The 114,681-nt window shown below is 56.6% G+C and carries 112 protein-coding genes and 12 pseudogenes (2 of these 124 cut by a window edge); 73 read left to right on the top strand and 51 right to left on the bottom strand.

Translation table 11 applies throughout. The features are described from left to right. The 3 genes and pseudogenes from VI340_RS19110 to VI340_RS19100 all read left to right on the top strand — a co-directional run. A protein-coding gene (locus VI340_RS19110; protein ID WP_336358969.1) for a dockerin type I domain-containing protein crosses the window boundary here: on the top strand, positions 1 to 597 show its final stretch. Its footprint begins 4,476 nt before the window's first position; the window shows 597 of its 5,073 coding nt (coding positions 4,477-5,073); its start codon lies off the left edge, out of view; it ends in the stop codon at positions 595 to 597. Between the two features lie 14 nt (positions 598 to 611). Next, positions 612 to 1,355 (top strand): hypothetical protein, encoded by a 744-nt coding sequence (locus VI340_RS19105; RefSeq protein WP_228841637.1) that lies wholly within the window; start codon positions 612 to 614, stop codon positions 1,353 to 1,355. A 59-nt stretch (positions 1,356 to 1,414) separates the two neighbouring features. After that, positions 1,415 to 2,077, top strand: a pseudogene (locus VI340_RS19100) (tyrosine-type recombinase/integrase); the annotation flags it as partial. Positions 2,078 to 2,291: 214 nt separating this feature from the next. Here the strand turns inward: VI340_RS19100 and VI340_RS19095 are convergent. Further along, a complete protein-coding gene (locus VI340_RS19095; RefSeq protein WP_336358968.1) occupies positions 2,292 to 3,053 on the bottom strand; it encodes a hypothetical protein in 762 nt (253 codons plus the stop codon). 1,392 nt (positions 3,054 to 4,445) lie between these two features. Between VI340_RS19095 and VI340_RS19085 the strand changes: the two genes are divergently transcribed. Further along, entirely contained in the window at positions 4,446 to 4,883 is a 438-nt protein-coding gene (locus tag VI340_RS19085; protein WP_008313763.1) for an NUDIX hydrolase, read from the top strand. A 56-nt stretch (positions 4,884 to 4,939) separates the two neighbouring features. On the opposite strand, the pseudogene VI340_RS19925 reads toward VI340_RS19085, so the two are convergent. Together VI340_RS19925 and VI340_RS19080 are read right to left on the bottom strand one after the other, a co-directional pair. Continuing rightward, positions 4,940 to 5,089: pseudogene (locus VI340_RS19925) on the bottom strand (ISH3 family transposase); the annotation flags it as partial. A gap of 296 nt (positions 5,090 to 5,385) precedes the next feature. Beyond that, positions 5,386 to 6,209: pseudogene (locus VI340_RS19080) on the bottom strand (IS5 family transposase). Between the two features lie 140 nt (positions 6,210 to 6,349). On the opposite strand from VI340_RS19080, the gene VI340_RS19075 reads away from it, so the two are divergent. Both VI340_RS19075 and VI340_RS19070 read left to right on the top strand, forming a co-directional pair. Continuing rightward, positions 6,350 to 7,573, top strand: a complete 1,224-nt coding sequence (locus VI340_RS19075; protein WP_336358967.1) for an IS701 family transposase — start codon at positions 6,350 to 6,352, stop codon at positions 7,571 to 7,573. Positions 7,574 to 7,619: 46 nt separating this feature from the next. Next, complete coding sequence (locus tag VI340_RS19070; protein ID WP_152418497.1) at positions 7,620 to 8,309, top strand: hypothetical protein; 690 nt, start codon at positions 7,620 to 7,622, stop codon at positions 8,307 to 8,309. A gap of 232 nt (positions 8,310 to 8,541) precedes the next feature. Here the strand turns inward: VI340_RS19070 and VI340_RS19065 are convergent. After that, positions 8,542 to 8,691: pseudogene (locus tag VI340_RS19065) on the bottom strand (ISH3 family transposase); the annotation flags it as partial. Positions 8,692 to 9,019: 328 nt separating this feature from the next. On the opposite strand from VI340_RS19065, the gene VI340_RS19060 reads away from it, so the two are divergent. The 19 genes and pseudogenes from VI340_RS19060 (at position 9,020) to VI340_RS18970 (ending at position 25,580) form a co-directional block, all read left to right on the top strand. Further along, complete coding sequence (locus VI340_RS19060) at positions 9,020 to 10,093, top strand: hypothetical protein (protein ID WP_008313520.1); 1,074 nt, start codon at positions 9,020 to 9,022, stop codon at positions 10,091 to 10,093. Between the two features lie 124 nt (positions 10,094 to 10,217). Beyond that, the gene (locus tag VI340_RS19055; RefSeq protein ID WP_008313521.1) at positions 10,218 to 10,547 is read left to right on the top strand and encodes a hypothetical protein; all 330 of its coding nucleotides are present in this window, start codon (positions 10,218 to 10,220) and stop codon (positions 10,545 to 10,547) included. A gap of 276 nt (positions 10,548 to 10,823) precedes the next feature. After that, a pseudogene (locus VI340_RS19050) lies at positions 10,824 to 10,975 on the top strand (IS5/IS1182 family transposase); the annotation flags it as partial. Between the two features lie 116 nt (positions 10,976 to 11,091). Beyond that, positions 11,092 to 12,216 carry a hypothetical protein gene (locus VI340_RS19045; protein ID WP_336358966.1) on the top strand — a complete coding sequence of 375 codons (1,125 nt, stop codon included), beginning with the start codon at positions 11,092 to 11,094 and terminating at the stop codon, positions 12,214 to 12,216. Beyond that, complete coding sequence (locus tag VI340_RS19040; RefSeq protein WP_336358965.1) at positions 12,213 to 12,866, top strand: hypothetical protein; 654 nt, start codon at positions 12,213 to 12,215, stop codon at positions 12,864 to 12,866. Before VI340_RS19045 ends, VI340_RS19040 begins: the two co-directional genes overlap by 4 nt. A 31-nt stretch (positions 12,867 to 12,897) precedes the next feature. Continuing rightward, positions 12,898 to 13,260 (top strand): hypothetical protein, encoded by a 363-nt coding sequence (locus tag VI340_RS19035; RefSeq protein WP_336358964.1) that lies wholly within the window; start codon positions 12,898 to 12,900, stop codon positions 13,258 to 13,260. Positions 13,261 to 13,263: 3 nt separating this feature from the next. Next, positions 13,264 to 13,947 carry a hypothetical protein gene (locus VI340_RS19030; protein WP_336358963.1) on the top strand — a complete coding sequence of 228 codons (684 nt, stop codon included), beginning with the start codon at positions 13,264 to 13,266 and terminating at the stop codon, positions 13,945 to 13,947. Between the two features lie 146 nt (positions 13,948 to 14,093). Then, on the top strand, positions 14,094 to 15,491 hold the full coding sequence (locus VI340_RS19025) for a hypothetical protein (RefSeq protein WP_336358962.1): 1,398 nt from the start codon (positions 14,094 to 14,096) through the stop codon (positions 15,489 to 15,491). 18 nt (positions 15,492 to 15,509) lie between these two features. Continuing rightward, entirely contained in the window at positions 15,510 to 16,583 is a 1,074-nt protein-coding gene (locus VI340_RS19020) for a HEAT repeat domain-containing protein (RefSeq protein ID WP_336358961.1), read from the top strand. Between the two features lie 131 nt (positions 16,584 to 16,714). Next, the gene (locus VI340_RS19015; protein ID WP_336358960.1) at positions 16,715 to 17,578 is read left to right on the top strand and encodes a colicin D domain-containing protein; all 864 of its coding nucleotides are present in this window, start codon (positions 16,715 to 16,717) and stop codon (positions 17,576 to 17,578) included. Between the two features lie 2 nt (positions 17,579 to 17,580). After that, positions 17,581 to 17,892 carry a colicin immunity domain-containing protein gene (locus tag VI340_RS19010; protein WP_161618943.1) on the top strand — a complete coding sequence of 104 codons (312 nt, stop codon included), beginning with the start codon at positions 17,581 to 17,583 and terminating at the stop codon, positions 17,890 to 17,892. Between the two features lie 96 nt (positions 17,893 to 17,988). After that, entirely contained in the window at positions 17,989 to 18,252 is a 264-nt protein-coding gene (locus VI340_RS19005) for a hypothetical protein (protein ID WP_014030796.1), read from the top strand. Positions 18,253 to 18,526: 274 nt separating this feature from the next. Next, positions 18,527 to 19,621, top strand: a complete 1,095-nt coding sequence (locus VI340_RS19000; protein ID WP_336358959.1) for a hypothetical protein — start codon at positions 18,527 to 18,529, stop codon at positions 19,619 to 19,621. Between the two features lie 9 nt (positions 19,622 to 19,630). Continuing rightward, a complete protein-coding gene (locus tag VI340_RS18995) occupies positions 19,631 to 20,251 on the top strand; it encodes a DUF3396 domain-containing protein (RefSeq protein ID WP_151104226.1) in 621 nt (206 codons plus the stop codon). A gap of 603 nt (positions 20,252 to 20,854) precedes the next feature. Then, complete coding sequence (locus tag VI340_RS18990; RefSeq protein ID WP_336358958.1) at positions 20,855 to 21,499, top strand: hypothetical protein; 645 nt, start codon at positions 20,855 to 20,857, stop codon at positions 21,497 to 21,499. A gap of 516 nt (positions 21,500 to 22,015) precedes the next feature. Next, on the top strand, positions 22,016 to 22,702 hold the full coding sequence (locus VI340_RS18985) for a hypothetical protein (protein WP_336358957.1): 687 nt from the start codon (positions 22,016 to 22,018) through the stop codon (positions 22,700 to 22,702). After that, entirely contained in the window at positions 22,699 to 23,178 is a 480-nt protein-coding gene (locus tag VI340_RS18980; protein ID WP_151104224.1) for a hypothetical protein, read from the top strand. The genes VI340_RS18985 and VI340_RS18980 overlap by 4 nt, the downstream gene beginning before the upstream one ends. 355 nt (positions 23,179 to 23,533) lie before the next feature. Further along, a complete protein-coding gene (locus VI340_RS18975; RefSeq protein ID WP_336358956.1) occupies positions 23,534 to 24,400 on the top strand; it encodes a hypothetical protein in 867 nt (288 codons plus the stop codon). Between the two features lie 7 nt (positions 24,401 to 24,407). Next, positions 24,408 to 25,580, top strand: coding sequence for a hypothetical protein (locus VI340_RS18970; RefSeq protein WP_197427633.1), 1,173 nt, complete (start codon positions 24,408 to 24,410; stop codon positions 25,578 to 25,580). A gap of 878 nt (positions 25,581 to 26,458) precedes the next feature. Here the strand turns inward: VI340_RS18970 and VI340_RS18965 are convergent. The 6 genes from VI340_RS18965 to VI340_RS19920 form a co-directional block, all read right to left on the bottom strand. After that, positions 26,459 to 26,611, bottom strand: a complete 153-nt coding sequence (locus VI340_RS18965; RefSeq protein ID WP_004516568.1) for a DUF7837 family putative zinc-binding protein — start codon at positions 26,609 to 26,611, stop codon at positions 26,459 to 26,461. Between the two features lie 174 nt (positions 26,612 to 26,785). Beyond that, positions 26,786 to 27,049 (bottom strand): DUF7389 domain-containing protein, encoded by a 264-nt coding sequence (locus VI340_RS18960; RefSeq protein ID WP_191449810.1) that lies wholly within the window; start codon positions 27,047 to 27,049, stop codon positions 26,786 to 26,788. A 63-nt stretch (positions 27,050 to 27,112) separates the two neighbouring features. Next, entirely contained in the window at positions 27,113 to 27,937 is an 825-nt protein-coding gene (locus VI340_RS18955; RefSeq protein ID WP_336358955.1) for an N-6 DNA methylase, read from the bottom strand. Between the two features lie 115 nt (positions 27,938 to 28,052). Then, entirely contained in the window at positions 28,053 to 28,337 is a 285-nt protein-coding gene (locus tag VI340_RS18950) for a type II toxin-antitoxin system RelE family toxin (protein WP_050007922.1), read from the bottom strand. Next, positions 28,330 to 28,611: a ribbon-helix-helix domain-containing protein gene (locus VI340_RS18945; protein ID WP_050007921.1), complete on the bottom strand. Its 282-nt coding sequence runs from the start codon at positions 28,609 to 28,611 to the stop codon at positions 28,330 to 28,332. The genes VI340_RS18950 and VI340_RS18945 overlap by 8 nt, the downstream gene beginning before the upstream one ends. Before the next feature lie 131 nt (positions 28,612 to 28,742). Then, a complete protein-coding gene (locus tag VI340_RS19920; protein ID WP_442905130.1) occupies positions 28,743 to 29,183 on the bottom strand; it encodes a hypothetical protein in 441 nt (146 codons plus the stop codon). Positions 29,184 to 29,289: 106 nt separating this feature from the next. On the opposite strand from VI340_RS19920, the gene VI340_RS18935 reads away from it, so the two are divergent. Next, positions 29,290 to 29,610, top strand: a complete 321-nt coding sequence (locus VI340_RS18935) for a hypothetical protein (RefSeq protein ID WP_336358953.1) — start codon at positions 29,290 to 29,292, stop codon at positions 29,608 to 29,610. A gap of 646 nt (positions 29,611 to 30,256) precedes the next feature. On the opposite strand, the gene VI340_RS18930 is transcribed toward VI340_RS18935, so the two are convergent. From VI340_RS18930 to VI340_RS18910, 5 genes and pseudogenes are all read right to left on the bottom strand, one after another. Next, positions 30,257 to 30,544 (bottom strand): type II toxin-antitoxin system RelE family toxin, encoded by a 288-nt coding sequence (locus VI340_RS18930; protein ID WP_004966184.1) that lies wholly within the window; start codon positions 30,542 to 30,544, stop codon positions 30,257 to 30,259. Then, complete coding sequence (locus VI340_RS18925; protein ID WP_336358952.1) at positions 30,534 to 30,830, bottom strand: ribbon-helix-helix domain-containing protein; 297 nt, start codon at positions 30,828 to 30,830, stop codon at positions 30,534 to 30,536. Before VI340_RS18925 ends, VI340_RS18930 begins: the two co-directional genes overlap by 11 nt. An 85-nt stretch (positions 30,831 to 30,915) precedes the next feature. Continuing rightward, complete coding sequence (locus VI340_RS18920; protein ID WP_336358951.1) at positions 30,916 to 31,149, bottom strand: hypothetical protein; 234 nt, start codon at positions 31,147 to 31,149, stop codon at positions 30,916 to 30,918. 228 nt (positions 31,150 to 31,377) lie between these two features. Beyond that, positions 31,378 to 32,275, bottom strand: a pseudogene (locus VI340_RS18915) (transcription initiation factor IIB). A 57-nt stretch (positions 32,276 to 32,332) separates the two neighbouring features. Further along, positions 32,333 to 33,019, bottom strand: coding sequence for a hypothetical protein (locus tag VI340_RS18910; RefSeq protein ID WP_336358950.1), 687 nt, complete (start codon positions 33,017 to 33,019; stop codon positions 32,333 to 32,335). 833 nt (positions 33,020 to 33,852) lie between these two features. On the opposite strand from VI340_RS18910, the gene VI340_RS18905 reads away from it, so the two are divergent. The 8 genes from VI340_RS18905 (at position 33,853) to VI340_RS18860 (ending at position 43,809) form a co-directional block, all read left to right on the top strand. After that, positions 33,853 to 35,049 (top strand): ABC transporter substrate-binding protein, encoded by a 1,197-nt coding sequence (locus VI340_RS18905; protein ID WP_049942851.1) that lies wholly within the window; start codon positions 33,853 to 33,855, stop codon positions 35,047 to 35,049. 238 nt (positions 35,050 to 35,287) lie between these two features. Beyond that, positions 35,288 to 36,814: an ABC transporter substrate-binding protein gene (locus VI340_RS18900; protein WP_336358949.1), complete on the top strand. Its 1,527-nt coding sequence runs from the start codon at positions 35,288 to 35,290 to the stop codon at positions 36,812 to 36,814. 165 nt (positions 36,815 to 36,979) lie between these two features. Beyond that, the gene (locus VI340_RS18895) at positions 36,980 to 38,512 is read left to right on the top strand and encodes an ABC transporter substrate-binding protein (RefSeq protein ID WP_049942850.1); all 1,533 of its coding nucleotides are present in this window, start codon (positions 36,980 to 36,982) and stop codon (positions 38,510 to 38,512) included. Next, positions 38,509 to 39,459: a nickel ABC transporter permease gene (gene nikB / locus VI340_RS18890; RefSeq protein WP_336330953.1), complete on the top strand. Its 951-nt coding sequence runs from the start codon at positions 38,509 to 38,511 to the stop codon at positions 39,457 to 39,459. Before VI340_RS18895 ends, nikB begins: the two co-directional genes overlap by 4 nt. Further along, on the top strand, positions 39,456 to 40,349 hold the full coding sequence (gene nikC / locus VI340_RS18885; protein ID WP_008308590.1) for a nickel transporter permease: 894 nt from the start codon (positions 39,456 to 39,458) through the stop codon (positions 40,347 to 40,349). The genes nikB and nikC overlap by 4 nt, the downstream gene beginning before the upstream one ends. Before the next feature lie 2 nt (positions 40,350 to 40,351). Then, entirely contained in the window at positions 40,352 to 41,443 is a 1,092-nt protein-coding gene (locus tag VI340_RS18880) for an ABC transporter ATP-binding protein (RefSeq protein ID WP_336330954.1), read from the top strand. Next, positions 41,430 to 42,488, top strand: a complete 1,059-nt coding sequence (locus tag VI340_RS19915; protein WP_442905039.1) for an oligopeptide/dipeptide ABC transporter ATP-binding protein — start codon at positions 41,430 to 41,432, stop codon at positions 42,486 to 42,488. The genes VI340_RS18880 and VI340_RS19915 overlap by 14 nt, the downstream gene beginning before the upstream one ends. Positions 42,489 to 42,789: 301 nt before the next feature. Then, positions 42,790 to 43,809 (top strand): hypothetical protein, encoded by a 1,020-nt coding sequence (locus VI340_RS18860; protein ID WP_336358948.1) that lies wholly within the window; start codon positions 42,790 to 42,792, stop codon positions 43,807 to 43,809. On the opposite strand, the gene VI340_RS18855 is transcribed toward VI340_RS18860, so the two are convergent. Next, positions 43,810 to 44,301, bottom strand: a complete 492-nt coding sequence (locus VI340_RS18855; protein ID WP_008308581.1) for a DUF3368 domain-containing protein — start codon at positions 44,299 to 44,301, stop codon at positions 43,810 to 43,812. It abuts the gene before it with no gap. Next, complete coding sequence (locus VI340_RS18850; RefSeq protein WP_336330957.1) at positions 44,291 to 44,536, bottom strand: UPF0175 family protein; 246 nt, start codon at positions 44,534 to 44,536, stop codon at positions 44,291 to 44,293. Before VI340_RS18850 ends, VI340_RS18855 begins: the two co-directional genes overlap by 11 nt. Before the next feature lie 202 nt (positions 44,537 to 44,738). Between VI340_RS18850 and VI340_RS18845 the strand changes: the two genes are divergently transcribed. Then, the gene (locus VI340_RS18845; RefSeq protein WP_336358947.1) at positions 44,739 to 44,984 is read left to right on the top strand and encodes a hypothetical protein; all 246 of its coding nucleotides are present in this window, start codon (positions 44,739 to 44,741) and stop codon (positions 44,982 to 44,984) included. Between the two features lie 136 nt (positions 44,985 to 45,120). Here VI340_RS18845 and VI340_RS18840 read toward each other — a convergent pair whose 3' ends face one another. The 5 genes from VI340_RS18840 to VI340_RS18820 all read right to left on the bottom strand — a co-directional run bounded on the left by VI340_RS18840 (position 45,121) and on the right by VI340_RS18820 (position 49,777). Then, positions 45,121 to 46,269 (bottom strand): Fic family protein, encoded by a 1,149-nt coding sequence (locus VI340_RS18840; protein WP_008308565.1) that lies wholly within the window; start codon positions 46,267 to 46,269, stop codon positions 45,121 to 45,123. A gap of 365 nt (positions 46,270 to 46,634) precedes the next feature. Then, positions 46,635 to 47,504 carry a hypothetical protein gene (locus VI340_RS18835; RefSeq protein WP_336358946.1) on the bottom strand — a complete coding sequence of 290 codons (870 nt, stop codon included), beginning with the start codon at positions 47,502 to 47,504 and terminating at the stop codon, positions 46,635 to 46,637. Positions 47,505 to 47,782: 278 nt separating this feature from the next. Then, positions 47,783 to 47,995, bottom strand: a complete 213-nt coding sequence (locus VI340_RS18830; RefSeq protein ID WP_336331052.1) for a hypothetical protein — start codon at positions 47,993 to 47,995, stop codon at positions 47,783 to 47,785. Further along, entirely contained in the window at positions 47,995 to 48,294 is a 300-nt protein-coding gene (locus VI340_RS18825; RefSeq protein WP_336331051.1) for a hypothetical protein, read from the bottom strand. Before VI340_RS18825 ends, VI340_RS18830 begins: the two co-directional genes overlap by 1 nt. A 1,168-nt stretch (positions 48,295 to 49,462) precedes the next feature. Further along, positions 49,463 to 49,777: a PadR family transcriptional regulator gene (locus tag VI340_RS18820; protein WP_336358945.1), complete on the bottom strand. Its 315-nt coding sequence runs from the start codon at positions 49,775 to 49,777 to the stop codon at positions 49,463 to 49,465. A 417-nt stretch (positions 49,778 to 50,194) separates the two neighbouring features. Between VI340_RS18820 and VI340_RS19910 the strand changes: the two genes are divergently transcribed. From VI340_RS19910 to VI340_RS18805, 4 genes are all read left to right on the top strand, one after another. Next, positions 50,195 to 50,440 (top strand): MarR family transcriptional regulator, encoded by a 246-nt coding sequence (locus VI340_RS19910; protein WP_442905046.1) that lies wholly within the window; start codon positions 50,195 to 50,197, stop codon positions 50,438 to 50,440. Between the two features lie 368 nt (positions 50,441 to 50,808). Further along, positions 50,809 to 51,147, top strand: coding sequence for a hypothetical protein (locus VI340_RS18815; protein ID WP_336358944.1), 339 nt, complete (start codon positions 50,809 to 50,811; stop codon positions 51,145 to 51,147). 100 nt (positions 51,148 to 51,247) lie between these two features. Further along, on the top strand, positions 51,248 to 51,721 hold the full coding sequence (locus VI340_RS18810) for a hypothetical protein (protein ID WP_336331048.1): 474 nt from the start codon (positions 51,248 to 51,250) through the stop codon (positions 51,719 to 51,721). A 136-nt stretch (positions 51,722 to 51,857) separates the two neighbouring features. Continuing rightward, complete coding sequence (locus VI340_RS18805; RefSeq protein WP_336358943.1) at positions 51,858 to 52,244, top strand: radical SAM domain-containing protein; 387 nt, start codon at positions 51,858 to 51,860, stop codon at positions 52,242 to 52,244. 246 nt (positions 52,245 to 52,490) lie between these two features. Here VI340_RS18805 and VI340_RS18800 read toward each other — a convergent pair whose 3' ends face one another. After that, positions 52,491 to 54,521 carry a hypothetical protein gene (locus tag VI340_RS18800; RefSeq protein ID WP_336358942.1) on the bottom strand — a complete coding sequence of 677 codons (2,031 nt, stop codon included), beginning with the start codon at positions 54,519 to 54,521 and terminating at the stop codon, positions 52,491 to 52,493. A gap of 390 nt (positions 54,522 to 54,911) precedes the next feature. On the opposite strand from VI340_RS18800, the gene VI340_RS18795 reads away from it, so the two are divergent. Further along, a complete protein-coding gene (locus VI340_RS18795; protein WP_336358941.1) occupies positions 54,912 to 55,208 on the top strand; it encodes a hypothetical protein in 297 nt (98 codons plus the stop codon). Between the two features lie 364 nt (positions 55,209 to 55,572). Beyond that, positions 55,573 to 55,701 (top strand): hypothetical protein, encoded by a 129-nt coding sequence (locus VI340_RS18790; RefSeq protein ID WP_336331062.1) that lies wholly within the window; start codon positions 55,573 to 55,575, stop codon positions 55,699 to 55,701. A 329-nt stretch (positions 55,702 to 56,030) separates the two neighbouring features. On the opposite strand, the gene VI340_RS18785 is transcribed toward VI340_RS18790, so the two are convergent. Beyond that, a complete protein-coding gene (locus VI340_RS18785) occupies positions 56,031 to 56,771 on the bottom strand; it encodes a hypothetical protein (protein ID WP_336358940.1) in 741 nt (246 codons plus the stop codon). Between the two features lie 111 nt (positions 56,772 to 56,882). Between VI340_RS18785 and VI340_RS18780 the strand changes: the two genes are divergently transcribed. Further along, the gene (locus VI340_RS18780; RefSeq protein WP_336358939.1) at positions 56,883 to 57,815 is read left to right on the top strand and encodes a CNNM domain-containing protein; all 933 of its coding nucleotides are present in this window, start codon (positions 56,883 to 56,885) and stop codon (positions 57,813 to 57,815) included. Positions 57,816 to 57,983: 168 nt separating this feature from the next. Here the strand turns inward: VI340_RS18780 and VI340_RS18775 are convergent, their stop codons facing one another. Continuing rightward, complete coding sequence (locus VI340_RS18775; RefSeq protein ID WP_008308544.1) at positions 57,984 to 58,274, bottom strand: F420-dependent oxidoreductase; 291 nt, start codon at positions 58,272 to 58,274, stop codon at positions 57,984 to 57,986. A 140-nt stretch (positions 58,275 to 58,414) separates the two neighbouring features. Here VI340_RS18775 and VI340_RS18770 point away from each other — a divergent pair, with 140 nt between their 5' ends. Beyond that, positions 58,415 to 58,702, top strand: a complete 288-nt coding sequence (locus VI340_RS18770; RefSeq protein WP_008308543.1) for an amphi-Trp domain-containing protein — start codon at positions 58,415 to 58,417, stop codon at positions 58,700 to 58,702. 115 nt (positions 58,703 to 58,817) lie between these two features. Here the strand turns inward: VI340_RS18770 and VI340_RS18765 are convergent, their stop codons facing one another. From VI340_RS18765 to VI340_RS18745, 5 genes are all read right to left on the bottom strand, one after another. After that, a complete protein-coding gene (locus VI340_RS18765; protein ID WP_008308542.1) occupies positions 58,818 to 59,711 on the bottom strand; it encodes a hypothetical protein in 894 nt (297 codons plus the stop codon). After that, positions 59,708 to 60,160, bottom strand: coding sequence for an ArsR/SmtB family transcription factor (locus tag VI340_RS18760; RefSeq protein WP_008308541.1), 453 nt, complete (start codon positions 60,158 to 60,160; stop codon positions 59,708 to 59,710). Before VI340_RS18760 ends, VI340_RS18765 begins: the two co-directional genes overlap by 4 nt. Positions 60,161 to 60,248: 88 nt before the next feature. Then, positions 60,249 to 61,046, bottom strand: a complete 798-nt coding sequence (locus VI340_RS18755; RefSeq protein WP_336358938.1) for a DUF7847 domain-containing protein — start codon at positions 61,044 to 61,046, stop codon at positions 60,249 to 60,251. Between the two features lie 983 nt (positions 61,047 to 62,029). Continuing rightward, positions 62,030 to 62,560 (bottom strand): GNAT family N-acetyltransferase, encoded by a 531-nt coding sequence (locus VI340_RS18750; RefSeq protein WP_008308539.1) that lies wholly within the window; start codon positions 62,558 to 62,560, stop codon positions 62,030 to 62,032. 335 nt (positions 62,561 to 62,895) lie between these two features. Further along, on the bottom strand, positions 62,896 to 63,303 hold the full coding sequence (locus VI340_RS18745; protein WP_008308538.1) for a DUF7475 family protein: 408 nt from the start codon (positions 63,301 to 63,303) through the stop codon (positions 62,896 to 62,898). A gap of 371 nt (positions 63,304 to 63,674) precedes the next feature. Here VI340_RS18745 and VI340_RS18740 point away from each other — a divergent pair, with 371 nt between their 5' ends. After that, complete coding sequence (locus tag VI340_RS18740; RefSeq protein WP_008308537.1) at positions 63,675 to 64,172, top strand: hypothetical protein; 498 nt, start codon at positions 63,675 to 63,677, stop codon at positions 64,170 to 64,172. A gap of 46 nt (positions 64,173 to 64,218) precedes the next feature. Here VI340_RS18740 and VI340_RS18735 read toward each other — a convergent pair whose 3' ends face one another. Together VI340_RS18735 and VI340_RS18730 are read right to left on the bottom strand one after the other, a co-directional pair. Beyond that, positions 64,219 to 65,073 carry a hypothetical protein gene (locus VI340_RS18735; protein ID WP_152418435.1) on the bottom strand — a complete coding sequence of 285 codons (855 nt, stop codon included), beginning with the start codon at positions 65,071 to 65,073 and terminating at the stop codon, positions 64,219 to 64,221. Continuing rightward, positions 65,073 to 65,831, bottom strand: a complete 759-nt coding sequence (locus VI340_RS18730; protein WP_008308533.1) for a PQQ-binding-like beta-propeller repeat protein — start codon at positions 65,829 to 65,831, stop codon at positions 65,073 to 65,075. Before VI340_RS18730 ends, VI340_RS18735 begins: the two co-directional genes overlap by 1 nt. An 867-nt stretch (positions 65,832 to 66,698) precedes the next feature. On the opposite strand from VI340_RS18730, the gene VI340_RS18725 reads away from it, so the two are divergent. Further along, complete coding sequence (locus VI340_RS18725; RefSeq protein ID WP_336330988.1) at positions 66,699 to 67,694, top strand: HNH endonuclease signature motif containing protein; 996 nt, start codon at positions 66,699 to 66,701, stop codon at positions 67,692 to 67,694. Positions 67,695 to 67,780: 86 nt separating this feature from the next. Here VI340_RS18725 and xseB read toward each other — a convergent pair whose 3' ends face one another. Next, a complete protein-coding gene (xseB, locus tag VI340_RS18720; protein ID WP_008308529.1) occupies positions 67,781 to 67,957 on the bottom strand; it encodes an exodeoxyribonuclease VII small subunit in 177 nt (58 codons plus the stop codon). Next, positions 67,954 to 69,165 (bottom strand): exodeoxyribonuclease VII large subunit, encoded by a 1,212-nt coding sequence (gene xseA, locus VI340_RS18715; protein ID WP_336358937.1) that lies wholly within the window; start codon positions 69,163 to 69,165, stop codon positions 67,954 to 67,956. The genes xseB and xseA overlap by 4 nt, the downstream gene beginning before the upstream one ends. 258 nt (positions 69,166 to 69,423) lie before the next feature. On the opposite strand from xseA, the gene VI340_RS18710 reads away from it, so the two are divergent. The 3 genes from VI340_RS18710 (at position 69,424) to VI340_RS18700 (ending at position 71,609) form a co-directional block, all read left to right on the top strand. Further along, positions 69,424 to 70,293, top strand: coding sequence for a ParA family protein (locus tag VI340_RS18710; RefSeq protein WP_008308526.1), 870 nt, complete (start codon positions 69,424 to 69,426; stop codon positions 70,291 to 70,293). Continuing rightward, on the top strand, positions 70,294 to 70,695 hold the full coding sequence (locus VI340_RS18705) for a hypothetical protein (protein ID WP_008308524.1): 402 nt from the start codon (positions 70,294 to 70,296) through the stop codon (positions 70,693 to 70,695). It begins immediately after the preceding gene. Between the two features lie 164 nt (positions 70,696 to 70,859). After that, positions 70,860 to 71,609: a GNAT family N-acetyltransferase gene (locus tag VI340_RS18700; RefSeq protein ID WP_008308517.1), complete on the top strand. Its 750-nt coding sequence runs from the start codon at positions 70,860 to 70,862 to the stop codon at positions 71,607 to 71,609. 322 nt (positions 71,610 to 71,931) lie between these two features. Here the strand turns inward: VI340_RS18700 and VI340_RS18695 are convergent, their stop codons facing one another. Next, positions 71,932 to 72,645 carry a helix-turn-helix domain-containing protein gene (locus VI340_RS18695; protein WP_008308515.1) on the bottom strand — a complete coding sequence of 238 codons (714 nt, stop codon included), beginning with the start codon at positions 72,643 to 72,645 and terminating at the stop codon, positions 71,932 to 71,934. 265 nt (positions 72,646 to 72,910) lie between these two features. Here VI340_RS18695 and VI340_RS18690 point away from each other — a divergent pair, with 265 nt between their 5' ends. Further along, the gene (locus VI340_RS18690) at positions 72,911 to 73,033 is read left to right on the top strand and encodes a hypothetical protein (protein ID WP_008308514.1); all 123 of its coding nucleotides are present in this window, start codon (positions 72,911 to 72,913) and stop codon (positions 73,031 to 73,033) included. Beyond that, positions 73,034 to 74,257 (top strand): RNA-guided endonuclease InsQ/TnpB family protein, encoded by a 1,224-nt coding sequence (locus tag VI340_RS18685; RefSeq protein WP_336358936.1) that lies wholly within the window; start codon positions 73,034 to 73,036, stop codon positions 74,255 to 74,257. Positions 74,258 to 74,274: 17 nt separating this feature from the next. Here VI340_RS18685 and VI340_RS18680 read toward each other — a convergent pair whose 3' ends face one another. Together VI340_RS18680 and VI340_RS18675 are read right to left on the bottom strand one after the other, a co-directional pair. Then, on the bottom strand, positions 74,275 to 74,901 hold the full coding sequence (locus VI340_RS18680) for a helix-turn-helix domain-containing protein (RefSeq protein WP_336358935.1): 627 nt from the start codon (positions 74,899 to 74,901) through the stop codon (positions 74,275 to 74,277). 1,572 nt (positions 74,902 to 76,473) lie between these two features. Beyond that, a complete protein-coding gene (locus tag VI340_RS18675) occupies positions 76,474 to 76,836 on the bottom strand; it encodes a DUF5789 family protein (RefSeq protein WP_008308500.1) in 363 nt (120 codons plus the stop codon). A gap of 280 nt (positions 76,837 to 77,116) precedes the next feature. Here VI340_RS18675 and VI340_RS18670 point away from each other — a divergent pair, with 280 nt between their 5' ends. The 4 genes from VI340_RS18670 (at position 77,117) to VI340_RS18655 (ending at position 80,158) form a co-directional block, all read left to right on the top strand. Next, the gene (locus tag VI340_RS18670; RefSeq protein WP_049942856.1) at positions 77,117 to 77,317 is read left to right on the top strand and encodes a hypothetical protein; all 201 of its coding nucleotides are present in this window, start codon (positions 77,117 to 77,119) and stop codon (positions 77,315 to 77,317) included. Between the two features lie 352 nt (positions 77,318 to 77,669). Beyond that, positions 77,670 to 77,978 carry a DUF7130 family rubredoxin-like protein gene (locus tag VI340_RS18665; RefSeq protein WP_008308495.1) on the top strand — a complete coding sequence of 103 codons (309 nt, stop codon included), beginning with the start codon at positions 77,670 to 77,672 and terminating at the stop codon, positions 77,976 to 77,978. 580 nt (positions 77,979 to 78,558) lie between these two features. Beyond that, complete coding sequence (locus VI340_RS18660; protein WP_336358934.1) at positions 78,559 to 79,461, top strand: diacylglycerol/lipid kinase family protein; 903 nt, start codon at positions 78,559 to 78,561, stop codon at positions 79,459 to 79,461. Between the two features lie 49 nt (positions 79,462 to 79,510). After that, complete coding sequence (locus VI340_RS18655; RefSeq protein ID WP_008308492.1) at positions 79,511 to 80,158, top strand: PHP-associated domain-containing protein; 648 nt, start codon at positions 79,511 to 79,513, stop codon at positions 80,156 to 80,158. Positions 80,159 to 80,179: 21 nt separating this feature from the next. Here the strand turns inward: VI340_RS18655 and VI340_RS18650 are convergent, their stop codons facing one another. Continuing rightward, a complete protein-coding gene (locus tag VI340_RS18650) occupies positions 80,180 to 81,055 on the bottom strand; it encodes a hypothetical protein (RefSeq protein WP_204366245.1) in 876 nt (291 codons plus the stop codon). A 495-nt stretch (positions 81,056 to 81,550) separates the two neighbouring features. Next, positions 81,551 to 81,769 (bottom strand): DUF1328 domain-containing protein, encoded by a 219-nt coding sequence (locus VI340_RS18645; protein ID WP_008308488.1) that lies wholly within the window; start codon positions 81,767 to 81,769, stop codon positions 81,551 to 81,553. A 145-nt stretch (positions 81,770 to 81,914) separates the two neighbouring features. Here VI340_RS18645 and VI340_RS18640 point away from each other — a divergent pair, with 145 nt between their 5' ends. Next, positions 81,915 to 82,763, top strand: coding sequence for an alpha/beta fold hydrolase (locus tag VI340_RS18640; RefSeq protein WP_008308487.1), 849 nt, complete (start codon positions 81,915 to 81,917; stop codon positions 82,761 to 82,763). A gap of 95 nt (positions 82,764 to 82,858) precedes the next feature. Here the strand turns inward: VI340_RS18640 and VI340_RS18635 are convergent, their stop codons facing one another. After that, entirely contained in the window at positions 82,859 to 83,419 is a 561-nt protein-coding gene (locus tag VI340_RS18635) for a metal-dependent hydrolase (RefSeq protein WP_336358975.1), read from the bottom strand. 235 nt (positions 83,420 to 83,654) lie between these two features. On the opposite strand from VI340_RS18635, the gene VI340_RS18630 reads away from it, so the two are divergent. The 4 genes from VI340_RS18630 to VI340_RS18615 all read left to right on the top strand — a co-directional run bounded on the left by VI340_RS18630 (position 83,655) and on the right by VI340_RS18615 (position 86,606). Further along, the gene (locus VI340_RS18630; RefSeq protein ID WP_336330981.1) at positions 83,655 to 84,725 is read left to right on the top strand and encodes a glutamate--cysteine ligase; all 1,071 of its coding nucleotides are present in this window, start codon (positions 83,655 to 83,657) and stop codon (positions 84,723 to 84,725) included. A gap of 323 nt (positions 84,726 to 85,048) precedes the next feature. Further along, a complete protein-coding gene (locus VI340_RS18625; RefSeq protein ID WP_049942846.1) occupies positions 85,049 to 85,228 on the top strand; it encodes a hypothetical protein in 180 nt (59 codons plus the stop codon). A gap of 204 nt (positions 85,229 to 85,432) precedes the next feature. After that, complete coding sequence (locus VI340_RS18620) at positions 85,433 to 85,618, top strand: DUF4177 domain-containing protein (RefSeq protein WP_008308481.1); 186 nt, start codon at positions 85,433 to 85,435, stop codon at positions 85,616 to 85,618. After that, positions 85,611 to 86,606: a hypothetical protein gene (locus tag VI340_RS18615; protein WP_336358933.1), complete on the top strand. Its 996-nt coding sequence runs from the start codon at positions 85,611 to 85,613 to the stop codon at positions 86,604 to 86,606. Before VI340_RS18620 ends, VI340_RS18615 begins: the two co-directional genes overlap by 8 nt. 933 nt (positions 86,607 to 87,539) lie before the next feature. On the opposite strand, the pseudogene VI340_RS18610 reads toward VI340_RS18615, so the two are convergent. Beyond that, a pseudogene (locus VI340_RS18610) lies at positions 87,540 to 87,644 on the bottom strand (N-6 DNA methylase); the annotation flags it as partial. 336 nt (positions 87,645 to 87,980) lie between these two features. On the opposite strand from VI340_RS18610, the pseudogene VI340_RS18605 reads away from it, so the two are divergent. From VI340_RS18605 to VI340_RS18545, 14 genes and pseudogenes are all read left to right on the top strand, one after another. Continuing rightward, positions 87,981 to 88,160 (top strand): annotated as a pseudogene (locus tag VI340_RS18605) (IS5/IS1182 family transposase); the annotation flags it as partial. 272 nt (positions 88,161 to 88,432) lie between these two features. Continuing rightward, the gene (locus VI340_RS18600) at positions 88,433 to 88,798 is read left to right on the top strand and encodes a VOC family protein (RefSeq protein WP_336330836.1); all 366 of its coding nucleotides are present in this window, start codon (positions 88,433 to 88,435) and stop codon (positions 88,796 to 88,798) included. 1 nt (position 88,799) lies between these two features. Continuing rightward, positions 88,800 to 89,069, top strand: a pseudogene (locus VI340_RS19905) (type IV toxin-antitoxin system AbiEi family antitoxin domain-containing protein); the annotation flags it as partial. Further along, positions 89,057 to 89,200 (top strand): annotated as a pseudogene (locus VI340_RS18595) (hypothetical protein); the annotation flags it as partial. The pseudogenes VI340_RS19905 and VI340_RS18595, both read left to right, overlap by 13 nt. 96 nt (positions 89,201 to 89,296) lie before the next feature. Beyond that, positions 89,297 to 89,494 carry a hypothetical protein gene (locus VI340_RS18590; RefSeq protein WP_225306803.1) on the top strand — a complete coding sequence of 66 codons (198 nt, stop codon included), beginning with the start codon at positions 89,297 to 89,299 and terminating at the stop codon, positions 89,492 to 89,494. Between the two features lie 673 nt (positions 89,495 to 90,167). Continuing rightward, a complete protein-coding gene (cutA, locus tag VI340_RS18585; RefSeq protein WP_336330837.1) occupies positions 90,168 to 90,476 on the top strand; it encodes a divalent-cation tolerance protein CutA in 309 nt (102 codons plus the stop codon). 48 nt (positions 90,477 to 90,524) lie between these two features. Further along, the gene (locus VI340_RS18580; RefSeq protein WP_008308232.1) at positions 90,525 to 93,113 is read left to right on the top strand and encodes a PD-(D/E)XK nuclease family protein; all 2,589 of its coding nucleotides are present in this window, start codon (positions 90,525 to 90,527) and stop codon (positions 93,111 to 93,113) included. Further along, complete coding sequence (locus tag VI340_RS18575) at positions 93,110 to 95,977, top strand: UvrD-helicase domain-containing protein (protein WP_336358932.1); 2,868 nt, start codon at positions 93,110 to 93,112, stop codon at positions 95,975 to 95,977. Before VI340_RS18580 ends, VI340_RS18575 begins: the two co-directional genes overlap by 4 nt. A gap of 22 nt (positions 95,978 to 95,999) precedes the next feature. Then, positions 96,000 to 96,419 (top strand): annotated as a pseudogene (locus tag VI340_RS18570) (MFS transporter); the annotation flags it as partial. A 127-nt stretch (positions 96,420 to 96,546) separates the two neighbouring features. Next, positions 96,547 to 96,657: pseudogene (locus VI340_RS18565) on the top strand (IS6 family transposase); the annotation flags it as partial. Between the two features lie 104 nt (positions 96,658 to 96,761). Then, positions 96,762 to 97,595, top strand: a complete 834-nt coding sequence (locus VI340_RS18560; RefSeq protein WP_008308236.1) for a phosphoenolpyruvate hydrolase family protein — start codon at positions 96,762 to 96,764, stop codon at positions 97,593 to 97,595. Between the two features lies 1 nt (position 97,596). Then, the gene (locus VI340_RS18555; protein ID WP_008308238.1) at positions 97,597 to 98,022 is read left to right on the top strand and encodes a cupin domain-containing protein; all 426 of its coding nucleotides are present in this window, start codon (positions 97,597 to 97,599) and stop codon (positions 98,020 to 98,022) included. A 2-nt stretch (positions 98,023 to 98,024) separates the two neighbouring features. Then, complete coding sequence (locus VI340_RS18550; RefSeq protein ID WP_008308240.1) at positions 98,025 to 99,251, top strand: Tm-1-like ATP-binding domain-containing protein; 1,227 nt, start codon at positions 98,025 to 98,027, stop codon at positions 99,249 to 99,251. A 201-nt stretch (positions 99,252 to 99,452) separates the two neighbouring features. After that, positions 99,453 to 99,707, top strand: a complete 255-nt coding sequence (locus tag VI340_RS18545) for a hypothetical protein (RefSeq protein WP_336358930.1) — start codon at positions 99,453 to 99,455, stop codon at positions 99,705 to 99,707. Positions 99,708 to 100,069: 362 nt separating this feature from the next. On the opposite strand, the gene VI340_RS18540 is transcribed toward VI340_RS18545, so the two are convergent. From VI340_RS18540 to VI340_RS18495, 10 genes are all read right to left on the bottom strand, one after another. Then, positions 100,070 to 104,251, bottom strand: a complete 4,182-nt coding sequence (locus VI340_RS18540; protein WP_336358929.1) for a hypothetical protein — start codon at positions 104,249 to 104,251, stop codon at positions 100,070 to 100,072. A 679-nt stretch (positions 104,252 to 104,930) separates the two neighbouring features. Further along, positions 104,931 to 105,983, bottom strand: coding sequence for a hypothetical protein (locus VI340_RS18535; protein WP_336358928.1), 1,053 nt, complete (start codon positions 105,981 to 105,983; stop codon positions 104,931 to 104,933). A 132-nt stretch (positions 105,984 to 106,115) separates the two neighbouring features. After that, on the bottom strand, positions 106,116 to 106,610 hold the full coding sequence (locus VI340_RS18530) for a DUF3592 domain-containing protein (protein WP_336330843.1): 495 nt from the start codon (positions 106,608 to 106,610) through the stop codon (positions 106,116 to 106,118). 363 nt (positions 106,611 to 106,973) lie between these two features. Next, positions 106,974 to 107,762, bottom strand: a complete 789-nt coding sequence (locus VI340_RS18525) for a histidinol-phosphatase HisJ family protein (protein WP_336358927.1) — start codon at positions 107,760 to 107,762, stop codon at positions 106,974 to 106,976. After that, on the bottom strand, positions 107,762 to 108,508 hold the full coding sequence (locus VI340_RS18520) for a 2-phosphosulfolactate phosphatase (protein WP_336330844.1): 747 nt from the start codon (positions 108,506 to 108,508) through the stop codon (positions 107,762 to 107,764). The genes VI340_RS18525 and VI340_RS18520 overlap by 1 nt, the downstream gene beginning before the upstream one ends. Positions 108,509 to 108,694: 186 nt before the next feature. Beyond that, positions 108,695 to 109,504 carry an energy-coupling factor transporter transmembrane component T family protein gene (locus VI340_RS18515; protein WP_008308251.1) on the bottom strand — a complete coding sequence of 270 codons (810 nt, stop codon included), beginning with the start codon at positions 109,502 to 109,504 and terminating at the stop codon, positions 108,695 to 108,697. After that, positions 109,504 to 111,249: an ABC transporter ATP-binding protein gene (locus tag VI340_RS18510; RefSeq protein WP_336358926.1), complete on the bottom strand. Its 1,746-nt coding sequence runs from the start codon at positions 111,247 to 111,249 to the stop codon at positions 109,504 to 109,506. The genes VI340_RS18515 and VI340_RS18510 overlap by 1 nt, the downstream gene beginning before the upstream one ends. A gap of 1 nt (position 111,250) precedes the next feature. After that, positions 111,251 to 112,105, bottom strand: a complete 855-nt coding sequence (locus tag VI340_RS18505; RefSeq protein ID WP_049942818.1) for a hypothetical protein — start codon at positions 112,103 to 112,105, stop codon at positions 111,251 to 111,253. A gap of 335 nt (positions 112,106 to 112,440) precedes the next feature. Continuing rightward, entirely contained in the window at positions 112,441 to 113,802 is a 1,362-nt protein-coding gene (locus VI340_RS18500; protein WP_049942819.1) for a bifunctional metallophosphatase/5'-nucleotidase, read from the bottom strand. Positions 113,803 to 114,051: 249 nt separating this feature from the next. After that, positions 114,052 to 114,681: the 3' portion of an acetamidase/formamidase family protein gene (locus VI340_RS18495; protein WP_008308257.1), read on the bottom strand. The gene runs 282 nt beyond the window's last position; only the last 630 of its 912 coding nucleotides appear in the window; its start codon lies off the right edge, out of view — the gene reads right to left on this strand; it ends in the stop codon at positions 114,052 to 114,054.

Genomic DNA, 114,681 nt, shown 5'->3' with positions numbered 1-114,681 from the left:
GACGGCGACGGGCTCCAACGGGTACTCGACTTGGATATCGACCGTGCTGACGAGTTCCGCACGGCTGCAGCTCGCAATCTCGAACGAGGCAATGCCGACACCGATGAGATCGAGAAATTCGCCACACATGCCGACAATCTGGAAGGTGTCGATGGTCTGAATAGCGGTCCCGTCGATGATTTCATCAATTCAAGAGACCCTGGAAACGTTGGTGGTGCACTTGATGAAGTGCGTCGGGCCGATGAAATCGGTGCAGAGAATATCGAGCGGATGAGTATTGAACTCCCCGATTCGAATGAGTATGACGGGGAACTGGATATCCAAGTCGAATCTGGCAAGATTGTCGAATCGAAAGGATCGTTCGGATATACGAAAGGCAAGATTGACCAACAATTCGACAGAAAGCTTAGAACTATGAAGGAACATGAGGATGTTGCTTTCGATGGCAACACACTGGAGATCCGGGCGAATCGCGTTGGGGATCAAAACTTGGTCAGTTCAAAGATTACGGAATGGGAGCAGAAGAGCAAATGGGGGTCTGCAGACATTACGATCAAAGTGGTCGATGAAGGCTCTGGATCAATTATCACGGATTAAATTGGAGGCTACTAATGGAAGATTACGATCTGATTGAACTTACCTATGTCCTCGATGAGGAACCGTCTAGTGATATCTTCGAGACGCTCATTAACGCGTTCCCGGAGTACGGTAGGCGAGATCGCGGACCTCGAGAATATGGGATACGTGCCAGTAAAATAGATGAATACACCAATGAAGTAGATATAGTCGGAGGGCGTGAAGAGATACTCCAAACAATATCTACGTATCCAGAGTGGTCAGTTGAGGTGCTGCTGAGCCACGATGATCTGACAATTGCACGGAGCAAGAGCGAATTGGGTCTACTGTCAGACTTATCAAAGCCCAATTTGCAATTTTCAACCTGGATTTACGCGATGAAAGATTCAGATGATCATGGCTCTCCTCCCGAAGTGAAGAAAATGCGGAAAGAGTTTGTCGAAGTACTTGCTCAAGCCGCAAACATTCTCGAACCAAAATGGGGCTTTGGCCGCCGCGGTGGCCTCGCTATCGGCGAAGATGAGACGGTCGAAGACCTTGCGACGAGGACCAAACCACCGCTGTACGAGTACAACGTCTTCCGTCCGGAAACGGTTGAGGCAATCGGTCGCGAGCAAGTCCTGTCGGCACCGGCCTACTACGTCGAAGAACTCGACTCAGGTGGCGTTTTCATGGCTGTCACGGAACCACCCAAGCAGTGCGGACACGAGGGCCAGCAGTGTGAGGAAGTCGCCGACCAGCTCGGTCTCTCGCTAGCGAAAACGGAACGCTATCACTGACCGCGATTTTAGATCTAAAGTCTACAATAATTCATCGCGACGGATCTCGCGTGCCCGCTCTCGAAGACGAGACTGAAACAGACCAGCAGTACTGGACGACACGCGACCGCGATGCTATCTACGCTACTGCGACCGCCCGCGTCGACAAGGCCGGCGAAAGTGATGACGTCGATCGCACGGCGGCCTACCGTGACCAGGCACTCGTCTTCCTGCTCGCCTACTCCGGTGCTCGCAGCGCGGAGCTCGTCGCTGTTTCTGATGATGAGGAACGCAACGGCCTCCGGTGGCGTCATGCCGATCTAGAGGCTGGCACAATGCAGGTGTTCGGAAAGAACCGCACCCGAGAATCTGCGCCGATCCTTGACGACGCGCTTCGCCCGCTCCGGCGCTGGAAGCAACTTCGAGAACCTGACGAGAATGAGGCCGTCTTCCCCAGACTCGACAACGCTGCGAAAGCGCTTGATCCCACGCCGTCGATCACCACGCAGTCGGCCCGGAACATCCTCGCAGACTTGTGCGAGTAGTCTGAGTACGACTTCGAGGAGCCACTGAAGCCACACGGTGCCCGCCGTGGCCTCGGGCGGGAGATCTATCGCGAGAATCCACAGCTGGCACAGGACGTGCTGCGTCACAAATCCATCGAGATAACCCACGAAGGCTACGCTCAGGAGGCTGCGAAACGTACTCGTGACGAAGCAAACGATATCATCTCCAGTGAGTAGACTAACCAACAAAACGGCAAAGAACCCCAAATGTTGGTTAGCTCAGTTAGGAGCCTCGTCAGCGGGATTCCCGTCGGCGATGAAATCTAGCCCCAATTCGCTATCCTTATCGACGCCCGCTGTCTAGCCCAATTCCGTAGGTTTAGCCCCTCTAATAAGAAACACCCACAGTTTCTATCAGCGTATGCTTGAAAATACCAAAGCCTTGGAGAAGTTACGAACTGCTATTGTTCGATTCTTTTGTGACGATTGATGCATTTTCTGGTTGCTTTTCTAGCGATTCTACTTCAGCAACTTGCTCCCAAACGACAGTCTTTGTCTTTGAGTTCAGACCGCTGTATTCGGTTGCAATTGTTGCGGTGACGGTATACTCAAGCCCCTGCTGAACTGACCAACCTGCCGTTTCCTCATCTTGAAAATCATAGGAGTTTGGAGCGTCTAACCCACTGGCAAGTACTGCCTGTGTCTCAACAAATTGCTTGCTTTCCCCTGGCTGGAGTACAACTGGCACCTCTGCGCCACTATTGAATGAGGGGGGCCTGTTCAGGAACTTCTTCTGGTTTTTTGGCAACCAGTGCATAGATATACTGGTGGTCTTATTCTCCACGGCAGGTGAATACCACTCTGCAGTGTACGTTTCGGATTCGTACCCAACCCAGTTGAGTTGATCTGGCGCAGTTCCAGTGTTTTCGACCGTCAATACCGGGCTGGCGATACCCACTTCGTTTTCAGGCGTGTAAGCGCCTGTCTCGGTTGCTGTTTTCCACTCAACGAGCTGGAGGTTCGGGGTAAAATCCTGCTCTATTTCGTTGGTGACGCTGTCATCATCAGAGTTGATCGCGGCGAATCGGTAGGTCCCCGGCTGGTAGTCAGTGAAATCGAGGGATACTTTCCCGGCTGACGGTCTCGAGCAGGAGTTGCTCGTGGTCGCGCTGCTGGCTGGAGCCTGCGTGCGAACGAGGTCGCCGCCCTCCACATCAACCAGATTGAGGGCACGACCGAGGACACGCCACGTGTCGAGTTCGATGAGCGCAAGAACGGCCGTGGTTGGTGAGTATCCTCTACGGAATCGACATCCTTGAGGAGCGTCTCGTCCAGATGAGGGGGCAGGACGAGTGGTCGGGGTATCTGTCCCGTCGACGCAGTCGAACAGCGAGCACATCTCCCGACAGACTATCTGGTGGCGGTTCTAGGAGGTCTCCGACGATGCGGATCTGCCGGAACGCATCGAGGGAGAGCGGCCGTCACCACAGCTGTGCCGACGGTTCTGGTACGACCGTTACTCCGAGACACTGGAGGTGGTGATCGCCGGCCTGGAGGACAAGCGGCCGAGCAGGGCAGCAGCGACCCGAGGTCGTGCTCCAGAACTACCTCTCCGAGGACCGCGCCCGGCAGTTGCGGCGTGAGTCGATATGGGAGGAGCTCGCCGACGCTTTCAGTTGGTTCGAGCATTAAGTTACCCATCGGTGGGATTAGACTTAACAACCAAAGAGTTGTTTATTCAACAAATACCTATTCGGTGGTTGCCGAACGCGATTCGGTAACTGTCGAACGCCGACTCTGAACTATGCTATATATCAACTCATGCTACCATTCGTCTTTAGCTAATACTCACAGTAATACTGTTAGACCGTGATTTTCGGTCGAATTTCGACCATACACCACACCAAAACGCCGAAAACTACCGATGTTATCATTGTTTATCGCAGGATTTCACAGGGAACAGCACCTCGACCGACGGAATTGATTCTGCTAATGCTCATAGTTATAATTTTACCTCCAAGAATTACTGCAGGTGTTAGCTAAAGACGAATGCTCATGCTACAAATGGGTGCATGGCAGTGTCAGATGACGGAGACGGATTGCCATCGGAAGTTGAAGAGAAAATCGAACCGGATTGAAGAACGATTTGACGACGAGACGTACCACCGCAGGTCGCTCGTCGAGTCAGTCACCCACTCGCTGTAACGACGCTATGGCGACACGCTGCGAGCGCGAATCTGGTTCGGTCAATTCCGCGAACGCGCTCAAAGCCGCCGTCAAAAACATCGAATCCACACTCAAGCGCTAACCTGCAAGATTTCGAAGTTCTAAACACGCCCAACTACACTGGTCAACGTACAGGTTCGACACCGAACGGTTCTGATTTACAGATACCTCAGTGAAACAGACCAAATACTAAACCACATTACCCTGTTCGATGTCAATCTCCCCCACTCTACCGAACACAATCCACACAATATCCGGGGACCATGTGAATTCGTTCAGGTTTTTAGAATCCACCCCACTCGTTATAAATTAATAAAATGTAAATAAGAGCTAACAAGAAACCATTTGGTTTATGTGATACTAATCTCAAAAATAAAATATGGATAAACCGGCTTATGTTATTAATACGGATGGTGTTGTCCATAAAGACGATCAGTATTTGCTGATTGAGCGTGGCAGTGATGAAGAACATGCGAGCGGAGAATTAGCATTTCCTGGTGGAACAGTCGAAGCGGAGCCATTCGAACAAGAAGTCCTTACAGACACAGTTCGTCGAGAAGTCCTCGAAGAAGTTGGAATAACAATAACCGATATCAATTTCATCCATAGTAATACATTCGAAATAAATGACGATACGCTCTGTCTTAACGTCGTGATGCTATGTAGCTATGCTGGAGGAAATGCGCACGTCAGAGACGAAGACGAAGTCGCCGCGGTACATTGGAAGACGTATGATGAAATTGTAGCGGATGACGATGTTCCACAGTTCACCCAACGGTTTGCGGACATCGCAGAAGAAGCCCGGACGCAAGATTGACCGCGAGGAAGCTACAGCCGAGAATAGAGTTCCTCAAGAATCCGTTCTCAGGTTTCGGGTGCGTCTTCGCTGTTCGCATAGAATGCCGAGACCGACGAAACCTCATAGATGTCTTCAGCATCGTATTGGGCGTTCTCACCGAGACGGAGTGCAGCTTCCTTGTTAAGCTGATTGATGAGGAAATTAAGAAACTGGTCTTCGTGTATGGAACCGTCTGATTGTTGGTTTTAGACACACCATCCGCAAGCAGACATCCTTCATACGATCTTACTAGTTAGTTGTGGCTCTCGCACTCAACTCAGATCTCAGCAAGTAGCTTTGTGAAGTACTGTACAGTCAATCATGGTCTCTTCACGATTGACGTCCTCGTCTACCTCGACGAGCCGCCGGCCTCGAGAGACCGCGAACGGCGACGCCGCAACTCGCCTGCAACCGTAGCCCTGTTAACCCAATGATTCGATTGAAACTGCCGTGGTGAATCGCCATACGGCGTTGGATTTCCCTAGCTCACAGCACGGTTGATGTTGTAGACGGCACACGTCAGGGTGATTTCACGAAGCACACGGTACCAGCTTCGCGCACGCACGGCGTCACCGAGCGTGCGCTTGATCACCGAGAAAACGGTCTCAGACAACGCTCTCTGGCCGTAGAGAGTCCCATCGATCACGCGCATAACGCGCGGATCGATGGGACGGAACTCCCGATACTTGATCAGCGGTCTTACGTCCTCTTCCCGGAGTTTATCACGTAACCGTTGCCAGTCGTAGCCTTTGTCTGCGGCGAAGCTGTGCAACTCGCCTGCGTTGCGACGGGCGAGTTGCCAGCCGATCTGCGTGTCGTGACGTTTCTCAGTTGTACAGTGAACATCGAGAATAGCTTGTGACTCAGAATCGACGAGTGCGGTGGTTTTGAGCGTTTGAACACGATAATTCGTCTGTCGTCAGTAGTGTTTGCTGGCGTTTTCGCGGTCGAAAAACGTCGCATCAATCGCTGCATGACCAGATAGCTCGTGGAGCTGCGCCGACAGGCGCAGCATCACTCGCCAGACCGCCGTCTTGATCCTGTTAAACACCTTCACTAGCGTCAAGTGATCAGGGGGATCGGCCTTCTGAAGGCCGATCTCCGCCAGTATTTGTGGCATCTCGCTCAGAAGAGCAAGCGCTTCGCGATAGACTTCTCTAAGTAAATCCGCAGACAATGCAGCGAAACGACGGCGTAGTCGGCGAATCCGCCGCCACCCTGTGGGGCGGCGGATTCGCCTCGACCACCAACAGCACTTTTAGCCAACGTCACTACCTTCCCAGTGTAGCGGGATATTTTAGACATGAAGCATCCGCCGTTCCCGCTTCAACTCTCTAGTTGTGACGGACCAAGTCGTTGCAGTCTTGCAATTCACCAGAGCTAGATAAACCTACTCAGCTTTGCACGTTGAAGTGGTAGCGTGACGTAGGCGTTGACAAAGAAGGATGATGCCGATCACGGACTTCCTTTCGTGTACGCGCGTGTTCGACGAGTTCGACTCGCTGTCACCGGCACAACGACGTCACGCGAAAACCTACGCCACAGGTCTTGTTGCGGCCAGCAACAAGACCGTGGCGGGCATCGCACGCGAAGTGCTTCCAGCCAGCGGTAAACGTGCTCTCAACAAGTTCCTCACCAAGTACGACTGGGACGAACAGCAGTTCAACCACGAACGTCTCGAAGAACTTCAGAAACACGGTGAAACGCGCTGGTCGAAGGATGGCTACATCATCCTTGACGACACGATCACCGAGAAAGCCGGGGACGAAGTCCCCGGCGTCGGTCGGTTCTACGATCACGCCGAAAATGACACTGTCTGGGGCCAAGACCTCATCTACGCCTTCTACGCTGACGACAAAACCGCCTACCCCCTCACCTTCCGCCTCTACGAAAAACAAGACGACGAAGACGACGACCACGATACGAAGTACGATCTCGCCCGAGAGATCGTCACGGAACTCGAAGAAGAGGTAGGTGTCCGCAGGCACACCTACCTCTTCGACTCGTGGTTCGCTCACGATTCTGGCCTTCCTGACCACATCGAATCCTACGGCAAGGACTGGATCGGCCCGCTCCGGAGCAATCGCAAGGTAACTTACACCGGTGAAGAGCTCCGCGTCGATGCGCTGGCAGAGCGCATCGACATGGTTGAGCGTGACATCGAGGACGACACCTATCATATCTGGACGAAGAAGCTTCCCGTCTCCCAACTGGGAGACGTGAAGCTGGTCATCGCCGAGAAGGAAACCGATGAAGACGAAGAGAATCCGGTCAAGTACCTCGCCACGAACAAAATCGACGCACCGACCGAGCACGTGATTCGCTCCTACGGGATGCGGTGGCGCATCGAGACATTCTTCGAGGACTCGAAGCAGGATCTCGGCCTGGGAGACTGCGAGATGCAGACAGACGAAGGTGCCAGTCGGCACTGGCACCTTCTCATGGCTGCCTACAGTCTCGTTCGTCTTGATCCTGACTCGAGCGCCTTGGGAACAGTTCGCTCGAAAGCGTCATCGCTTCGAGCGAACCTCGAACACTCCCTGAAAGAAGCCGTCTACAACCTCCTCTCGTGGGTTCGGGACAACGATGACCGAGGCGTTGATGACCTCATGGAAGAGATCGATCATCTCTTTGTTCACTCAACTGCTGAAGCTAACGTGCAAAGCTGAGTAAACCTATTTATTCAGATGACTAACGAGATCCTACCCACTACACATGACTGGTATTGATAAAAAAGAAGGCGATGGTGACAATACAAATACGGACTTGTCTTCAGCTTACGGAGAGTATCGCCGAGCAGCACGTCGAGCCCGAGAAGTAGATTACCTTGAAACAGCAGGCTCCTTTTATGTAGCAGCATCTCGGATTGGAATGGCAGAGTCGTTTCCGTTACCCGATGATAATCGTCCACCAGATGCGTCAACCGCAAATAAATTATTTTTTACACAGGCATTGAGAGAGTTCCTTCTTGGCAGTCTCTGTTTCCGGTTAGCTGACTGTGGCGACCGATGCCAACGTCACTGTGAACAAGGAGTTGCTATCATGACCGATGTCAGAGATACTCTTTTTCGCGATCCCGCTGAGATTGGATTGGGCCACGAGATTATTGGTGACTTCCAGCTCGTGGCTGGTTTTAATAACTATAATGAATCCTATTCCCTTGCCGCCGAACAATATGCGACCATCGACAACGATCTTGGATGGCAGATGGAGGACGGGTTCGATGACTTTTCTCTCATCGCCGTCGAACTGGCTGACTCCGCCGGATTAGGTCCCGAAAACGGTGACCGGGAACGTATCAGGCGGACATCTCTTGATGCACGAGCCAAATTCAAACAAGAGCAATTTCCCGAGGTGATTGAAGCAATAATTACCAAGGATAATTGGAAATCAGATACAATTTAGCGAAATCTGAATAGTGCTTTCGAAAAGACCCGACAAACGGTTCGGCCAAAGGGAGAGTCTCAGTACCTCACAAAGCATCGCCAGTTAACCTGATCTGAGTCACCTGTTCTGTCGAGATGAGTCGTCGATAGTGGTCGAGGGACGCTAATAGAAGGGGAGGGGCCGCTGTCGGCGGCGATCAGCCACCGACGCGGCAGCGTTGCCACTCACAAGACGGCGTCCCGCCTGGTGATTATCGGTGGAACCGGTCATCCGGTGGCCGGTTCGCGGGGACGGCCCGACGCACTGCGAGGGCCGTCCACGCTGCCCGACACAGCATATTGATGAACTCCTCGAACGACCAGGACCAGAGGCGACGCCCGCCACGGCGGGGCGTCGCCATTGGTGTTTGGTCACACTTCATCAAGTAGACTTCTCAACTAACGGGCTTTGTGAGGTACTGAACCTACAACTGCTAACCGAAGTTTTCATCCGTTTTAAATTTCTGTTAATTAAGCAGAGTTGCACGCGAGATTGATAAAATCGAAAACACTCGCTACTTAGGGAAGTCGGTCACCGCAGCCAGACAAGTGAAATATGCGAGCGAACTCCCGGCACGGGGTGTCGGGCGTGTGGCATCATTTGGCGTTGATCAAGCAAAGCGCCCGTTCGCGCGATACTCACTACGTAACTCACGGACGGTCGGAAAAGTAGTCCGGACACGTCGCTACGTGGCCGATAAGACACCTCAGAAGGTATACGATCTGAATACCAAACAACGGAAGCTCTCAGCCCGATACTTCCGAGATGCCGACCTTGGCGGTCGCTCCCCGTCGGAACTGGAGGCCGCCGGGAAGCTGATGGCCGAGAACAATCCCAAGCAGGTCTCACGGATGCTACGTCGGATGGACGATTCGGGGCAGCAGGCGTTCCTCGGCCCTGACATGGACCCGGCGGTGCGGCGGAATTTGTACGACGGGTGGAAGGCAGACCGCCTGGTGTCGGCGGAGGATGCGGCGGCGTCGGCGCGGAAATACAAAGACGTGGACGCGAATGGTCGGCGTGTTCTGGATGACGTACTTACTGACCCGGACGCGCGTAGTGCCTGGATCCGCACACTCGGTGACGACGCCGTCCAAGCTGACGATGCTGTCGCAAGTGCACGGAAGTACGGCGATCTGGACTCGACAAAGCGGTCGCAGTTCCGAGAGTTGCTGGCAGACGATGACTTGCGTGATTCGTGGGTCAGTGTCACAGCGGACCGCGAGATTACCACCGCCGATATCGAAATCACAATCGGTCGGGTCGAGACCAACAGTCAGCATTCAGTCTCCAACTTCAAGATTGGTCGGAACGCGAACCCGGAGGATGCCGCACATCCACCGCATGACCCTGATTCAATCGTCGTTGAGATGAAACTCGAAGAAGGCGATGAGTTCTGGCGCGTGTATGAACGTAAGTCACAGACTTCGAACCCTGACGAGAACCTTGCCGGTGGGTTTGTGGCGCGGAGATCTACGCTTCAGTCGGCAGAAACGCCAGAGCAGGTTCTCGATCGGTTAGCATTACTTCGGTCTGAATGGCAGGAGTACAATTACGTGGGAAAAGTAGAGCTAACCGACGAGTTTGTCGAAAACAATCAGATCCGGGTCCAAGTGAGCACAACCCGCCGCCAGGCGAGTGATGTCAGTGACGAAGTCCGGCCGGGCGGGGGTACTCAGTACCTCTTGCAAGACGATCTGCAGCCTACTGATCAAGGTGTGAATTGGGAACCAGTTGACGACCTTGGTGACTTCGTCGACTGAGAAGTCTGGTTGCCGTAGCAGACTCCTATGCGGACACTCCTTTTTATTGTATACCCATTTATAATTTAGAGGTTGCTAATCATCTGTAGCAAGAATTTTGTCCACAAGATCGTAACGAAACAATATGGCTCAATATGATGATGGTACTGTTGTTTTTGAAGGGAAGGAAATCGAGGTCGGGAGAGAGATCGTCGATGTTCTTGGGTACGGAGAAATAGTCGTCGTTCTACTGTATGTCTCACCAAATGAACAGCACCCAACGAACGTGCTTGCATTCGACAAGGACGGGAACAAGGTCTGGGAGATTGAATCACCTCCTGAGGAGCGGGAACAGCGATCTTACAAAAGTTTGAACGTCGTGGACGGAAACTTGCGAGTGACCAACTGGAACGGATACGGATACCGGGTCGATGTGGATACTGGGGAAGTTACCGAAACTGGCTATACACGATAATTCAGACGTGCGTGTTCACCCCCACAAAGAGCGGTTTCAGGTGTCTGAGACGGTTGAAATCAGGGGGAAAATGGTATTTATAAGTGAAGCTCTTCCGCGGTGATCTCAAGAATCGACAGACGGCGTTGGTATCACCGAGATTACACCGCTGAACCACCGAATCTGGCCGTGATCGAAATCCCGTGCTGTCTTGTGATTTGCTGAGGGTAAACACATACATTCAGACGGCTCGTATATGGCTCCCTCTTTTCGTTCGTCAAGCCATTGCCCTGAACCGAACAACCTCGGCGGGAAGGTGTAAGACCACTTATCAGACATCGTGAGTTCCGACCCATCGATCACGCTCACAACGCGCGGATCAATGGGCCTCGATACCCCAACGAGCGATGTGTGAAACCGTCTTTTCAACTATCAGGCGCACGCTCGGACACCTCAGAAGGTATACGATCTGAATACCAAGCAACGGAAGCTCTCAGCCCGATACTTCCGAGATGCCGACCTTGGCGGTCGCTCACCGTCGGAACTGGAGACCGCCGGGAAGCTGATGGCCGAGAACAATCCCAAGCAGGTCTCACGGATGCTGCGTCGGATGGACGACGGCCAACAGGCGGCGTTCTTGAGCGATGATATCGACGAAGCGGCGCGGGCGGACTTATATAAGGCTTGGAAAAACGGCGACAATGTACGTGCCAGCGATGTTGCAGAAGCTTCCAGCGCTGACCCGCAGACAGTGCGGCTCATCGCGGATGGTTCCGGAGACGTAGACGACGCATATGATCGGGCAGTCATTCGGGCAGCCAACAGCGATAGTATTGATTCCTACAAACAGCTCGACCGGGCTGTCCGGAAAGTCGACGACCTCGACGCTACCAGGCAGCGCCGGGCCAAGCAACTCATCGCTGAGACTGACGGTGCTGGTGTCAAGCTCGTTGACGAACTCGACGACAACACACTCAGAAGGACACTCCGTGACAGCGATGTTGAAATCGACGAGCTATCCCGCGCAACTCGGAAATACGGCGGGCTTGATGAAGACGACGCCCGGCAGTTCCGCCGCATCCTCGATGACGATGATCTTCGGAAATCCTGGGTCCGCGCTGCAGGCCACCCGGACATCTCCACGAGTGCGGTTAGAACAGCTCTCAAGCAGTCTGACTCTGTCAGCGATGACGTCTCGATCAGCGAATTCAAACCCGCTTCCGACATCGACGTGGATTCAGATCCATACTATTCGTCGTGGTACGACAACCCGCGCGACCCGTATGATGACGACACCATCGTCATCGACGGGAAAGCCGACGATTCACTCACAGTGTATCGGTTCTGGGATCCGGAAAGAAACAACCACGAGGCCGGACCCTGGGTGACCGACGCCGACGATATCGATCGGTTGCGCAGCGACGACAGTGTCGCGCCGGCGGACATTGTCGACCGATACGCGCTTCCCGGCGACGCCGACAAGGTTACCAGGCTTGATGTCGATGAAGGAACCAACGTACGTATCAGTGAAGCCGGTGAGAACTTCGGCAACGATGGTGGAGGGATTCAGTACGAGATCCGTGGAGACGATATGATGGACGAAAGTAGTGAACTCAAACTCGACGATCTCCCTGCCAACAAGGACGGACAGTGGGATACTGATGAGTTCTTGAGCGGTGAGACGCTATGAACCTCGATATTGAATGGGACCGTGTCTCGATCAATGGGAAAGAAATTCGCTTTCAATATCCCATCGATGATTCGATCGTGTCCGAAGAAGAGGTTATCCTACGCCTGGTCAATCAAAACAAGCCTCTAAAGGAGTACGATTTCAAAATCGACGACCCGGGACGAAACGTGGTCGCGCTGACTCCTACTGGTGAGCTCAAGTGGGTAATTGAACCGGTAGACGCCAGCGATGAAGACGGCTATCATGGCTACTTGTGGACTGTTCAGGATCGCTTTTTGACTGGACATACGAGCGGAAACATCGAGTTTGACCCCGGAACCGGGACGATCAGGGATCACTGGTCGCGAAATCACTTCCCTATCGGAGACGAAATTGTCGAACTCAGCGGTGAGGTCTCCCGGGTTGTTGAATTCGAAGATGCCATCTTTCTGCGGTGTAAACAGGCCACCCACGACCTCTATGCCTTCGAGACTGACGGAACCGAACGCTGGCGGTCGGACGCCGACGAACGCCGCGGGATCATCTTCGTCGAAGACGGCGAGCTGTATGAGCGAACAGCGGAGAACCGCACCACCGACCATCGCTATCGACTCGATCCCGTGACTGGTGAGCGCTTCGACCGGGAAGTCATCGACACTGGCTTGTGGTGACGGCACGCATCCCGTAAACAGCTATACTCCAATGCCAAATCCATACGCCGATGACTCAATCGTCATGGAGGGGACGACCAGCGACGCGACAGAGTACCTCCAGTTCCAGCCCAACAATCTACCTGGCGACTGCTGGCTCCACCGACGGGACCAGTTCGATTCGACAGTTTCGGAGCCAGATATCCGCGATGAGTATGCCTTGCCAACGGATAGCGCTATCACCGTTCGAGTCATTGAAGTCCCAGCTGATGTTGACATCCGGATCGGGACTCTCGGCCCAGTGAGCCAGCGGTCAGGAGGGGCCGATCTAGTCGAACTCCGCAATTATCAAACTGTCCCCGGGGAGTGGGAGCAAAATTCCACCTCTCTTGAAACGTTCCTCAGTTCGAGCTAACTAGTGACTGTGGAGTATCTATATATCGAATTCGTCTATCCCACAGGGCAAGCCCAAGTGATCTTGGACAAACTTCGGGAAGCGTTGAATGAATGGGACGCTATTGAGTTGGGACACCTAGTGATAAAACCTCAAAAATTCGGAGCGGTCGGGATTGAAAAGTACAATGATATACTAGAGCATTGGCCACTTGAAGAGAGTGAAATTGCTCACGAGACTACACGTAGAAGTGTCGACTTTGACGACTTTCCGACAATTCAATTCACCGTTAAGGATCTCCAATATCTGAAAGGCGGTGCCGATCACCCCCTGGACGTTGGGTCCGATGAACCGCTTCGGGAACTGCTCGATATTCTCAAGTTCTGTTACACGACCACCGAGGAACGCCCTATAGCCGTCTATAGCACTACTCCCGATACACCGCTCGACTTGCGGAAGCCACCTATTACGGCTGAATCAGTCGCCAATAGCCGGTTTACGTATCTTCCGTGGTTAACCATCCTTCCACCGGCGATGGTTGAGGAGTACGGTCGAGAAACTGTGTTATCGACTCCCGCCTGGCACGTTGATGAGTTAGACGACGGCTCGGTTCTACTGGTCTGCCACAACGACATCGTAGACTGGGACAAAGATTGTCGAACTGTTGCCCAACACATTGGGCTACCGTCGTACCGTGAACTCGGCTGAGTAGATCATCGAAGCTCAGACGGCTGGTCGACGCCGCCGACTCGGCGGTCCCCGACAGAGTGCCAAACGGCGTCAAGCCGACGGCACTACGGCGGGCTGGGAAAGTCGACGACTCGGTCCCCGACGCGGACGTGCCGACCGGGCGCATGAGCGCGAAGCTCAACGACATGCCCGGGCCGAAGCGCCAACGGACCACCGAGCAGTTCGACCAACTCGACAGCGATGGGAGCGATTACCTGGGCAACACCGACATCAACGACCCGACGCTGAAGGCCACCGACCTCTTCGAGAACACCGGGCCCAGTGGGCGTCGCGCGCTCAACGATCTGGCGGAAAGCGATCAGGACGCCGCCGACGCGCTCCTGCAGATGGACGACGCCGCTACCCAGCGGCGCTTTACTGAGGCCTACGAGAGCGATTCGGTTGATAGCGACGAACTGGCAACGGCGCTGAACAGGTACAACGGACGGGACAGTGACGGACGCGATACGGCTAACGATCTGATTGCCCAGACAGGCGACGACGGTTCAGAATTCTTGGCCCGAGCCGACAGTGACACTGTAGATGAAGTAATCGCCGATGGCGGAGTCGACGAGTATGACCGCTCGCTTGCTCGGCTTTACGGCGATGACAGTGTTGATTCGGCCCGACTTAGTCGAGTCGAAGATACCATTGATGATCTCGGCGGCCAGAAAAAGGAAATCGCGAAAGATCTGGTTGCGAAGACTGACGAGGCAGGTGTCAAATTCATCGATGAAACGGCTGATTCTGACCTTCGAGCCCTTTTCGGTCAGATAAATTCTGAGTCTGATCTGGGTAGTGGTGATGTCATACGTCTCGTCCGTTCCACTGACGGAGCAGCGGCAGAAATCCTTGACGAAGTCTCTCCTGGTCGGTATACTGACCTACTACGGCTCAGGGGAAGCAACCAGCGGTTAGCGAAAAATATACTCATCGATGGTGAGATAAATGGAAAATCGCGATTCGTCGATAGCTCCGTTGACGGTGACGAAGTTGTTCGGATCGCCAGAAACTTCGAGCGGGGGAGATACGAGGGTCCCGACGGTCAGACGCTCGATTTCGATGATGTCAGAGTCATCGGGGAGCAGCCGAACGGAAATGGGATGTTCGTACCAAAGCAAAGTGTTGATCATGCATTTGAACGACATGTACTTGCTGACGAAATATCCACAAAAGGACAGACGAGCCTGTTCCCGACAGGAACCGTTATCAGGGACTCCGGAGTGGACAGCCCAGCGGAACTTCCAAACTCGATGTCACTCTCCAACCGGGAGCTACGAAACGAAATCAAAGACCTAGCGTTCCGGACAATTCGGAACGAAAACCACAATGGCGGTGACGCAAGCTACGACGGTATCTCCAGAGACGGTATCGAGGAAGTTACGATAAACGTTGACGGGCCGAAAGTCGACAGTGTGTATCCGACTCGTGGCACCTCAGTGCGCCGATGGAACAACGAAGCCAGACGGTGGGAAAAGTGGGACGGTAGTAACTGGGTCGAGTGGAACAATTATTCACCGTAGCAGACGATAGTTTTGCCAATGAAAACTGTCCAGTTCGAATATCACGATACAGAATCTGATGCTCCACAAGCGAGCGTCCCAGATGTCGTCAAGTTCACGAACGACACAGGAAAAAAACCGGATAAACTCAGTCTAAAGTACGAGTCAGCGACGCCCGGAACATTCTACTGGAAGATGCTCGTCGCACTTTACGGGCTCGCAAGCAAGTCGCCGGTCCAAATCTATCGGCCCGACTGGTTCTATATCGAGTCCGATGGGAGTAAAGAACGATACGACCGATCACATTCATTGGTTGCAACTGCCGAGCAGGGCCGGCTCAAACTCGCAGTGGTGACATATATCGATGGGTGGGATGTCACGCCGGTCGACTGGCGTCCGGAAGCGTCAAGCGGCCTAATGACGGTAGATACTGAAGAGTTCGCACAGCAGCTTCTCAGTGGTGCCAGAGAGTATCGAAGACGCCACAGCGATCCAGATTCGGGGATAGACAGATTTGTATCGCTATTGATAGACGAGATTGAGGAGCGATGGCCACAAGGTGAGCGGGATAAATCGCTCACCCACTCCGCTGCGGATATACCGGGTTCTATGATTCATACCTATCTTTATGACTGTCTGTACCCGGACGATTCGTTTTCGTACTTATTGCAGTACAATGGAATAATTGAGGCGGAGATCCAGCGTCTCCAGAGCGATGCGGCTGATCCAGACGAAGTCGGAACGCGATACCAGACGCTCTTGTCGCATGAATCGAAACCGGTACAGCGGGCAACTGCACTCGCTCTTCGAAACAATCCTGACGAACGTGCAAACGAGTGGCTGCTATCGCGGCGGTGGACAGATATTCCTGCAGTGGTTGTTCCAAGTCTCGAAGCAGCCGCCGAGTTTCCAAATGATGGGGTACGAGACGCCCTGATAGAAACGATTAGCTTCTCGTCACATCCGGAGGTCCGCAAGACAGCGGTGGAACTGCTTCAACCATACTCGGACAATGAGGCGCTCAATGCTTTGGAAAAAACTGCCGAGACTGACGACGACGAAACGGTCCGGGAAAGCGCCCAGTCTGTATTAGACTCTATTGCACCGGACTGAGGGGGTCTCTCTCGCAGCGGGTAGCTAGCAGTTCGACCAACTCGACAGCGATGGCAAGGACTACCTCGGCGACACTGACATCGACGACCCGACGCTGAAGGCTACCGACCTCTTCGAGAACACCGGACCCAGTGGGCGTCGCGCTCAACGATCTGGCGGAAAGCGATCAGGACGCCGCCGACGCGCTCCTGCAGATGGACGACGCTGCGACCCAACGCCGGTTCGTTCGAGCCTACGAGAGCGGCGAGGTCGACAGCGATGAACTCACGACGGCGCTGCGACGGTACGACGAGTTGGACGCGAACGAAAAACGAACCGCCGATGCGATGGTGATGCGTGGCGGTGACGATGGCGTCTCACTCCTCGATGAGCAGGTCTGTAACAGTCCCTGTGATAGTTTCACTGAGGCCTGGCATGGACTCAAACAAACTGATTCAGTCAGTTCCAATGACGCCACCACCTTCCGAAACAATCTACTGGGAGGCGTCCAGCGAGGCGAAATAAGCGATGACCGGGCAGCCGACCTCCTCGGAGACACGAAACAGCTCGCCACCGACGAGGGTCGTGATGTCACTGATGTCATCAACAGAGACGATCGCTTCTCACGAGCGCTCATCAGACAATACGAGGAGTCAGATTCTGTCGGGACGGACACGTTGCGGAGGATGGATCAAGTCGGGGAGATAGACCTCCCAGACGGCCAAATTGAGCGCAAATACAAACATGCTGATGACTTCGGCGTGACCGGTAACAACAACCCAGAAAATCAGGAAGCGTTCAGAGAGGCAATCGCTGAGCATACGGTTAATCCAAATACGGAACGAATCGAAGGTCGATACACTCGATTAGAAGGCGACCAAAGCGTCACGCACCTCTACAATCCAAACACTGGAAATAATATCATCATTGACGACGGAGAGTTCCTCACTGGATTCAAATTGACTCAGGGACAAAGGACGAATATGCGAAACACGGGAGTCATTGGAGGGGGATGAGCATGAAAGCTGTTCAGAGAGCCAACAAGTATTTAGATCTTATACGCTCCTACACAGATGGAGAAATAGAAGCATCAGAATTCATGCATACGTATCTGACTGAGTTCAAGGAGGATTACCAAGATGTTGCTCCAGACGAGCCATACGAAGTACTCGAACAGTTATTCTTTGCATGTGATGTTTACTGCGATGACCCAGAGCTACGAGGGAAACATGATATTGGGGAGCGCCAATTTTTCAAAGAAGCAGCCTATGCCCGAAGGAGACTGGAGGAGATGCTGAACGAAATGGAAGAAAGTGGTTCCAACGAATAATTGGCGGAACGAATAACGACCAGTTCGATTGGTCAATGAAGAACTACTTCGACGGTAACGATACTCACATGAGGCCACCGACTGACAGAGATACATATGGACGAAACGAGCGATGACAACTCGATTACCCTCGAACTGACTCGGAACGAAGCGATGGTTATGCTGGAGTGGTTAGAGCGAATGGATAAGCCAGAAGATAGGGAGAATCTGGAACCGTTCGAAGCGGCTGTGTTGAGTGTGCGCGCTGATGTCGAGTGTATACTAGAAGCATCCCACCCCGATATATTTGCACCGGGTTATGAAGACAAACTCGAGAACGCGATTGACGACGTGCGGTACAATCGGTCCGGCGACGCGTGATCGACGAAGGACGGGTGGAGCAGCACTCGCCAATGTGCAGTCTTAATTCTGTCAAACCACTTGAGTAGCGTAGATCGTCGGAAAGTCTGTATTTCGTGTGCCCGCTGAAGGGGTGGCGATGGCGCCGTCGGTCCTGGACTCACTATCATAACCACGACCGGGGAGGCACGCGAGCGGGGTCACTGATCTCTTCGAGCACACCGGACCCAGTGGGCGTCGCGCGCTCAACGATCTGGCGGAAAGCGATCAGGACGCCGCCGACGCGCTCCTGCAGATGGACGACGCTGCGACCCAACGCCGGTTCGTTCGGGCTTACGATAGCGGCGAGGTCGACAGTGACGAACTCACGACGGCACTCACCCGCTACGACAGTTTAGATGCGGATGGAAAGGCGGAGTTCGACGACCTACTGGCGCGCAACGGCGACGACGCAGCCAAACTCGCGGCGCGGACGGACAGTGACACCTTCGACGACATCATGTCCCTCGGGTGTGGCCCCGGGCAAGCAAGTCTTGGTAGTGTCAGCTCCCTTACTGACGATGCCTACTATTCGGTGACGGCACCGTCCCGCACCTCGGCGGCACTCGCGAGTAGGAGTTGTCTCTCAGCTGACGCGAAGGATGATTTCCGGGCCGGACTCGCGAAAGCGAGTAACGATCACGACGTCGACGTTGAGGACGACTTCAGTGACGTCGTCGACGCGGTCGAAGCACTGGACGGTGACGGCCAACGGGCGGCGGTCGACATGGTCAACGACCTCGGCGCCGACGGCGTCAGAGTCACAAACGGTGCAACAGACCTCGGCAGTCGGAAACACAGTGTCCTCACCGACAGCGAGGTCGACGACCTCCTGACATCCTACGATAGTTACCGTAAGTCCGACATCGCCACGCGTGACGTCGCCGACGTACAGAAGGACATCGACCAGATTGCAGAGTCGGATGTAGAGGGACTGAAAAGCGCGATCAAATCAGGAACCGGCAGTGATACGAATACGAAAGGGCTGGATGGGGAAGTAGATGCTGCGACTAATTTGCTTGACGATGGTCGAAAGATCGACAAACTCGAAACAGATATTGACACATCAAAAGGCGAGACTGACATCGACGTTGATCTCAGTGACGGAACCGCGATAGAAGTCAAGAACAAAAACTACAACGAGGTTCCAGAATATGCCAGATCGAGTCGAGAGAGTGAATTGACCAAGAAAATGGAGAAGTTCGCCGAAGAACGGGACGAGCTCGTCATCGCCGCCAGAGGCGACCCTTCGAACGCTGATGTCCTCAAGAACGTCAAGAACAACATCGAAACTGCCTACCCTGATACGAACGTGCAGCTAAAACACATCGACAATGTAGACGAGGTTTGAGATCCACTCATGTCAGACGATCCTTTCAACGTATGCTATCTGGTAGACAGCCTCCCGTCAGGGTTCACCGATCAAGTCTGTGACCGTGCACCGGACCACGGCTTCAGTGTAGCGGAGGCAACTGCAGACCAAATCACGCTCGAATATGACGAAATTACCACCGTCACAATCCACCTCAACTGGGGTGAAACGTGGGCCTGGAACGATCCCAGAGTCATCGTTTCGTTCTGGACGATGCCACTCCAGACGAATGTGAACGTCAATCCCGACCAGCACAGACGGTCGAAGGTTCAGCAACGAGTCGACGCAATCGTCAGATTGCTACTTGACATCGTCAAACTGGCTGACCCAGCGTACGCCTGGTCGATGCTCGCCGTCGGCCCTGACCCTGACCGCGGACTCCGTCCGATGGAACGGCCGATCGTCGACGACATCTCGCGGATGTCGTGGCTGACTGTGTTCTCCGAAGAACTCGTCGAAGAGTTGGGCGGCCGCGATCACGTTCTGGAGACGCCGGCGTGGCGCGTCGAAACGCCAGAAAACGGCCATATAGTCGTTATCGCCACAGACAATCCGACGGATCCGGAGTTTGAGCCCGCATCCGCTTCCGAGGACCACCTCCTTGACTGAGTGGGCCCTGCAGACGAGTCTGGAGACATGGATGTACCATACTACATCGGGTTCGTGACCGACGAGACGCCCGATTCCGAGCACTCCACGAACAATGTCTCGAACAGGGTCTGACGACCACGCACGACGGTCAGACAGACTAGGTCGCGAGATACAAAGTTGGCACCGAGTCACGGACGAACGACACCACGGAGAACGTGTTGGAGACTCTCAACCAGGCGGAGAGCGGGCAGCGAGCCTTCTGGACCGAGGCCGGGATGATACTTCGCGTTGGATTCACCACCCCAAAGAACGAATCAAAGCCCAGTGAGGGCGTGCGAGTCTTAGTTTTCAGACGACCGAGATAGATGGGAATCTACACGAAGACACTGTGTATCGCGCCAGAATCGAGGAACTCGTGGATCTGACCGGCGCACTCGTTCCCCTTGTCAATCCAGAGTACGTCTGGAGTACTATAACCGACGGACACAGCGGCTACGAGGGCGTCGTGCCGGATGGTCGCCCGATTCCGGCCCATACCGAGGGACTCTCGTGGACAACAGTTGTCTCCGAGTCGGTCGCCGAACAGTTCGGCGGGCCCGACCGCGTGCGTCGGACGCCAGCATGGCGCGTCACACGACACCGGGCAAATCATGCTCGTGCTTCGAGATCATCCATACGATCTCACAGTGGAACCAACAGGATCGCCCGACGCGTATCTTCTCGACGCGAAAAAACCTCGAACAGGAAGCGGTTGACAACCTCGACTTCGCGAACCCGTTTGCGGCCCTTGACGTAGGCGAATACGGCGCCGACGTCTGTCTCCACCGCGACGACATTGCCTGCTCGTTCCCCAACGAGGACTTGCGCCTGATCCGCGTCAAGTTGACGAGGAACGCGACCTCCGGCGGATCAATACGTGGGCATTCGTCCGTAATGTCGTGGACGCCGATCCTGGGGACGACGCCGACCTGGTTGGGCGGATGCTCAGCGATATCCCGGCCGACGAGGGTCTCCGCACTCCTACACGCGGCGGTTCCGCCGGCGTTTATCCGCCTCGACAACCCTGACGACGAGAACCTCGTCACGAAGGTGATGAGCCTCGACCTGAACATCAGCAAGGTTGAGTTGCTGATCACGCTCGGCCGCGTTGCCCAGCACGACGACTTCACTCAGGAGAACCTCGATTCGATGGAGGGTGCGATGGACACCGCAGCGCAACTCGTTGCTGACGCCGCGACCCAGTACGTCCGCGAGAACTTCCTCTGAACGGGCAGATTTTCGTTTCCCTAATTTACGTCCGCATGACCGACCTAGCCTAATTTCTTTCCTTACACCGATGTCTCACCAACGCCAGCCTAAGCGGCCGGCGACCGCCCCACGACCTGACCGATAGCGGCCCCGATGCCGCTTGGTGTACTCCTCCAGATAGACGCCACCACCTAACGGCGCTTTACTGAGGCCTACGAGAGCGATTCGGTTGATAGCGACGAACTCACGACGGCACTCACCCGCTACGACAGTTTAGATGCGGATGGAAAGGCGGAGTTCGACGACCTACTGGCGCGCAACGGCGACGACGCGGCCGACTTCGCCGGGCGCACGGACTCGGATACGTTCGATGCTGTTGTCTCGCCGTGTGGGGCCAGAGGTGCGCCGTCGCTCGGTCGTGCGGGGTCGCTTCGCACTGACCGGTATCACTCGGTCGAAGCACCACCATCGACTCTTGCACAGAGTACCGGGGGTTGTCTCCCTGATGATGTCCAAGACGACTTCGAGGATGCGATGGCTGGCATCGACGGGGACGAACTGGACGATGTTGATGTCGATGTGGTCCGGGACTCGATTAGAGGGATCGACCGCAATGGGCAAGACGCAGCTACGGACCTGATCGATGACTCCGGTGCTGATGGTGTGGGACTTATCGATGAAACTGATGAGTCGACGCTAAGACCGATACTCGATAGTGATGGCGCTGGTGCGAGAGGTATGCGTCAGCGTGTTGCTGACAAGTACGGGGACGGATCTATCGACAGTAATGATGTAGAAAACTTCGGCGAACTCATTGAGGACAGTTCCGTTGAGGCGGAACCAGACACGCTGTTAGATGTCACTGAAAGCGGTGGTGATCTGAGTAGCGCCCGCCGGGCTGCCGAAGCTGATGGGGATGTTGCCGGCGTTGAAAGTGATACTATTTGGCTGGAAGAGGGTGATAGCGCAAGCGGCTTCGAGCACATCTTGGACCGTCACGCAAATTCAGATGAGTTCTATGACTTCTCTGGTGTAGACAACCCGGACGATGTCGAAGAAATCGTGATGAATACGATTAGAAAGGGAGATTCGCAGCGTATCCCCGACTCCGAGGGGGGCGGAGCTGCCTTTGAGTATACTCTCAGTAGTGGCGACGATGTCACCGTCGTTGTGGGAGACAACGGATATATTGTCACCGCCCGACCTGGAGAATATACATGAAAACATCGCTAAGTGGAGAGGTAGTTGCGGTCGATGTGGAGTCGGCCTACGGTGGATCAGTGTACGAGCGAACTGTGAGGATTGATACTGGTCAGACTGCCATCGACTGTTTCGAAGGGAAAGCCCACGTCACAGAGGAGGATTGTGGAAAAGTCATTGACGTAATGCTACTCGCGCAGCGGAGTACCGGTGCATTGGTCTCGGAAACGACTGAGAAGGGAATCTTCCAAGATAATGAAGCGGACGACGACCGGTCACAGTGGCACGGCACCCTGCGAGGTGAGGTAGTCTGTGCAGATAGCAACGAGCTTGATAGCAGGGCAGATGATTCTACGATCCTGCTGGATGTCGGAATCGGAACAATACTTGTTTCAGGGCAAGAAGAGCTCAAAGAGTCGGTAGTCGACGGGAATATCAATATCGGGTCGATAGTTCAGATCGAGAGCGGCCGAATCGATATTATTGGCCGAAACTGACCGTCGACAACAGACGAAAATATGATTCTGTCTTCTCAAGGATACCCGTCTGAAAAGATATTATTCTGAGTCCCGTCGGGCCGGGAAAACCGAGCGCGGACTCCCCGACACCAACGTCCGTCCGGCCGAGTTGCGGAGAAACTCGACGAGATGCCCGGTGCGCGCCGACAACGCGTCTCAAACCAGTTCGACGAACTCGATAGCTCGACCACGCACACCACTTCGAGGCCGTCGACGGGAATTATAATCCCGCCAGCGAAGCGACCGACCTCTTCGAGAACACCGGGCCCAGTGGGCGTCGCGCGCTCAACGATCTGGCGGAAAGCGATCAGGACGCCGCCGACGCACTCCTGAGATGGACGACGCCGCTACCCAGCGGCGCTTTACTGAGGCCTACGAGAGCGGCGAGGTCGACAGCGATGAACTCACGACGGCACTCACCCGCTACGACAGTTTAGATGCCGACGGGAAGCGATTCGCCGACGATGCCATCGAGCGGACCGGCACTGACGGGCCGGACCTGATGTCGACCGATGTCTGCAATAGCCCGTGCCACGGGACAATACGAGCGGTCTACGAGTACACTGACGAGGCTGATGGGCTGAGCGACTCCCAAGCGAAGGACGTCCTCCAATCCTACGATGCAGCCGACGAGGTGGACGTCGGTCCGGGGCGCCAAGGCCCTGGGGCCGCTCAGGAGCGAGTCGATTCACTCGCGAACGATAACGTGGAAGGGGTTCAGGACATGCTGGAGCACGCGCAAGGAAACACGAAGTCGTTCAAGGAGATTGCCGGTGAAACCGACATCGTGAAGAAAATCCGTGACGAAGACAATGGTATCGAAGCGAGTAAGCTCCACATGCAGAAGACGAGCCGCGGTGTCAGCGGCGGCCCCAACAGTAACACCGAAATTGACGTGAAGGTAGATGGTGAGCTGACAGTCAACGGAAGAAACCTGGAGTCGCCGGCTATCGAATCTAAACATCTCAGCGCCGCGGGGAAAAGTGACTGGCTTATCGAGAACAGAGAGGTTCCGAAACTGACAGACAAACTCAAAACACAGGTGGCAGATGACGAAGATACGCTCGTCGTCGTGACCACTGACGAGTATCGGGACCGACTTGATGACATGGGTCTGCTATCAGAGATACGGAACGATGTCCAGAGTCATAGCTCCAGTTCCGACGTGACCGTAGAGTTTACCACCTATAGTGAGCTTTAAAATTAACATGTCAGATGGAGTAGTGACCGTCGGGGTGTACGACCCCGACCCGACCACACAGTTCGTCGCCGAAACTCGCGCCGCGTTTGAACGGGCAGGGTTCGATGACGCAGAACTGAACGAGAAGCAGTCTGACGGACACGTGACGTTCAAGATGCCGTATGGCCACTGGAACATCCGTGTCCACGTGAATACGGACGGGGAGTACGGGATGGACGAACCGGCAGTCCATCTCGGTCTCGGTGAGATGATCTATCCGTACAGGTGGGACGATGCCGATACCTATCGGCAGGCTATGAGTGGGATATTCGAACTCGTCTGCCGACTTGCGACGGGACTCGATGCCGCGTACACACCGGTCTTCGATTCGGAGGGGCGTGCTATGGCTGTCATTCCTCGCGACCGTCCAATCGGTGAGGCTGTCGAGTCCCCGCCGATACTGGGCGTGTATTCGGACGATGTCCTGACCCAGTTCGGCGGTCTCGATGCACTGTACGACTCGCCGCCGTGGTACACGGCGGAACTCTCCAGTGGGAAGACTGTCGTCGTCGAATCCGAGGAACCCTGGGGTGGCTGGCAGCCACCGACGGACGCCGAGTTCATCAAGAGTGCAACGTTCAACGACAATGCGGACACGCCGGAGACAGAGCGGCGAGGGCTCTCTGACCCGTTCGCTTCGCTTGAGGTAGGTGCTACCGGCGCCGATGTGTGTGTTCACCGCGAGGACATTTCCCGGTCGTTCCCGAACGAAGATATCGAACTTGTCCGCGTTCGAATCGACGAGAACCGTGATCTTCGGCGGTTCGACTCGGACAGGTTTGTCCGAAATATCGTTGACGAGGATCCCGGTGACGATATGGCGTTCATCAAAGCGATGCTCGCGGATATTCCGGCCGACGCGACCGAGCGCGACCCGATGGTGAGTGCGCTGCTCGACGAACGGATTCCGCCGTCGTTCGTGCGACTCGATGACGCGGACGATGAAAACGTCGTCACGAGGGTCATGAATCTCGACACCACCGTGAGTAAGTTCGAACTCTTGCTTAGTCTCGGCCGCGTCGCCCAGCAGGACGATTTCACGGCCGAGGACCTCGACTCGATGGAAGGAGCGCTGGATACGCTGAACGAACTCGATGACACCGAGAATATCGACCAGTACATCGAAGCGAAGCTGCTGTAAGTAGTGACGAAGGCCGCGAGTGACAGTGTCCTTAGCGAGGGTTCGACGTAGTGTAATCCTGCAGACTTAGAATGCGATATGGACTCTCCAGCGATGATGCCTTTCCTGAGTCAGTGACAGCGCGGGGTTATCGCTTTGATACAAACACTCTGTGGCTGCTTTACCTATCCTCTTACAGCGGCAATGAGGGGGGCGACTGTAGACTATAGTAGCCATTGAAAATCAATGCACACCTGATCGCACGACGGCAGTGCGATCAGTGTGTAAACCGTTTCAATTGTTACTATAGAGGTAACTGTCTCACCGGAATTTACCTGAGTTCACGGCGAACGATATCATCGGCGGTGAGTAAGCTAATTGACTCGGACTATGAGGGTATAAATCAGTTCGAGAGGTGGTGTGTTTCATGACCTTTGCGAGAAGCTATCTGCTTAGTATGTCTGCGGATTGACCAGACTTATAGAGGAATATTGATATTGTACTGGTACTGTGAAACATCTCTATCGGCGTATAGATGCGCGGATACGGACTCTGTCGCGCGGAAGATACGCAGTTCTGACAGGTAGTCTAACCGGCATTGCTGTCCTTGTATTCACCCTGTTACTGGGTGATTGGGTCCCTTTTGAGGCGGTGTCGATGTCTGTCACAATAGCTGTGGTTTATTACATACTTGACCCAAATAACCAAGCCGAGTAAGGATCATTGAGCTGTTGGGAGAGCTTTCTCTTAGACGAACAGTAGGTACTTCCCCTGTACTGATCAAGTCGAAGACGCGAAAACCCGGTATGAGAGCGTTGTCTGAAACTCTCAATGCGGATGGCTAAAACACCGTACTGTCAGCCCGTACACTCAGTGGAATGCGCGGAGAGAATGTTGCGTTACTCCGGCGCAACGACATCTTCACACATTGGACACTCGGCCCAGATACCCTCCGTGCCATCGTCTTTCTCGTATTCAACCAGCAGCCACGGAGTTGTGATACGCTCGTCACAGTTTGGACAGCGACCGAGACTCTGCGTGTCATCAGGCATGGAAAGGGGATGGAAGGAGCGTGTGACAGTGTTCTGTCCACGCAAAAATTGCCTACCCTCGGATATAAGCGTTTAGCCACTGCCTCGCGCTAATTAACAGAACCGTGTGTTCCGCCCTCACGGTCACACCCACCCAACCGCTGGGCAGTATAATAGGGAGTCCTACTCGTCGTCTTACTCGCCTGCCGCGTCTTCTCTTGGCTGGATATCTCGAAGCCGACCACTGATCTCCTGGTCGTACTCTTCTAGGAGCTTGTAGAACTCCGCAATCGTCTCCGCAGCAGTCTCACCCTTCGATTTGATCGTCACTCTGTCTTGATCGCGAGTGTCAGTGCCTCGATCCAACCGTGCTTCCATACTGCACCCAAAGTCCGTTCGTTCGACCTTTTCAACTGAGTCTGGAGCCGTCTCTGGCTCTACATCTGGTTCACTTGACATGGGTCTTCTCGGGACGCTCTCACTGGACCGCCCCGCACCTGACTGGGGCACACAAAACAGCCGTCAATCGCTGCCCTCGAACGCACCCAGACTGGCCTGCTCACTCGGAACAGACATCCCGACGCGTGGTGTTCGCTCTTCCGCGCCCGTGTCTGTCCCCTGCGCTGGACTGGGCTGGTTGTCTCCTTCGACCGTGTTCTCGAAGGCATCGGTCACCCACTCGTGAAGCTCCTCGACCTCCTCGTCGTCGAGTTCGCGAACGCTCCCACCCAGCGAAGAGTACAAGGTCTGCCACGCTCGCTGGAACTCGACAGTCAGCGAGTCGCCCTGAATAACGTAGGCGTCCAGATTCAGGAAACAGCAGTTCAGCGCCGTCATTCGGGCACACAGTGGGGCCTTGTCTTGCCCGACAAACAGCGCGTCTGGCTGCTTTCGACCGGCGACCAATAGCGTCCGACCGCTCCCACAGGCCGGGTCAAGGACCGTCTGTCGGTCCTCGGTATCGCTCTCGTCTCCGACGCCGGCGATCTCGGCTATCGTCTCGCAAACAGAGTGGGGCGTGAAGTGCTGGCCGAACGCATCGCTGGACATCCCGTATTCCTCGTAGACAGCACCCAGAACGTCGGCGTCGGTAGCCGCCATCCGTTCTTGGAGCTGGCCGAACGCCTTGGCGAAGAGGTCGACCGAGCGCTGTCCGTCTGGATGGGCCATGTCACCGCGCTCGCGATAGTCGTCGACAATCTCCAGATATGGATCGTCTCGGTCCTGCAGTGCGAACAGCATGAGGTTGACCCAGTCTCGGAAGACCGTGTGCGCGCTGTGTCCCCGCTGGCGAATTTGCTCAAGCGTTGCAACAATCTCGTCGACGTCGATCTGTGGCGAAGCCATACTCTCTCAGCCACCAGAGAGTCACAAAATCTGGCCTGCTGGAGAGCGTCACCCTGAGAGTTCTACTTGCCAAGTGATCGGGTCAGGATAGGGACCGAGTGAATATAGAGCCTGTTCAGTCGTCGTCAGCCGTATATGCGCCACCACGGCGTTTGATCCGGGCGACAACAAGCAACTGTTCTTCTTGCCGAAACGTCACGGAGAGGCGGAACTGTCCGATTCGAATTTTCTTGTGTGGGCTGTTCTGAAGTGGTTCGCCGTACTCTGGCGGGTCGCGCCACGGCGAGGTGACGATCTCAGTGAGTTTATCGAGGATTCGGTCCTGTACCTCTGGTGAGAGCGAATTAAGATCATCCTGTGCCGTGGAAGAGAGTTCCCACGTCCACTCGTCATCACTCATCGCTTGTTCCGAACCTCTCACGCGCTTCTTCGGCGTCCATCGTTTTTCCTTCACGACTTTCTTCCTCAGCAGCGAGGAGTGCGATAAGTTCGTCGCGGTCGAACGTCGGGAACTCGACAGCATCTCGGAGTGTGTAACGAATAAACTCGCTCCGGCTGTTGAAACCGCGTCCTTGCCACGTCTTGTCGATTTCGTCGAGGAATGACTCTGTGGCTTTGAAATTCACTGTGACGATTTTATCCTCCTCGTCTCCTCCTGTGGTTGCTTCAGACATACGTCTGTAATACGTTGGTAGTACTATTAATGATTTTGCCGGGTTCATACTGAACACATCGATACGTCTACACGCATACTGAGCGGTCGTTTCAATTGCTTTCACGGATGAAGAGCCCGTATTCACAACAGCTACGACGAGTCGTACAGGTCTTCGACCGAGCGCCGGTAGTAGTTCTGGCTGGAGTCTGGAACTGGATCAGCTTCCTCCGGGTGCTTCGCGATGATGCTGGCGAACTGCTTGGGCGGCTTCCAACTGTCATCAATTTCGCGGGCCTCCAACTGTTTCATGACCGCATGCTCACCGTCAGCAGTGACGTACAGAACACGAATCCCCGGCTTCTCACTCAGTGGCCCTCTGAGTAGCTTTCCTGTTCGTGTATTCACCAGCCACTCAAGTAAGAGCCCAGCCCGGCACTGGATTGCGTACAGTTGCACCTCATCTTCCGCGGGAGATTCTGTGCGACCGTTGTCGGCCCACGATTGGGGCAGCGACCGATTGTCAGTTGCATCTTTCCATCGCCACTTCAACTTTTTCGGACCCGTATTCCCACGTTGGTATTTACTACTCATTGTTGGATTCTCTCAGCCACTAGAGAAACACAAAATCCGCTCTGTATCGCCTCTATAGCAACTTTTTTGCTGTTTGAGGGTATATGTGTTAGTACGCGGACTCATCATGAAAACAGCCGAGTCCCCCACTACGACTAGCGAGTGTTCGCCACCAAACCAGTGGATATCCCGCCAGCCCAGTGGCACGCGCGATCTCGACTTCCAGCGGATTCGTGACGACCGGTCAGCAACGTGGAACGCCGCTCTCGATGCCAGTGTCGACGTAACAAAGAGCGGCCGCCCGGACCTGTTTCTCGTCTCCGTCGACGGCGACTGTCCTGTGAACTGCTCGCTGGTCGAGCATCCCAACGGGATCCACGCCGGGTGGTGCAGTTGCGAAGTCTTCCAGGCGACGACCGTCTGCCCACATCTCTGTATTAGGAGATGAAGATAGGCATCTGATGTGTGGGAAATCAGGTGGTTCAGTCGTTTCAGTGGAATTGAGACTGAGGCAAAATTAGTGCATGATGAGTTATGCTTTAATACCTAGAGAAAATGACATGAACATGACCAACAGTTTCGATAAGCTAGGAGGCGAATATCTACGTATCAAGTTGGCGCTTGTGGTATGGGCGTTTGTTACGGTTGCCGCTACCCTCATATTGGACATGTTCATCAAGAGTATATTTGGTTTGGTTCTATCTCTGACAGTAGGAATTATATCTGCGTTCGTCACATACCGGGGTATTTAGACATTCTCGACTCCCGATATGACCTTCTTGAAGTCTCTAACTTTATTATCATCCATTTGTTCGGCCAAGTGTGGCGACCTTCCGAACTGCTGAGGTTCTTGTTTGGTTTTCATGAAACAGTTCGAATGCTTTGTACGGGCCGTGCTGTGTGAGCTATCACGACAGTCGATGGCCCACATGCCACTCAGGCCATTCACCGAGACTAACGGTCGTAACAGTGCGGTCATTCAGTACTCCGTGGAATCCCACGCATTGGGATCGCTATGTCCGACCACATCTCTGTGTTCTCCGCCAGCACGCTGCCCTCGGTGATCTCGACCTTCCAGAACGAACAAGCGACAGTCAGTCGTCGTCAGCCGTGTAAGCACCGCTCCGGTGTTCGATCCTGTGAATTTCAAGCACTGAGGCATCATGTGCAAGCACACATGCAAGACGGTACGTTCCAACTCGGAGTTTCCAGAACGGCCCGCCAGTCAGTGGTTCTAGGAAGTCCTTGGGCTCGCGCCATGTTGAGTCGACAACTTCGTCTAGTTTCGAAACGATTCGATCCTGAACGTGCGTATCGAGATCACCAAACTGCTCAGTCGCACGCTCAGTGAACTTCCACGTCCACTCAGCGTCACTCGTCATTACCGTCTTGATCCATCATTGCACGGACTTCCTCACGCGAAACCAGTTCAGCATTACCCGCCCGAAGATCGTGCTCGCTCGCGGCAATCTGTTTCCACCCACTCCGACTAAATGCGGGGTGCTTCACTGCATCCCGAGCGATATGGCGAAGGAACTCACTCCGCGAATTGAATCCCTCCTCCTGCCACGTTGCATCGATGTCTTCAAGAAACGATTTGCTCAATCGGAGGTTTATTTGTACCATCTCTGGACCGCCGTTTCCGGTATCGCTGTCTGCATCAGACATATACAAATGCTATACGCTCGTGTAGTATAATTCTTCACCTATTCTGAGACCTACGGCTGCTCTGTCGAGTAGTGGTATCGCCTCATCAGTCGTCGCCCATCGAGACACCGGCCAGCGGTCGAACGTCGACGCGCCCAGTCCGGTCGTGGTCAAGACACTGGCACAATCGTTCTCGAACCGTCGCCTGCGAACACGGCTCGACGCCAACCCCTAGCCGGGGGTCGTCTCGAATCTGGACGTACTCTGCGTCGACGTCCAGCGGCGTGTGCTCGACCCGGCACCATATTGTCGTCGCTCCGGCCCGGTCTAGATCAGTCACATACCGAGCAGCCACGGCTTCGTGGCGAAGTTCGACGAGGACTCGTTCGACAAACGATGCGACCTTCGTTGGCGACCGTAGCGCTGGTACCGACACAAAAACACTTGACGAGTCGTGCTGTGCTGCCGATTCGGGAGTATCAGTAACTGACATATGTCTCTCTCAGGACGTGCTTGCTGGCTCGCCCTGCACCCTCGCCGGGGTACGCAAAACAACGGTCGCGAGCGGTCACGCAACGATATACTCCTCGATCTCCTGGAACCACTGCCGGGCCGTCGTAATATGCACATCCAGCGGCTCGCAGATCGTCGCCTGCGTGAGCCGGATATCTGACTCTTTCCCGGCGAGGTACAGAGCGCCGGCTGCGACACCGTCTGGTCGCCCGTTAACCGCTGTTGACTCGGTCGCCTGCTCTGCGAGTTCGAGCGCCCGCTGGCGAATGTCCGGGGCAACGTCGAATGGAAGGTCCGAACAAATCCGCGCCACCCAGTCCACCGGGAGCGATACTGGGATCGGAAGGTCAAGTTCCACCAAGAACGTCCGGTAGCAGTTCCATATATGTGAGTCTGAACACCGTGCGACATCGGCTACCGTCTCCATCGTCACGAGGCCATTGCATCGGCAGGCAGCGTACACAGCGGCCGCTGCACCGCCCTCAATCGACCGTCCGATCAGGAGTCTTTTTCCTGTGCCTCCCGGAAGAGCGTGGCTGCCTGCTCTTTCACCGCGTTGCTCTCAGACAGCGCACTCGCAATGCGTCGGATTTCGCCAAGCCCGTGAGCGAGATTCCGGTCGCGCTTACTCGTGAACTTCGACCGGCCATGGAGCCGCCGCTGGCGAGCAAGCCGTCGACGCCGTCTCGGAGAGATGTCTGCACTCTCAACCGAGCCGATGTTCGTCGACAGGCCTTGGTCATGCCGAGTGGCAGTCCGGGGTGCGCCCGTCCGCTTCTGTTCCTCCTTGTCGTACGTCCGCCACGCTGGCCTGCGGTCGATCTGGTCTTGCTCGGTCACGAGGCCACAGTCCTCGCAGTTCGTTTCTCGCCCGCTGGTATCGAGCGTGCCGCCACATCGGGACAACCCGGCGTAGCTGCAGACAACGCTGTCTGGACAGTTTGTGAAGACATATTTCGAGACATCCTCTCACCTGACCGGAGGGGCAGAAAACACACTGCGGCCCCCGGTTAGGCGTCTGGCAGTTTTCCATCCGGGCGAGGGACTCGCTTGGCTTCAATCTCGATCTCGACCCGGCGACGGTGCTTGCATCGCTCGGCGATATCGGGACAGCTGCACGTCTCCTCAAGCACATCCACCTCGTACCGGCTATCCGACGCCGAATGAACCTCGTAGCGACCGGGCTTTGCGAGGAAGGAAACGTCGATATCTTCCTGCTTCGCTCGCTTCGTGCGTGGTTCGTCCTCGGAGGTGACGGCCAAGGGGTCCTCGTTGGGGTCTGTGACACCGCCGTCGTCGAACCGAACTTGCATGACTCCGCCGTCAGCGACTGCCTTGCGGGGTTCGCCGTCGACGTGCAACCCGAACTGGTCGTCCAGAGCGTCGTCGTCAACCCACTGCGGGATCGGTCTCTTGCCGGTCGCGAAGGCGACTCGTTTCTGGTGCTTGCACTCCTTGTCGGGGTTGTACTGCTTCCACTTGCACTCACAACTCCCTGTTCGAGTGTCGACAAGGTACTCTGAGCCAGACCCGGAGTTGACCAAGAAGAGGTCGGCAGCGTTTCGTGCCCGACCAATCGAGTCTAACACGGTCATGACTTCGGTCAGCGCCCGAACGGTCCGGTTGTTCGGGTCAGCCTCCTCCAGTTCGCTCTCATCGATGCTGCCGGCGTCGCTACGGGATTCTGTGGTAGCCATGAATGACAGGCGGCACGCCCTCTCTGGGACGCCCCTCACCCCGCTGGGGCGCAGAAAATTCGGGGACTAGAGTCTGTGCAAGCGTAATTCTCTTCTCGGACAGGAGTGGTCAGTACAGGGGAGACAGCGACCAGCTAGCTGTTTGCGAAATGCCAATATTCGCAGCGTCAAAAAACGCTATCAAATAGCCTGCCAATCAGGAAGACAACGACGAATGCACCGAACAAAATCACCACCGCTAGAAGGAAATCGGTGGGACTTCCCGACCCCTCAAGACCAATTTGTAAGGCGGGATACATCGTGTTCGGAAGGTTGGGTTAGAAGAGTAAATAGCCAGTGGGTGACGTGCTAAATTCGCAGGTCTACCTTGCAGCTGTTTCACTCGTCTCCACAGGTGAAGAAACTATATTCAGTGGCTGATATCATAGACCAAGACCCATTTTTTGGCCCCCAGTCGGGTGCGGGGCGGTCCAGTGAGAGCGTCCCGACAGTACCCATGGCACCGAAGACTACCAACGGCAAGCAGACCGGAGAACAGCACCCAGTATCCAGCGAAGCGCAGTTCCCAAACCTCACAGCCCACGCCGAGGGGACCGCAGATCGACTTCGGCGCGTGAATGAAACCGCGAAAGCCGATTCCCTCGAAACAATTGAGGTTAAGCCGATAAGTGGCGGCTGAAAACTTGAAAGCGTGATTATAAATGCCGTCGCCAAGGGAGCATTCACCATGATATTTAGATTCATTTATTACACATAATCAACTGGTTGGCTTGATTCCAGCGGGACTGTCCGCAAATCATAATATATAAGTAGTTTTTAGGCCAGCCTAAAGTATGCAGAATAAAGATATCTTGGACTGCTGTCAACGTCGGAGGGAAATTCTGAAAGCTGGCTGTAGTATCGTTGGCGGCGGGATAGTTGCCGGTTGTCTCGGTACCACCGACGACTCGTCGTCGGATGACACCACTCCTACGTCCCCATCTGGTGAAGAGTCAATGACAGAAGCTGACGATCCAACACCGTACGAAGTGACAGTCAAACCAGCCGGGACCCATACGTTTGACTCAGTGCCCGAAACCTATGCAAGTTTTCCCGGAGCTTGGATGGATATTGCGATGGCATTGGGTATCAAGCCATCTGCAATGATGTCTCTTGAGGAAGAGCAGCTGAAATACTACAAAGCACTTCCTGACGTTGCTGTCGATCTGGGTTCCGTAGAGACTCTTTTGGATTCCAATGATTCGGAATTCGACAAGGAAGTGTTCTACGAGGTTGATGCTGACGTACACCTGATGGACCCGCGGATTCTCAAGCGGTACTCGGGGTGGAACGATGACGATCTTGAAGAGATAGAGCACAATGTCGGTCCGATACTGGGATCGATGATCCGCTTCCCATACGAACGCCATCCGTACTACACACTGTACGAAGCTGTCGAGAAAGCAGCAAAAATCTTCCAGCGGCAAGAACGGTACGATGCATGGGTCGATCTCAAAGACGAGGTGTTTGCCGAGATACAGTCTCGTCTGCCTGATGACAAACCGACTGTCGGCGCATTTATCATCGATTTCGATATTGAAGGCAAAAGCCTGCGGGCGGCAGAGATCGATGCATTCCGAAACGACACCAGAACCTTTCGTAAACTGGGCGTCAACAGTGCGTTCAAAGGGGACACCTACGTCCGATACAAAGAGATCGGTTACGAGAAACTCCTCGATGTCGACCCGGAATACATTGCACTCATCGATAATCTGACGACGGAAAATAACGAGTCCTTCCAGCAAACCCTTCAGGCAGCCAAGAATCACGAAACGTTGAGTGAGTTGACTGCAGTCCAAAACGAGAACTTCGTTCGGTCGGCTGGGACGAATATGGGACCGATCATTGACCTATTTTCGGCGGAGGCAGTTGCGATGCAGTTGTACCCGGATGAGTTTGGCGAGTGGCCTGGGTCTGTCGGCGACGTTCCCACCGAGCACCAGTTATTCGACCGACAGCGGGTTGCTGATATCATCAATGGAAGAGTGTGAATCGGCGATCGGTTGTAGTTAGTTCCCCCAGAAACTGCAAAAGATCTCCTGAAGTTGCATACTATGGAGTATTTCGGGACAGGAGCGTTTCTTGTGAAACTTTGTTTTAGTTAACTAAACCATAATTGTTTTATTAGCGTCCCTACCGTATCTCACATGATGTCGAGATTTATACAATACCTTCCGGCAAGCAGCTCCGTGAGGTCATATTCTTCTGTCGGCAGTGAGGTGAGTGCTAATGCCTAAACACTGTTCGAGACGGGAACTGCTGGGCGGTGCTGTGGCTGGAGCTGCTGGCCTGATTGCAGGCTGTAGTTCCTCAAAGGCCGATTCTGAGGATTCATTTACTGTTGCGTTGGCGCGAGATCCAACACGGCAAAAGTGGGATGTCTACAACGGTATCACACCGTATTATACGCATGTGTTTGAACCGCTCGTTGACACCACAGCGGAGATGGAAACCGCGCCGCTGCTTGCCACAGAATGGGAGGCCGTCGACGAGACGACGTGGGAGTTTTCCTTACGCAATAATGTCACATTCCACAACGGAGACCCGCTGACAGCCGACGCGGTTGTCCGCTCCTTTGACCGTGTTTTTGAGCAGTGGTCGTGGGTCCCGGGCTGGATTGGTGTCACGTCTGACGGCGTCACGGCAGTAGATGACACCACTGTTCGGTTCGAGACAACGGACCCCTTCCCCGCGTTTCCTGGCACAATCTCACACCAGTATTTCGGCATTCAACACCCTGATGAAAACGAGACGCCGACTGGGACAGGCCCGTTTGAGGTCGATGAAGTCACGGCAGGACAGTCAATCACGCTTACGCCGTTTGCTGACTATCGAGACGGGACAGCTACTCCCACAGAACTCACTTTTGAGTGGATCAAGGATCCCAACACGCGCGTGCTGTCTCTTGAAAAAGGTTCAGTCGATATCGCACAACAAATCCCGAAAAGCCGGGCTACGGCGCTTGTCGAGGCTTCGGAGATGGGGATAAACACGTATCTCACACCTGAGGCTGGGCTCGTCGCAGTCAATCTGTATCGGTCGCCGACCGATGACGAGCAACTTCGAAAGGCACTCAACTGGGCTGTCGACCAGAGCCAGATCGTCGAGAATGTTCTCAACGATATTGGCAAGCCAGCACATGGACCGATTTCGTCTACTATTCCATGGTCAATTCACGATGAACTCCCGACCTACGGGCCAGACCTAGATCGGGCACGGGACCTCGTTGAGGCGTCCAGATACGACGGCGAAACGCTATCGGTTCTGATCAATAGCAAAAATGCCGACGATAGAACGATCGCACAGACGCTTTCCGGTTGGTTCAAAGAGATAGGCGTCACAAGCGAGATTCGACAGATCGATCCGGCATCGTTCAACGATAGGTTCACCGCGGGCGAAGCGAACCTGACGCTCGTCGGTTTCGGATCGAAGAGCGCTGCCTGTGACTATCTTATTCGGGCAATGTTCCACTCCGAAGGCAGTGACAATCGGAAACGCTACAAACAAGACGGCACCGGCATCTACAATCCTGGCCCAGAAGTCGACCGCCTCATCGAGCAGGGATACCGGGCAGAAAATCTGGAGGCAAAACGGGACTACTACGGTGAAGTCCAGCGGCGCGTGGTCGATACCGGAGCGGTCATCCCACTGTACTACAATGAGTCTGTCTTCGGCCGGCGGGCGGATGTCTCCGGTATCGACAGCCACCCGGTAGACAACATGATCGAATGGTCCGGACTCACGCGAGAACAATGAACAGGGATGGCGTGAGCGTAGGGTTCCTGCGTTCCCGGTCTGGTACTGGCTGGATTCGCCATCTGGGGCCGATATGCCAACCGCCACCAGCCAGTGATTCTGCGGTAATAGGCCAGATGGTATCGACGAGAAATCGAATGAGATGGATACAGTGTGTGATATCGTATGTATAAATTCACGCGACGACAGACATTGTTTGCAGCTGCAGCCGGTATTTCAGGCCTCAGTGGGTATTGGCTACAAAGCGGCGAAAGCGTAGACGATGACACGTTCAGGGTTGGCTCACCGTGGACGCCGGATGCGATAGATCCCGTGGCAAACGGCTGGCTCTGGCGACGCCTCAATGTGCTTGAGCCACTGCTTACCGTCGATTACGACGCGACTGTGTCACCGGGCTTGGCCACTGACTGGCACATGGTCAACGACAGGACGTGGGAGTTCACACTCCGTGAAGGAGTCACATTCCACGACGGGACTGAGGTGACCGCAGAAACTGTGCTCCCGTCGCTCACACGAGCATTCGAATCAAGTTCGATGGCTGCAGTCCCGGTCGAATCAGTCGAAGCCGCTGCTGACCGGACGATTATAATTCAAACTACAGTTCCGTTCTCACCACTGCCAGCACACTGTACCCGTGGGATTACCTGCCCTGTTTCACCGTCTGCAATCGCCAACGATGGGTCAATCACTGAGCCGATCGGTACTGGTCCGTTTCAATTCGAAAACTGGGAGCCAAGCTCGACAATCACAACGACCGCTACCCCGGACTACCACGGGTCGACCGCACACATCGAGACACTAATCTACGAAGGCATCACTGACGACCAGACTCGGCGGCTAAAGCTCGAAAACGGGGAACTGGATATGGCACGTATTCTTCCGAACAAGGCAGCGGATACACTTGCATCCAGTCCCGATCTCACTGCTCACACGTACAAGATTCCGCGAGCCCGATACCTTGTGTTCGACCTCGACTCTGCACCGTTTGCGGACAGAAAAGTCCGTCGCGCGGTAATGTATGCTATCGACCGGGACCACATCGTTGATTCGTTGCTGAATGGGCTGGGGTCGAAAGCGATCGGTCCGTTCCCAGCGGATGTAACGGAGTGGGCCGCAGAGCTCGAACCGTATGAATACTCGCCTGATAAGGCACGGAGGCTCCTCACTGAAGCGGGATGGGAACCGGATGGGGACACCCGTACCCGTGACGGTGACACACTCTCGGTGTCGATCTGGACGTACAATACCCGTCCACTGCTGCCCACGATTGCCGAAGTGATACAGACACAGCTTCAGGCGGTTGGCTTCGATGTCGATATTTCAGTCATGGAGTCCTCGACAATCAAAGAGCAAGCAACAAACGGGGAGTTCGATACCGTTCTGTGGTCGAGTTCAGTGTTATGGTATCCTGACCCGGACCGACTGTCTGACCTCGTTCATTCGGAGACGGCGACGATGTTCAGTGGCTACGAGAGCGAAGCGGTCGATCGGCACCTCGAAGCAGCTAGGCGGACAGCCGACCGTGACGAGCGGTTCGAGCGATACGCAGCGGTCCAGCGGCGTATGCAACGTGACCTCCCTCTCGGCTGGCTCACCTACTACGCAAACGTCATCGGGACTCGTGCCGACGTCGAGGGATACCAGCCCCATCCCATCGAATCCTGTTATCATCTGGAGGAGGTCACACAGCGGCGATGACTGGGGCGGGACTCTGCAAACGACTGCTGACGATGGCAATCGTTCTGCTGGGCGTGTCGCTGCTCACGTACGGGCTGGTCTTCGTCACACCGGGGGATCCGGCGCGAACGATTCTGACCCAACAGATGGGTGGACAGGCACCATCTCAGGATGCAGTCGATCAGTTTCGAGCTGAAAATGGGCTTGACGACCCATTCATAGTCCAGTATGCCCGCTGGATGGGGAACGCACTGCAAGGCGACCTCGGTCAATCGTACTACAGCGACCGGTCTGTCTCTGATATGATTGTCCAACGGTTGCCGAATACAATCGCACTCGCTGTTGCATCGATGCTCGTCGCGCTTGTAATAGCTCTCCCGGCCGGAATTGCCAGCGCGAGTAATCCGGGGAGCCGGATTGACTACGCCGCACAGATCGGCTCGCTAATTGGAGTCTCAATGCCGAACTTCTGGCTTGGGTATCTGCTTATTATCGTCTGTGCGCTCCGTCTCAACCTCCTTCCGGTGGCCGGCGCGGCTGGACCGAAATATCTGGTTCTCCCCTCACTGACGCTTGGCTCTGGAATGGCTGCGGTTATCGCGCGACTGGTTCGAACAGCGATGCTTGATGTTCTGGATGACGCGTACATCCAGGCCGCCAGATCGAAAGGGTTGCGCGAACGGATTCTCGTCTATAAACACGCGCTCCGGAACGCGCTTGTGCCCGTCGTGACGATTATAGGTTTGCAGTTGAGTTACGTCCTTAACGGCGCAGTTGTTATCGAAGTAGTGTTTCAACGGCCGGGCTTGGGGACGTTACTCGTTGATGCAATCTTTGCTCGTGACTACCCGGTCGTACAGGGCGTAACACTGCTAATCGGCGTCATCTTTGTCTTGGTGAACTTTGCAGTCGACCTGACGTATAGCCGACTTGACCCACGAATCGACCTCGGAGGTGAGCACACATGAGCGACCGAACAGCCGACAGAAGAAAGCAGCAGGAAGCCACCAAGCAACCGAGGGGAACTGACGGACTCGCAACGGACCGCCTCGGACAATTCGGAATCGGAGTTGTGCTCACGTTGCTCGTCCTTGCGGCACTTGGACCAGTTGTTTCGCCCTACGATCCAGTCGAACAGGACCTTTCGAACAGGCTTGAATCTCCGTCACTGTCTCATCCGTTCGGGACCGACCAGCTGGGTAGAGACGTACTGACAAGACTCCTTCATGGTGCGCGATTCTCGCTCGGTATCGCCGTCGCTGTAACCACTGTACGACTTATTATGGGGACGGCAGTCGGCCTCCTCGCCGGCTACGCCGGTGGCTGGATTGATGAGACGCTGATGCGACTTGTCGATACACTGCTTGCGTTCCCTGGAATCGTCCTCGCACTTGTCATCGCCGGGATTCTGGGGCCGAGTCTGGTGAACGTGATGCTTGCACTGTCGGTCGTTGGTTGGGCATCGTACGCACGGTTAGTTCGGAGTAACGTACTCTCGCTTCGAGAGCGTGAGTTTGTAAGCGCCGCACGATTGCTCGGCCGGTCACGAACGCACATCGCAACCCGCCACTTACTCCCGAACGTCGTTGCACCAGTTGTCGTTCTGGCAACGCTTGACATCGGCAGCGTCATTCTCGGCACAGCGGGACTTTCATTCCTTGGGCTGGGCGCACAGCCACCTACACCTGAATGGGGGACAATGCTTGCATCCGGACGCAGCTATCTCAGACAGGCGTGGTGGCTTGTCAACGCTCCGGGCCTTTGTATCATGCTCACCGTGCTCGGCTTCAATCTTCTCGGAGACAGCCTTCGAGATATGCTTTCACCTACGCAGACAGCCCAGATGGAGGAACTGTAGCAATGAGTGAACCACTGCTTCGCGTCGAGAACTTACAGACTCGTTTCGACACTGATCACGGGACTGTCGACGCGGTCAACGGGGTGTCGTTCACCGTCGACCGGGGCGAAATTGTCGGTATACTCGGTGAAAGTGGGAGCGGCAAGTCTGTTACTGCCAGATCAATTTGCCGACTTGAAGACCCGGGAAACATCGTTGGCGGATCCATTACCTTTGCTGAAAGAGAGCTAACAACTGCCACTGAAGCGACACTGCGTCGACTACGTGGAAATAAGCTCTCGATGGTCTTTCAGGACCCGACGGAAAGCTTGAACCCTGTGTTTTCGGTCGGCGAGCAGATCGCAGAATCGGTTCGGGTACACGAATCGAGCGAGACACAACGTCTGCTAGATTTCCTCGGTGTGTCACCGTTCCGTGACCGGTCAGCGTGGGAGAACGCACGGGAGCGCGCTATCGAGTTGCTGGACCAAGTAGGCATCCCGAACCCGGAAGCAAATGTATCGTCATTCCCACACGAATTTTCTGGTGGCCTCCGGCAACGAGCAGTCCTCGCCATTGCACTGGCCAGTGAACCCGCGTTGCTGGTTGCCGACGAGCCAACAACAGCACTTGACACAACCACACAGGCAGATATTCTCAGTCGATTGCGCTCGTTACGTGACGAGCAGAATATCGGCATACTGCTTATCTCCCATGATATCGGTGTGATTGCACAGACATGTGACCGTGTCGTGGTACTCTATGACGGACAGGTAATGGAGGCCGGTCCCGTCGAGCGAATACTGACCGCACCGGAACATCCGTACACGAGAGCACTCCTTTCGTGTTCGGTCCGAAACAGCGACGCTGACAAGCAAGTCCAGTCCGCCATGGCACGTCCACGAGACCCCAGCAGCAGCCACGAGGGCTGTCCGTTTGCCGACCGCTGCCAGTATGTGACCGAAACGTGTCGCTCTGGGCCGATTCCGACGACTGAGGCCGCGTCGGACCACCGACTCGCCTGCGTCGAAGCACCGTTCTCTGAAGCCAAGTTCGTGTCCGAACAGCAGGAGATTCCGGCAGCTAACGGAGGACAACAGAATGACACAGCGTAACCAAACTCCAGATGATGTGCAGTCTGGTACTCCTGTGGTCGAAGTACAAAACGTCTCGAAAGCGTTTTCATCGACACGATCCGTCCTCGGTCGGTTGCGTAGCAGCGACTCACCGGCGAAAGCGGTCTGTGATGTATCCTTAGCCGTCCAACGAGGCGAAACACTGGGACTTGTTGGTGAGAGTGGCTGCGGGAAATCAACACTCGCGAAACTCATCACCGGGCAGCTCACCCCGGACGATGGGCAAGTTCGTCTCGATGGAACGCGCGTCGGTGAGCTCTCAGAGCGTTCCACCGCGCAACGGCGGCGAGTCGGCGTCGTGTTTCAACACGCCCGGGGAAGCTTTGACCCCCGGTGGCCCATCGGTCGATCAATTGCTGAAGCCAGTAGCGACGCCACCTCGGCTTCCCTACATGACACCGGTCCAGACGAGGTCGCTGAGCTGTTGTGCAGTGTTGATCTCGCGCCAGCAATCGCTGACCGGTATCCCCGGGAACTCTCCGGCGGCGAAATACAGCGCGTCGCTCTCGCCCGAGCGATTGCACACGACCCCGATATAATCGTACTCGATGAGCCAGTCTCCGGACTCGACATGGCCACACAGGCGAGAGTTCTTTCACTTCTCGCAGACATACAACAGCAGTTCGGTGTCGGCTACGTGTTTATCTCCCATGACCTCAATGTCGTCAGGTTCCTCGCTGATAGGGTCGCGGTAATGTATGCTGGCGAACTCGTCGAAGTCGGGCAAGCAGGCGACCTGTTCCAGTCACCAACCCATCCCTATACTGAAGCGTTAATCCGTGCGATTCCGAGTGATGACCCACGAGATCCCCCGCCAGTGCCGCTTCACGGTGCTCCTCCTGACCCAGCAGATAGACCGGAAGGCTGCCCATTCCATCCACGTTGTCCGGCCGTGACACAATCCTGTCAGGAACACCATCCGTCACTCGAAGAGGTTCGGGAGACACACGTTCGGTGTCTTCATGCTCCGGAAGCGACAGGCGAAACAGACATAAATGAGTCCCATACTGAAAATGGACTCTGAGATGAGTCGATTCTGAGCCCATGAAAACCGATTATTCTACTCAAAGTCAACGTTTTTGTGGGTGCTTTCACCAGTCATCACTGACTTCACTCTCGTCACAGAAGATGTCCTCATCAAGATAATCAACGAGTAACCGGGCAGGTCATGCTCACAACCTCTTCCGTGTCGTCTGTATAAATATTGCCGCCGATCAGCGTGATGACGCCACGCAGTGGTGGACAACACGGACGGCGAGTAGCCAACTCGTCCTGTCTTGGTCTCTGTCGGTTTGTGCTTCCCTCGGGGCTGGAGTTTAAATACGATGACGAACGCAACCAAGCGTGTGACTGACCGGAATCCTGAGTACGATCCCGCTGATATCCGCGGCGCAGCGAGTTCCGATCCTGACACGAGAGGGAACGGACGGGAACAAGTCCTCGAATCCACCAAGTATCCCGACCGTACAGAGGATGATGCTCGCACCTGTCGGACCTGTGGCCAGGATATCCCACGGGATGAACGCCAGTGTCCGTTCTGCGCTCAAACCGGCGTCTCAGAGATACCTTCCGACAATCAAGGTAGTAGTCCACTTGGGGAGTGGACGTTCGGTCAGGTAGTACTTGCACTCGTCGAAGCGAACACTGACTTCCATGCACGAGCCCTCGGCGCTGCGGCCTTCTCCGTGTCTGATAGCATCGCGAGCGGTGAGGGTGTCTCTCATGGAACCGTGAAGTGTCGAGCAGCCTTCGGGACCGAGCCAGCCGCCACTCTCACGAAGGGCTGGCCCGACCTGCCGACCGAAACCACGATCGACGAGGAACCCGGACAGGCGCTTCTAGAGACGGCCGACGAACAGACCAACTGGGACGGGGATGGAGACGACGTCCAGCCACGGATCTATCTCGAGGACGGGTCGCCAGTCACCGACCGCTCTGAGTTCCAGCAGCTCACGGATGAGTTCCGACAGGACGACAGCACGTACTGGCTTGTTCCCGGCGTCGTGCAGCGCCATCAGGCAAGAGCCGAACCGGAGATAGTCGGAATTGGGTTCTACTGTCGCCAGTGTGGCGCCGTGACGGGACACGAATCTCACGGGCTCGATGGCTTCGAGTGTCACCCACATCTTGACCGCATGATCTGGACCTGCAGAGAGTGTGGGCAGCACCGACACGAACCTGAGCAGGAGGATGACACGGAGGATGTCACGGGCTATGAGCATCTTCCCGACGGCGTCTCACCGGAGGATATCCACGGCGACGAGCCAGACTTCCAGGAACAAGCGTTTCAGGACCAGATCAGTGCCTATCGCGAGCGGAATGGCTTCTTTCCGTGGGAGCGGTAACTATTCCGTTGCTTCAGAAAGGACTTTTGAGTAAAGCTCATCGGAGATCCAGAAGCCAGCGTCACGAAGGGCGTCAAGTTCGTATTTTAATTCAATGTCTCCAGCATTGGCTCCGCGGAGTAGTATCCCGATGACTCCCGTTACCGTCAGGTTGTGTCTCCGAGCGACCTGTCGACCGTCTTTTTCATCCAAAAGGATGAGGTCAGCATCGTGCTCGATGGCATGACAAATAGCAGCTGTTTCCCCGAGATCCAGTTCGTGGAAGATTTCAGTGAAGAGGTGCGACTGTTCGACCTCGGTGATCGTCAGGAACTCATCGTCACGCAACGAGCGAAGCGCGTCTACACCTGCCTCTCCATCAGTGAGTTCGTCCCAAACCTGACGTGGAATGGTGATGCTCGAAAACTGCGATTTGAGAAGGGTGAGTTGGTCGATAAGTGCAAGATTCAGCAGCGGTGACGTGTCCGAGACTACAAGCTCGCTATTCGGCATAGTCGAGGTCTTCGGCAAGTTCAGTGTCGGTGTAATGGCGTGGGATTTCGCGGTCTCCGAGTAACGCTTGGAACTCTCGGTGGGACAGTTCTGCCAATGCACGCGCTTTCCCGAACGAAAGGATATCACGTGCGTAAAGCGAGACAGCTAATTCTTGCTTCATTGCCTGCGGCCGCTCTCCCTCAGGAATTTGGAGCGCCTCATACACCTCTTCGTCAATTTCGATAGTAGCCATACTCGTCTGTTGGATAACCCGATTATTGAGTGTTTGGCTGCGCTATCCGAATGTGACGTCGTGTAGTCTCACCTGTGCGGTCGAAAACCTCTGTTTTGGTAGATTGGAGTGCAATTTGACTACGATACGATTCGTGTTCGACGTGCATGACCAACCGGTGAACAGCTGAGGTTTTGTGTCTCCCTTTGGGCCGGAAGAGATCATGAGTCCCACAGCACCTTCCTTCGAGGAGTATGACTTCGACCGCGGTGACCACGTCCGAGCCGACTGGACCGACGGAGACGGCCCACTGGATGCAGTCGTCGGAACCGTTACAGAGATTTCGTGTTCCGGCGGCAACGTGATCGTCGCTGTCGAGGCTGACGACGACCAGTACCCCGAGCACTCGATCTACGGCGGGACCCATGATTGCGCTCCCGAGTGGGTCGAACCGCTAGAGCAATCCTAGTCCGACAGCAAGGGAACTCGCCCGTATTTTGTGAGCCTCCGCCGGGTGAGAGGCGTTCCAGAGAGAGCGTCTTGACTACCAGCTATGTCGGAAAAGCACACAGTACAGACCAAGCTAGTTCGTTTTGGCCCCGCTCTCACTCTAGGGGCTGGTCGAGAATGTCAAAGATATCGACAGCCTTGAACTCCTGATACCGCTCTTTCCCCGTTGTTTCGGTCAGGACGTCCTGTGCTTCAAGTTCTTGAATTGCGTTCCGTGCTGTCTGTGCGGTCACATCCAGTAGCTCAGCGACGTCGTTCGTGGTCAGGTATGGCTGCTTGAACAGGCGCATCGCCAGCCGGTCGGCGGCTGTTTTCTCGTGTCCATAGGTTCGCTCGTACTCTCGACGGAGATTCCGAAGATTGTTCGTTCGTGTGACTGCCTCGGCAGCTTGTGAGCGAATCCCCTCGACGAAGAACTCTAGCCAAGGCTCCCAGGCACCCGTTTCGCTGACTGTTCGCATCCGGTCGGCATACTCGATTTTGTTGCGGTTGAAATACGCGCTTGGATACAGATACGGTTGTGTGAGGTAGCCGTTCTGAATCAGCTGTAACGTGATGAGGATACGTCCCAGGCGGCCGTTCCCATCCTCGAAGGGGTGAATGGTCTCGAACTGATAGTGGACGAGCCCAAGCTGGACAAGGTCGTGGTACTCGCTGGTCGTGTTGCAGTACTCGATTAGATTCGTCATCAGCTCCGGAATCCGGTCCGGTGCTGGCGGGACGAATGGTTCCTGGAACGACGAGGCTGCCGGGAGATTGATCGGCTTCGCACGGAACTCCCCAGGGTATTCACAGTGACCACGCACGTCCGCCATCAGCAACTCGTGCAGGTTCTGTAACAGTCCAAGTGTGATCTGGTCGCCCTCGGAAATCCGAGTCGCACCTTCAGTGATCGTCCGCTCGTAATTGAGTGCTTCTTGGACATCCTTCCGAGTGGTGCCGCTATCGGCGAGCTCCTGGGACCGGAATACGTCCTCAATATCGATATCTGCACCCTCAAGCACGACCGATTCGACGGCTTCGCGACGGACCATTGTCGTGTATAGCAACGGATTGGCTTCCGTCTCGTCGCCGATCCCTTCCAGCCGTCCGAGCTGATAGATGGCGTCCTGCAGCAACTGCTGGAAGTCGGCGTCGAATTCGAGGGCATGTGCCGGTGGCAGTGGATCTGGAAGATAGTATGGCCGGCGTCCGAAGGGAACATACTCGCCAGGCGCTTCATCGGGAAGACTGTTGCCCGCCATTTTGCTTGCGGTCATCGTATTCGGGCTAAGGCAAAAATATCTGTGGTATATTTTGGTTAGCACAGTGAGTATCCGATATCTCTATATATGCGGAAAACCGGACACCGTCGCTAACCCAAACCGGGGATGCAAGCTACAGGAAGGTCTTGTGACTGGACTTGGCGTCACACCTGTTGTGACCACTGGAATCGCTGTAGTCGCTCCGTTCGTGTTACGAGTACTCACTACACTCCTGACAACAGGGGGTCGCTCCCGGTTGCTGCAGCTAGCAAACAGCGGCGTCGACGGCGGCAGGGCACGTACCACCGCGTCCAGTAGCGTTGGTTCAGTGTCGGTTCGTGTCCTATCCGGTGTGTGTCACAGGGTCAGGGCGTGGACTCCACCACAACGGGTGTGACGCCACCTGTCGCGGCTTTGTGGTCGCTGTTCTCCAACAGATCGAGACCGACGTAGCGTTTTTCAAGCAGTCCCTCAGCGGTCTCGATATCCATCGCGAGGATCTCTGTCTGTGTCTGGTCCCGTCCGACCTGCCGAGTTTTCTCGACGATGTCGCCGCCGCCGATCTCGATGAGCTTCTCCCAGACGCGCTTGATCGTCTGGCGATGAGGTTCCTTCCCGAGTTCGGCGGTGAGGGCTGTTGCTATATCGTTTTTCGTCATGAAGACGCCGCTGCCGTCGGTTCGCTTCGTGGCAAATTCCGGCCAGCGCTTGGCGATGCTGATGGCGCGATAGGTGTTCTGGCGGTTCGAGCGCTCGACGAACATCGTCTTGACTTTCGACTGCCGGCAGTTCGCGAAGAAATCCAGCGGGGAGCTACTGGGTTCGATGCCCTCGGGCAGTTGTTCGGCGTCTTCCTGCTGGTCGGTGTCGGCTTCGAGTTGCTGGGCTTTGGCGATAGCACTCTTGGCGACGTCGCGGGTAGTCTCCTGCTTTGCTTCGAGGTCGTCGAGGCGCTGGTCATTCGTGGCGGCGTCACCGACTGCCGTGGTGGCAACCTCGTGGGTCCGTTCGAGGTTGGCCTCTAGTTCGGTGACGCGTTCGTGGAGGTCATCGATAGTCGCGACCAGCGTCTCAAGAACACTCGAAACGAGGGGTGACACGTCGCCGTCGAGGTCGTTGATGAGCGTCTGGAGTTCGTCGGTATCCGTCTCAGCCTGTTCGATGTCCATGTCGAGGTGGTCGGCGAGGGCTTGATCGGTGGCTGTGTCGTCGTTGAGGTTTGTTTGTCGTGGCATTGTGACCACAGGACCCGTGCTCGGAATCGAACCGAGCAGTGCTGACCACAGCACGGGCTCTCGGTGACGTAGCTGTCGCTCTCTAGACGCGGCGGTTGGCTCGTGGCAACCCCGCTCCGTCTAGTGGATTTGTGTCGTGGCACCGCGCCGGCGATTAGCAGTCTGTGTGTGCTGTCGTCGCCCGAACCGGCGTGGCACTGGGTTCACCGGTTGCGGGACTCCTCCACTGGTGGCAGGGGTACAGTCGTGGTCGACACTGGGGCGAGCGCTATGGTCGGTCACGTTTCGATCACTGCTCGGCGCTCAATGGCGACATCATGGGCGTGGTCCCCGTGACGGTACTGGTCGTAGTAGTTCTCGATAGTGGGGAACTCGGTCGTCCATTCGGTGTAGTGGGTGAGATCACCGACGTGGTAGCGGAGTCGCCACTGGGTTGTCTCTGATGACGCTGCCTCGGTCGCAGGTTCCGGTGATGGATCCGCGTGGGCCATCAGTCATCCCCTCCTGCGAATGGCCCAGGATGGCTGCTCCCGCGTTCAACCAGCGCACAATCTGTGAGGGAAACGGTGAATGACATGACCTTGCCAGTGTGACCGATTGCGTCGGCCAGCTGTCGGCGCGTGGTCGTGTCTGGTTCAGACGCCCGCAACCGACGGAGCGGTTCTGTCGTGAGGTCGGCAAGTAATGTTCCTGTGACGTGCTCGTCGTCGACAGCACGGACCAGCAACAGCGGGTTACTATTGGTGGTCGTAATGGCGACGATCTCGCCGACGGTCGGGTGGGTAGTCATCGGCCCACCTCCCTGTAGAGTGAGCAATTGATGGGGTGTTGATACCCACACAGAAACGCAGTACTAGATAAATGACGGCCAAAACGACTTTCATGGGAACTTACCAATGAATCGGATGAGTTCCCGAGGCCGGAGTGGCTGTCAGTGGGCCTAATCGAAGGTAGTAGCTGGTCCGGATCCGGAACTCGGTGTCGGGGACGATGATCTCGAATGGTGGCGGAAGCGCTAGCTTCAGTACGGCTGTCCCCCGGCTGGCCACCATTCTGTCGCCGGTACGCTTGCGGCTGTGTCGTACTCCATGAGTGGACAAACTGTGAGTCTGAGTCACAACTGTTTTTGATACCAAGTCCATACCGGTCGGTTGGGTACCGGTCTCTATTCCATCCCCCCATGGATCCACCCCGAATCATCGATTTGCCCGAGACCAGAACCCGTCGTCGTGGATGACGACTTCCGGTGGTGCGTTGCACACCACTTCCTACACCCCCCAGCAGCCCACCACTTTCATACAGCGACCCACTCTCCCGGTGAGTCGGCTGTCTACGTGGCAGTGAGACTGTTGGTTGCTGGCATCGGAGCCGACTGGTACGAGGATGATACCGGCGCTTGCTTGCGATTCGACGGAAACCGCAAGCGATTTTATTCCGAATCATGCTATCTTCCGTTGGGTTCTGGTCCCCGCTCAGCATCCCCATAGGACCCATCTGATTCATCGAGTAGACTGGGTCCAGAACCCGTCGCCGATTCAGGCGACGCTGAATGGACTGTGATACGCCATTTCCCCGTGGCTGTCCCCCATTCTTCACCTGAGATGACTGGTACCAGTGTGTAGTCTGGTTCCGATATGCGGAATTACGTCTCTGAGTACGGACTCCACCGGAGTCTGAGTGGGCAGCGAATCGGGCAGTTGGAGGCTTGATACTGCATGACAGGGGCAAATTAAAATTAATTGGGAGGAGTGCATAGCGTAGACACGGGTTCTGATCCCCGCTACAGGCTGGATCCCAGGATGGTTTCAGTTGGGCCATGCCGTGAGCAGGGTCCAGAACCCGCCCGTGCCTCTGACAGACGGGTGGCAAATTCTGTGCCCGTTGCCACCCCACACTCGCCTTCGAGTAGCTGTATAAAAGCCGCGTGATATCAGGGTCCCGGGAGTGTACAGGTACCGTCACTGTTGGGCACCTCTGGTCAGACGGAGCTGGTCACAGAGCCCTGCGAGCGTCTCGGCGTGGCGCTGAAGGAGCTGTCTCCCAGCGTCAGTCAACGTATACACGTTGGTGCGGGCGTCGAGTTCGTCGCGGTTGATGAGGTTCTGCTCAACAAGCCGGTTGAGATTCTGGTAGAGCCGGCTGTGGTTAATCGGCTCGGCGTAGCGCTCGTCGAGATAGGCCTTGAGTGCGAGGCCGTAGGGGTCGTCCTTGACGGCGGCGATTGCTTCCAGCAGATCGCGCTGGAAGCCCGTCAGGTCGTGGTAGGTCGTCATCGGTCGCCTCCGGTGGTATGCGTCTGGACGGGACTGGGACGTGACTTGGTAAGAGTCTGGAGCGCGCGTGACCGGAAGTGCATTTTCGCGGGTCGATTTTCGTCTCTGTCCCGCTGTGGCGTGTTTGTGGGCCGCTCAGGCGATGACCGGAAGATGACCGGAAGTGAGCGGACGTACCGCTGTCTGGTGGTTTCCGAATGAACGGAAGTGCTGGTCGGTGGCGAGCGATGCGACTCTTCGTGGGTGGGCCTGCCGGTGGTCATGGATTCAACGGGACGCCGCTAGTGTTGGTGGCGTCGCCTATCTCAGACTGTTATGCTGCCCGCACTTAATCTTTTCCGCACGACAACTAATTACCGTGCGTATATTAAAGGCAGACCGCTGATATTTTCTAAGTAGGCATCCATCCCAACTACAATGCCAGATCCGGGCCGTAAGCCGACAGTTTCCGATGTCGAAATACTCCGAGAGTTTGCCCTCTGCCCGGACCCGTTCATGCATGCGACTGAATTGACTGAGACCCTTGATTTATCTCGACAAGGCGTTCATAATCGGCTTGAGAAATTGCAGGAGAAAGGATATCTGGATAGTAAAATGACGGGCGGAACTCGAAATTGGTGGCTCACTGATGACGGGCGAAACTACCTTTCTGAGCAGTCTTGATCCTCTGGGAGCCACCAACCGACCATCGTTGAAGTCGGTTTCTTGCGGTTGATCCTATCTTCAGCCCACAGCTGATTGAGCCGCTTGTTAATTGCTGTCCGGCTGATTGGAAGGTGTTCGGAGAGTTCACCAGCAGTCACGAATGGCCCCTCTATTTTCTCAAACGTTTCCAGTAGTTCTTGATCAGTGACTCTCTGATTCCCGTGTGCCGTACTCATGCTACATTACTAAGTTAGTTTCCGCATGGAAATGATTTATGGTGGTGGCGTAACATAAGCTAAGTATAGGAACACACGCGCCACTGGTCGATTTTGTATGAAATCGCCCCGGTGTAGTAGCACCGAGGCGCGTGGTTCCCACAAGAACCAATGGCAACTACGCAATCCAATCCACAAGAACGTACCGGCCTCTCGTATGGGACGACTCTCATCGGGACAGATACCAACGGTCACGAACACCGCTTTGCCGGTGCAGTGACCGACCATCGCGTGTTCATCTGCAACGCTGATGAGGTCTTGGAGGTTCACGATCTCGCGGAGCTGGCTGACAAGGGCGTTCTCACGCTTGCGACTCACGACGATGGGCTGTATGGTGCGACGACGCCGTGGGCATGGGTCGCCGCGTGGGCGTCTGCGTGCTGTGGCTGGTCCGAGGTTCGGCTGGGTGAGTCGCTGGTCGACCAGGCTGTCCGGGTGATGGACGTATGAGCTGCACCGTGGAGGAACGGAAGCGTGTACCACATCGCCGGCGCTCGTGGGTGGGAAGTTCGCAAACAGGCTTTTGGCCGCTTGTTGACATGCCGAACACATGGAGTACAACGGAGCTATCGAAGGATATATCGAGACGATCGCGGATCCGCTCGACCGATTCGAACAATCGTCGACGACAGTGAATGACCAGCAGGTGACGGTGTTTCATGATCGCTCACTTGAGCTCTCTAAGTTCGGATTCGTCGACACCGTGTTCGTAGTCGGCACCGCGGAAACAGCCGCTGACGCAAAGTCGTTCAGTGAGGCCGCTTTCGAGTACGGTCTCTCAGTGAAATCGAAACTCCCGCGGGGGCTGGGCGGCAACCTTGTCGTCTACCCGGTCGTGGTAACCGAGAGCGATCTGGCTGAGTGGGTCGAGGGGTACGCCCCCAAACACTGGTCATCCTTTGAATTTCCTGTCGTCGTTGACCTTTCCGAAGGCACCGTTGCTTATAACGAGTCAACACCGTTGTGGGGTACAATCTATTACAACGGCTTCAGGGAGACGGCTGAGACGACGCTAAAGCCATAGCAACTTACACACCACCGTCACTTTCGAACGCCGCGCTCAGTTTCTGTCGCATGAACTCCCGCTTGAGTTCTCGTTTTCGCTCGTCGGTCGGGTAGTCTTCGAAGACCACTTCCACGAGCTACTCAGCTACTACAGAGTGCTCGGTGAAGTCGTTGTCTTCCACGAGCCAATCAATCCCCGCGCACAGAACTTCCAGCAGTGTCTCAACGTCGCCAAGCAAGTCGGCTACGACGATGTTGTCGAGGAACTCCAGCAGATGCAAGACAGCCACCAGTACTGGGTCGAGTATGCTCTCAATCAACTGAATACAGTCCAGCAAGTCGCAACACGCTTCGACGGGCTCGAAGTGCATTCCTGGCCAGACGATGAACTGGTCCGCTTGACGAGCGGGCAGCTGCGGTCAAAGCTCAAGGCAATGCAACAGGCCGTCTCACCGGAGTCGTTCTCTACACATGACACGGACGCCTCGCCTGAGCAGTCCGAGTTAGCCCGAGACAGCGAGTCCATAGAGCATCTCATCTAACGTGTCTATCAGGCACCGCGTCAGGGTTTGGCCGGGTTGACGTTACAGCCGACGCCCGCCCAGAACGAGCATCAACACGTCGTGGCGACAGCCTGAGCGAGACAGCGACACCTCTACTTTTTGCTGAATCGTGTGTGTTCTTCGCATGGGTCGCGGTGGTTTCGAGACTACTCCTGACAGTTTACGACCCCGCGCCGGGACCTAGTGAGGCAGACCCCACAATGGCGCGAGTAAGCTCAAGACTGGCTATGTACGCATCTCGCGTGTGACACGCTCAGAGAGCCAGTCAAGTACGGGATAGCCGTCGGTTGTAACCCATGGTCCGCCAAAATCAAATCCAGACATATTCTCTGTGGCGGCTTCTCCAGTCATCTCGTCTGCGGAAAGCCCGTTTGACGTGGGGCTGCCGGCCGACGATGACTGGCCAGCGGTGTCAGCGTTCCAGTAGACATCCTCAACCGGGCCATTCTCGTATTTTTGACCGACAGCGCCACCCACACGCTCTTCGCCGCTAACAGTCGCGGCACTAAACGAGGAAGCGACCCGACCGGGTGCATAGTTCGTTCCGACCAGTCCGCCGACTTCCGATTCGCCCCGGATGCTGCCGAAGACTGCTGAGTTTGTCAGGTTTCCAATACTGTTGCCGGCGAGACCGCCAACGTTGTATTCACCAACAACTGTGGCATTCACTTTGACGGCGGATATCTCGCCAACCCGGTAGTTGGCATTCGGCTCGGCAACGACGCCAGCGACACCGCCAACACGCCGCTCTCCGCGAACACTCCCTGTAACAGTGACCTGCGTGATCGTACCACTTGAGGTGCTGGCTACGCCCCCGACATTGTCCTGTCCACGGACGGAGACATTGCGGAGGTGGAGTCGCTTGATCGTTCCGCCGTTGAGTGTCTTGACGACCCCACCGGCGCTGCCCGACCGATGGACAGTAAGTCCACGAACTGTGTGGCCGTTTCCGTCGAGAGTTCCGGAGAAGCGTGGTGTCGGGTCGAACCCAGTCCGCCACGTTGCGTCAATATCCGAGACGAGTTCATAATTAGCATCAGAGTCGACGCCGATGCACTCAAGCTGGTGGAGTGTCTCGATCCGGTACGGATTGCTGGTGGATCCATCCCCGCCTGCGAACGAAACGGCAACGCATTGATCCAGCGCATTAGGGCCCGGCATGAGCCGAGTTGGTGGAGTGTACATTTTCTTCTCGATATACTCCCAGTCGTCGAAGCCAGCGTCGGAGGCGGCTTCTGAGGAGTAGCTATAGTGGTCCGAAGGAGCGTTGTAGTTCAGTACACTCGGGTATTCGCCGAACGGAACGTCGGTGCTGTCGATGCCATGGTACGTATCGGGATTCAGGCCTAACGAGTGCCCAAGTTCGTGTATGAACGTGGTCCCCATGCGTGTGTCGTCGACGGTCCCCGAAACGTGCATTATACCCACAGCGCCACCACCATCGACAGACCCTGAGAGTGAACTCCGGTCAACCAAAATCGCGTAATGGTATGCTTGCCCGTTGTGGTCAAAATACTTCTCTTCGTATTCGTCTGTCTGCATACCTCCAAGCGTACGAGTGTAGGGAACCTGCTCACTCCTAATGAGATGGAGGTCAATTCCCTTCGTTCCGTTCGGATTCGAGACCGGCGCGTTGGCGAACTTGGACTTGATTAGCGCTCGCTCCTCGTCAGGGAGCGAGTAGCTCTTCATGTAGTCAATCTCGACGTAAACATCCTTGTGCAGTGGATTCGCGTCTGGATAGACGTCGCTGTGGACCTCCCAGCCATCAAGGAGATTGTCACCATCGGTATCCCGAACGGTTGGGTTAGTACCGTGCTCGATCTCAGCACCATCAGCGAGTCCATCGTTGTCCGTATCGCGGTTCCGTGGGTCTGTGTCACGCTTCAGTTCGGCGGCATCAGCAAGCCCATCATTATCGGTATCAGCCGAGGTTGGGTCTGTTTTGAGTTCAGTCACCTCACGATGATCATTGAGACCGTCACCGTCTGTATCAGCCTGGTTTGGGTCCGTTCCGAGTTCGGCTTCACGCCGGTCATTCAGCCCATCATCATCGGAGTCTACCGATGTTGGTGTGACTGTAGATGTGGCAGCATTGATTTCGGTATCGGGTGTCGGTTCTTTAGCCGGACTCTCGTTTACTTCAGTCTCTGCTGACTGGGTTGGCTCAGTCTGGTCTATTCCGCCAAGGCCCGAGCACCCAGAAAGCAACATAAGGATTGCCAACACAATTGCGATCACTTGGCCCGAATCCATGCTACGTTGTCACTTTACGAAGAGAATAAATCTACCGACATGCACCACTACAGACGCTTAAAAGAGACTTCAACATGGTATAGGACGAAGAAGTATCAATTATATATGTATTTGTGCTGATTACACTCCCCATTGGAACCGCCAACTGCTGATCCCACACCATGACTTCATAGTCCTGGTCAAGTAGAGACCACCCATACACCTGCCCCTTGCTGTCGTCGGTGATCTTGTCCGGAGTATTGAGGCATGAGTTGTACCGTCGGAGAGCGCAAGCGGGTGCGGCGAGCCGCGAGGGCGATTCAGGAGGAAGTGCCGACTGAGTGCGTTGATGTGGTTGCACTGAGCGCGAATCCCCGCAACATTTGAACATCGCGGGAGACGGCACGCTTGATGCCCTCTATCATCGATGAAACCGTGTTCGGCGAGCCCTCTAGAGGGCTTGCAGTGGTGTACCTCTGTGGCGCACTTCTGCTGGCCGGGCAACAAGGGTACTACATCATTGTAGAAGGGGCGGCACCGTTCTATGCTGGACTGTTTCTGAGCGCCGGGATGGCCCTCTCCGGCATTGCCGAGTCCCTGCCGAACCCTCGACGACGGGCAGCTGGCATCTTGCGGGTCACAGCACTCGTCGTGCTGGTGAGCATGCTCGTAATTTTGTTTGTCACACCCGACCTCCTTATCAACTAAGAGCGGTGATCGATTCGAACTCACTGCTGCTGACCGAGTGTGTTCTTGAAGAGGAACCGCCACGACCGCTGACGATTCCCGGGGGAGATCTGCCGTATCGGTCACGCCGCTACTGACAGATTCTAAGCGAGTGATCGGGTTCGCCTATATATGAGTCCGCTATACTGGGTAGAGGAAGCCATGGCGGTACCCTCTTATGACCGACCACTCGAACTCACATATGATTGGGCTGGGGACGCTACTTATAATTCTCACAGTCTTTGTGGTGATGACTCTGACTCTCGGTCTGCTACTTCGGTTGCTGAAAGACGCTGACGGACTCTGAGCAGTCAATTAACTGGACTGACTTGATCATTACAAGCAATTGACTCAGTGCCCGCTGTTTCTCGACGCCGTGCCGCGAGACACCGACGGCGTCCCAGCCGAGGTACACCGGGAACTGACGCTGGCCGGCCTAACGCTCCAGCTGACGCCCTCGCAGGCCGGGGACTAACACGTCGTGGTGACGGCCCGACCTAGGTAGCGATACCTCTATTTTTGCTGACTTGGGTGCCTATTTTGCATGGGTTGCGGTGGTTCCTGAATCCAACCTACTGCTGACTAACCGCGACCCCGCGTTGGGACCTGTCGGTCTAGGTTCCACGACGGCGTGGGTATATACCCGCAGCTGATGGGTGACTGGTATGTGAGCCCCCTTGCACTACCGGGGGTGGCGGCTCGCTAACCAACACTCGGTGACTGTAGAGAATTAATGTTGGTTAGTCGGGGCAGTTGCTGGTGATCGTGGGGTTTCAGTACTGGTCAGTACAATCGATTGTTCCATCACCGATTCTGTTCCCAGTGTTCTCTGTTGTCGTCTTCAGCGTCTAAATGCTCTGGCATATATCCATCGCTGACAAATGGGGTTAACATCCAGTAGGCGATGTGGTAAGCATAGTGGTCTACAGGCGTGTCGTCATCAACTCGAATCGTCTGGCTAGTATAATATTCAAGTTCTCCATCATTATCTGTATCATGGCCATACGGTGACCCTGTTGAGGTAAAGTCGTCAAGACTGGCTGATTCAATTACAATATCGGCATCATCCCGATCAGTCACCCGATCAAACGTTACGTTCGCGGGAACGTTTCTATCACCACTGTTCTGGAGATATTTGACAGCCGCTTCAAACTCGCTTTCAGCTGTTTGTTGATCCCGCTCACGAATTGATTGCCTGTCAATATAGACTGTTACCGTGTTGTATTGCCATGGATTTGCTCGCTCGGTTGCATTCGGGCTTTGTTTGAGCGTGAGATTTCGGCGAGCAGACATGAGTGGCATTGGTTCCTGTCCATGTATCCGTCCGTAAACGTGCCCAAACTCATGCTTTAGAATTGGTTGCTGGCTTTCTGGTGTATACTGCGTACTAATTTCGATGGTCGGATTCTCACCGGCGCGGGCATCGCCGTCATAGATAGGGGCACAACCGCCAGTTTTTCCAGAGTATGTTAATCCGCAGACCCCGATGTCTTCTTTGTATGTGACCGTGAGCTCAGCGTTTGTGTCGTTTGCAGCAACCGCCATCTCTTGCGAGTAGTTTCGGTAGGCTGCCCCAGGCCCTGTCTCCCAGTAGTCGATTGCTGTTGCAACCTGTGACTTTGCTAAGGACCAATTTTCTGCATTCTCAATTGAAACATGGATCTTGTCTTTTCTTGGCCACGGATTTACCAGCGCTGGATCTTCAGGAACGTTGATATCAGTATCTGCAGTGTCGGCCTGGGAGTGGTCGCTGAACCGGCCGTCACAGCAGTCCTGGGACCGCTACTGGGTGCAGTTGGCGTCACCGGCGGCGGACACACGACACTGTCTGTCCTCCTCGCGTTGGTCGTTGTCAATCTCATGCACGTTATCGTCGGCGAGCAGGCACCGACGTATCTGGGGATCGAGCGCGCCAAGTTCGTCGCTAGGTACGGTTCGGGCCCGCTGTACGCCTGGACAAAGCTCATGTATCCGGTAATCATCTCGGCGGACTGGGTAGCGAAAACGTTGCTGGGCCTCTTCGGGGTCGAGATCTCCCGTTCGTGGACCGAATCGGAGGCCGAAAGCGATTTCGCAACTACCCGGGCCGAACTGCGTAGCGAAATGGGCGAGTCGCTCAGCCGACTCGATATCCTCGAAGAGCGACGGACTGAAGTTATCAACGCTCTCGACATCGGCGCGACGACGGTCAGTGAGATCATGGTTGACCGCAGTGACATCGTTGCGCTCTCGACGACTGACGACTTCGAGACGAACATGGAACGGATCGACGGAATGCCATACGTCCGCTTTCCGTTGATCGAAGGCTCACTGGACTCGTTCGTGGGTGTTGTCTACGCGCCGACGGTGCTGCACAACTACGAAGCGCTGGATTCGGGGACGATCACACTCGAAGAACTGGCAACCTCGCCGCTAACCGTCGCTGCTGAGACGACTATCAGTGACTTCATCGACCGGTGTCAGGCCGAAAGTCAGGAACTCGCCCTCGTGGTTGCAGACGACGTCGTCGTTGGTCTCCTCACCGCGACAGACGCCTTCGAGGCAATCACCGGTGAACTCGAAGACCCGATGGATCGCGCCGCCGAGTGACTATCAGCACAGGCACACCATCGTCAATGTGTACCAATGGTTCGATGACCTCTCCAGTATCCCGACTCTATAGTAACAATTGAAACGATTTACACACTGCTCGCACTGCAGTTGTGCGATCCGGTGTGCATTGATTTTCAATGGCTACTATAGCTTATAGCGTCGCTATCAGAACCATTCGCGGGCCTTCAGGCGAGCCGTTAGCTGGACACTCTTTCGGAGTCCGCGGCGGACGACACCGTCCGAATTCGGCACGCCGTCTTCGTACTCCACTCCCCGGACGACCGTAACGGGGATCTGTTCGTCCGCCTGTCCGAACAGCAACGCCGACCCGGCGGTGAGTTCGTCTGCGACGAGGTCGGGGTTCGGCTCGACGCACCCGATATCAAGTCCGTGGAACGTTCTGTCATCAGTTGATTGTCGGATACAGTACACTTCAACGCTGAGACGATTGCACATCGCTGGGAATAGATGAGATGTTCTTCGAAACGTGTCCTGCTCAGTGTACCGACTGTATCGGGTAGTTCGACGGTGACGTGATCACGTCGCACCCACACGGCAGGCGGCTTTATTGGTGCAGGCTGTGTATCGACTCCTGTATGCCCGAAGAAGTCCTGTTCAAGTCAGAAAGTGATCAGAGCCGAGAAGAGATCGCATCGTACCTCCGGAAAGTCGCGGATAATCTCGACAGCGGAAACGCTATCAACCTGAAAGCAGGCTCCGAGTCCGTAACGCTGGATCCCCCCGCCCGACCGACCTTCGAGGTCAAAGCCGAACGTGAAGGGCCGGCAGACAATATGACGGAGCTAAGTGTCGAGTTCGAACTCGAATGGGACGAAAATGATGGCGAGGAGGGCGGCGGAAGTGGTCAGTTAGAAATCGAGTAATCACGCCGAACACACGCTGAAATCGATTCAGCGGAACCTGTCTAAAACAAATGAAGTCGCTGTGCTGTCCGGTCTCTTTAACTCTTCCTCCTGTTTCTGTCTGGGGGAACTGCGTTTACGATACAATCTCTTGGATGTAGAGGTGGGCGTACGCGCTCGCCCACACGATTGAAAGTAGGTCTCCAACGCTTGTAGAGAACACACGCAAAACAGGCGTCACCGAAGCGACGCTCGTCCCTATTTCGGGTAGATAAAGGTTGCTTACACTTCCGATAGCGATTACTGCGATGAGCACGAACTTCCGACGGTAGTTCGTCGTAATCTGCCAGCTAATCCGAAGTGATTTGAGAGGGCTATATTGGCCGATAACGCAGGCCTCCGGTGCGAACCAAAACTTGAACAACAAGCCGAGAAACGGCACGGCAAAAACGAGCCCACCCACCGCCGCAACGACGGGAAAGCCAACTATATCTGCGGGGTTTCCCGGAATAGCGCCAGCAAGGAGGAGTAGTGGCAGAAACAGAAAGAACGGAACCGTCATTACAGAACAAACGATAAGCAGTGTTACGCCAATCAACGCCGGTGTTCGGGTGATACTCCGATGGACTCCTTCGCGCATCGTTACAGAGTTATCAGTCAGTTCTCCGGCGACAATCGTTCCCACATAAGCTCGAATCAAGATTATAAACACAAACGCCGTCAGAGCATCGAGTACGCCGATTACAGGCATCGGGAGCCCGTTGATGATGTCTGTCTCGAGAAGTCGGTTGGCCAAGATAGTCACACCCGCGAAGGCGATGATCGACGGGTAGGAGCGAAACAGGCGAACGGACCAGACCAACGCATCAAGGACGGTCCGATTGGTGGTCGTCGTCTCGATGTTTCGGCATTCGAGACAACCACAGCCATCGATATCTTCCCGTGACTTGATCGTTGGTGCCACGTCACACTCGCTTGTGTCGTCACCGGTAGAAGCGCTTCGGACTGGGGGGTCTGTGTGTTCGCTCATTCGGCAGTGATGAACTGTGAGATGGATTCGCCGATAGCGAGTAAAACCGAGGGGGGACCAAGCAGCGAAGCGAACGATTTGAACGCACGTTTGAGACTCGGGCGGTCGTCCTCAGTGCCGAGGAAGAGGAGTGTCGGGTCCTCTGATACGACGTATACACTCATCTCACGGCCTTTTTCCGAATAGCAGGTGTCAGTCACTTCGATTACGCCAGCCGATTCGAGATTCTCCAAATGATAGTGAACGTTCTGCAGGCTCTGGCCGAGTTGCTCGGCGATCCGTGCCGGTGTCGCTGGCGTTTCGTTGAGCAGTTGGAAGATCTCGTACGCAGTCTCGGAGGACAACGCTTCGATTACCTCCCGTGTCGTGTCGTCATCGAGACTCAAGATAGCGGGGTTATCACTTCGTTCGACGGCGGCGTCAGTTTGTGTTGGAAGAAGTCGTGCCATGTGTGTGAGTAGCTGCTGTGGCTGGAGCGCGGGATCTGACCCGGCTGGTTGCTGTTCGAAACTATCGTTTGTAATTGTTGGTCGGTGTTTATGTTGATTCCGGGACAGCAGTTAATCGCAAGTAATAGGCCGTGTAGACCGTATAAAAGTACGCGAAGCCGACTGAAGACAGAGCGATTCCGAGAGGGAGCAAGACGATCATCGGAATTCCTATCTCAATCGGTAATACGTCAGCCGGTCCAGCGTTCGTCAGCGTCAACCGGACGAGATATTCGGGAATGAAGAAGGCGTTCAGCAGGACACTCCACGCCAGTGAGAATCCAACGACGCTTCTGAGATTTGAGCGGACGAGTGCAACACTTTTTCGGAACGCATCAGTAACACTCTCGTTCTCGATGACAATCGCAGTGTCGTAAAACTGCACGAACATAATGACAACGAGGATGGACAGCAGCCAGATGAGTATAGATCCGACGCCGGCGACGAAGGCAGCCATCTCGTTAATTGGGGTGAGTGCCATCGATCCGATACCGAGGATGAACCCGATAAATCCGAGTCCGACAGCGGTCCCGAACACGATAAGTATGAACAACACAGTTGCGAGGAGAAGTGGGAAGTAATGTGTTCGCCCTTCAATGAAAAACTGGGTGAACGACGCGTCTACTCCTTCGATTGCGGTCTGTGCGGTGCCGATGAATCCACCGAGAACGAACGGGAACACAATGAGCCATACGAGAGAGACACCCGCTGACAGTAGTGGTGATTCGATCAGATGATCCACGTACTGGAGTTGACTTACGGCCCCGATGAGGAGGCCGGCAACGAACAGGCTCGGGTTTTCTCGGAGGGCAGCGGATCCATCTTTGAATGCGGAGACTGTCACCATTGTGTTCACGAATTACTGTCGTCGGGTATTAGGTCGAGCGTAGTATCAAAATCAGATTTGAGCATTTTGAACGGTAGTACAGGCGACGAGTACCGATCTCGCCAACGCTCGGTGGGGTAGTCATCGAGCCACCTTCTGGTGGCGGGACGGTGGAGCCTCTGCAGTTGTCGGATGGATAGACTGTAACTCTGAATCACAAGTATTTTTGATACCAAGCACGTACTGAATAGTTGGGTTCTGGTCCCCACTCCACTTCCCCCCCTGAATCGTATCCGATTCACCGATCGGCCCGGATCCAGAACCCGTTGTCGTGGATGACGGCTTCCAATGGTGTGTAGCACGCCGCTCCCCCCCAGCTGCACATCATCTCCCAAGCCTTTGCTGCTTGGACCGTCGGAGTCGTGCAAGCGTGTCTCATTGAAGTTTATCGTTGAGTGAGTTGTGTAATCGGAAAATCGACAGACAGCGTGGGGATATTACAAGCGTTTTCGTGGCCACTCGTATCAAGAGCAAGTGGGTTCCGTGCCCTGTCCAATTCCATTGGATTCACCCATCCCATCGATTGTTTCAGGGCTAGAGCCCGTCGTCGAAGTAGACGACTTCGGATGGTGCGTTGCAGACCGCTTCTCCCACCCCTATCCACCATGCTGCTGGTGTACACAGCGGAGCCACGGGGTATTGTGTACGTCCAAGTGCGTACGCCACTGGAAACATCGGTAGGGTGGTAGAGCTGGCCACTATTGTGAGTGGGTTGAAGCGTGGTATTTGCTACCGTGGTTCCACAAAGGCTATTTATGTGGCGTCTGTCACAACCGAGTGGGTTCTGGTCCCCGCTTCGAGTTCCCCTGACTGCTGGTCGTCTGACTGGGTTTCCCGGGTCCAGAACCCAGCCGTGCCTCTGACATAGCAGAATGGTGGGCGCTACGCAAGGTGCCCATTGCAGCCCACCATTTCCCTCCAAACGAACGGGCAAATATCAGTTCCTATCTCTCCTCACAGTCGTCGACGCTAGCCACCATGTGAGACTGCGTCTTTTCGAACCCGAGCTTTTCGTAGAAGGCGATGGCTCGCTCGTTGTCTACGTGCGGATCGAGACTGAACTCCTCACATCCGGCTTCGCGTGCCCAGTCTCTGAGACGGTCGAACAGGTCCGCAGCCAGTCCGGTTCCACGATACGGTTCGCCAACGTAGATGTCACAGATGAACAGTCGGTCGGGGCGGTCGAAGACACTCGGCGCTTCGTCGACTTCGGCCGCGATATACCCGGCAAGCTCACCGTCAGCATCGGCGAGTGGAGTCTCGTCGGTGAATCCATCGACGGCGATCCACGTTCGATACTCCTCCGAATCGAGTCGATCGACGCGGAACGGGAGTTCCTCCGCGACGAGGTCGACGTCGTCGGCGAGTGAGAAGGCATCGACAGTCCCTTCGAGTTCGCGGTAGTACGGTAGCCAGAGCTCCTCGATAAAGCGCCGGACAGCAGGCTCTTTTGCTGAGAGTTCCACAATCTCCATACCTGTCCGGACCAGTCGCGCCACTTATTTGTTGTTACTCTCGGAGTCGACGATGAGTTTGAGAGCGAGAAAGCTGATTGACGGAGCGCATCCAACGCCAGAGCCAATAGAAGGGGCACCTGTCTCTGCACCTGCTGATGGATGTTCTGCTCATTTGCTGCGTGCTCTCTCCCCGAATCGGTGAGACAACAGTCTGACTCGGTCGAGGACCACGAACGTCACCCCAGACTTGAACCGGTCCATCATTTGGGACTAACTGACAAATTCTTGGATTGCCTTGAAAAACAGTGTCTCGTTGACGTGTCCCTCTTCTATGGACGGTCAGTATGGCCTTCTCACGGAGCCGATGTTCTGTACAAGTAGATGGCACAGAGGGCGAGGACGGCCTCAGCTACCTTCGCTGCGACAGCTAGCGGATTCAGGTTCCCCTGCATATAGAACGCGTCAAAGCTGAAACCCTGGAACGCAAACAGTGCGAGAATGGTGACAATGGCGTATCCCGCAGCGACAAGGTACAGCTCGGGTCGCCAGTACCGGCTACTGTACAGGAGGACCCCGCCAAGAAATCCAAGCCCATTCAGAATAAACAGCGTCCCCAATGTCTGACTGAATCCCATGACCTGTGGACCGAGCAATAAGTGGATGCCAGCAGTGGTAAGCGTAGCTACGATTGCGAGGTACCCCACTGGATGCGATGGGAGCGTAAAAAACGAGTCTTGTCGTTGTGTCGTTTGAGCAACCATACTGAGTAATTGTCACTGAAGTGTATTAAATCCATATGAGTTTTTCGACATTACGGGAGCAGGCAGAACGGATATGATCGGCTGCGTTCCTGATTCAGCACTGGGAGTGAGACGGTATCTGTTCGTTCGACTGTCCCATCGAGTGTGAAGACGGGCCAGTACATCAGCACAATCCACTACCAGTACTGTGTCCGAAGACCGTATCTTCCTCAGCGGTACTACGTCCCGTTTTCTGCATGAGTCTTCTGGCCCCTCATCAGCAATCTCAACCTGAATCGCTGATTCGATCTCGGTTTATCAACTCTGGCCGTGACACTCGGATGAGACAATCGGAATGATATTCTGTTTCCTGTTGGAACACGGTCCTACGGATGGTCTCCCGTCGAACGATCGCACTCCTTCTCGGATCGGCGCTTGTGATTGGTTATGTCCAGTATGATACCGTCTCTGGACCCTTCCAACCCACACTGACTGTGGAAAACAACGACACGACAGCGTATCACCTATCAGCGTACACTGTCGAAAGCAGAGAGCAGGCGATGTACATGAATTTCGAGGTCACGACCAGAGATAGCGAACACAGGCTCAAGACGCTCTCACAGTTGGTCTGGCCGGATGGGGATCGAAACGTCACACTCGCTGACGATGGGGTCCCCACGGAACAGATCACCGTCGCTCCCGGCGAGACGGTGACGACCACGATTGATGGGTGGACGCGTGGGGACGTGACGGTGTACCTCGGCGAGAAGGTCGCCGATAACGAGACGCATGTCTACACTAGAGTACGGACGTGTCCCAGAACTGGTCAGGAACACAGTTTGACCTTCGAGGAAGATGGCGGAATCAGTGGTGGCTCAATCTGTGCCTGATGATGTGCTGGTGGCGATTCACAAGAGAGAGCACGCACGGACGTCGTTACTGGCTCTCGTCTGAGCGTGCGTCTCTCGATTCGATATGGTCGGCTGGGCTCGGCGCTGTCTCACGAGAGTCCGTCGAAAAGACGGTTCCGACCGCAACGGCGTGGACCGGTGCCACTACCGCGGTACTCAGAAAGCCGCCGGCGACCGGTACGGTCGCGAGGCCCCAGTAGGCGAGACCAATGACGATGATGAGGCCGGCGATGGTCATGCCCTGCCCTCGTGATCGACGGTAGCTCTGCCTGAGTGCCGTCACAAAGCCACTGCCAGTGACTAGCAACGCAGGAAGCAGGAACAGACGGGTCAGAACGAACAGAGCAACCGCCAACAGCAGCAGTCCGAACAGGAAACCAGTGATATCCACCGAGAAACCGCCCAACAGCTGCGGGATGGAGATGACCGCAGCCAGCGCGACAAGATACCTGCTCAACGCACGGGGACCAGAGTGGGTATCGAGGACTCGTGTAATCGTCACCCAACCGGCGATCCCGACTGCGAGTGGAACGAGGACTTCAAGCCCGACAGCCCAGAGGAGATACCGTGTTTCGAGGTCGACCAACGCACCAATGTGTCGGGCCGTTCGTGCAGTCCCTTGCGGGAACACTGCGTAGTTGACACTGACCGATTGACTGAGTGCGTCGGTTGGCACCATCGGAACTGAATCGTGCTGGCGAAGCCAGTCGACGAGTGAAACCAGCACACCAACGACGGCGAATGGGACAGCGAGCACAGGGTCGCGACGAATGCACCTGAGCGCGGACTTGAGCACGTCCAGGGTAGACAGTCGAGTCGTCGGGGATGGGTGTCCAGGCGAAGACACCGCCTCGCTTCCATCTCCCTCTGTTCCGGGCATTATGCTTCCTCCAGTGCGAGAACTCGGCCACGATTCGCCAGATACAACATACCATCCCCGACCATCGGTGGCGAGAGGGGTACTTCCGAAGGATGGTACTCGAACTGTTTCTCACCCGTGGCGACGTCGAACGCTTCCAGTGCCCAGAGTGAGTCCACAGCGTAGACGCGACCGTCAGCGACAACCGGCGTCGTTTTTCCGTCGAACGGAACTGTCCACCGTGTCTCGCCGGTTGCCAGCGAAAGCGCATGCAGTGACTCCCGCTCATCGGCAACGAATATCGTCCCGTTGGCTACCGCTGGCGTGCTGTCGGTCACATTCCCGTCGAGGTTGCGTTCCCACAGGAGTGCGCCGTCGGATCTGGTACGCAACTGAACTGACTCACGCGTCTGAATGACGACGCCCTCGTCTGTCGCCACTGGCGGCAGAACTGTCATCTCTTCGAGTTCACGGTGCCAGTGTTGCTCACCAGTATCAGCACGATACGCAGTGGCCTCTTGTGGCCACGCGGTGACGAACACGAGGCCGTCGTCCACCGCGGGTCTGTTGTACGTCCCACTGACCGCCTCGTCTTTGTGATGGGTTTGTTGCCACAGAATTTCCCCACTGTTCGGATTCAGTGCTACGATTGAGTTCGTCCCAGGTAGTGCCGTGTATATCGTCCCGTTCGCAGTGACCGGCGTTGTTGACTCGGCCGGCCCGAAGAAACCGGGCGTCGGCGATTGCGGTCCTGTCCATCGCTCGCCGCCGACGCTCATATCTGTGAAGGGAAGTTCCCGTCCGCCACTGGCGTTAAGCCCGTAAACCCCACCTGACCCGGTTATACCGAGTGTCTTCGTCTGATAGATCGAGGCTGGGGCGATCGCTGGGGCTGAGTGATACGGCCCTTGGAAGCTGAACCGCCGCTTCCCAGTCTCGGTATCGAGCGCAAGCAGTCCGTTGCCACCGACGTATAGCGTCTTCCCACGGCGGATCGGTTGGGTACTCCCCCGAAACCAATCCGGGGCCTGATGTGTCCACGCAACCGCTACATTGTCTTTTGGACCTGATACTTCGGGGTTGTGCCCGGTTCCGGGAGGATCGTACCGGCCCATCGGCCAGTCGGAAAGTGATTGACTACCAATACGTTCCTGCGTATCGAGAGACGTGAAGCCAGCTGAACCGGTAATTCCCAAGGCGGCTAATCCCAGAAAGCGACGTCGTGAGGAGGGCATCTACCCGCTGGTTTATCACAAGCAAAATTATCGCTGTCGGTCTTTTTACCGGGCTCACAAGCGGCTGAGTTTCGATGATAAGCGCTCTTCAGGTAACGAAAATCTGCTCGAATACCAGGCGTCGATCCAAACGGTGACTGAACACCCCCGGTAGTTCCACAGTACTCTGGATACAGCGTTTTGTTCTGGATGTGAACCCAGTGTGGGACAGTTTATCCACAGAGTTCCCACGATTGTCTGGGTGTACTGTAACCGCTTTCGAGCCTATAGCTGAGTCTACCCTCCAGTACAGTTATCAAAAATACTACGCTGAAGACTCGGAGTGCACTCGATCTCGGTCCAGCTATTGACTACTGACCCGACCGCGTAGTCCCAAAGACCATGTACTGACCTCCAAAATACCAGCCAGAGATGCCACCTGACCGGCTCCGGAGTATCGTCCCGATGTTCGGCGGCGCAACGAACTACGTCAAGACACTCAATGCAATCCTCGAGTACGTCGACGACCAACAGCCCACTCCCGATGAACTCATCGGCTGGCACCGGGGGCACTTCGACCGAGTTTCGAGCCGGGACTCGATACAGCGCCGGATCGACTATCTCGAAGATGTCGGCTTTATCGAACGAGACGGCCACCACTGGCGACTCGGGCCGGAGGGAACCACCTACGTCGCTGAGCAAACGACCGAAACGCTCCTCGAAATCATGTGTCGCCGGAACGTCGGCCTCCGGAGCCTGCTGTACTCACTTGTGCCAGCTCCGATGACAATCGAAGAAATCGGGCACCAGCAACTCAAGACGCATACAAGCTTGGGCTGGGATCCGGCCAACACGGACATGGCCAAACAGCGGGCAAACTGGCTCCGAAGCCTCGGACTCGTCCACAAGGACGGCCAGCAGTATGCCCTCACAGATGAGGGCCGCCAGTTCGTTGAGACCGCCGTCGAGCAGTGGGCTGGGTCTAACCCACAGGCCGATGCACCTACCACAGATACTCCGACGGTAACGACCTACGAAACGACGGTTCAGGCCCGTGCAGTTGATCCGGAGTTCCGAGAGACGGTCCTCGTCCAGTATGATGAGACCTGCCCGATATCCGGCGTTGACCACCGTGGGCTGTTGGATGTCGCTCATGTCCTGCCCTGGAGCGACTACCCACAGCGCCGGGCGGATCCCACTAATGTCCTCCCACTCAGCAAGATTCACCACGCAGCTTTCGACCGCGAACTATTCACTATCGACCGAAACTATCGGCTGCACGTCAATCCCGACTTCGAGACCGACAGTGACCTGCTGAAACAGACAATCGTCGACCGAGCTGGTGAGTCAGTCCCCCAGCTGGACGGCAACGTCGCACCAACGTATCTCCGGCAGCACAATGACTCTCTCGGTTGGGTGACGAATTAATCGGAGCGAAGACTGTGCCTGACGTGTACTTCTCGGACGCTTTCACGAGAGAGGATACCACAGCACAAAACGGATTCAACCGGGCTTCAGCGGTCGATAACCTCGCCGTCCCCAACAGCTAGTTCGGATTCGAGTTCGGCGATCAGTTCCGTTCCCTCGGCATGGAGTTCGTTCGCCCGTTCCAGCGAGACGTCTCCGTTTTCGAGCTGTTCGATAATCTGTTCGAGCCGGTCGGTCTTGTCGGCGATTGTCTCATCTTTCATAGTGGAAGCAGGATGTACAGGAGCAGGGCTACAACGAGCAGGCCCAGAGCGAGCAGGACGAGCAGCAGCCGTCGACGCTGGCGGCGATAGGCTGTGGCCTCCTGTTTCCGTTTCCGCTCCTGATCGTACTGGGTACGTGCTTGCTCTAGCCGGTTCTCAAGATCGGTCAGTACATCGCGAACGTGCGTGTCGTATGCGCGGTCGAGTTCGCCTTCGAACGAGGACAGGTCCGATTCGGCGGTCCGTCTGTAGGCGTGGGTGAGTCGGTTATCCATCGTCTCCAGCGTCGTCTCGACGGTCGCTGTGTAGGCCGTGTTGAGACGCTCTTCGAGCGTGTCCAGCTCCGCGTCGAGGGTTGTCCGATCCGGAACGATGTTGCCTACCTCGGTCGGCGTCATCACCCGTCTGTCGGCCACTTCGTCGGCCAGTGTTCGGTCGTTCTCGTGGCCGACCCCAACTACGATTGGCGTCTCGGTTTTGTGGATAACACGGCAGAGCGGCGTTTCGTTGAACACCCGGAGGTGCTTGTCGGACCCACCACCGCGAGTAAGCACGATAACGTCGATCAGCGGGTCGTCATCGAGTTCACTGATCGCACCCATGATCGACATCATCGCATCGTCGCCCTGAACGCTCGTGTTCTGGATGACGATATCCACGTCGGGATACCGCTCGTGGACGCTGGTGATCGCATCCATCCGGGCATCGCTTGTCGCACTGGTGGCGATCCCGATCCGTTCTGGAAAGTCCGGCAGGGCTTGCTTGTGCTCCGGATCGAGCAATCCATCCGAGTCCAGCAGTTCCCTGTTTTGCTCGTAGATCTGCTGGTACGTGCCCTCACCGACCGCCACGATGTCTTCGACGATGACGGAGACGTTGCCCCCGTCTTCGTAGTACGACAGCGAGCCTTTGACAGCTACCTGCATCCCATCCTCGATTGTGGTGTCGATTGTCGATCGTTTGTACCCAAAGAGCACGCAGTGAACTGTCGAACCCTCGTGGACCAGATCGAGGTGGACGTGGTCGTTCGAGGACACACCATAGTCGGAGACATCACCGACGACGTAATCGAAGGCGAGCTGGTCTGCGCTCTCGACGACTGCGCCGATATCCTCGTTCAGCGTATCGACGTAGGTGATTCGCTCCGTTTGGAGTGCTTCCTGCAGTGTCTCCAGCGACGTGTGCGTCGGCTCCGGCTCCGAACCCATTCGACTCCTCTGTAGTGCGGTTGTGTACTTAAGCCATGGTACTATCTTGTGACAGCGATCAGGATGACCAGACCCGGCCAGCCAGTGGTTCCCTGACCGCATTTTGTCGATTTGCGTTAGCTCTTGAACTGGAAAATTGAATCAATCGATTGAACCAGCTGATTGAATCGGTTAGTTGAACCAGTTGTTTGAACCAGTTGTTTGAATCAGGAGGTTCAATCAATAGGTTATTTGAACTGGGGGCTATAACAACCAGCTATGCTCTCATACAGCACTTACAGCGAGGCCGGCGGCGTCGGCAAGACGACGACCGCCGCGAACCTCGCCGTCGCACACGCCCGCGCCGGTCTCAAACCACTGGTCGTCCCACTAGATCCGCAAGAAGGCAATCTCTCGCGGCTGTTTGGCGTCGACAAGGACCGCTCGAAGAACATCGATCATCTCGCCCGGCATATGATCAACCGGCCCAAAGGTGACTTTGAGGATCTCATCGTCACCGCTGAACACGGCGTCGATGTCATCCCTGAACACAACCAACTCGCCGATCTCGGGGACTGGCTCCGCCGCGAACAGGACCAGGCCGCCGCTGTCGGGGATGCGTTCAATATTCACGCCGCGTTACTCAGCACGCTCGCCGATGCTGGCGTTCGTGACGAGTACGATGTGCTGATTTGTGACCCGCCGGCGACGGAAGGCCCACACCTACACAACGCTATCAACGCCACACGGTCGTTGGTTATCCCAGTCGAACCGAGCGCGAAGGGTCAAGCCGCTGTTGAGGGGTTGGAACAGCTCGTTTCCGGCCTTGAAGACACGCTTGAAATCGATGTGGGCGTCCTTGCCGCCGTCCCAGTCGGCGTGAAAGGGACGAACGACCAGAAGCGCGTCCTTAGCGAGATCCCGTACTCGACACCAGAAATCTTCGGCGACCGTACTTCGCTAATGGAAGGGTCGTGGGCACAGCAGTGCTCGGCGTTCACGTATGTCCGAGACCATCGCGACCGTCGACGTGACTACGAGCTCGAAACGCTGGCACAGTACGACCGATTGGCTCGCTACCTCGAAGCGCAAGCCGGGATCGAAGCCCCGAATCCACCGGAACCCGGCGCTATCGAGGAGGTGGCGTAAATGGCCGGGATGAAAGAAGGCCCCGGAGAGGACCCGTTCGCCGACGAGACGACCGACGAGCAAGACGACCCGGCGCCGGACCCAACACCTGAAACGACAGCCGGATCTCCGTCCGAATCCGAAAGCGACACCACCGACAGCATGAGTACAGACGAAATCCCGTACGTCATTCGCCGACAGACGGTCAAAGAAGACCGCGATAACGAACACGTCGCGTTCCTCCGTGACGAATACGCCGAATTAGAGGACCAAGTGAGGGCCGACGTGGCCGATGAACTCGGCATGCGCTCAAAGGATGTCTCGGTGACGGATCTGCGCGAGGCGTTCGTTGAACTGGCTGCAGAGAATCCCGACACTGTGGCTTCAATACTGGAGAGTTGGGGCTACGAGCACCTCAAGTGAACGAGACCAGACACTATCGAATACGCTGCTCGCACAAAGCAATGGGTCGCAGATCGAGTGGATGACTCGCCGGTACAGCTAAACGACGCGTCACCGTGGCACATAAGCTCCGACGTTTACAGATCAGTGCGGTGACTTATTACCGTCCGCCGAGAACAGTGTGTATGGAGATTCGTCCTGCTGACTCCGAAGACCGTCAGCGAGTCGAGACGCTCGCACGGGATTCGTTCCGAACCTCGTACGCACTCAGTCCGCAGCAGATTGAGACGATAGTCGAAAACGAATTCGATGACGAAACGCTGGCTGATCGGCTTGCAGACCCTGACACAACGGTGCTAGTCGCCGAACACGCAGCCGGCGACACCGAGCAAGTGCAGGGGTTCATCGACGTGGCAGGAGGAACTGAGAGAACGATTCGCTGGCTTCACGTCGACCCCGAGGCGCGTGGCGAGGGGATCGCCACCGCGCTGCTGGAGGGTGTCCAAGAGGACGACGACGGGACACCGCTCGTTGCGAGGATTCTCGAAGACGCCGTCGAGGGTGGCGAATTCCTCGAAGACTTCGACCTCGAGAGCGACGACAACGCGCATGTGACGTTCGGTAACGAGGAGTTCGCAGTAGCGGTATTCACTGAGGGAGAGGGGACGGAAGACGCAAACGAGCCCTCAGTTCCAGTCCCTGAGTCTGTCACGGTTGATGGGACCGCCCGTCCCATCGAACGGGACGAGACTGTCCCCGGTCGAGAAGCTCCGTTCTTTTCCACCTATATGGGCGAGGACCGCACAGACCAGTACGGCTACTTCTGCTCGAACTGTGGCAGTACTGACGTATCAGGCGACGGGCTCGACCGTCTCGAATGCAGCGAGTGTGGCAACCTCCATCTCGCCGATGAGTGGGACGACTCGTATCTGTGAGAGATCGCAGATAGACACCTGAGTCCGGGACCGGTGAGCACGGCAGTGGTCTGCCCGACGTGACTGAACCCCTGAATCCTCGGTCTCGAAGCAGGGCCCAGCCGGTGACCACAATGTGTCTCGATACCGCTTTTGGGGAGATGGATGTGGACGCAGCGGTCCACGTCAGTATGGCGGCTCCGCTGTGAATGGCGGTACTCAAGGTTACTTCCCGGCACCGCTGTACTGAGAGGGAATCCACCATGGGGTGACTTCGGAGTTCCAAAGCTGATCGACAGCGGTTATACTGACAGTGAGAGATCGGTACGGCTGGTGCAGTGAATCATTGGTTTACCTTAGATATCGTCTTTGCTGCACATCTGGGGGAGACGGCAGACTCACACTGGTGCGTTCTGTGGTAGAGTTCAGTTGTCACGAGCGCCCCGTGGGCCCGGCGCAACCGCTCGGAAAGGGCCTGGTGTGTGACATCGAACTCCTCTGCGAGCTCAACGAGGGTGACCGTGCGCGGAACGTCGTAGTATCCAGCGTTATACGCCGTCATCACAGTCTCGTACTGGTGCTCCGTCAGGCCCAGTGAGCCATACGTGGGGGATTCGGAGAGACGGTTGATGTGGTCGATAGAAAGGTCAACGCCGCTATCGTCGCCGAACTCGTGAATAGCCGCTATTCGGTCATAGTTCGGCAAAAACAGCTGTAACTGCCAGGACCCGTCGTATCCTGATGCCGACAGAATCGAGACGTTCGCTTCTGTCAGAGTCGACACGAGTGTGCGGATGCGCGGCCCCCACTCGATCCGGAGCAAACACGCCCCACCGCGCTCCGAGAGCAGATCGACCGAACGGACGCTGTCGTCGTGTTCGATGACGCCGATCAGCCGGTCTGCTTCGTTGTGGTCGGCCCACAGAAACGGCATGACGCGGCCAGGTCCGTCTGCCACGAGGCTGACTGTGCGAAACTCCGCGCTCGGTTCTCGGACGAACGTCTGCCCGAGAGCGAACTGGTTTGCAGGGACAGTCGCTTCGACGATAGTGCTCATTATGAATTAGTTCATTCTGGCAGCGGATACATCTCCGGTCTATATGTGTAGGCCGTCGTGCCTGTCGACTTCGGGCCTCTTGTGGTTCTTGGTGCCGTTCATTTTTACCTGAATTGAGGCGCTAAGGCCCCTTCCTCAACGAACAAGCGAAGCGGTTGAGTAGGGAGGGGATACAGCGCCGCACGGTTCTCAAACACGTTCGTCGCTTGGCCCACAGGCCCACGCAATCGCAACCATTTAGTACGTGTTTTGCATAACTTATGGTGTGGCAACGCGCAAGACCATCTCTATCCGCGACGACCAAGAGGATTGGATTCAGGAGAATCACCTGAGTCTGTCCTCGTTCGTCCAAGAGAAACTTGACGAACTCATCGAAGAACGCTCGTAGATGAACTACAACTACAGGTATCAACTTCGACCGTCCGACGCTCTCGAAGAACAGTTAGCGTGGACTGTCGATACCTGTAGACAGGTCTACAACCACTTCCTCCACCGACTCAACCGAACCGACGACACTTCGGCATACAGCGAACAGAAACTCCTTCCGAATCTTAAGAAGTGGTGGAACGACCTGAAAAGCGTTCACTCGAAGGTCCTTCAGAAAGTCGTTCAGCGGTTGTACGACAACCTCTCAACGCTTCGCGGTCGCAAAGAGAACGGCTACCACGTCGGCACTCTCAACTGGAAGGCTCCGGGCGAGTACCGCAGTTTCACCTATAGTCAATCCGGCTTCAAGCTCAAGAACACGAGCGGTCGGACGCGACTGTGGCTCTCGAAACTCGGAGACATCCCCCTCACCTTCCACCGCGACCTGCCCGACGACGCCGAAATCAAGACTGTCACAGTCAAACGAGAACCAACCGGCAAGTGGTACGCCATCCTCGGCGTCGAATCCCCGGACGACCCGCCTGCGAAGCCCGAGAATCCCGAGCAGTGCGTCGGCATCGACGTAGGAATTCTCAAGTACGCCCACGATACCGACGGAACCGCCGTGGGATCTCTCGACCTGTCCGACGAACGTGAACGGTTAGAACGTGCCCAACGCGACCTCTCGCGGAAGGAACACGGCTCGAACAACTGGGAGAGACAGCGCCGTGTCGTGGCCGAACACCACGCCGACCTCAAGCACAAGCGCCGTGACTTCCTCCACAAACTGTCGAATCACTACGCCCGCGAATACGATTTCGTGGCTGTAGAGGACTTGGACGCGAAGGGCTTGGTCGAACTACCGGGTAACTCCCAGGACCGAGCAGGCGCGGCGTGGGGAACATTCCTACGGATGCTCGAATACAAGTGTGAACGCGAAGGAACGCACTTCGTCGCTGTGAATCCGCGCGGAACAACGAAGGAGTGTGCCTCCTGCGGCGTTTCGACGGAGAAGCCGTTGTGGGTGCGCGAGCATTCGTGTCCGGCGTGTGGGTTTGAGGCAGATAGAGATGCGAACGCGGCGTGGAATATTCTTTCTCGCGGCATCAAGAAGCGGTTAGGAGCGGGACGCTCCGAATTAACGCCTGTGGAGACTGCGCTCCCTGTGGATACGCCTGTATCTGCAAAGTGCGTCATAGAAGCAGGAAGCCCCACCCTCAAGCGCGAGCCGTCAGGCGAGCGGTAGGGTGGGGTAGTTCACTGTCACGGCATGACGACTGACTCGATGAGGGCTCGGTGCCCACGACGAGATCGTTCCGAGAGGGCCTGATGTGAGACCCCGAGTTCCGATGCCAGCTCCTGTAGATTCGTTCGGCGAGGGACCTCGTAGTAGCCCTCGTCGACTGCGGCTTTGAGTATCGAAAACTGTCCGTCAGTGAGCTGGGACCCCTCTATCGACGGCGCGTCTTTCAGCGCAGTTATCCGTTCGATGTCGATATCGTATTCCTCGAACGCGTCACATGTCGAGGAAACCGCGTCTCGTTCCGGAAACAGGATACGGAACGTCCACCCCTCAGTACTCCCGCGAGCACTGACGACAGTCCCGTGCTCTCCTACCAGTACACGGGTGAGAAACCGGACCTGATCCGTCCAGTCCATTCGGAGTAACGTGTTTTGATCCTGGCTGGTGATGACCTGTGCGCTCCGCACCGTCTCGTCTTCGGTAATCGCCGTACCTACGGAATCAGTGTCTGCGTTCGTCGCCCAGAGCAGGGGAACAACCCGGTCAGTTCCGTGTGTAGCAAACCTGACAGCGTCGAACTCCACTTCGGGCACAGCCTGGAACGTTCCGGACAGTGCGAACTGCTCGGTCGGAATGCCGGCTCGCATCATCGTGGCCATATGATATGTGGGTATCGCTCTCCGCACTCAATAGTACAAGGTACCAAAGCTGTGGGTGCCTGGGCTTGGCCAGCGAAATCCGGGGTTACTAGCTCTCTCACCGGCTGCTCTGTCCCTGCTATGGAAGGGCTGTCACAACTCCGTGTTCCCTTTGTCATCACGCATGGCAACTCAGATCTCACGGTTCCAGCCGTAGGTTACGTTCTAGTTACCTATCCCGGAAAACCGTTTATCGTTGCCTTGGAGCCCACCGCTTCTAGAGTCTCATTCTTTGTAGCAAAATAGGCTGAACTCCATCGAAGTGCGGACGGTCGCGAGCCTTGCGACGCTTTGGTCCGTTCTCAGGCGCTAGACCACTGATTGTTGCCGGGGACTCATGCCGAGAGAGCGAGTCGATTCAGTTCTGCGGAGTGGGTGGTATGGGTAATCAACACAGACTCTGTGATAAAATTTAGCATTTATTTTCATAACAGGTGTACTATTGTTAAGCCCACCCATCTCAGGCTGCGTTCGCTTCGGATACTGTTTCGGCTGAACGTTTTCAACTGATATATAACATACTCTGAGATAGGTAAATATGATAATATCACACGTCAAATCAGCAAATTAATTTGTTAATAAGCGGGACTATCAATCATATACGTTGCCAGGGCTGCACGAATTAGCGACCCTGTAAGGGACGGATGTCCCGTTCACACAACGTCGACGCAGTTACCATCGCTTGAAACCCTTCAAACACCGATGGCACCAGATAGAATTCCGAGGGGCCAACGAGTGCTGATACTCGATTCGTTGTATCCATAGATTGGGTCTGTTGTCATTGTAGTCGTTCACATTTTGACTGATATGCCTAGCATGGTATCGAGGCTCAGTGGTATGCCCATCGTGGACACGTATCGCCGCGTGTCGGGGGCGTGGCGAGAGTACGCTTTTAGAACTGTTTCAGCTATCTGGAAAGGTCCGCTCTCGAAATCCTCCACTTGAGAGACACAATATAGGTTGTACCGATCGCTCAGTAGGTGTTCCTACTGACCGAAACGGGCGACTAATCATATTAGTCACTACTGTTTGGGTGATATGGCGATTCAAACGACAGTCGGGTGGTCACTCATCACTTCCGGTATGGTAACGCTCCTGCTTGCGTATCTTCCGTACCCGTCGGTTTATTGGGGCATCGGTCTCCTTATCCTCGGTCTCTTCATCTTCGTTACTCGACGGCTCTACTGACCTCAGCAGCGCTCAGGTGGTGCCCTGTCGTGACTGAAGCTGGGGCGAGATACAGCAGTTGCTGAGAAACGCGACAGAGCCCGAAAAGGTTCGCTTGGCCCAGACAGTGTTCAGGTCAGTCGCTACGCAACGGACGCGGCTACGTTCTGTGGAACAGAGCGAGGTGGCGGAGTCCCGCATGAGTTTCCAACCCGCCGGCAAGTACCCCTGAGAGCATCCCGAGTGTACTGATGAACGTTGTAGTTCGAATGCGGTCGATCATACTGACGGTCGGATCTTCGAGACTGGGCCAGTCGGCCAGTAACTATGGGGAAAGACGATGGATTCGATGTCTCAGAGAGATTGTTCGTCCTGGTTTTCCCCCTCGTCGCCCTGATCCCTGTTCGACCCGCCACGGTCCGAATATTCCTCCCGTCCGATCGCTTCGGAACCGATCATGTTGAGTACGGCCTGGTGAACCGCGTCCGCTGAGTCGTACTCGTGACTATCAGTCTCTATCTCTTGGCCCCCGAGTATCGACTGTAACGTCTGGGAACCACGATTCGTTTCTATTTCGGCGTCTCCGTACTTCGAAAGTAGCATCTCCCGCTCGATTGGATACGTTTCAGACGCCAGTTCGTCGCCGAGGCTGCCGAAGTCGACGCCCAACTCCCGCGAGTCGGCTGTCTCCTCACTGCTGGACTGGTCGTTTGCCATACACTCCCTTCAGCGACCAGCCGGATAGGTGTTGTGGATTTTACAATTTCTGGCAAAATCACGGGCAGAGTAGTCCTGTAGGCATCTCAGGGTTGGGAGCCGTGTTCCACCGGTTTACACGACAAGCGGAAGCCGTCGCTATCGCTGTGGCATCTGCTCCGACCTCTTGTCGCGGCCGTGCTGTTCAGCGAGGAGGGCGAACGCGTAACCGAGTAATCTACCCGGACTCCTAATTTAATAGGGCGAGTTTACTTGTGTGACGGCCGTGTTGTTCGAGGCGATGGTACAGACAGCAAAAGCGTCGGATACGCTTTCACGGATCGGAATCGTTTCCACACTGGTCGATGCCGCGGTCGCGTTCTCCCGCGGCCGGTCGAAAAGTGGACTCCTGCTGATCGCCTCGGCGGCGCTCTCCCAGCGTGTCCCGGGTATCGGGGTGGCCGTCTCGATACTGCTTCGACTCGGTCGTCGCCTGCGTTGAGTCGGCATTCCCCGTAGCCTTGCCGACGCTACGCCTCGGGATACAACGAGCGCGTCTTGTACGCAGTAGCACTCGTAGCCGAAGCAAGACGGTTTTTACGCCCGTTGTTTGCTAGGATAGAGTGTATGTAGCGGTTCATCTATGCGGTACGCAGTGATCGAGAGTACGCGGTCGGAGCGGATCACACACTTCTGTCGGGAGCATCAACCGGGGCCGGTCGGCACTGCCTCCGTTTACTATCCTCTCCGTCTCTCCTTCGAGCTTGCGACGTGTCTTGCCGGCCAGTGACCTGTTTTCGGTCTGCGTGGCGGCAGTCGACAGTTTGATATGTTGGACGGGTAACTAGTTGACAATGAGCGACAACCTAGCGACCACCGACGAGTCTATCGAGCCGGGCGAACCCGTTTACACGAAAGCCGGACAACTAGTGGGCCGCGTCAGTGGCTTCACAGACGATGGATTCGAAGTCGAAACAGTCGAAACGGGGGCCAGTGACGGTGTCGATCAGGAGGAGATCCCCGGGCAAGAGTTCGGCGAGGGGTATCTGATGTGGCAGTGCGAGGAGTGCGGAGAGATGGGCGAACTCGAAGACAGCTTTCCGTCCGCGTGCCCGAGCTGTGATGCCCCCAGAGAAGCGCTTTCGGAAGTCCGCGAAGACTGATCGAGCGTCGTTTGCCTGGCATCGGGTGGACTGCTGGGCTGGACTGATACTGTTGGCTGTAACTATTTTAAGATATTCGCCACCTCGGGTGGCGAAATTCTTCACAGACTTACAGCCGACAGTATGAGCTACACAGCGGACCGAGTGACGATAGTCGCCGCTGAGAAAACGACTGACTCGTCGCACCACAGTGATGTTGGCACAGGGAAAGGGAGTTGATCAGTGTGTGAGTCGAGACAACTGCCAGGAATCATACAGAGAACCACGATTTCTGTGACGACGAAACGCGTCGCTTCTCACAGCATCGCCGCTGAAGCGGTTCACAGTAGTGCGGCAGTGACCGACCGCTGATGACACGCCCGCGAGCCTGACATAACAGGCCGTGTCGATCAGAACGCCAGTAATATAACATTATTTTGCCCTGAAAGCACCAGCATATCGTCGGGGAGAGATATAGTGTTCCTAACAAAATGCTACAAGAGCATGTCTATGGTATGCAGAGACTCGTAGGAGACAGAAAGCGCCAGGACACTGGCCAGCGGACGCCGCAAAACACCGTTGTGGAAGGAGCAATGTAGGGATGTCCGGAACAGTTCTGATCTATAACCCCCGGAGCGGAAGTGGTGACCACGGTGACGCCGTCCGGGAGCGGGCAGCGGCACACGAGTACGATATCGAAGAGACCGAAGCGGCTGGCGACGCCGTTTCGCTGGCGGAAGCGGCCGCCGAGACGGGGTACGAAACGATTGTCGCCGCTGGGGGTGATGGAACTATCAACGAGGTCATCCGAGGGATCGACCAAGCGGACGCACTGGACAGTGTGACCCTCGGGGTTCTCCCACTCGGCACGGGAAACAACTTCGCACAGCAGTTGGGAATCACTGACATCGATACGGCGTTCGATGTCTTGACCGACGGCGAGCGACGTCGAATCGACCTCGGGCAGGCCAGCGACCGCCCCTTCGTCAACTCCTGTGTCGCGGGACTGACCGCCGAATCCAGCAGCGAGACGTCCCCCGCGATGAAAGACCGACTCGGTGTGCTGGCGTACGTCGTCACGGGCCTCCGGTCGATGTCGGACTTCGATTCGCTCCGGCTTACTATCGACCCCGCCGACGATGACCAGTCCGCAGCGTGGGCCGGCGAGGCGATCTGTGTGCTCATCGGCAACGGTCGTCGGTTTACCACAACGGGCGGCGAGCAGGCAGACATGGAGGACGGTCTCCTCGACATCGTGGTGATCAAAGACGTCTCGACGTTGGACCTGATGAGCGACCGGATCACCGAGCGACTCCTGGGCAGTGATTCCGAACACATCATACGGTCGAAGGCGTCGTCGCTCACGATCACGAACCACGACCCCTCCACTGTCAGCTTCAGTTTAGACGGCGAAATAATCAGCCACCGGGAGCTTACAATCGACGTTCGCCCGGATACGTTGTCCGTCGCAGTGGGCGACGGATACGATCCGGATCCGGAATGAACCCGACAGAACAGACTGTCGTGATTATCCACTGTCTGCCAATGGTTTCATGTACACCGTAGATCTCCACACGCACACGCGGTTCTTCCACGGGTTCGAGAGCAGGCCGACAGCCTACGACCCACTCGGGGCCCAACTGGTGCGGCTCGCCAGCCGGTGGCACTCTCTGGACGGTGTGGCCCTGACTAATCACGACTACTCGCCCGGGTACGAAAGTGGGACGACCGAGACGCTGTTCGTTCCCGGTATCGAAATCTCGACGACGGCCGGGCACGTTCTGGTCGTCGGTCCCGACCCGCCTCGACGGACGACACCGGGGACGCTCACCCCGACCGAGGTCGTCTCGCTGGCACACGAACGAGGGTGTGCCGCGATTATCGCCCATCCGTTCCGCCGAAGTGATGTCCGCAAGAGCGGCGCGGAGTTCGATGCCGTCGAAGTGAACGGTAAGCACCCGGGGAACATAGAACGTGTCCGAAAGCTCGCGGACACACTATCGGTTCCCATTGTCGGCGGGAGCGACGCACACTATCCCTTCGAAGTCGGCCGCGCATTCACCCGAATCGAGGCGTCACGGCTCACCCCCGAAACCGTCGTCGAGGCTATTCAGGCGGGTCGAGTAGAGCCGCAACTTCGCAGTACAGCGTTCGACGAGGCTATCCAGACCGCATATCGGTACATACACCGATATCGGTAGGGTGTCAGGACAGCCCGCCGGTCAGGACCGTAATCTAAACGGCCCCGACGTCGAAGCGCGCGAACTCACTGTCGCTACGCGGAGCATATACGATGTCAGGATGATGAACGGCACTAACGCGACTGTGAACGTCAGGGCAACGAACAGAAGCAACGGTGACAGGCCGAAAACCCCGACATCGGGCAGGAGGCCAGCGTCGATAGCCAGTATCGCCCAGATGGTAACGATGATCGATGGAAGGGAGAAAACCAGCAGCGTTCGCGAGAGTTCTGAGATCTCCTTGCCGTAGTACAGCGTTTTGAAGTACTCGCGACCGGTCGCGAACATCTCGAACATTTCCATCAGGTCTGTGAATTCCTCTATCTTGTCGTCGTTCAGTTGGCTCCGGTACGTGGAGGTCATATTGTGCGTACTGTTCATCAACGGCCCGTAATCGGTCTCCAGTCCCAACCACAGGGCATAGAGGTCACCACCGTGGACCTGCTGAACCGCAATCTCCAATTCTTCCGCCGTCGCAGCAACTGAGTCTACGTACGTCGTGATATCTTCGGTGAACTCGTCACCGATATCGTCTTCGAGGTCCTCACTGGCACCTTCAAGCGAGTGTGCGCGCTCTTTGATTACCGTCGCCATCACCTTGAGGAACGAATCCGGATCTTTCGGTGCAGCGTCATTACCAGTGAGACCGCCGATGTCACGCCGGAACTCGATCATGCTTTCGATGCGTTTCTCCTGCGCGCCGATAGAGGTGATATCGTGGGAGAGGACGATAGAATTGATGGAGACGACGATGGACACGAGCAGGATGATCCCGCTGAGAAACGAGTTGAGAATCGTCTGGACGGCCGCAGTCTCGGTGAGGAGCATCTTCATCTCAAAGGTCCAGATCGAACCCATGAACACGATGCTCGCGAACGTCACAGAAAGCAATGCCCCAGTGACCGCGATCCGGTGTCCTTCAAGCAGTATCCACCGGCTGAATTTGAACCCGCGTCGTCCCACCGGGATGGGAAACCAACTTCGCAGCCATCCGAGGCGTTTTAAATCCATCGGAGAACCCCGCACGTCGACGTTGACAGTAACTCATCGCTGTTCGTTGCAACTGCCCACTCCAGCATGGCCCTGTAATACACAAACGGCTCCGTTCGGTCGTCGAACCGGGTATTTACGCCCCGACAGCGAGCGGGACCCCTCGGATCAGCAGCCCTTAAACCACGGCTGTCTTGCTGAAGCGGACGCTGATAGCGCTTCGTCGTGTGCTGTCCTGTCTTGGTCTCGTTTCGGTTCATTCGTTCAGTTGTCCTCTGATAACCATCCAGCGCAAGACTGCTCGTCCGATGATTCGCTATCCGGCTTGATACGGGCTTGGCTCCGGCTATAGCCCGTCTCGGATTAGAATATGAAGGTGAGGACGGCGAGCACCACGAAGATGATGACGAGCCACTTCGCGATATCCATGCTGAGGCCGGCGACGCCGCTCGCCCCCAGCACCCCTGTGATGAGCGCGAGCACGAGGAACAGTATCGCGAGACCAATGAGATCACCGCCAAACTGAAGCACGACGTTCTGTACTGGAATTATACTTTCCGCGGCTAACTGTGCGAGTACCATACTCCACTCTCCGAGACGAGTACATATCATACCAAGGTACTTTCATCTGTATCATCATTTCAGTAAACGACGTAGTGACTTCGCCACTCATGACCGTGACGCTGCAAGACCAAGATTCATTAGTTGGGGGCACTGGTTTTCATCGATGCCAACAATTCAGATCGAAGACGGCTCCCTCTGGTACGAAGAGACGGGGACCGGGCCGCCGCTCATTTGCCTCCACGGGGGCTGGCAGGACCACCGGTCGTGGCAGGCACAGGTCGACTACTTCGCTGACGAGTACAGAGTTATAACCGTCGACCTTCGAGGGCACGGTCGGACCGGCCCGACTGGGTCACGGCGGTACTCTGTCGACCTATTCGCAGATGATCTGGAGAAGCTGGTGGCGACGTTGGACGTGGACCGCCCGGTTTTGGCCGGCATCTCCGCCGGTGGGATGGTCATTCAGACCTATCTCGACCGACACCCGGATAGTGCCCGTGGCGCGGTCATTGGAGGACCGTTGCAGACGCTGCCGCCGATAGAACTTCCTCACGGAATGAAACAGCTGTTTTCACCCCTTCCGCTACTTTCGGGGTCGCTTTCCGCCGTTGGGCCGAAATTGACGTTCAAAACACTGCTGGATTCGATCCGGATGACGAACGGCGGCCACTGGCTCTCGCTCGACGAAACGGTGCGCAAGCAATCGCTGAATGCCGTCGATTCGATTTCTGCAACCGAGTTCCAGAAGATATTCCGAGCGCTCTACGAACGCGTGGCTCCGACGCTCTCACACGTTTCGACGCCGACACTCGTCCTGTACGGCGACCACGAGATACCACTCGTCAAGCGACAGGGTGAGCGAATCGCCCGAACTGTCCAGACGGGGACCGCGCAATCGATACCTGACTCCGGACACCTCGTCAACCAGGACCAGTCGGGCGGGTTCAACGAAGCTTGTTCGGCGTTTTTCGACGGATTGACCAAAGCAGCCGATGACGCGAAGGGCCGTTGACGGCGAGTTGGATCTGCGGGTACCCACTCGGGTATGGCCTCTGAGTTCTGCGGACTATCGTGTACCACCCTACAGGCTGGTTCACCCGCTCAGTCTCAAAACGGACTCAGTCGACGCCGGCGTTCAGGTGGCGTCAGCGCGTACGCCGCGACGACGTGTGCGACCACCATCGCTGCGAAGAAGCCGAAATTGATCCACCAATTGTTGTACCAGACGAGGTCGATACCCCAGGACCCGTCGACGAGAGGCCACAGCGGCTCGATGGGCGTGGAGATATCGGGCGTGGAGATATCGGGCGCTGAGAGCATATCGGCGAAAACGTGACTGAGCCCCCCGGCGAAGAACGCGAGAAACGACGACAAAAACACCTGTCTACGGTTGAGTCGCTCGGTTCCGACCCACTCGTCGAGTTGATCGGTGAACACACCCGCCACTATCGCCGCACCGACGACGCTCGCAGACGTGACAAACAGAACCGTGTGCGTTACACCGTGATGATGAACTTGGTTCGGGAAAGCCGCAACGAGCCACAAGTCGATGTCAGGTACCAGTGATGCGACTACGGCGAGAATGACGAACCCGACACTGCGCCTGTCGTTCCACCGGAGCCAGGCCGGCAGCGCGAACAACAGGCCGAACGCGAGATGCCCAGAGATGTCTACGATCGTCTATCCCCCTTGATTGAGCTGATACCACTCATTCTCACCGTACGTTCAATCAGATGCCATTTAATCGGTGCGAAATTAACTGGATTGAGAACGCACGCTACAGTGACCCAAACGCTCTTTCCCTCCGATCTCATTCGGCCAATATGTCAATCCAGTCCGACAGTGACAGCGAGACGACCGAGGAATCCGTCGACGACAAGATCAAACGAGGTGGTGCATAGCCATGTGCGATATCAAAACCGGGGTAGAGCTCGAACTGTGGGTCGTAGACGACAATGGGCGACTGGCCGACGGCTCAGAGATCGTTGCTGCGCACGAACAGATAAAACCGGAGTTCATCGACCCGCTCGTTGAAGTCCAAACAGAACCCCACGAGGACGAGTTTGGATTGCGACGTGACCTGGAGACGACACTCCGGACCGGCGTCCGGGTGGCTGAAAAGCACGACAAACAGCTCGTCCCACTGGGAACACCACTCACCTCATCGAATACGCAGGCGAACTGCAAACGGGGGGAGTTGTTCGAGGAGATCTACGGTGACGGGGTACAGAGCGCAAAGAACTGTGCCGGCACACACATTCACTTCCAGAAAGGGAGTGTGATAGACCAGTTGAACCTGCTGACTGCACTCGACCCGGCACTGGCGTTGCTGAACTCTTCCCCGTATTACTGTAGCGAAGCCGGTGATAGTTCCTCGCGAGCACGAGCCTATCGGACGAAGTGTGGGCAAGAGTTCCAGCAGTTCTGCGAGCTCTGGCCCTACGCAGGCAGTCTACAGGAATGGACGGACCGAGTCGATCAGGCGTACAACCACTTCAAGGACTTAGCGAGCAGCCGCGGTGTGAGCGCAGCGAAAGTCGATGAGTTGTTCGAAGCGGAGAATACCGTGCTCAATCCCGTCCGACTCCGGCGGTGCCAGCCGACCGTCGAGTGGCGAGCGCCCGACGCTGCACTGCCAAGCGAAGTGATCCAACTGGCAGTGGATGTCGGGGAGCTGGTTTCACAGACCGGCGAGAAGCCACTCGCTCATGGCCATCACGGTGTGTACTCGGATCGGATCGGAGTACCGGAGTTTCCCTCGCTTCGGGAACTGAGTCAAGAGGCGATCCACTCGGGACTGGAATCGACAGCGGTGGTAACCTACCTGCGGAAGATGGGATTCGACCCGTCGGAGTACGACCCGATCGCACCGGAATTTAGCGGCCCGCCGGTGCTCGGCGAATTGTCAGCACGGAAGATACGCCTCCAGCAGGCCAGCAAACTCCGGCAGGACATCAAAGCAATCGCAGTGTAGGTGAGTTCGGCCTTCGAGTGGCGTGGAGTGTGCGTCCGTTCTGGGTCCCGAGTAACGGACCTCTATATCGGCCAGGCTCACGCAGGGGCCAGCAGATGTGTTTTCCCCTCTGAACTATAACGGTACGTATGGTTTCGGTTTCCGACGGACGTGCGCTCGCGGAACAGATTATCAACGCGGTACTGGGAGGATACTCGACCCGTGTTGTTGGTGTCGACGGGAAAGCCGGACCGTACCTGACACGTCGCGAGGCATAGCTCGACTCGGCTGCGGTCGAAGCCTATCTCCGGGCGCTGAACGAGCGACTTACGAGGAAATCTGCTGTGGAAGGGACCGACGGCGAAGAGTTGGTTCCACAGCCGGAAGGCACTGTCCACCTCGTCGAACAGGCGACGGACGAGGAAGGGGCGAATCGCTGGACGGTCGAACTTAGCTGGACAACGCCGCCTGGTTCGATGCCCTCCCATCCGGAAGACGCCACTGCGTCTTCCGCCGACAACTGAGCGACAATAATGGTGTGTTTCGACACCCGACAATGTCGAGATCCGGACTCGGCGCTACCAGCGATGAGTACGTTCGCTACGGGAGACTCGTAACCGCGACAGACGCCGATGCATGAGTACACTATTCTCGGTCATTACGCGACAGGAACTACCTGTCAACAGAGTAATCAACGTGAAAGCCATTACCATTTCATAGACATCACAATGCACCAGCAATGGGAGTACAAGACGCTCGAACCGCCGAAGGGATTGACCAAGCGAGAGACGGTCGATCCAACAGAGGAACTCAACCGTCTCGGTACAGAGGGCTGGGAACTCGTCGAGACCATCAGCTACGACGGTGGCGGGACGAAACTACTGCTGTTCAAACGTCCAGTCTCACATGAGTGAGTTCTCTACGGGGGATACCTTACGTGAGCGAACGGACATCAACAAGTACTGGTTCTGGTTACTGCTCCAGGCCAACCGATGGCTCCTCGCCGTCGGACTCGCTTTCGTGATCTTCTTCGTATTCATGACTTGGGGCGTGCTGAAACCGGTGTCGCTGCACTCGACGATGGAGTCGAGCGACATGGTCGAGACGCTATTCTCCGGTCTTATCGGGGCTATCATCACGGGAACGACGTTGGTCGTCACGATCAATCAGCTCGTCCTCTCCCAGGAGATCAGCTCGCTTGGGAGCCAGCGCAGTCGGATGGACCTGACGATGGATTTCCGCCAGAATACGGACAGCCTCCTCGGGATGACGACACCCGCCGACCCTGCAGACTACCTCTATGAGCTTATCGAGACAAGCGAACAGCGAGCGAAGACACTGCGAAATACACTCTCCGAAACTGAAAATCAGGAGCTCCACGAACAAGTGGACGAGTACGTCGCCGATCTACTGGAGAACGCCAATCACGCACACAGCCTCCTCGAAGACGCAGATTTTGGCACCTTCGACGTCGTATCGCCCGCACTCGATTACAACTATGACCGGAAGATACACCATGTCCGCCGGCTCGGGATGGAGAACCGAGACTCCCTCACCAACGAGGAGCGAAGCGCGTTCCGAGATCTGCTAGAGGTGCTTACAATGTACGGACCAGTCCGCGAGTACATCAAGAACCTCTACATCCAGTGGGCGCTGGTGAAACTCTCACGAGCGATCCTGTATGCCGCCCTGGTTGCACTCACCACCGCTGGAGGGATGGTCATCTTCGTTGACCCGACAACGTTCCTCGGGACGGTCTTCGGCATCGAGACCGTTCTTTGGGTCGTTAGCGCCGCGTTCGCTATCTCTACGCTGCCATTTCTCCTGTTCATCTCCTTCATCCTCCGGCTCGCGACGCTCGCTAAACAGACGCTTTCGGTGGGACCGCTCATGCTTAGCTGACCGACTCCCGGATGCAATTGTGTATCTCGGTGAGCCGGTGCAAAAACACAGCAACGGGAGCGGTTCCATGACGGCTGAAACTATCGATATCCAGCCAGCATGGTGTCAAAATCGATTACCGAAACGGTTGTCGCGATCTGCCCACCAGCGGTGCTTTCCTGTCAACGTCGACGTCCAGTGTTACTCGAAGTTCCAGCACATCAGGGTATCCAACTCATCCGACTGCCTGGCCACTGCACGAAGGACCAGTGCTTCGATCGCCGCGTCCGTCGGTCGCTGGGTGCGAACAGTGACTGTCACGACCTCTACGCACTCGTAGCGATACACTGCCAATTGTTACTATATCCGAAGTACTGAGTTCAACGGCAAGCAGTGTAAGCTTGCTGTGGACGGTCAACCGGTAGTGTTTAGTTTAGAGGGTTGTGTCAGCAAGCGAAATTCTAAAGCCAATTTCCAGCGGTGCTCGGTTCGTCGTGTCACAAACATATGAAAACGGAGAGTTTCTTTGTCTTATACTTTGGCTTATATATTCGACAGCAGTCCGATTTCCATAGTGTTCTATCAGAGATCGGTCCCAACTCGTTGAAGTACAACTCAGGGATGTTTCGTATTCCCTACGAGAAACACAGAGGCTCAGCATCGTGTTTTGCTGTAGTCCTTTGAGAAGGATTTCTGTGAGATTTGTTGGCATGGCCCAAGAAAGTCGCTATGGAGAACATTGCATCTTTTCGGACTCGTAGCGTTTATGAGAGCCCGCTTTTGTCCACCCCATCAGAATGGGATAGCCGCTCTGAGGACGATCTACAGGTAGAACTGCTGATCGGTGGTTCCGCTGGTTACAGGAGGAACTATTACCTTCTCATATATACTTTCATAATGTCACTTTCAAGCATCCAGAAGGAGTTAAAACCATTATATATTTGTCATGCAGGAAAGATTGACCCAGTCTCGGAAGACCGTGTGAGCGCTGGGTCCGCGTTGACGGATTTACGCCAGCGTTTCAACAATCACGCCGACGTCGATCTGTGGCGAAACCATACTCGCTCGGCCAGCAGAGAGCCACAAAATCCGTCTGTCGGAGGGCGCCACTCCGGGACAACTACTCGTGGCGTGAGCTAGTCAGTACAGACGAACCAATTATTGACGCTAACTGATCAAGAGTGCTAATCCGAAACAGTCCCAACGCGATATTCATATCCAAGTTTCTCACGTAGCTGACGGAACGCCTCCAGTACCTCTTCTCGGTCTTCACCGGCAGGAATCTCGACGTGTGCTGGTGAAGTGGCACTCTCCGGATTCAGGACTCGCCAAACCGTTCGACGAAGTAACGACTCCTCGGATACCGGCTTCCAATCGAGACCGTTGACGCTAGGGCATAACGCGCTCATCCGGGCAAAAGGCTACTCTCAGTGCGGGATGGCCGAAACATCGTACTCGACAACGAAGCGCTCGCTCGGCGACGCCGTGCGAGCGCTCGGCTGGTATCGACAGTTCCGTGAGATTGTCCTGATGTTCGCCATCTCGAACATAGAACCGCTCTGTGAACCACTCTAACCGTGACTCAGCATCTATTCAACACGGCAGATTACGGTATCTTGTTACCCGAGGGGAATGCCTTCACCCTTATCTATACTCTATTCCTGCGTCAGTCAACCATTCATTCAGCGGACTATTCGGATCGTCAATAAGACCACACAATCTGTCCACTTTCACCTCATTAAGATAAACGAGGTTATCGATCTCCCAGAAGATTTCCCGATGATAGTCGTGGTAGTACTTTCCGTATCCAATAGGTGTTTTTACCCTCCGAAATATAACCTAAATGCATGCCAGGTATACGATTTATTACCTTTGCTTGTGATGAAGTGGAACAACTGGCAGAGTTCTGGTCAGTCGCTCTCGGTGGTACACGACGAGAGCTACCAGAATCGCTTGAACCTGAAATCGTTGACCTGCCTGGAGATGGTCCGGATTTGCTGTTCAAAGAACAACCGAAAGGAACGGAGCGAGATCTCCCCATTCATCTTGATGTCTCAACCGAGAATCGAAGGGAGACAGTCGAACAACTCTGTAACATAGGCGGGTCTGTCCGCGAAACCAAGACCGAAGAATACGAAACGCACACCGCCACTTGGACAGTGATGTCAGATCCCGAGGGTAACGGATTCTGCGTCAGCGAGTATCAACAATAGCTACTACAGCGCTCTCAGCTACCACAGGCTGACCGAACAGGTCTCCCGGACGGGGTACGTCGTCACACGACCCGGACACAAAGCCGGGTGATTCACAGCGCCTTGTTTCGCGTCACGACGGTCATAGAGCAGAAATTCTTCGGCTTTGAGCCGACATCTATCGAGGGGACGACCGTTCGGGTCAGCGGTTTAGAGAACCACTGGTCGACTGTGCGGACCACTCCCAGGTTCTAGTGTCCGTCGAGAACTCGCAACTGCGATGCGAACCAGTTGCGCGAAATTCCCGAAAATCGACGCGATGCGTTCCACCGAGATGCTCTCGAAGCCGATGTGATTCCGCTCGTGGCGGCGTTCGCTGTACAAAGTCACGGTGACGCACGGAAGGCGATCGACCCTCATCGCCGGTTTTCGATCCTTCCGACCGGACTGTGTTCGATTGTAGCTGACCCTGTCGGCGTAGAGGAAAGAGTTTGAGAGGGGTCCCGTTGTATGGAATGCATGGACAAAGACCAACTGCCGGAACTCGCGCTGTACTATATTGCGTTATTACTTCTGGTGTTTTTCATCCTTGAAGTGCTTCAAGCGGCTGTGGGTGAGATTTCATTCTGGATTGAAATGGTGATTATCCTCGTCATTGTCTTTGCGTATCGATATATCGCGGTCTGGCTCGGTATCGCCCCCAGCAGTGAAGAGTAGTGGGATCGACCAGCGAGCCATGCCAATCCTGACACGGTGAGAACCTTGCCGTTCTTACAGCGGGAGCAAGGCGAAAGCCCACCCCTTCAGGGGTGTGGATGAAGCCGACAACCCGGCAGCTTCGCCTGTAGCCTCACTCAGCCGGAGTTTTATAACCAGTGACACTGTATGCATGACCACACCGAGGCGGATCAGCCGCCCAGATAAACGGATAATATCGGGATTCGGGCCACGCTACGTCCAAAAGAATCCCTTTCGGGCCGCTGGCTGTGGATTCCGACACACGGTAACTCTGAATCCCCATACCGGGGATAGGAGTAACGGCGGCTTGGCCCCGCCAGGAGTCCGGTCATGCCGACCTGGCTACAAACCTGAAACTCCCAACCTAGCGGTGCGGTGCCGCGGGAATCCCACGCCTGAAGGCGTGGGAGGAGGTCAAGGAACACCGATGTTCCGGTGCTATCACATCTACGATTCTGTGGACGGTACACCGTCCCAATTCAGAAGCGTCTGTGGGGATGCCGCACTGGCAAGACCGAGCGTAGTGGTTCAACTGCTGCGAGCGTCAGAGGGTATTTGCTGTCCGCGTGGCGACGCTTCCTCTGTCGGTCTAACTCTGTCGCAAGTCGAGCAGCGGGAGTTCTGATAGACGTGTATCCCAATGCAGTAACTGATGCCGACGATCTATATCACAGCTCCACAAGACGCTGCAACGGAGATCGCGCAGACACTCGTTGAGGAACGACTTGCTGCGTGTGTGAACCGCGTGGCCTGTGACTCGATATATCGGTGGGAAGGCGAAGTCCATACCGATGCTGAGACAATCCTCCTGGCGAAGACGACAGCCGACCGGTATCCCGATCTTCGCGACCGGGTTGTCGAGTTGCACCCCTACGAGGTCCCGTGTATCGAACGCTTTGACGAAACTGATATTTTTGCGCCCTTTTCGGACTGGCGAACCAGGAACGTGGACGCTGAATAACCGCTGAAATGGAGCCATCTTTTTGCCACTGGTTATACTCCTACCAGTGTGCCTATTCAGCGTGCAAGATCACTTGCGGATCTGTATACCTCGGTCGCCGACTATGATCTCGTCCTAGTTCCTGACGCCCCGCTTGCGAGCGCCCTCAACCGCCGACTCGACCGGCCACAGTTCGGGACGTTTGCAACCACTCCACGCCGACTGGCCGCTGGGCGTCGCGAGCAGGCCGAGGACCGGACGGCGTTTCTGGAACTCGCCGACACTGTCGACGACTCGTGGAAAGCGCTGTCCTACACTATCGGGAACGTCCTCCAGTGCTGGGAGCACCACGGACAGGCCGCGGGGATCCTGGAGTATCCAACCTACGACGATCCCGTTACGCGCACTGTGGTAGACAGGCTCGCCGCACGCCAGTCGACGTCACAACAGCTGACAGAGTTCACGGTTGACGCGGACCAGTCGGTTGCCGTCGTTGGGCTCCCGGAGTTCACTGAGCTCGAACGATCGATCCTACCAGCGGAGTATGACACGTATCCCCTGTTGACTGACGACGCCTTCGACTACCCGGCGTTCAACATCTTCAGGTCCCCATCGGCGATCGTCGACGCGGTCGTGGATACCATCGACGAGGAGTCGGCTGATAATGTCGCAGTGGTGCTGGATAGTTCGAGCCAGTACTCTCCACTGGTCGAATCTGCGCTCGAAGCTGCAGATATTCCCTACTATGGAGGACCGGGATTCATCGATGACCTCGATGTGCGAGCGGTACTGCGGCTCTTGCGCGTCGCCTATCGTGGCTCCGAGACGACTGTCAGCGATGTCGCCCCGATACTGTCACGACTTGGGACCGATGTCGATATCGAGCACAGTGAGAAACGCCTGGCAGCGACCGACCTGCCAGCAACCGCGTGGATTACGGAGGTGTGTGAGTCGATCGGGGACCGGACCTTTGGCTCGCTCCTCACGGCCTACGAATCGAAAGCCAGCCGAACACTGGACCGTCTTCGGGACGAACTCGAGTCACTCGGGCTCCACGACACTGTGATCACCGAATCGCGGGTTAGTGATCTCGCCTTCTATCTGGATTTCTACGAGGTTCCAGTGGACAGAGAAAACGAGGGCGTGTTACTCGCAGATGCCAAATCTGCCGGCTACGTCGACCGACAGGCCGTGTTCTTTCTCGGACTTGACGAGGGCTGGACCAATAGCGCTCCACAGCGCCCCTGGGTCGACACGGAGGCACAGTTCGATCGGTATATCCGCCGCTTTCAGCGACTAATCCAGAGCGGCAGCGACCAGTACTATCTGGTCGAGGATACCGCTGGGGGCCAACCGGTGACGCCGTGTCTCTACTTCGAGGAACTCCTCGAAGAGCCATTCGAGCGGTTCAGCGACCTCGAATCAGTCAGGTATGAACGGACGGTCGATGGTGACCGTGATGGCTTTGCGAAAACGTCCGTCGAGCCCCCGGTCGAGTCGGCACCCATCGAAACGATCAGCCAGACCAGTCTCAACAATTTCGTCAACAGCCCACGGGAGTATCTTTTCAGCCGGCTGGTCGATTCCCCCGACAAGGACTATTTCCGCGAGGGGAATTTGTTCCATGACTTCGCGGAGTTCTACGTCAACTATCCCGAGGTCATCGACGCAGACACGCTCTCGGAGGTGGTCGATGTCATGCTCGAAGAAGCCAAACCCTTCTACCCTGAGACGGACCGGGTGTTACGCCGACGCCAGTATCGGATCGGGCTGGAAACCATCGTCGAATATCTGGATGCCAATCCACCGACGGCACCTGCCGATCTGCCCCCGGCCGGGGAGCCCGATGAGAACTTCTTCGCATCGTATTTCGACCGCCCCGTTGACTCACCACTGACCGAACGCCAGTTCACCAATCCGGACCTCGGTATCAACGGGAAAATCGACCTCGTGGAGGGACCCACAGCCCTGCTCGATTACAAGAGCGGGTCGAAGAAGTCAGCCTACGACGTCTGTAAACAGGCTGCGATGGACCCACCCAACGAGACAGTCAACTATCAGGCAATCGCCTACCTGGCACAGTTCCGTACACACCAGCCCGGCGAGGCGCTCTCCTTTTCCTTTTTCCACTTCCTCGAAACGCTCGACGATGCGATCACCGGCGACGCGGATATAGATGAGACGCTGACGACAGTCTCCTACTATCCGCAGTCGTTCGACGAGTTCGTCGGGACGCACCCAGCGTATGAGGTCCTCCTGGATGGCTACAAGGACTGTGTGGCGACCTTCGAGGAGCTTGGTTTCGGGACCTACAGCGAGATCATGACAGACCTCACGTTCCCGGACACGACGGATCGGTCGGCGTTACGGGAGTCTGACTTCGCCGACCGATTTGCCGAGGCCGTCCGGCAGGAAACCAGCGACGACGTCGATGCCGAGAAGGGGGCCGATCAGGCGGTTCGGGAACTCAACGGCGTCCGGAAGCGCAACTTCTTCAAAGACGATATCGACCAGTTCGAGGAATTCGTCGCCGACCGACTGACCGAGATTAATCGGTACCGCGCTGGTGAGGAGCGATTCCCGATTGAGGGACTGGGTGGCGAACCCAACTATCGACGGATCGACCATCGCGACATGTTCCTGGAGGAAAACCGATGAGTGACGACCGCACCCCGAACGAGGCTCAGCAACAACTGATCGATGAGACCGAGGGGATCTACCATGTCGACGCCGGTGCTGGCACCGGCAAGACCTTCGCCATCACACGCCGGTATGCGAACATCGTCGACCAGCCCGACGTCGAGCCCGAGGACATCCTGCTGGTTACCTTCACCCGCAGTGCGGCCACCGAGATGCGTGAGCGCATCGTCGAACACTGTTCGTACGGAATGCGTGAGCTGGCCGACGCACCGATCCAGACGTTCCACTCGTACTGTCACGACCTGCTCGACGAGCACGGCTATCGCGCCCCGACACATTTGGGAATTGATGACCGGATCACTGGAGGAACCCAGATCCTTGAGGATAGCCAACTCGAGGACGAGCTATTCCGTGAGTTCTTCGGGCAGTTCCGGGATCGCCATCCTGAGTACAACGACATCTTTCGGGTACTCTCGGAGCCTACCGAGCCGCTCTCGCTCATTAACGAACTCGCTGCGAAGGGTATCTTCCCGACCGCGGACGGCTGGTATCGAGATGGGGCACAACACTTGCAGGGTGACTACGAGCTGTTCAAGCAGTATTTCGATGCCCAAAATCAGGCCCGCAACGACGGACGCAAGCAATCCCCGCTCCGGGACGATCTCTCGCGGTTCGGGACGAACAAAACCTACCGGCAGTCCGCCCCTTCCAAATCGGAGCTTCGGGGTGGCCGGGGGACCAAGGAACTCGACGAGAGCGTCGCTCGCGAGGTCTTTGAAGAGGATCGGAATGAGCTACTGGCATTCGTTCACGACTGTTACTTCGAGTATCTGGAGTTCGCTCTGGAACGGAACTACCTGAACTTCGGGTTCCTCCAGCTGTTTGCTTTCGTGGCACTGTGCGAGGAGCCAGCGCTGCGTGACCGCGTCGGGTTCGAGTACGTGATGGTCGATGAGTTCCAGGACTCCAGTGAGATTCAGTTCAAGCTGGCGCTGCTGCTCGCTGAGACGGACAATCTCTGTGTCGTGGGCGACTGGAAACAGAGCATCTACTCGTTCCAGTACGCCGCCGTCGAGAACATCGCGGAGTTCGACACCCGGCTGGAACGATTCCGGAGCGAGTTGAACGCCGATTCCGAGCGGGTCGAATTCGGGACGGATGGGATCACGTACATCGAGCTGACGGAGAACTACCGGTCGACACAGACACTGCTGGACTTCTCGACCAATGCACTGACCACGCCAGCGACGAGCTCTGAAGCCATCGACGAGCCCGTCGACGTCGACCCGCTGTCCTCGAATGCCACCTTCGACGAGACCAACATTGAGGCTGTTCACCATGAGGACGAACACGAGGCGGTACTGGCCAGGATCCAGTCGATTGTCGATAGCGACGACTACCGGATTGAGGACGAGAACGGTAATCCCACAACCCCGAGCCACGGTGATATTGCAGTCCTGACCAGGACACGCGATTACGGACGGGAGCTACTGACTGCAGCCGAGGAGCACGGGCTCCCGATGGCCTACGACGGGGAGGTCGAACTGTACCGCAGTGACCCCGCGAAGCTACTGCTGGCGTGGCTGCGGATCGTCGAATCCGATGGCGACCGTGGCTGGGCCGTTGTTCTAGAGCGGGCCGGCTACACGCTTGATGAGATCAATGCCCAGCTGGATCGGGAGAGCTACCCGCCAGCGATGACCGAGTTTCGCGAAGCGCTTCGAGAGCTTGAGGCGGTAAGTTCGCTGGCCCGACGCGTCTTCGATCGCTACGGGCTTGCTGATGATTATGCACGGGAATTGCTCGCGCATATCCAGTCCGTCCACGACGCCACAACGCTCACTCGCGGGGACCTGATCCAGTTTATCGAACGCGCAATAGACCAGGGAAGTACCCACGCGATCAACACCACTACTGATACGGATTCGGTGACGGTCCAGACGATCCACGGCGCCAAGGGTCTGGAGTATCCGATCGTCATCCTGGCCAATATGAACGACGGGCGGTTCCCGCCGCGTGGTCGGACCAGTGGTGTGCTGCAGTACGACGAGGCGACGGGGCTCCGACAGCGCAAAACATTCGCTGACGAAGGCCGGTATCCACACGTCTACGATAACTGGCGCTACGATGTCCTGCGGCAGTGTCTCCCCGATGACTACGACGAAGAACGCCGGCTCCTGTATGTGGCCATCACCCGAGCCGAGAGCCACGTCGTTTTTGCCAGTGGGGCCGATCCAAATACGTTCCTCTCTGAGCTGCCAGTCGAACTTACCGAGGGGGCGACAGAGATTGAAGCGAGCCAGCCCGACGAGTCAGTCCAGACACAGCTGCCGTTCAGCATTGCCACACCCGATGGTCCGGTTGGCTACAGTCCACATTCACTGATGGATGACTCCGTGTTTACTGAATCGGAGGCCAATGCCGGTGAGGCCGACGCTGATGAAGCAAGTGGTGTAGACTTTGGCTCACAGGTACACGACTTCGCCGAGGCCTACGTGCTGGGCGAGTCGGTCTCGCCATCGAATCCGCACGAAGAGCGCATCCAGTCGCTGCTGGATGGGCTGGGTGGGGAGTTGCATGTCGAAGCAGACGCTATCCTGCCGCTTGAGATCGATGGCCGGCGAGTGTCGATTACCGGTATCGTCGACCTGGTCCACATCACGCCCGATCGAGTCGAGATAATCGACTACAAGACTGACCGAAGCCGACGGGCACAAGACGAGTATCGCAAGCAACTGAGCGTGTATTATCACGTACTCGCCAGTGAGTATCCGGAGCGAGAGGTAACCACAAGCCTATTTTATTCTGCTATTGGGGAGCTGGTGTCAGTTGAACCGCTATCGAAGGGGGATCTCCGTAAGCTTGTGCTGGACCATCAGTAGATAAGAATAGGGTTCACACAGAGTTTGGGGGGAGTCCTACGGCACGGTACTCGTCTCCCAGGGGCTTGGTGCAGTATGCTGGATCGTGGCGGTGTTTGCGCCAACGACTGCACTGACTATCACGCTGTTCGGTCTCGCCTGGATTCCTGCTGGCGTATCGGGCGTGCTCACCGCAACGCTGAACCAGCGCGTGTTCCCGACTGACCTACTTGGACGCGTCTCTGCGACGAAGGGAACCGCCTCGGGAGCGACGCTCCCGCTTGGCTCACTCGTTGGTGGAGGAGTTGCTGAAGCGTTGGGGACCACGACGACGATGGCGCTGGCCGCGAGCGGTTTCGGCTTTACTGCCGTCTACGTCCTCCTACGGCCACGGCTCCGTCGACTCCCCGCCATCGAAACGGCAACTCCCGACGACTTTGATCTGGAGATCGAGACGCACTAATCGGCCGATTAGTGGGGGCCCCCACGCCCGTTTCGGCCAGAGGAACGCCCATCCCAGATACAATCGTGAAAGCAGTCGCCATACCCCGTGTGGACACCATATTCCGCTCCATCAGGGGCGTTCGGCGATGGAATCGGGTATACAATCCCACGTTGCGGGACTTTTGTTGTCGAATACCATCGAAGTACTCGAAGATCGGGGTGTCCAACGCAGTCGCAAAGCCGTCCACGATTGGGTTTGACGAGGGTGGACTATGAGCATTGGTAATATTATGTGTCGTGGCAACTCCTCACAATCATCAAAAAATTAATTACTATATTATGAAATGGTTGTATCTGACGTATGGAATTCACACGGCAGGAGTCCCTTGATCGACTTCAGGAAACAGTATCGGGCGGCGATCCAATCGTCGGCGCAGGTGCAGGGACCGGTATCTCGGCGAAGTTCGCCGAGCGCGGTGGCGTCGATCTACTGATCATCTACAATTCCGGTCGCTATCGGATGAACGGTCGGGGGTCGCTGGCTGGCCTCCTTCCTTACGGTGACGCCAACGAGATCGTCGTCGAGATGGGCCACGAAGTGCTTCCAGTCGTCGAGGACACGCCAGTTCTCGCCGGCGTCAACGGGACCGACCCGTTCCGACAGATGGATGTGTTCATCGAGAACCTGAAACGACGTGGGTTCTCGGGCGTCCAGAACTTCCCGACGGTGGGTCTCATCGACGAGGACAGCGGGTTCAGACAGAATCTCGAGGAAACGGGGATGGGCTACGACAAAGAAGTCGACATGATCCAAGAAGCGGCCGAGCAAGGAATGCTCACCTGCCCATACGTCTTCAGCGAGGAGCAGGCTCGCGAGATGACCGAGGCCGGAGCGGACGTGGTCGTCTCACATATGGGACTGACTACATCTGGGGATATTGGTGCCGAGACGGCACTAGATCTCGATGCCGCAGCCGAGCGCGTTCAAGCTCATCACGACGCCGCAAAAGAGGTAAACGAGGACGTACTGGTGATCTGTCACGGCGGCCCGATCGCATGGCCCGACGATGCCCAGTACGTACTGGAACACACCGAGGGTGTCGTCGGATTCTTCGGTGCGTCGAGCATCGAACGCCTCCCAACTGAGGAGGCAATCGAAGCACAGGCCCGCGAATTCAAGGAGATTAGTCTCTAAGATGACTGATAGCGAATACTTCATCACTCCTGATGACGTCGAAAGTCAGCTCTTCGATTGGGGCGTCCTGAAGTGGCTGAGCACGCCTGACGTGACGGGTGGCGAGCGCTTCAGCGCTGGCGTCGTCAAACTCGAACCCGGAAAGGGCCATGAGCGCCACGCGCACCCTGACAGCGACGAGATCCTCTTCGTCATCCAGGGCGAGGGTGAACAAGAGGTCGCCGATCAGACACGCGATATCTCGGCCGGCGAGATGGTGTTCGTTCCTGAAGGCGTCGAACACGGAACCGTCAACACCAGCTGGGAACCGTTGTTACTGCTCGCGGTCTACGCACCACCGGGTCCTGAAGAGGTACTCCGGGATCTTCCTGAGTGTGAGATCGTCCCGCCGGGCGAACTGCCGACACCCGAGAACGTGGAGGAGTGAGTATGGCCGTCACAATCGTTGGGACGCTCGATACGAAAGGCGAAGAGATAGGTTTCGCCCGAGATGTCCTTCGCGCGCAAGGCGTTGACGTACACATCATCGACACGGGCGTGGTGGGCGACCCGGAGATCGATCCGGACACTACTGCGAGTGCGGTCGCCGAAGCGGGCGGCACCACGCTGGGGCACCTCCGGGACGATGCCGACCGCGGTGAGGCGATCGAAGCGATGGGCAAGGGCGCAGCGGCGATCGTCCAGCAGCTACACGATGCTGGCGACCTCGACGGTGTGCTCGGACTCGGCGGTTCGGGTAACACCTCGATCGCGACCACGGCGATGCGGGCGCTGCCGGTTGGTGTCCCGAAAGTGATGGTCTCGACGATGGCCTCCGGCGACATTGAACCGTATGTCGGTGCCACTGACGTGATGATGTTGTATTCGGTGGCTGATATTGAGGGACTCAACCAACTCTCCCGGAAGGTAATTGCTAATGCTGCCCTCGCGATGGTCGGGATGGTCACGAACCAGCCAGACATCGAAGTTGAAGACCGCCCCACTATCGGGATCTCGATGTTCGGTGTCACCACACAGTGCGTCCAGACGGCTCGGGAGTATCTCGAAGAACGAGGCTACGAGACGATCATCTTCCATGCGACTGGGACCGGTGGGAAGGCGATGGAGGCCCTCGTGAGACAAGGCGTCATCGACGGCGTGTTGGACGTGACGACGACGGAGTGGGCCGACGAGCTTGTAGGGGGTGTGCTTGCTGCTGGCCCCGACAGGCTGGACGCCGCCGCGGAGACGGGCACGCCACAGGTCGTCTCGACGGGCGCGCTGGACATGGTCAACTTCGGGCCACGAGACTCCGTCCCCGAGGAGTTCGAGGGGCGGCACTTCCACATCCACAACCCACAGGTAACGCTGATGCGGACAACGGCCGAGGAGAACGCTGATCTGGGCGAGGTCATCGCGAAGAAGCTCTCAGCAGCGAACGGACCAACCGCCCTATATATTCCACTTGGAGGTGTTTCGATGCTCGACGTCGAGGGAGCGGATTTCCATGATCCCGACGCCGACACAGCCCTGTTCGAGGCACTCAAAACAAATCTGGCTGAGTCGGTCGAATTGGTCGAGATGGAGACCGACATCAATGACGAAGCGTTCGCCCGGGCACTGGCCGAGCAGCTTGACGCGTATATGCGGGCGGTAGATCTCGCTCCGGAGGAGTGATTACTGCTTCGAAGGAATCTCCGACACCGGACTGGTACGCCTGCTCCCAGCGTTGGTCACCGTCGGACCGTCAGTCATCGCGCACCGCCGCGAGCAGTCACGTCGAATTCGAGGAGAGACATACCGATACGGGGGACGAACGGCCGCAAGAGGCTTCGCCCTGTCGGAACTGTTTAGCCCGCGTTGCTCCTCGACCGACCAATGCGAGTCCTCGATCGGCAGCCCTACTCCTACGTCCTGCTGGCCCGCGACGGCGAGTGGATTCTCACCTTCCTCCTCGGCGGACCGGTAGAGCGCGATGTCTCCGTGCGCTTGACGCTCGCGGAGGTCACTGCAATCGAAGACGGCGAGTCCTCGGCCACGGACTTGGTCGAGACCGTCCGCGCCGACCTCTCAGCGTACGATGACAGACGGGTCAGGCCGACGGTCTGGCCAGGGAAAACGGACGACGAATGAGCATAGCGGTCCCACCAGTTTCGTCAGTGCTCTTCCGTTGCGAACGTGGCGTGTCGGTTTAGCGTCCGGACGAAGTCCGCCTCGTCGATAGCAGTCAGCGACTCGTGTCTGGATAGTTCCTCGCGGAGCCAGTCGCCGGCGCAGGCGTCGACGAACTCGGCCCACTCGTCGAGGCGGAAGTCCTCGAAGTCGTAGACGGCACCGCCGAGACCGTGCCCTTTTCCCTGAAAGAGTCAGATCTCACGGTCGTCGAATGACAGTCCGAGTTCCTTCGGCCACTCGGAACTGTGGTTGCTGTCGGGATTGTGGTCTGGACTCGAGAGGACGTAGTAGGTTGCCATACGGTGGATTCTGCCAGTGGGTCACTCCGAGTAGTCCCCGGTCGGACGGTCGCCGCCGAAGACGGCCGCTTCGAGGGTCTCGCCCCCGGTCGCCCGGAGTGCCCGACCGAGCAAGTGGGTACAGTCTGCCTGTGCTCGGGGATTACCCGTCGAGAGCCTGTCGACGGCCCGCGAGAAGGTTCGTACCACGGCATCGTCGGCCCGGAAGACGTTCTCCTCACTCGCACGCTCGACGGACTGAGACACGGCCTCGACACACGCCTCGACCTCGGCGGCTAGTTGGCTCTGCGTCGTTCCCGCGACTACGACGTCGGCGTAGACTCCTTCGAGAAACGTCGCCGGGTCCTCGACGTGGCTCTCCAAGGCGAACGCCCGGAGGGCGGCATCGAGACGCCGACGCCACGCTGGCGTCTCGGCTTCGACTGCCTCGACGTACGCCCGGGTGTAGACTCCCGCAACGAAACCGGCGGGATCGTCGGGGAGTTCCCGCGTCGCAGTTGCTTCCATCCGCTCCGAGCAGACGGCCAGCCACGCCTCGGTGTTGTCGTGGTCGGCATTCGTCTGCCCGACTTCGGCGAGAGCCGCCGCATACACCCGTTCGAGGACACTCGCCCGCGCCATCCCGACCCACGCGAAGTCAGTTCGCTGTTCGGCGGCGACGACTTCGGTCACGCCGAAGCGAACTTCCGCAGGGTCGGCCTCGACTGCCAGCGCCAGTGCGGTCCCGAAGACCGAAGCGACGTAGTGTACGGGCTGCAGTGGGTACTCCGTCGCCGTTGCGGTGGTTTCGATCTGGGAGAGTACCGACTCCACCAGGCGATCGTGCGTTCGCCCGCCGGCGTCAGTCCGAGTCAGCACTGCCAGGAGAACGGCCGCGTCCGCTTCCGCGAACGCGTCGAACCACTCCGTCTTGCTCGGTCCCTCGATCCCTTCTCGCGCTCCGCGGAACGCCCGGACGAGCGACCCAAGCCACTCTCCGGCCAGGTTCGCCTCGCCCTCTGCGGCCCACCCTGTAGCTGCGTCGCCGTAGACCGAACGCAGGAACGCGACCGGATCCGAGACTAGGTCACCCGTGGCTGCCAGGTCCTCAATGCGCTCTGTCAGGCTGTCGAACCACATACTCTCGCTGTGTGGCGAAATCCCGTCGTCAGGCTCGGTGTCGTATCCCCGGACCTGCGTCGAGAGCGCCCCACGGTAGACCGCCCGAAGGTACGGCTCGACCACTGCTGTCGGTGCATCGCCCGCTACTCCGCGGGTCACGGTCGCGTCGTAGCGGTCGATCCAGTCCGCGAACCCTGGCGAATTCGGGAGTCTGAGGGCTCCTTTGCCGTAGGGGCCCGACTTGGCCACGTCTCCCTGTTCCACGATGGCTAGGGTCGCGAGCGCGCCGGCGTGGAGTGACGCACGGCACTCCCACTCGTCGTCGGGGACCTCCGAGTCAGCGATCGTATCGACCAGCCGGTGACACTTCTCGAACAGTCGCTCGGCACGGTCGAGGTCGCGGTAGTGAACGACGTGCCAGATTGCCCAGCTGTACGTGTCGACCACGAAGGATTCGGGGTGCTCGACGAACGACGACTCGGCCGTGCTCCGACAGAGTTGTTCGCCGGTCGCCACCAGCCACGGCTCGAATCGGTCCGCCGGACAGTTGTGGTCGAACACCCAGAAGCCGATTGCGCTCACGGACGCGACGTGTAACAGCTCGGCCCGGTTCTCGTCGTGCTGGAGCGACGTGGCCACGTCTCTCGCAGCAGCGTCGACCGCGTCAATCCAGACGGGGAGGTCGTCGGTCGGCATCTCCACACTCCCGAGGGCCCCGAGCATCGATCCGAACACGTTGCCGAGGAGGACGGACGCGTGACCGTCCTCGTACTCGGACGCTGTCTGGTCGACGAGCGCGATCACCGGTGCGAGCACCGCCTCGGCACTCGCCGACTCCTCGGCTCGTTCTACGAGCCGTCCGACAGTCTTCCCGTAGATCCAACAGAGCGGATACAGGCCGGGTTCGGGATCGATGGCGTTCCCGTCCACCATCTCGTGGAGCAGATGGTCGACCGTCGCGAGTGCCCCCTGATTCGGCTCTCCTCCGGCTTCTGGTCGGGCAAGCGTCGACAGGGCCGTCGTGACGGCGGTCACGATAGGTTCGACGTCGCCACCGACCGAGTCCCGACCGTGGGGAGTCGCGGTCTCGTTGGTCAGTGCCAGCGCACGAACTGCAATGGCCTCGACCCACGCGTCGGCTGTCGGGTGCTCGCTCGCCACAGTCGCCATAGCAGTGCCCGCGACCGTTCCCCGGTACCTGATCGCCGCGTCCGTGTCACAGCGGTTCCCTGCGACGTCTCCGACGAGGTTGTCGACCAAGAGCAGCCACTCCCGTGCGGCGCTCGGCTGGGCGGTCCGTGCGACGACAGCGACGGCCTCGGCAACGGCCTGCCCGACGAAGGCCGCATCGAGAGCACTGTCGGGCATGCCAGCGATCGCTGCCAGCGTACTCTGGCCCGCGACCGAATCGACCGCGAGTGACCGACGGGAAGGGGTTCGATTTTCGGGCCACTCCAGCGCGGACAGCAGATCCTCGGCGACCGCCTCTGGCGTCCGATCGGCCGCCTCGTCCGCATCTCCCAGGTCGAACTCGGTGCGGTCGCACCAGGCCCCGACGTCGTCACAGCCAGCCCGGTCGGCGATGGCGTCCAGTTGCTCCCGGCGGTCGTCGTCACAGAGCAGCACTGCACCGGAACAGACCCCTGCCTCGACCCAGTCGGCGAGCGCCCGAACGCCCGCGTCGCTCACGATCCGTGCTGGCTCGGCCCCGTAGGTCGCGACGACGACTGCGTTCGGCGTGGCGTCGATTCCCACCCTGCTGTGGTCTGGCTGACGGAGGTCGGGGAGTCTGACTGTCGCTCCACACGTCGTCAGTTCCGTCGCAACGCTCGCTGTGAGCCGTCGCTTCCCGCTGGCGTTCGGTCCCGAGAGGATAACGAGCCCGCCATCGAGTGCGTCGACGACCTCGTCGACGTCGACCCCAGCCACACCCTCGTCCGTTGCAGAGTTCTGGCCCGAGTTCGGGAACTCTCGGTCCGCCTCGGTCGCGTCTAACGCTGTTAGTCCGTTCCAGTGCCAGGAACCGACGAGGGGATCGGTTCCGTACTCGTCGGGCCCCATCGCGGCGTGGTCCAGCGACGACCCGATTGCTCGCATGGCTGTCAGAGCCGCATCGATTGGGGCACTCGCGTCGGCGATGGCTGTCTCCGTTTCGGACTGAGCCGTCAGGCGCTGACTGATCCTCGCTCGCATCGGTTCGGACCCGAACACCCGAAGCCGCTCGACCGTCCCCGGCGGGAGATCGACGGCGATTTCGAGGGCTTCGGCAGCCCCGGCCAGCGGCCGATGTCGAACGAACGGTTCGAGCCACTCCGTGTCGTCATCTGCCAGCGACCTCGCGACGAGAGCGAGTGCGGTGGCGACCGCAGGCGACATTTCGACCGAGCTACAACTGCCATCCTCGGCATAGGGATAAAGGGACGCGATGAGGTCGAGGGCGCCCTCGTCAAACGGTTCGACCGTGATGTCGCGGTCGGTAACCACCGCCCTGACATCGGGACCGGCCAGAACCGTTTCGGACCCATACTGCGAGAGCGAGAGGAAAGCTGCGGGCGTGATTGTCTCCTCGACGGTCCCGATCTGTTGCTGAAGCCGCTCGTCCTCGAAGTCATAGCCTGGATAGGTGACGCGTTCGACGAGGGACGTGCGCTCCCCGTCACCCAGTTTTGGTGGACGTCGCTGGCTGGTGAGTTCGCGGATTTCGGTGATTGCATCGTGGCTCTCTTCGGAGGGCGTCCGAACCACGAGCACGGAATCGACTCGGTCGTGGAACGAAACGGGCGCGAGGTGACCGTGTCGGCAGAGCCAGTCGAGGCTCCGTGGCCGCGTCACGATTACTGCACCCCCGGAACGATCGAACAGGCCATTCAGCCTGTCCCGGTCGCCGCCGAGGTGCAAAACCGCCGAGACAAAATCGTCGACGACCACGAGTTCGTCGTCGTCGATAGCTGTTGTTTCTGCGAGCCGCTCGACGGACGGACCGACCCGCCGCAGGTGATGTGACTTTCCGACACTGGGTGCCCCGAGGACGAGTGTAACCTCACACGGGTCGACCGCGTCGCACAATTCGCCAGGCGTGACTTCTCGAACCGTTCCTTCCATGTAATTCCCCACGACGGACCCCGCCGACGACCGCGTCCGGATGGCAGACCCTGCCGAGTATATCTGTTCAGTACGCTTGCTGGAGAATATAACTGTTTGCTGTTGGGGTAGATATCCCCGAAGCCGATCCAGCCACCACTCCCCCGACATCACCTGACGATTAGCCCCCGGTGTCTTCGTCGTTGGCAGACCGTCCCTGTCGGCTCTGCTTCGGGTCGCTTGTCTGCGCCGTCAGGGCGGCGCATCCTCAGTCACCCCACGCTCAACTCTAATCTTGCCTGTGGAGGGATAGACTCGGTCGCCCGACGAAACGAGAGCGATTCGCTCTCCCAGTGGGATGAACACTCGCTGTAGTGGTTCTATAGTACCAATTGAACTGATGTACACACTGATCGCACTGCCGCCATGCGATCAGGTGTGCATTGATTTCCAATGGCTACTATACTGAAAGTTCAACTCTATGTTTGTGAGCGTCGCGTGTTCAGTCACATCGACGGTTGCCGAGGGGACGTGTTGCATACAGAATAGTTACTAAACGACTTGTCAGATAGTGCTAATATCACGGTGCGCCTCGTGGCCACCGTATTTGCGTATTCTGTCAAACTGCGTGGCGCAATGAGCCGCACTGCGTGGAGAATTCAATTTGAGCGAGTGTGCTCAACTAAGACGATCCTGCTGCTCAGTCAGATACCTGTTTGAAACTCTGAATAGCGACTACGGTCTTGTTTTGCGACGGGATATCCCGGACACTGTACTCGTGTGGGTGCTGCTGTTCGTGTGGATATTCGGCCGGTTGTGGGACGTCATACGTTTTGCTGCCTCGGAAATCGCTCAGGAACTCTCGGGTGAGCATCGGTTCCACGAACGCCAACTGTGACCCCTTTGTGTCACCGATAAACCCTTGAATGAGTGTGTTGCTGAAGCTAGTAGGATCACCTCGGTCGTCGGGGCCACTTGGGAGTTCAGGCGCATCGTTGGGAGCTACGTGTTCACCCATGTCTGTGATATACCGCTCGTCAGCGACGGGCGGAGGTGATCGCGCATACCCTTCTGGAAGTTGAGCGAAGTCGAAATTTGTCTCGATTCCGTCCGCTGTTTTGATATCGTACGGCGGAAGCTGAGGCCCCTCGACGTTATCCACTGTTGCAGGGTCACGCGTATGAAAGTGGATATCGAAGTGTGGCTTCTCCCACGCTCCTTTGCCACCGAAATGGCCGTCCGGATTCCAGTTGAGTCCCAAGAAGGTAAACGGCGTGCCAGCCGCATCTGGGAACGGCACAAAGAACTGGAGTGACTGTTTGAAATGGATCGTTGCCGCCTGTCCACTAAACCGATACTTATCAGTCTCCACAGGATCGTTTACCTCACTTATCTCTGTCTCGCTTGGAAGCCCCTTGAGTGCCGTGTGGTCGAACTCGACTCCGTGATACCTCGGCTCTCCTGACGGTGTTTCACTCGTGAATGTTCGCACCTCCCCGTTTCCGAGGGTGACTTTCCGTCCATACTCAGTGATGCCACTCGGCGGAAAGCCCGCTGAGCGATTGTTGCTATCTCCAGAACCCTTCTCGTCGGACTGCACCTGTCTGGCAACTGGTGTGGCCAGACCGACTCCCCCCAATATCGCACTTCCAACAAGGGTTGACTGAAGTAGCGTCCGCCGATTTAGCGTGAACGTCGACTGTGCTGCCGACTGACCCTCCTCTTTTCCTTTCGGGCCGGACTCTTCCACCATACTGGTTAGATATAGTTCTATTTACACTTTAAGCTGTGCGCGAATAGAACAGTCGTGTTTAGTTAAACGTATTCGGGCAGATCACGCATGATGTCCAGTAACGACACGGACAGCCGAACAACGGAAGGGGACTCAGAGCTTCTTCACGACAGAGAAGGCTGCAAAGAGGGTGAATAATCCGCCAAGTCCAATAGCGATGATCGGTGCGTTCGACGTTTTGTTTTTCAAAAACGCATCTCCTGGCTCGTCTGGAGACACGTATGCAGTTGTCTGTGTCCCCTGTTCGTAAGAGTCGATCGCTGATTCGGCTGCTGACCGTCTCTCATAGTTCCGCTCAATATTCGCTGGGTATAGTTTTGTCCCGGTGTATGTAGTTCCATTATAGGTGTATTCAAATTCGACGTTCGGTTCGTACTTTACGCCCGGATTTGACGATGTTCCGCTATCCGTTTCGATACCGAGTTCCGTAATGTTCGCGTCCACTTCAACCGAGTTTCGAACTGCTTCAGTCTGCTGAACGTAATCGAATCCCCCGTAGCTAGCGATAGCGATACCGACAACGAGGTACAGTACTGCGCCACCCAGAGTATCTGGACCAGTAACACGAAGCCCTGAATCGTTGGCCATGCTACCAGTCTCCTCCGGAAAATTTGATGGCTAACGGCAGCCAAGTGTCTGTGAGAAGCTCAAGTAATTGGGGACTGAACTGTTTATTCAGATGAATGTGACGGGGCGAGCAGGTCATAGCCACAGTTCGGGCGCTATGTCGTGGGAGTGTGCGATGGTACTCCTGGAGGGCGGAATACACAAGATATCATCATAGGGGCTGGCCACTAAAACCTATATATAGCCACTATCGCAGTGAGATATTCGCTGTGTTCACAGCATTCGAACAGTCGCTATAGTAACAATTGAAACGATGTACACACTGATCGCACTGCCGTCGTGCGAGCAGGTGTGCATTGATTTTCAATGGCTACTATAGGTTGCTCAAAAATCACGGTACTGTTGATTATCGCGTAGTACAGCAGCAACAGGTGACCGGTCTAGTGTTTCAGTCAGTGTTCGTAGTTCGGGGACTCGCTGCGAGAGTTCTGCAGGCGTGTGGCTGTCCGATCCGAGGACGAACTGGATTCCATACTCGGTAAACAGATCTAGCATCGCTGGGTCGGGATGTACCCGGCCGAGCGAGCGATGGACGCGACCGGCGTTTACCTCAGGGACTGTCTCGGAGTCAGCAAGCGCTCGTGCGACCCGGTCGTAATCCGCTCGAATTGTGTGCCGTCGCAACGTTGGAATGCGCTCTGGGAGGTCGAGGTGCCCGACTACGTCGAAGAGTTCAGATTCGATGAGCGCAACGACCGCATCGTAGTACCGCTCGACGGCCCTCCGGCGTTGCGTTGCGGACGCAGTAACGTACTGTGTCCCACTGGTGTAGTCGTACTGGTCGGCGAAGTGGACGCTCCCGATAGTGTATGCGAAGTCGGCGGTGTCGAGAAACGACGCAATACGCGACTCGGTGCCTTCGACGTAGCTTACTTCGGCAGCATCGTACAGTTGGAGGGCAGTCGTGTCTCTGGCAGCACGAATGTCCTCCCGGCGTTGTTGATACGTTTCGACGAGGTCGTATCTCGCACGTCGCCCGAAGTCGTCTTCAGTGACGATACAGTGATCAGTCAGCCCGAGTGCAGACAAGCCAGCCTGTTCGGCCGCGGTAATCATTGCGTCGAGATCCGACCCATCCGAGTACGTGGTGTGCGTGTGGATATCGGTCCGCATCAGATCTCGCTCTCGCCACTCACGTCATAGAGTCGTTGCCCGTCCAGTTTCGGAACGACGTCACGGCTGTCGAACGCGAGTGTGTACTCGTAGAGGTCCGTACGCTTGATCTGTGGTTTCTCCTCGTACTTCGGCCCCTTCGCGAACTGAACGACTTCCCGATAGATATCGCGTTGCTCCGGTGTCAGTGGCTTCCCGTGCAGTTGCCGAGCAATATACAGCGCGCCAACGAGGTCCTCAGGCGAGGGTTTCCCTCTCGAGCCGGCGGCAACGAAATAGGTCTCGCGGTCGCTGTCTGCGAGATAGTCGGCGACCGCTTTCCCGTTAGTCAACCCACCAACGTAGATATCGACGTCGTCACCGCCTGCTAAGCGGATATCCGTGACCGCGTTCCCACCGTTGGTCGAGGTCATCGCAGTCGGCCGACCGGCGACGTCAATATCCTGAACGAAGCTCGGTGAATTGAAGAAGTCGTATCCTTCCTCGCCCCGATAGTCCGGGCCGGAACTCCCGCCGATTTTCGCGTCTGGATGTTCAGCCTTGAATGCTGGTTCGTTCCCCCGTTCCTCGGTAATGTAGATGTACTCCGCGCCATTCGCAAACAGTTCCGGGACCGTCGTCGAGAACTGCGCGACGTCGACGACGACATAGTTCCCTGGATCGGGGTCGTCCGGAATCTTTGCTCGGCCGAGAATAATCGTCTCCAGCAGTTTCGATTCGAGCGAGTTCCCCGTAATCAGGCTCATATCACTCACTCAGTCCGTCATGTCAAAAAGACCGCTAAGAGCCCTATGGAGCAGTTACACCCGATATGTATCCCTCAATATACTGTAGACAGTGCCAGACTGTCAAAGGGTACACTGGAGTCCCTTTTGATACGCTAGTAAGAGAATGAGAACGCGGTAAGGCAACAGTCAACGGCGCGGAGGACATCACAGAAGAAGCGCGAGTCCGGTAACGACGAGCAGAGAACCGGCGAAGAACCCGACATCGACGGGTCGAATCTGCATGTCCGCAAGCCGAAGCTCCGTACTCGCCTCGTCGGCTAGTGAGTGCGAGAATCCCCGGGCTTCCATGGCCTCGACGGTGACGCGACTTCGCTTTGCCACGTTGAAGATCATCGGATAGAACGCACGCACCGATAGCTTCAGCAGGTAGACGTAGTGCCGCCAGCGGAATCGCCCGGGTGAGTCGGGAGCCGTACTCCGTAACCGGAACGAGTTCACCAGATCGTGGTACTCCTCAAACAACACTGGGAGCATCCGGTAGCCGTACGTGATGAGGAACGTGAACTGTCGTGGAATCCCGAGACTTCTGAGACCCTGAGAGAGGGTCTTCGGACCCATGCTCGAGAACACCGCCAAACTCGACACGGAGATGATCGTTAACTTCAGCGTGTACGGAACTAACGCTCGAATTGCCGCAACGGGATCACCCGTGAAGACAGTCACGACAGCGTACGATCCTAACGTCGTTGCCACGGTAAACGCCATCAGTCCGACGAGGAACAGGCTGACCCGTGAAAGTACTGCGAGCACCGACACGAACGCTAGCAGTCCGAGAAGGATGGTCGTGTCGTAGAACAGCCACGGGACGAACAGGAAGACGACGTACCAGAGTAACAGGACTCTGGGGTCCAAGCGGTGGAGGAACGAACCCTCGTTCTCGTAGGCCGTCCGAAGCAAGTCAGCCTTGATCGCCTCGACAGACGTGGCATCACGAAGCGCATCGAGTGTCGTCATCACTGCTCCTCCACGGTCGGTTTCGATGTCTCGTCCGGCGGACTTGCCGTGTTCAGTCGGTCCGTGAACGCCTCGACCGTGAGCGGTGCGGGACTGAGGCCGAGTTCTGTCCCCAGGCGGACCACTTGCGGTGGGTGAAGGTTCGCTCGTTCGAGAGCGGCAAGGTCAGCAAACACGTCACTCGGCGGGCCGTCAGCGATGATGTCACCGTCGTCGAGCACGACGACACGAGTCGCCCACGATGCCGCGAGCTCGAGGTCGTGTGTCGCAATCACGACCGTCTCGACACGGTCGCCCGCCCGGTCGATGGTTCGACCGACCTCCTCGCGACTCGCGAGGTCGAGACTGCCGGTTGGTTCGTCGAGCAGGATAATCGACGGGTTCGTCGCAAGCCCGATAGCCAGTGACGCCCGGCGCTGTTGGCCGACGCTGAGCAGGCGGCCGTCCCGGGACTGCAGATCTTCCAAGTCGAGGAATTCGATCACCTCGTCGACTCGCTGCTCGACGTTCGGGTAGCCCCTATCATCGAGGTAGTGAGCGACATCAGCCCGGACAGTATCGTCGATAAACATCTCTTCGGGGTTCTGCTTGACGTAGACGACCTCCTCGGCCAGTTGCTCCGGGAGCACATCTCCAGTGTCTGTTCCGCCGACGGTGACCGTCCCTTCGTCGGGCGTCTCCAAGCCAGTCACCAGTTGCATGAGCGTGGATTTCCCAGCGCCGTTGCTGCCGACGAGGACGACCCGCTCGTCTGGGTAGACCTCCAGTGAGAGGGTATCGAGAACGTCTTTTGTCCCGCTTCGGAGTGTATCGTACGACTGCGAGACGTTATTGAAGGAGATGACAGGCTTCCCTTTCCGGTTCACCTCCGGTGGTCCGTCAGTTCGAGCCACAGTGGTGTCGCCGTAATCGGTGAATAGATCGAGGCCGTCCGCGAGCGTCACCGGGAGCGGGCGAGCATCATCGAGGACGCGCTCGGCGATCCGCGTGACCTGTGGGGGATGGACATCCTGTCCTCTGAGGTCTTCCAGCTGATTGAGGGCCGTCTCGACCGGTAATTTCCAACGGACAATACCGTCCTCGACGAGGACGACGCTATCGCAGTATTCGGCGATGAACTCTGTCTGATGTTCGATAGTGACCACGGTTTTCCCGTGGGTTTCGTTGAGCGTGGCGAGACGGTCGTAGGTCTCCCGAGCGTTGACTGGGTCCAGTTGTGCCGCCGGTTCGTCGACGACTAGGATGTCTGGGTCTAGCGATAACGCTGCCGCCAGCGCAACCAAGTGTTTTTGTCCGCCGGAGAGTTCCCAGACGAAGCGGTCTCCCAGTCCGCTCAAATCGAGCAGATCTAGTGTCCGGTGGACTCGTTCGCGGTAGTCCTCGTGTCCATAGTTCATCGGGGCGAAAGCGACTTCCTCGAATACAGTCGGACTGACGAGCTGGTTATCGAACTCCTGGAACACGTAGCCGACGTGCTGTGAGAGCTCTGCAACAGAGCTCTCGGAGACATCGTGTCCAGCGACGGTAACTTGCCCTCGCATATCACCCTCGTAAAAATGCGGGATGATTCCGTTAAACGACTTACACAGCGTCGTCTTGCCGGAACCGTTCCCACCGATGATGGCGACGAACTCGCCGGGCTCTATCGTCAGCTCCGCCCCGGTCAACACAGCTTCGTCAGCACCGGGATACCGGAACTGCAGTTCGTCAACGGCAATTTGAGAGTCGTGTGTCGCTGTCATCATCTTACGCCGTTTGCGTTGCGCGGTACCAGACGATGGTGGCGACGATAGCGGAGACGACGATCGGAACTGCGATGTAACTCTGGCCGAACGTCGCGAGGAATTCCGGCTCCCAGACTACGTTGACCGCCCCACCGACTTCGCTGGCAGCTTCGGCAACGAAGGCGAGCGGGAAGGCGATAAGCACCGCCAACAGCGCCTTCGGCGAAAAGCCACGCCACATCGACCCGCCGCGTTCACCCTCAAACGGTTCCATACCGAGCAGCGGTTCGACTTTACCGTGGAGTTTGGGGTAGAGATACAGTGCGGGGATTACGCCGAAAAGAGTCCCCGTGATTAGCATCTGTGTGAGGAAGTCGACCCCTTCGAGCACGATAATGCTCTCGGGGAGGCCGGGTACGGCTTCCAATTCTTCAACCCCGACATACACCTTCCCAATATCGATGAACGTAGCGAAGAACTCTTCGAGTGCCTCAGCCAGAAACACGACAATTGCCAACTGTGTGGTGTTTTCCGGGTCCTGAAGCAGCTTCGCGGCGAAATAATAGCAGACCGGGATGAGGAGCAATCCCTCCATGGCACCCAGTCCATCGAACTCACCGAGCAGTATTTCTCCGAATACGATTTCGCCAACAGGAACGGCTACTGCAGCCCAGTAGGTCCTGAAAAGTAGCACCAGCACGATCGGGATAAAGATGAAGCCACCAACCCCCAGTTCTAGCGGTCCGACCGTGAACTCGGGCATGATTTCTGTGAACGCGTTCTGCAACCCGGTAAGGGACATAACGAGTATGAACACCATCATGTCCTGTTTACCAAACGATAACCAACTCTCCGTATCAGCCGAGAGTGTGCTCATGCTACACTGGAACGCATACTGATGACGTGTTTGAACATTTATAATATGTATACTGACTACTATGAACCGTCCACCGTGACTCGTAATACTATATACGGCCCTGTTTAGATGTCTCCAATAACGTGGGGTGGTGTCTGTGTCGACTGAACAGGACCGGTCTGTGGGAGTCTCTGGTCGATTTCGTTTTTCCGATAGCTACCGGCTCGGCCGACCTGCACCGCGTCGAAACAAGGCCCGTCGATAGCAAGTACTGTTGGTTACTACGACAGGGTAGTTCTGGAACGGTCAGTACCTGAAGGAGACAGTTGCTGAAGGCCATCCGTGGCGGGACCCGGTCAGCAGTCCTGGAGTCGGCCACCCACCCGGACAGTGATGCCCTCTTCGCGAGCGTAGTCTGCGACGGTCTCGAACGGGAGACCGAACGAGTCGATGGTTGCCTCGTGTGGAATCGGCCAGTCATCGCTGTAGACGACGTAGGAGTTGGTGGCAAGTCTGTACTCTCGACCGGCTTCGAGACTCTGGCCGTTGACAGCCACACCGATTAGCCGTCCAGCCTCGGAATCGTACTCGACGGTCATCCCGCTGACGTCGCCGTGCCAGAGCCGTCCGTCCTCGCGGTGGGGACGGAAGGCCGCCTGCAAGAGGGTTCGTAGTTGTTCACCGGAGACGCCGAGGACTTCTACCGTACCGCCGAAGGGGTGTACGCTGGCCACCTCGCCAGCAGTGACCTCGCCGGACAGGGGTCGCCCCGTTCGAAGGCCGCCATTGTGGACGAAGCTGACGTCAGTATCGGCCGCCCAGCGATAGGCGTCAGCCACGAGGTTGCCAACGCGGCTCTCGCCGCGGGTTCGCTCGTCGAGGCCTCGATGGATCGGATCGTCGACAGTGGCAACAGTCTCCAGCAGACCGACATCGGCCAGCCGTTCGCGGGTCATGTCGGCCACGGACTCGTCGATAGGTCCCTCGGATGTCGAATGACGGGTGGCAATCGGCGAGCGGTCCCCGTCGAAGAGTTCGACTTCCCAGACCACCTGCCCGTTCGCTCCGGGGCGGACAACCAGTGTTCCGTCGACAGCCTCGTGGCGCTCCCTGTGGACGTGGCCGCCGAGGACCGCGTCGACGCCCTGAACGGCCGCAACGTCGGTCTCTACGTCGTCTCGCAAGTGTGCGAGGACGACGAAATGATCGACACTGTTGCCGAGTTCGCTGACCGCTTTCCGCACGCTCTCGACAGGATTGGTCACGTTCAGCTCTGACGCGCCGGAAGCAATCCGGGGAGTCGCGGGATCGACTACGCCGACGAATCCGACTCGCCGGCCATCTCGATGCAAGACTGTCGTCCCGTCTAATCCAGCGAAGGGAGCGCCACGGGCGCCCTCACTCTCGCCTTCGTAAACGTTCGCGACGACCCACTCCTGTGGACTCTTCGAGACCACGTCCAGAATGGGAGCAGTCCCGAAGTCGAAATCGTGGTTCCCTACCGTCTCGACGTCGGTACTCACTGCCCGGAAAAACGGCATCGCTTGATGCCCCTCGTAGTAATGGGCGAGGACACCCGGTGCAGTGTTGTCGCCGGTGCCAGCGACTACAGTATCCTCCCCGCGGATTGACTGGATCGTTCCGGCAAGCCGACCCATCCGCACGGGGTCGTCGCAAGCGTTCTCAATGTCTGAGTAGTGGAGCAACCGGATCGACATCTTTCGGAGCCGATTCCAGCGGGGCATAGAAGTGGATACCGTTTGTGGCTTCTTGGCAGGTGGCCGATAGCAGAAGCTGTCGATTCTGGGAGGTCGTGCGTTCGTTCAGCGGTGTACGCCAGATTCAGAGCCACCAATTTGCGGAATGCCGGCAGCAGGACGAGCAGAGATCCACTATCCAGATGAGTGTCCCCGTTGAAATTGTCGTCCCGCTAAGTGCCAACAGAACTGACAGCTTCGCCGCGATAGTTAGAATGGATCTGGGAGGTATTCGCGCGGAATGGAGTTTCGCACAGTAACGAGTGGGTCGACGACTTGGCTGATTTCGAGGCCACCAACGAGGCTCGAAAAGAGGTAGGCGTCGGTCAGCGTGTACTCGTGTTCGGCAGCGAGCAATCCGATGAGGTCCTCGTTTGCCGTCTTGACCGCATCTTCCATCGTTTCGGCACTTGCAATCGTCTTCCACGCGTCACCGGTGTCGACGAGTGGGCGCTCAAGGTCGACAGCGGCATCCGAGATTACTGAGACGGTGACGTCGATCTCGGTTCCGATTTCGGCACCAGTGCCACACATTTCGCCGTCTGCCATCGCGGCCTTCGAGTCACCCATCGCTAACATCGCACCGTCCTGGAACACCGGAAAGTAGGCCGTCGTCCCAGTGGTCATATCCGTGGTATCGAGATTTCCGCCGTGGTCGTGTGGCGTCAGGGTCGACATCGATTCCTCGGACGTTGCCACGCCAATGGTCCCGATGACGGGGTCAACTGGTACCTCCATATCCTTGAACGAGAGTGACTCCCCGCCGTCGGTTATCTCCGTCACGCGCGTCGCTGGGTGTTCGATGTCCTCGTGATCTTGAAGGAGTCCAAACCCCGGTGC

The organism is Haloarcula sp. CGMCC 1.6347, from assembly GCF_037078395.1.
Classification (GTDB): Archaea; Halobacteriota; Halobacteria; order Halobacteriales; family Haloarculaceae; genus Haloarcula; species Haloarcula amylolytica.
The sequence above is the reverse complement of the archived record's forward strand: the minus strand, read 5'-3'. Positions and strand labels throughout refer to the sequence as shown.

Bases quoted from the DNA above. Each gene is read 5' to 3' on its own strand.
- VI340_RS19105 (WP_228841637.1), top strand. From the start codon at position 612: ATGGAAGATTACGATCTGATTGAACTTACCTATGTCCTCGATGAGGAA.
- VI340_RS19085 (WP_008313763.1), top strand. From the start codon at position 4,446: ATGGATAAACCGGCTTATGTTATTAATACGGATGGTGTTGTCCATAAA.
- VI340_RS19075 (WP_336358967.1), top strand. From the start codon at position 6,350: ATGATGCCGATCACGGACTTCCTTTCGTGTACGCGCGTGTTCGACGAG.
- VI340_RS19070 (WP_152418497.1), top strand. From the start codon at position 7,620: ATGACTGGTATTGATAAAAAAGAAGGCGATGGTGACAATACAAATACG.
- VI340_RS19055 (WP_008313521.1), top strand. From the start codon at position 10,218: ATGGCTCAATATGATGATGGTACTGTTGTTTTTGAAGGGAAGGAAATC.
- VI340_RS19045 (WP_336358966.1), top strand. From the start codon at position 11,092: ATGGCCGAGAACAATCCCAAGCAGGTCTCACGGATGCTGCGTCGGATG.
- VI340_RS19040 (WP_336358965.1), top strand. From the start codon at position 12,213: ATGAACCTCGATATTGAATGGGACCGTGTCTCGATCAATGGGAAAGAA.
- VI340_RS19035 (WP_336358964.1), top strand. From the start codon at position 12,898: ATGCCAAATCCATACGCCGATGACTCAATCGTCATGGAGGGGACGACC.
- VI340_RS19025 (WP_336358962.1), top strand. From the start codon at position 14,094: ATGAGCGCGAAGCTCAACGACATGCCCGGGCCGAAGCGCCAACGGACC.
- VI340_RS19020 (WP_336358961.1), top strand. From the start codon at position 15,510: ATGAAAACTGTCCAGTTCGAATATCACGATACAGAATCTGATGCTCCA.
- VI340_RS19010 (WP_161618943.1), top strand. From the start codon at position 17,581: ATGAAAGCTGTTCAGAGAGCCAACAAGTATTTAGATCTTATACGCTCC.
- VI340_RS19005 (WP_014030796.1), top strand. From the start codon at position 17,989: ATGGACGAAACGAGCGATGACAACTCGATTACCCTCGAACTGACTCGG.
- VI340_RS19000 (WP_336358959.1), top strand. From the start codon at position 18,527: ATGGACGACGCTGCGACCCAACGCCGGTTCGTTCGGGCTTACGATAGC.
- VI340_RS18995 (WP_151104226.1), top strand. From the start codon at position 19,631: ATGTCAGACGATCCTTTCAACGTATGCTATCTGGTAGACAGCCTCCCG.
- VI340_RS18990 (WP_336358958.1), top strand. From the start codon at position 20,855: ATGGCGCGTCACACGACACCGGGCAAATCATGCTCGTGCTTCGAGATC.
- VI340_RS18985 (WP_336358957.1), top strand. From the start codon at position 22,016: ATGGCTGGCATCGACGGGGACGAACTGGACGATGTTGATGTCGATGTG.
- VI340_RS18980 (WP_151104224.1), top strand. From the start codon at position 22,699: ATGAAAACATCGCTAAGTGGAGAGGTAGTTGCGGTCGATGTGGAGTCG.
- VI340_RS18975 (WP_336358956.1), top strand. From the start codon at position 23,534: ATGGACGACGCCGCTACCCAGCGGCGCTTTACTGAGGCCTACGAGAGC.
- VI340_RS18970 (WP_197427633.1), top strand. From the start codon at position 24,408: ATGTCAGATGGAGTAGTGACCGTCGGGGTGTACGACCCCGACCCGACC.
- VI340_RS18965 (WP_004516568.1), bottom strand. From the start codon at position 26,611: ATGCCTGATGACACGCAGAGTCTCGGTCGCTGTCCAAACTGTGACGAG.
- VI340_RS18960 (WP_191449810.1), bottom strand. From the start codon at position 27,049: ATGTCAAGTGAACCAGATGTAGAGCCAGAGACGGCTCCAGACTCAGTT.
- VI340_RS18955 (WP_336358955.1), bottom strand. From the start codon at position 27,937: ATGGCTTCGCCACAGATCGACGTCGACGAGATTGTTGCAACGCTTGAG.
- VI340_RS18950 (WP_050007922.1), bottom strand. From the start codon at position 28,337: ATGAGTGATGACGAGTGGACGTGGGAACTCTCTTCCACGGCACAGGAT.
- VI340_RS18945 (WP_050007921.1), bottom strand. From the start codon at position 28,611: ATGTCTGAAGCAACCACAGGAGGAGACGAGGAGGATAAAATCGTCACA.
- VI340_RS19920 (WP_442905130.1), bottom strand. From the start codon at position 29,183: ATGAGTAGTAAATACCAACGTGGGAATACGGGTCCGAAAAAGTTGAAG.
- VI340_RS18935 (WP_336358953.1), top strand. From the start codon at position 29,290: ATGAAAACAGCCGAGTCCCCCACTACGACTAGCGAGTGTTCGCCACCA.
- VI340_RS18930 (WP_004966184.1), bottom strand. From the start codon at position 30,544: ATGACGAGTGACGCTGAGTGGACGTGGAAGTTCACTGAGCGTGCGACT.
- VI340_RS18925 (WP_336358952.1), bottom strand. From the start codon at position 30,830: ATGTCTGATGCAGACAGCGATACCGGAAACGGCGGTCCAGAGATGGTA.
- VI340_RS18910 (WP_336358950.1), bottom strand. From the start codon at position 33,019: ATGGCTACCACAGAATCCCGTAGCGACGCCGGCAGCATCGATGAGAGC.
- VI340_RS18905 (WP_049942851.1), top strand. From the start codon at position 33,853: ATGCAGAATAAAGATATCTTGGACTGCTGTCAACGTCGGAGGGAAATT.
- VI340_RS18900 (WP_336358949.1), top strand. From the start codon at position 35,288: ATGCCTAAACACTGTTCGAGACGGGAACTGCTGGGCGGTGCTGTGGCT.
- VI340_RS18895 (WP_049942850.1), top strand. From the start codon at position 36,980: ATGTATAAATTCACGCGACGACAGACATTGTTTGCAGCTGCAGCCGGT.
- nikB (WP_336330953.1), top strand. From the start codon at position 38,509: ATGACTGGGGCGGGACTCTGCAAACGACTGCTGACGATGGCAATCGTT.
- nikC (WP_008308590.1), top strand. From the start codon at position 39,456: ATGAGCGACCGAACAGCCGACAGAAGAAAGCAGCAGGAAGCCACCAAG.
- VI340_RS18880 (WP_336330954.1), top strand. From the start codon at position 40,352: ATGAGTGAACCACTGCTTCGCGTCGAGAACTTACAGACTCGTTTCGAC.
- VI340_RS19915 (WP_442905039.1), top strand. From the start codon at position 41,430: ATGACACAGCGTAACCAAACTCCAGATGATGTGCAGTCTGGTACTCCT.
- VI340_RS18860 (WP_336358948.1), top strand. From the start codon at position 42,790: ATGACGAACGCAACCAAGCGTGTGACTGACCGGAATCCTGAGTACGAT.
- VI340_RS18855 (WP_008308581.1), bottom strand. From the start codon at position 44,301: ATGCCGAATAGCGAGCTTGTAGTCTCGGACACGTCACCGCTGCTGAAT.
- VI340_RS18850 (WP_336330957.1), bottom strand. From the start codon at position 44,536: ATGGCTACTATCGAAATTGACGAAGAGGTGTATGAGGCGCTCCAAATT.
- VI340_RS18845 (WP_336358947.1), top strand. From the start codon at position 44,739: ATGAGTCCCACAGCACCTTCCTTCGAGGAGTATGACTTCGACCGCGGT.
- VI340_RS18840 (WP_008308565.1), bottom strand. From the start codon at position 46,269: ATGGCGGGCAACAGTCTTCCCGATGAAGCGCCTGGCGAGTATGTTCCC.
- VI340_RS18835 (WP_336358946.1), bottom strand. From the start codon at position 47,504: ATGCCACGACAAACAAACCTCAACGACGACACAGCCACCGATCAAGCC.
- VI340_RS18830 (WP_336331052.1), bottom strand. From the start codon at position 47,995: ATGGCCCACGCGGATCCATCACCGGAACCTGCGACCGAGGCAGCGTCA.
- VI340_RS18825 (WP_336331051.1), bottom strand. From the start codon at position 48,294: ATGACTACCCACCCGACCGTCGGCGAGATCGTCGCCATTACGACCACC.
- VI340_RS18820 (WP_336358945.1), bottom strand. From the start codon at position 49,777: ATGACGACCTACCACGACCTGACGGGCTTCCAGCGCGATCTGCTGGAA.
- VI340_RS19910 (WP_442905046.1), top strand. From the start codon at position 50,195: ATGCCAGATCCGGGCCGTAAGCCGACAGTTTCCGATGTCGAAATACTC.
- VI340_RS18815 (WP_336358944.1), top strand. From the start codon at position 50,809: ATGGCAACTACGCAATCCAATCCACAAGAACGTACCGGCCTCTCGTAT.
- VI340_RS18810 (WP_336331048.1), top strand. From the start codon at position 51,248: ATGGAGTACAACGGAGCTATCGAAGGATATATCGAGACGATCGCGGAT.
- VI340_RS18800 (WP_336358942.1), bottom strand. From the start codon at position 54,521: ATGGATTCGGGCCAAGTGATCGCAATTGTGTTGGCAATCCTTATGTTG.
- VI340_RS18795 (WP_336358941.1), top strand. From the start codon at position 54,912: ATGCCCTCTATCATCGATGAAACCGTGTTCGGCGAGCCCTCTAGAGGG.
- VI340_RS18785 (WP_336358940.1), bottom strand. From the start codon at position 56,771: ATGGCGGTTGCTGCAAACGACACAAACGCTGAGCTCACGGTCACATAC.
- VI340_RS18780 (WP_336358939.1), top strand. From the start codon at position 56,883: ATGGATCTTGTCTTTTCTTGGCCACGGATTTACCAGCGCTGGATCTTC.
- VI340_RS18775 (WP_008308544.1), bottom strand. From the start codon at position 58,274: ATGTGCAATCGTCTCAGCGTTGAAGTGTACTGTATCCGACAATCAACT.
- VI340_RS18770 (WP_008308543.1), top strand. From the start codon at position 58,415: ATGCCCGAAGAAGTCCTGTTCAAGTCAGAAAGTGATCAGAGCCGAGAA.
- VI340_RS18765 (WP_008308542.1), bottom strand. From the start codon at position 59,711: ATGAGCGAACACACAGACCCCCCAGTCCGAAGCGCTTCTACCGGTGAC.
- VI340_RS18760 (WP_008308541.1), bottom strand. From the start codon at position 60,160: ATGGCACGACTTCTTCCAACACAAACTGACGCCGCCGTCGAACGAAGT.
- VI340_RS18755 (WP_336358938.1), bottom strand. From the start codon at position 61,046: ATGGTGACAGTCTCCGCATTCAAAGATGGATCCGCTGCCCTCCGAGAA.
- VI340_RS18750 (WP_008308539.1), bottom strand. From the start codon at position 62,560: ATGGAGATTGTGGAACTCTCAGCAAAAGAGCCTGCTGTCCGGCGCTTT.
- VI340_RS18745 (WP_008308538.1), bottom strand. From the start codon at position 63,303: ATGGTTGCTCAAACGACACAACGACAAGACTCGTTTTTTACGCTCCCA.
- VI340_RS18740 (WP_008308537.1), top strand. From the start codon at position 63,675: ATGGTCTCCCGTCGAACGATCGCACTCCTTCTCGGATCGGCGCTTGTG.
- VI340_RS18735 (WP_152418435.1), bottom strand. From the start codon at position 65,073: ATGCCCGGAACAGAGGGAGATGGAAGCGAGGCGGTGTCTTCGCCTGGA.
- VI340_RS18730 (WP_008308533.1), bottom strand. From the start codon at position 65,831: ATGAGCGTCGGCGGCGAGCGATGGACAGGACCGCAATCGCCGACGCCC.
- VI340_RS18725 (WP_336330988.1), top strand. From the start codon at position 66,699: ATGCCACCTGACCGGCTCCGGAGTATCGTCCCGATGTTCGGCGGCGCA.
- xseB (WP_008308529.1), bottom strand. From the start codon at position 67,957: ATGAAAGATGAGACAATCGCCGACAAGACCGACCGGCTCGAACAGATT.
- xseA (WP_336358937.1), bottom strand. From the start codon at position 69,165: ATGGGTTCGGAGCCGGAGCCGACGCACACGTCGCTGGAGACACTGCAG.
- VI340_RS18710 (WP_008308526.1), top strand. From the start codon at position 69,424: ATGCTCTCATACAGCACTTACAGCGAGGCCGGCGGCGTCGGCAAGACG.
- VI340_RS18705 (WP_008308524.1), top strand. From the start codon at position 70,294: ATGGCCGGGATGAAAGAAGGCCCCGGAGAGGACCCGTTCGCCGACGAG.
- VI340_RS18700 (WP_008308517.1), top strand. From the start codon at position 70,860: ATGGAGATTCGTCCTGCTGACTCCGAAGACCGTCAGCGAGTCGAGACG.
- VI340_RS18695 (WP_008308515.1), bottom strand. From the start codon at position 72,645: ATGAGCACTATCGTCGAAGCGACTGTCCCTGCAAACCAGTTCGCTCTC.
- VI340_RS18685 (WP_336358936.1), top strand. From the start codon at position 73,034: ATGAACTACAACTACAGGTATCAACTTCGACCGTCCGACGCTCTCGAA.
- VI340_RS18680 (WP_336358935.1), bottom strand. From the start codon at position 74,901: ATGCGAGCCGGCATTCCGACCGAGCAGTTCGCACTGTCCGGAACGTTC.
- VI340_RS18675 (WP_008308500.1), bottom strand. From the start codon at position 76,836: ATGGCAAACGACCAGTCCAGCAGTGAGGAGACAGCCGACTCGCGGGAG.
- VI340_RS18670 (WP_049942856.1), top strand. From the start codon at position 77,117: ATGGTACAGACAGCAAAAGCGTCGGATACGCTTTCACGGATCGGAATC.
- VI340_RS18665 (WP_008308495.1), top strand. From the start codon at position 77,670: ATGAGCGACAACCTAGCGACCACCGACGAGTCTATCGAGCCGGGCGAA.
- VI340_RS18660 (WP_336358934.1), top strand. From the start codon at position 78,559: ATGTCCGGAACAGTTCTGATCTATAACCCCCGGAGCGGAAGTGGTGAC.
- VI340_RS18655 (WP_008308492.1), top strand. From the start codon at position 79,511: ATGTACACCGTAGATCTCCACACGCACACGCGGTTCTTCCACGGGTTC.
- VI340_RS18650 (WP_204366245.1), bottom strand. From the start codon at position 81,055: ATGGGTTCGATCTGGACCTTTGAGATGAAGATGCTCCTCACCGAGACT.
- VI340_RS18645 (WP_008308488.1), bottom strand. From the start codon at position 81,769: ATGGTACTCGCACAGTTAGCCGCGGAAAGTATAATTCCAGTACAGAAC.
- VI340_RS18640 (WP_008308487.1), top strand. From the start codon at position 81,915: ATGCCAACAATTCAGATCGAAGACGGCTCCCTCTGGTACGAAGAGACG.
- VI340_RS18630 (WP_336330981.1), top strand. From the start codon at position 83,655: ATGTGCGATATCAAAACCGGGGTAGAGCTCGAACTGTGGGTCGTAGAC.
- VI340_RS18620 (WP_008308481.1), top strand. From the start codon at position 85,433: ATGCACCAGCAATGGGAGTACAAGACGCTCGAACCGCCGAAGGGATTG.
- VI340_RS18615 (WP_336358933.1), top strand. From the start codon at position 85,611: ATGAGTGAGTTCTCTACGGGGGATACCTTACGTGAGCGAACGGACATC.
- VI340_RS18600 (WP_336330836.1), top strand. From the start codon at position 88,433: ATGCCAGGTATACGATTTATTACCTTTGCTTGTGATGAAGTGGAACAA.
- VI340_RS18590 (WP_225306803.1), top strand. From the start codon at position 89,297: ATGGACAAAGACCAACTGCCGGAACTCGCGCTGTACTATATTGCGTTA.
- cutA (WP_336330837.1), top strand. From the start codon at position 90,168: ATGCCGACGATCTATATCACAGCTCCACAAGACGCTGCAACGGAGATC.
- VI340_RS18575 (WP_336358932.1), top strand. From the start codon at position 93,110: ATGAGTGACGACCGCACCCCGAACGAGGCTCAGCAACAACTGATCGAT.
- VI340_RS18560 (WP_008308236.1), top strand. From the start codon at position 96,762: ATGGAATTCACACGGCAGGAGTCCCTTGATCGACTTCAGGAAACAGTA.
- VI340_RS18555 (WP_008308238.1), top strand. From the start codon at position 97,597: ATGACTGATAGCGAATACTTCATCACTCCTGATGACGTCGAAAGTCAG.
- VI340_RS18550 (WP_008308240.1), top strand. From the start codon at position 98,025: ATGGCCGTCACAATCGTTGGGACGCTCGATACGAAAGGCGAAGAGATA.
- VI340_RS18545 (WP_336358930.1), top strand. From the start codon at position 99,453: ATGCGAGTCCTCGATCGGCAGCCCTACTCCTACGTCCTGCTGGCCCGC.
- VI340_RS18540 (WP_336358929.1), bottom strand. From the start codon at position 104,251: ATGGAAGGAACGGTTCGAGAAGTCACGCCTGGCGAATTGTGCGACGCG.
- VI340_RS18535 (WP_336358928.1), bottom strand. From the start codon at position 105,983: ATGGTGGAAGAGTCCGGCCCGAAAGGAAAAGAGGAGGGTCAGTCGGCA.
- VI340_RS18530 (WP_336330843.1), bottom strand. From the start codon at position 106,610: ATGGCCAACGATTCAGGGCTTCGTGTTACTGGTCCAGATACTCTGGGT.
- VI340_RS18525 (WP_336358927.1), bottom strand. From the start codon at position 107,762: ATGCGGACCGATATCCACACGCACACCACGTACTCGGATGGGTCGGAT.
- VI340_RS18520 (WP_336330844.1), bottom strand. From the start codon at position 108,508: ATGAGCCTGATTACGGGGAACTCGCTCGAATCGAAACTGCTGGAGACG.
- VI340_RS18515 (WP_008308251.1), bottom strand. From the start codon at position 109,504: ATGACGACACTCGATGCGCTTCGTGATGCCACGTCTGTCGAGGCGATC.
- VI340_RS18510 (WP_336358926.1), bottom strand. From the start codon at position 111,249: ATGATGACAGCGACACACGACTCTCAAATTGCCGTTGACGAACTGCAG.
- VI340_RS18505 (WP_049942818.1), bottom strand. From the start codon at position 112,105: ATGAGCACACTCTCGGCTGATACGGAGAGTTGGTTATCGTTTGGTAAA.
- VI340_RS18500 (WP_049942819.1), bottom strand. From the start codon at position 113,802: ATGTCGATCCGGTTGCTCCACTACTCAGACATTGAGAACGCTTGCGAC.